Raw genomic sequence first — 115,343 nt, forward strand, 5'->3', positions numbered from 1 at the left:
GCGCCGACCACGGTCGGCGCTACCGGCATGTCCGGGACCCGGTTGTAGAACACCGCGATGACCGGCTTGTTGTTGCCCTCCGATGAGTGGAAGATCTTCCACCCGTTGGCGTTGGTGATATCGGTAGCGCCCAGCATCATCCCGACCTGCGTCGCGGTCGAGATGGACCACGCCTGAGCCTGCGCCGTCATATCGATACTGACCCGAGCCGCCGGACACGCCGACGAATGACCCGCCGACGTCGACACCGTCACCCGCTTCATGCCCAACGTAGGCTGGGCCGTCCACCGCGACGACGTGCTCGCCAACCCAGCATCATACGAAGCAAACGGATGAGCCGCACACGTCGACGCATACGACTGATAGAGTGACAAGTTTGCGCGCACAATCTTGCGATCCCGAAAATCGGCTACCTTAAAGTTCAGGAACGAGCGGGCTACCTGCCCTTGACCCGGGTTCCCGATCCGCAGATCCGTCGCCGTAGACTTATCCACCGTCACGCCATGCTGCACCCACGTATCAAACACCGGCGACACCGAGTACATCAGATACGTCGGATCAATCGAGATGGGGAATACCCGCTCCTCATCCAACAGCCACTGCTCATCAGCAGTCACACCCAAACCACGACCTGCGGTCGCCGAACGATCCCGACCGGCCGAGCGCGCCTGCGCCTGCGGCTCAAGCGTGAATCCGGCCTTAGTCTCTGCGCCCCGCACCCCTGGTACATCCACCGAGGAATCCCACATCGTCGGCACACCAAACCGGCCGACCCGCTCACCCAACAACTGGAACTGCACCGACCCATCCCCTGCTGCCTCCGGCGCGATCTTCGACCGCAGCTTCGTCGGCAAAACCACCTGCCCGTCAACCCCGAAAGTGTCGACCAGCAGCTGCGCAGCCTCAGCGCTCTTGACCACCCACAACACCTCAAACCCGGCCGTCAACACCTCCACCGTCACATCCACCCCAGGCAGAACCTCCGCATAAGTCGCGGTGTTGCCCTCCAGCGTCGGCTCGGGCAACGTCACGCCCTCCAACGCGAGCCCGACCTCATCGTCACCACCCTGGTCGAAAACCACCAACTCACCGCTCGCCTCACCGGCCAACTCGACCTCCACCGGCATCGCCACCGGCACAATGCCCTCACTGGTCTTCGTTAACGTGGTGTCAATATCACGCCAACCATCCGCAGCCGACTCATCCTCGAACCGCACAGCACCGAACGCGGTCGCCTCCTCCACCAGACCATCCGGATGCACCCACACCTGCCTGGTCTCCGTGCGCTCCGACAACACCTCAACCCGAACACCCTGCGCCCTCGCAGTCACCGTCGCAGATGTCCAATCCGGCCGCGACACCTCCACCACAGGCTCAGGATCCGGATCCGCCCACGCCGGAGAAGCAACACCCACCCCCACGACCAAAGCAAGCGAGCAAACCAGCCAAATAATCCGACGCGACCACGACACCATGGCAGAACACTCCTTCAAACAAATGCGCTGCGCCTTTGCAGCTATTTCTACAGGAAGTACGACGGCATGAACCCTGGTATTGCCAAGTGGGGCTGGGGTGCGGCGCCGCAGCCACGTCATCGACCAATCATCCTGACTCTATATGACTCTCTATACTCCTACATGCCCATGCGTGACATATAGGGGTATAGAATGGGATACGTGGACACGGCTGCCCTCCCGGACCGCGCCGACCCCCGACTGGTGGCCGCTGCGCGGCCCCATACTTCGACGCTGTAGGCTGTGGCCTGTGTCCGGCGAGGGCCGGAATGGTGAGGAGTGTCCACAGGTGAAGATCACCGTTGTTGCGTTGGGGAAGATCGGCTTGCCGCTGGCGGTGCAGTTCGCGGATGCCGGGCATGAGGTCATCGGCGCGGACGTGCAGCAGGGCGTGGTCGACTTGGTGAACGCGGCCACCGAGCCGTTCCCGGGGGAGGCCCACCTGCAGGAGAAGCTGTCCGAGTTGGTGCCCGCCGGCCGGTTGCGCGCCACCACCGACACCTCGGCCGCCGTGGCGGAGTCCGAGGCCGTGGTCGTGGTGGTGCCGCTGTTCGTCAATGCCGAGGGCGTCCCGGACTTCGAGTGGATGGACGACGCCACGCGCTCGATCGCTGCGGGGCTGAAGCCGGGCACGCTGGTGTCGTACGAGACCACGCTGCCCGTGGGCACGACCCGCAACCGGTGGAAGGGCATGCTCGAGGAGGGCTCGGGCCTGACCGAGGGTCAGGACTTCCACCTGGTGTTCTCCCCGGAGCGGGTGCTGACCGGCCGGGTGTTCGAAGACCTGCGTAAGTACCCCAAGCTGATCGGTGGCCTCTCCGAGGAGGGCGCCAGGCTCGCCAAGGAGTTCTACGAGGCGGTGCTGAGCTTCGACGAGCGCCCGGACCTGCCGCGCGGCAACGGCGTGTGGGACCTGGGTTCCGCCGAGGCCGCAGAGATGGCCAAGCTGGCGGAGACCACCTACCGCGACGTGAACATCGGCCTGGCGAACGAGTTCGCCAAGTTCGCCGGTAAGAGCGGCATCGACGTCTACCAGGTCATCGAAGCCTCCAACTCGCAGCCCTACTCCCACATCCACCGTCCCGGTATCGCCGTGGGCGGGCACTGCATCCCGATCTACCCACGCCTGTACCTGTGGACGGATCCCGACGCCACCGTCGTGGAGACGGCCCGCAAGGCAAACGCAGCGATGCCCGCGTACGCCGTCTCGATGCTGGCCGATGTCGCCGGCGACCTGAGCGGCAAGCGCGTCGCCGTGCTGGGCGCCTCGTACCGCGGCGGCGTGAAGGAGACGGCGTTCTCCGGCGTGTTCCCGGTGGTCGCCGAGCTCCGCGACCGTGGCGCCGAGGTGGGCGTCCATGACCCGATGTACACCGACGAGGAACTGGCCAAGTACGGCTTCGCGCCCTACCACCTGGGCGAAGAGGCGGACTACGCGGTCGTTCAGACGGACCACATCGAGTACCGCACCCTCACCAAGGAAGACCTGCCTGGCGTGAGCGCCATCGTCGACGGGCGACGCAGCCTCGACTCGGTGGACTTCCCCGGCGTCGACATCCGGGTCATCGGCCTCGGCTGATCCCACACCAACGACATCACCCGGCCTGATCCAGGCCGGGTGATCGTTTTTTGGGCGTGGGGCTCCCAACCGTAAGGCGGGCTGGCCTCAGCCGGCGAAGTTGAGGAGCGCCTCGATGACCCGCTCGGAGGCGTGGCCGTCGCCGTAGGGCTGGCCCAGGTCCGTGGTGGGGGCGGGCCGGACGATCACGTCGGAGAGCTGGGTCAGTTCCGGGTCGAGGATGTTCCACCCGCTGTCGATGGTCTCGGTCCACTCGGTCTCCGTGCGGATCGTGGTGGTGGGCGTGCCGAGGAGGAAGGCCTCCTTCTGCAGGCCACCCGAATCCGTGACCACACCTGCGGCGGCCATCACGGCGCGCACCATCTGCGGGTAGGCCAGCGGCTCGACGGCGAACAGCGAGCCGTTCGACAGCGCCAAGCCGTGCTTCTTGGCCAACGCCACGAGGCGAGGGTGGGCGAGCAGCACGACGGGTACCGGGGCGGCCTTCAGCGCACTGAGGATGGCGCGGAGGCGCTCGGGGTCATCGGTGTTGTCAGCGCGGTGGATGGTGGCCAGGGCGAACGGCTGTTCCGGGTCCACGCCCGGGGGCAGTTGCGGGGCGTCGTTAGCCACTGCGTCCCGGGTGGCCAGGCACACGTCGGTCATCACGTCGCCGACGAGCAGCGCCCGGTCCGCCAGGCCTTCCTTGGCGAGGTTGTCCATGCCCACCTGCGTGGGCACGAGCAGCAGATCAGAGAGGTGGTCCGTGATGATGCGGTTGTGTTCCTCCGGCATGCGCCGGTTGAAGGACCGCAGGCCGGATTCGAGGTGCGCGAGCTTGACGTGCATCTTGACCGCGGCCATCGCGGCGGCGGCGGTGGAGTTGGTGTCGCCGTAGGCCAACACCCAGTCCGGCTGGTACTCCTCCAGCACGCCGTCCATCTGGGAGAGCATCGCGCCGGTCTGGCGGCCGTGGGTGCCGGAGCCCACACCCAGGTGCGCGTCGGGCGCGGGGATGCCGAGGTCACGGAAGAACACGTCCGACAGCAGCGGGTCGTAGTGCTGCCCGGTGTGCACGATGATGTGTTCCACGTCGTCATGCTGCTGGGCGGCCCGCACGATGGGGCCGAGCTTGACGAACTGGGGACGGGCACCGACGACGCTCATGAACTTCACGCGCTCCAGTCTGGCACAGCGCCGTGCTGTCCCGACGCACCCGCGACGGGGGTGTCAGGTGTCGGAGGTCGTCCACGCGTCGCGGCCCTCCCACGTGCAGACGCACACCTCGTTGCCCTCCGGGTCTGCCAGCACCCAGAAGCTGGGCGCCTCGGTGTCGTTGATGATGGTGCCACCCGCGTCGGTGGCGGCCTTCAGCCGGGCCGGGGCCTCGTCGTGGGCGACGGTGAGGTCGAGGTGGATCCGGTTGCGCTGCGAGCGGGGCTCATCCATCTGCTGGAACCAGATGGGCGGACCGATCAAATCCGGATCCGTGAGGGCGTCGTCGTCCAGGTCCCAGCCGGTGACGGCCTGCCAGAAGGCGGCCACCGTCGGGATGTCGAGGGCGTCGATGGCGATCTCGAGCTGCGCCAGCCTGCCGGGCTCCGACGTGAGGCCCCGCTCACGGACGAGCTCGGTCACGGCGGTGCCGAACCGCACGTCACGGTCCGTGATGGCGCCGACGTCGTGGCTGGCGACCGCGAGGTGCACGCGGTTGTAGCGCACGTCGATCTCCGGATGGTGGTCGTGCTCGTTGGCCAGTGCCGCGACGGCGTTGACGAAGCTGAGGGCCTCGTCGAACGAGCCGGCGTCGACCAGGAGGTGCATCCGGCCGAGCAGGTAGCGCCACTGGGGGAGTTGCTCACTGGCATCGTGTCTGGTGAGTTTCGTCATGCCACACGATAAGCCGGGGCGGGTGCCGGTGTCTGTAGAGTTGCGGTGGCTCGTCTCCCTGCAGAAAGGCGCACCAGTGTCAGACCGCAAGCCCCGTGTCGTGCTGTTCCGGCACGCCCCCGTCGACTTCGATTCCCGCGCCAAGCGGATCGCGGGCACCCTGCACAGGGGAGGCTTCGAGCCCATCATCATCTCCCTGGAACCCGCCGGCGGGACGTCCGAGGAGTTCCTGCTGGACGACGCCATCCGGGTCATCCGGGTGCCGCTGGCGTTCCGGCCCAAGGAGTCGCTGCTGAAATCGGTGCCGACGGATCCGAATGCGCCGGACCCGGCCGTGGAGCAGGTGCGCGCGCTGCGCCGCCGCCGCGGGATCTACGCCGAGCGGGTCAAGGGCGCGGACGCGGCCTCGGCCAAGGCCGCCGCCCACTACGCGAAGCTCACCGCCCAGATGGCGCCTTTCGTGGCCGGGCGGCTCGGCCGACGCGTGGCCCACCGGGTGGGATGGGCGGTGGACACGGTCACGGCGCCGCTGCGGCCCGATGCCGCGCACCGTGACCTCTACCGCGACCTCGACCTCGCCACCACGCTGCCCATCGCAGACCACACGGCCTACACCCTCACGGATCTCCTGATCTCGCTGCGGCCCGACATCCTGCACGCCCACCACCCCAACGTGCTCCCCGCCGCGTGGCAGGCCCTCGACGCCCTCCGCTCCGCCGGCCACCCCGTCCGGGTCTCGCTGGACATCCGCGAGAACTTCACCGGCCTCCCGGACAAGGAGATCGGCGACATCGTTGCCCACCGCACGCTGCTGGAGCTGCAGCGCCGCTTCATGCCCTTCGCAGACCACGTCACGTCGGTGAACCAGCAGATCGCCGACATCGTCACGGAGCAGTACGCCCTGGCGCGCCCCGCCATCGAGCTGCGCAACTACCCGGTGCTGGCGGAGCCCACCGGCCCCCGCACCGTGCGTGAGGCGGCAGGGGTCGACGACGGCACGCCGTTGATCGTCTACTCCGGCGTCATGAGCCGTGCCCGGGGCATGGACACCCTGATCGAGGCCATGGCGCACGTTCCCGCCGACGCCCATCTGGCCATCGTCACGATGCCGCTGCCGCACCCCATGGAGCCCGAGCTGATGGAGCAGGCCGAGGGGCTGGGCGTGGCGGACCGGATCCACTTCGTGCCCGCCGTCGACCAGAGCGAGCTGATCCACTACCTCAGCGGCGCGGATGTCGCCGTCCACCCCATGCCCGGGGGGTCGCCGAACCACGACCAGGCCATGCCGAACAAGCTGTTCGAGTACCTCCACGCCGGCCTCACGTTCGTCACATCCGACGCCAAGCTGCTGGCGCAGTTCGTCACCGACAACGGCATGGGCCGTGTGTTCCGCTCGCATGACGCGGAGGACCTCGGCCGCCAGTTGTCGGCCGCGCTGGCGGCCCCCGTGCCGGCCGAGCACCTCGCGGCGCTCGCCGAGCGGTACTCCTGGCAGCACAACGAGGCGGTCATCCTGCGGGAGTTCTCCAGGCTCGCCGCCCTCACCGAGACCGACCCCCGCAGCGGCCGGGCCCGGATCACGCCCGCAGAGGCGCCCTTCCGCGCGCCCGGTTCCGCGGTCGAGCCTCCGCACGTGGTGCTGTTCCGGCACGCCCCCGTCGACATCGACACGCGGGCCAAGAAGATCGCCCAGACCCTGAGCCGCGGCGGCTACCGCGTCACGATCGTGTCGGTGGAGCAGCCGGGCAGCGCCCCCGGCGAGGCCGTCATGAACGACGTGCGGATCATCCGGGTGCCGCTGCAGAACGCGCCCGTCGCGCCGCCGAAGCCCACGTCGTTGCCCGAGCGCCTCGTCGCCAAGCTGCAGCGCGATGCCCCAGCGCGCGTCCGGGCTCTGGTGACCCCTCCCTCGCAGCGCCCCGGGGCCATCATCGAGGCGCACACCGGCACCCTCGCGCAGCTGCTCGTGAGCCTGAAGCCCGATGTGCTGCACGTCCATCACCCGTACGTGTTCGACGCGGCCCGCGTCGCGCTGCGCCGGCTCGGCCACGAGGTGCGGATGGTCTACGACGCCCGCGAGAACTGGGCCGGCCTCCCCGCCGTCGAACGGGGCGCCCGCGCGCGGCACGAGATGCTCGTGCACGCGGAGGCGGCCGGCATCGTGCACGCCGACGGTGTACTCACCGTCGCCGAACCCCTCGCGGACGACCTCAAGGCCAGGTTCCGGCTGCCGCGGCGCCCGACGGTGGCGCTGCACTACCCGGTGGAGTACCCCCTCGTCGGCACGCGCACGGTGCGGGAGGCGCTCGGCCTGGGCGACGACGTGCAGCTGCTCGTGTACTCGGGGGTCCTGAGCCGGGCCCGCAACCTGGACCTGCTGATCAGGGGCCTGGCGGAGCTGCCGGAGCACGTGCACCTGGCGCTGGTGGCGGTTCCGTACCCGCACCCCCGCGAGGCCGAGTTGCGGAAGGTGGCCGATGTCGCCGGGGTGGCCCAGAGTCGCCTGCACTTCGCGCCCCCGGTGGACCAGCACGAGTTGGCGTACTACCTGAGCGGCGCGGATGTCGCTGTCTCGGCCATCCCCAAGGGGTCGCCGAACCACGATCTGGCCCTCCCCAACAAGCTCTTCGAGTACCTCCACGCGCGCCTGCCGCTGGTGCACGCCGACGCGGCCGCCATGCGGGCGTTCACCCGGCGTGAGGGCACCGGCACGGTGTTCCGCAGCGGCGACCTGCAGGACTACCTGCGCGCGGTGCGGCAGAACCTGGAGTCGCCGGTGCCCGCCGAGCTGCTGGCGGAGAAGGCCGCGGAGCGCACCTGGCAGCACCTCGAGCCGCGGATCCTGGGTCTCTACGACCGGCTGACCGGCTTCATCCATACGGAACCGGGGCCGGACTTCCCGCCGATGACGGTCACCGAGGTGGTCGACAGGGAGGGCTGACGCGGCCGTCCGCTGCGCGTTAGGGTGGAACACATGCGCGCTGTCATCGTTGAGGCCCCCGGAGATGTCGACGTCCTGAACATCGGCGAGGCGGCGAAGCCCACCCCCGGCCCTGGCGAGGTGCTGGTGCGCACGGTCGCCTCCGGCGTCAACCGGGCTGATCTCCTGCAGCGCCAGGGCCACTACCCGCCCCCTCCCGCCATCACCGACATCATCGGCCTCGAGGCCAGCGGTGTCGTGGAAGAGGTGGGCGAAGGCGTCGAGCGCTGGAAGCAGGGCGACGAGGTGGTGGCCCTCCTGGCAGGCGGCGGCTACGCGGAGTTCTTCGTCGCGCCGGAGGGCCAGCTGATCTCGCCCCCGCCGGGAGTCGACCTGGTCTCGGCCGCCGGAGTGCTGGAAGTGGCGGCCACCGTGTTGTCGAACCTGCGGGTGGGGAACCTGACCCACGGTGAGGTGTTCCTCGCCCATGGTGGCGCCGGCGGCATCGGCACCTTCGCCACGCAGTACGCCAAGGCGCTGGGCGCCGTCGTCGTCGCCACCGCGGGCAGTGAAGCGAAGCTCCAGCACTGCAGGGACCACGGGGCGGACTTCGCCTTCGACTACCACGGCGACTGGGTCTCGGAACTCCGGGAGGCCACCGGCGGTGCCGATGTCATCCTGGACATCATCGGCGCGAAGTACCTCGAGGCCAACGTCAAGGCCCTGAAGAAGCGGGGCCGCATCGTCGTCATCGGCCTGCAGGGCGGCGTGAAGGGGACGCTCAACCTGGGCGCGCTCCTCTCCAAGCAGGCGAGCATCACCGCCACCTCGCTGCGCTTCCGGCCGGACACGGAAAAGGCGGAGATCTGTGCCGCCGTGGAGTCGCAGGTATGGCCGATGTTGAATGACGGCCGAATCAAACTTTCCCCAGAGACGCGCATTCCCTTCGACGAGGTGCGCACCGCCCACGAAAAGCTCGCCGGAGGCGACAATGTGGGCAAAATCGTGCTGGTCCACTGACCCTCGGAGTTGACGACACGCCGAGGTACAGAACCGTTTCCAAACTGGCTCGGCAGCCTTTGTTTCGTGATCAAACAGCCTTGGGCTAGGCGAATCACCGCACCCATGGCGCGCGTGTCACAGTGCCGACTCCAGGCCGAATCCCCCACCTATTGACCTTTCCGTAACGACTGTTCTAGCGTCGGCCTCAGCCAGTGCTGGCCAGGGGGAGGCAGGACGCAGCCCCCGTACATTCAGGCCCGACTGCGGGTGCCTCCGTGCGGTCCGCCGTGCCTAATCAATTCTTGGGGAAGAAGTCATGGAACAAGTCAGCATTCGTCGACCCTTGGCGTGGATGATCGCCATTGCAGTCCTTCTCAGCGGGTTCTTCGCAGCCTCCCTCAACAGGGCCTGGGCGGCCCCTGAAGAAGGGGTTGCCGACATCAAGGGGTTCTTGTCGACGAACCCCACGGGGAACCTGGCCACCTGGTCCGAGGACCTCGGAACGGTGGGAGCGTTGGCGCTCCCGCTGCCCCTGGTGACGTCGTCGCCGGGGGCATTGCTGGGTGTGGACGACCTCATCCAGAAGGTGGTCGTGGACACCCTGTCCGGCGTCGAGAACTTCACGGACCTGACCACGGGCACCTTCCCCTTCACGCTTCCTGACGGGCGCAGCGGCACGCTGATCACGAACGCCACGCAGGTAGGCGCCGGCTGGCGCGTCGACTTCACGGCGACCGTGAACCGCACCGTCACCGGGCTGGATCTCCACCTCGCCGACGACGCCACCGGCGTCGACCTCTCCGTCACCGGCGGCGTTTCCGCCGCGGTCACGGCCCAGCTGAAGTTCAGCATCCAGGAGGACGGCAGCGGCGGGGTGTGGATGATCCATGACACCGCCCCCGCAACCCGGTCGCCCCGTCTCGACATCGACGTGGACGCCACGGTGACGGCTAACGCCAAGGCCGCCGTCGGCATCCTCGGTGTGACGCTGACCGCCTCATCGCTGTCCGTCAAGCACCACACCGTCGCCACCTTCAACGACCCCAACAACGACGGCAAGCTCGCCTTCGTCGGCAACCAGGCAGAACTGGCGGCGGCCGGCTCGCTCGAGGGCCTCGTGCAGGCTGACCTGGACGTGGACAGCAAGAGTTCCATCTCCGGCCAGTTCACCCTCGGCGCCGACACGTCCGTGGCCATCCCTGGCTTCCCGACGACGGTCAATGCAACCGTCGCCGTCAACTGGCCCGACATCACGCAGGGTGCGCCGCAGGTCACCGCGACGGGCTTCGATGCCACTCTCGGCAAGTTCCAGAACATGAACCTCCAGAACCTCGCCGACGGACTCGCCCGCGTGATCACCGCCATCAACGCGATCCAGCAGCGCAACTACGACTCCGGCGGCGTGCCCACCGGCAACCTGGACCTGCCCTTCATGCGCGGGACCCTGGCCGATGTCATCGCCATCGCCGAACCGCTGAAGGCTTTCCTGGCGGACAACGTCTGGTCCGACGGCGACCCGGCGAGGCTGGGCACCCCCAAGTTCAGCTCGCTGCAGGACCTCCTGACCAAGCTCAACGCCAGCCTCGACCTCGGCACCGTCAGCTGGGATTCCACCAACAACAAGTTCGTCATCCCGCTGGAGTTCTCGGGCACGGCCTCCGGGAACCTCGACAAGGCCGCCGAGGACCTGTCAGGCACCAGCAGCACCTTCACCGACACCACCATGACCGTTTCCGGCACCCCCTGGGCGGGCCAGGACCTGTCCGGGCGTCGGGTCGTCGCCGGTTCATCGGGCGGCGAGATCGCCAGTAACACCGACAACTCCATCACCCTCACCGGTAACTGGGCACCCACCACCCCCACCGGCACCGTCAACTGGGTCATCTCGGGTCCGGAGGAGCGCACCGGCGCCATCACGTTCGCCGATGAACTCACCAACGACGACGGCGCGGGCATCCTCGGCGCGAACGCCGAGGCGAGCGCCGCAGTGGTGAGCGCAACCCACAAGGCCACGGTCACGATAGTGCTCGACCTGAACGATCCAGTGACGGGAATCGCCTGCGCGCCGGCGGACAAGGCCGGACAGCCCTGCCCGTACGAGACCACCGTCGCCGGCATGAAGATGCAGGTCGACGAATGGCCCCTGCCCACCGACCGGGTGATGCTGCGGACCGGATCCACCATCTACACCGCGGACTTCCCGATCGAATCGACGATCGACATGCAGGCCCGTGCCGGCTTCTTCAAGGTCAACATCAAGGGCGACCTCGTCATGTGCCGCTCCAGCCAGAACGACGCGTGCAGCGACACCGGCACCGACCCCATGGTCTCCATGGCACTGAAGCCCATCGGCGACGCGCAGCACGACATCCGGCTCAGCAAGCTCGTCAGCATGCTCGTGACCGATCCCGGCGCCGTTCTGACCCCCGACATCAACATCCGCGCCAAGGCGACGGCGAGCATCACCGTGCCGGAACTCGAGGGCTTCATCGGCAACGACGTGACGTTCACCCTCAACTGGACGGATCTGACCGACCCCGAGACGCTCGCGTTCACCGCGCCGAACTTCTCGAAGCTCACCTCGCTCGATTTCTCCGTTGACAACCCCAAGGCGTTGTTCAACATGGTCATCAAGCAGCTGCAGACCCTGGTGCACAACATCGCCGAGGCCGATCCCGGCACTGGCAGCGACGCCTACAACACCAAGCTGCCGGGCATCGGCCGCTCCCTGCGCGATCTGGTCCTCAGTGACCAGGCCAACGGCGACGCAGGCGTCACCTACGGCACCAAGACCCTCGTCGACAGCACCCGCACCGCCGCCGCAGCGAAGTTCACCCAGGCGATGGTGGGCCGCGCGATCACGGTGGGGACGCAGGTCAACATCGTCGAATCGGTGAGCACCGACGGCACCACGCTCACCATGGTCAAGGACTGGGACGCCCTCCCGGTGGCCGGCACGCGCTACACCGCCCGCGCCGCGCTGCTCGACGCCGTCGACTGGCTGGTGGCGAACAACCCCGACACCATCCAGGACCTAGTCACGCAACTCAACTCCAGGCTCGGCGGCACACCGCTCTCGGTGGCCTACGTGCCCGGGACGGCGCCGGCGCCGGCCAGCCTCGTGCTGAAGGTGGCCTGGGACCGCAGCTACCGCACCGACACACCCATCGCGGTGGACCTCGGCGCGCTCGGCGACGTGGTCACGGTCAAGGCGACCGGCCAAGCACAGGCCAGCGTCACCGGCTCCGTGAAGGTGGGAATCCTGGTGCCACTCAGCACTGCGGATCCGGGCTTCAAGGTGATGGAGGACTCCAGCATCTCGGTGCACGCCAACGCCTCCGGCGAGGGCGTCCTCATCGGCAGCCTCGGCCCCCTGTCGCTGTCGCTCGGCGATCCCTCCGGCGCTGAAGGCGCCGAGAAGGCCAAGGTCGCCGTCGATCTCGGCGTGCGCATCGGCGTCGACGGCGCCACCGCGAACAACCCGGTGGACTGGGCGACGTTCATGGCGGGCGCCGGCGTGAAGCTGAACCCCACGGGCATGACCACTCAGAACGTCACCTGTGAGACGGGCATCACCACCCCCCTGATGGCGTGTGCGAACGTGCCGCTCTTCGCCAAGGGCGTGAGCGATTACACCTCTGTGGGTGCCCTCAAGGTGCGCCTGCCGCGCTCGTCCGACCTGGGTGATCTGCTGCCCAGCGGCAACCTGCCCGCGCCCGACGACGCGCTCAAGCAGCTCGACATCCCGGCTGATCTCGCCGCGCGCATCGCCGCTGCGGTGCTGGACTTCGGCCAGTTCGAGCACGGCCTCGACAGTTACCTGGCCACAGCTGAGGTGGCACTGCGGGCGGCCTCGTTCGAGGGCAAGCTGCCGCTCGTCGGCAAGGACCTGCAGCAGGGCGCCGACTTCCTCGGCACGCTGCGCACCACGCTGAAGAATGAGGTTCTCGGCGGCCTGACCAGCTTCAGCCCCAAGGACTGGGTGGCAGAGGTCAACAAGCGCCTCGACGAGAAGCTCACCGCAGCCGGCCTCCAAGCGGTGTCCCCGCTGGTCGGCCTCGAGTGCAAGGCGTTCCTGGAGCCCGCAACGGGCCTGACGGCAGTGGCCGTGCCTGTTCCGGCGGCGGATGCCGTGAAGCAGACGTACGAGTACCGCGTCGTCGCCTATCAGGGCCCGGCGGATGCCAAGGAGGACACCGTCGCGAGCAGCGTGGCCTCCGTCGAGCAGGCTGCACTGTCCGCGAGCGTGGGCGTGAAGCTGGACTGGACTGCTGTCGCGGGAGCGACCGGCTACAAGGTGCTGCGCAAGCTCTCCACCGACGCCGAGTTCATGTTCCTCTTCGACGTGGGCTCCGCTCTGACCTACACCGACAACGGGACGGCCACAGCGGCCGCCTACACCCTCGTCGTCGAGAAGCCCCAGCTGATCGACTGCCCCGCCAACCAGGTGGGTGGGGTCACGCTCGAGGTGACAGTGCGCGATGAGTTCACCGGCGCGTCGCGTCCGCTGGACATCGGCATCCCCGGCCTGTCCCTCAAGGCTGACCCGGCGAGCGGTCAGAGCACCGTCAGCGTGGGCGCGAAGTTCGCGCTCCACCTGAAGGTGGGCCTGAACCTCAACGACGGCTTCTACGTGGCCACGCAGGACGGCTGGGACACCGTCGACGGCAACGCCGTGGCGAGCCCCGAACTGGGCGTCGAACTGACCGTGACCATGCCCGCCAAGGTGGAGGCGAAGCTCGCCTTCATCGGCGTGGACATCACCTCGGCCGGGGCGCCCGAGGTGTTCACCGGCCACTTCAAGGTGGATCTACACAAGCCCGGGCAGACCGGCAGTTGCTTCGCCGCCACCGACGCCCTGTGCGCGCCGAGCGACAGCGCCAAGCTGACGTTCGCCGATCTCAGCACGGCCTCCATGGGAGACCTGTTCGCAGTGTCGATCGGCGCCGCTGTCACCATCGACTGGGATATCGAGTCCCGGATCGAGATCGACGGCGACGACTCGCTCCTGCCCGGTGTGAAGGTCAACTTCGAGCTGGGCTGGACGATCTCCGCCGACAACGACGGCGGGTCGCTGCGATCCAGCGTCGGTACCCCGACGATCGCGTTCAACGACTTCCAGATCGACGCCGGCAAGGTGTTCTCGGACATCCTCGGCCCCATCCTGGAGAAGGTGAAGAGCGTCACGGGCCCCATCCAGCCGATCATCGACGCGCTCTACGCGCCGCTGCCGGTGCTGTCCGACGTCAGCAAGGCCGCAGGCGGTGGCGACATCAGCCTGTTCACCCTCGCGGAGACGTTCAGCACGCTCGCTGACGGACCCGACCTCACCATGGTGAAGCGCATCACGAACGTGATCACGCTGCTCAATTCGCTGCCCAAGTGCACCACCAGTTGCTGGGTGACGATCGGCAGCTTCGACGTGCTCGGCGACGAGGCGCTCGACACGACGCTCACACCGGACGTGGCCGGCAGCCTGATCACCGGTGGCGTGCCGAACGCCACCCTGCTGTCGGATCTCAACGGGAAGGCCGACGGGTCCGCGCCCGCCACCTTCACCGTTCCGGGGGGATCGGCGCCCGCAGGCAAGGCGAACGAGGCCGGCATCACGTTCCCGATCTTCCAGGAACCCACCAAGGCGTTCGCCCTGCTGATGGGCGGCGACATCGACATCGTCAAGTTCGACTCCGGCAACCTGACGCTGGGCTTCGCCTTCAGCCAGGAGTTCGGACCGGTCTACGCACCGCCGCCGGTGCTGCTGACCCTGTCGGGTTCGGCGTCGATCACGGCGCGTATCCGGGCCGGCATGGACACCTACGGCATCCGCAAGGCCATCGAGATGCGCGACACCGCCTCCGCGGGTGAGCTCGCGGTCAGCGTGCTCGACGGTCTCTACTTCGACACCAATGACGAGAACGGCAAGCCGCTCCCGGTGGTCACGCTCAAGGGCGAGATCGCCGCCGGCGCGATGGTCAGCGTCCTGGTCGTGTCCGTGGGCGTCGAGGGTGGGCTGGGTCTCACCGTCGGCCTCTACTGGAACGATCCGAACAACGACGGGAAGTTCAGGCTCACGGAATTCGTCCAGGCACTGGTGGTCAACCCGTTGTGTCTGTTCCAGATGTCTGGCCGGGTCTATCTGTTCCTGCAACTCAACATCAAGATCGGCGTGAGCATCTTCTCCGTGTCGTTCTCGGTGCGGTTGGTGGAACTGACCCTGTTGGACTTCACCGTGAAGGTGGACTGTTCGCCGCCCCCGCCCAACGTCGGCGGCGTGGTGGGTGACACGCTCTACGTCTTCACCGGCAAGCTCGGCACAGACTCCCACCGTGGTGCCCCGTGGGGCGCCAAGGCTGACGGCGACGCCGAGGTCATCAAGGTCACGCAGCTCCACTACGCGCAGACCACGGCCAACATCGACGGCACCGACGGCGCCTACGACGGCATCAAGGTGCAGATGCTCGGCATCACCCGAGAATTCCACGACCCGGGCATCAAGCGCGTCGTCGTGGACGGCACCAGCAGTCCCGTGCCGATGAAGCTGACGTTCAGCGGTGACGGCCAGCGCCAGACGGAGGTCACTCCGGAGGGCGCACCGCCGCCGGCAACCACGGCGTTCGACCGTGAGGTCGTCGTCAAGGGCACCGGATCCGCCGACCAGATCACGGCGGGCAACGGCCCGGCGTACATCGACGGCGCCGGTGGCGACGATGTCATCACCACGGTGGACTCCGGCCTCACGGTGAACGGTCTCGTCTCCAAGGCGTGGGTCGCCGGTGGCGCTGGTGCCGACAACATCACCGTCGGTGACGGCGACAACAAGGTGGCCGGCGACGCCACCCTGGCGTTCACCCAGAACACCTCTGCGCTCACCACCGTCAAGGCCGTGGACGCCGAGAGCGACCCGCCGGACATCCCGGTGGGGGCCGTGATCGCCTACGCCTCCGCGAAGGATCCGACGACCCAGGCCCAGGGCGACAACCCGGCTGGCGACACCATCCGCGTCGGTCTCGGCGCCACCAAGGTGCGCGGCAACGCCGGCGACGACACCATCTCGGTGACGACCAACACGCCGACGCTGAGCTCGAAGGGCAGCAGGCTCATCGGCGACGACGGCAACGACCGCCTCAACGGTGGGGCCGGCAACGACGTGATCTTCACCGGCGCTGAACTCGACTACGGCGTGGACGATGTCGGCTCCGACGACGCCGACGTGACGACGTTCAACATCGTCAACTCGGGCGAGGGCAACGACTTCGTCTGGGGCAGCAAGGCTGTGGATCTCCTGACCAGCGGCTCGCTGAGCAACCAGTCCACGCAGCTGGTGGGCGGCGACGCCAACGACGTGCTCGTCGGCGGCCTCGGCACCGACAAGCTCTACGGCGGCCCGGGCGACGACTACCTGTCGGCAGAGCCCGCCGTGGTGGGGGACCCCGCTGTGGATCCGCACACCATCGACGGCGTCACCTACGGTCCGCTCCGCAGCGTGACCGCGCTCGCGCTCCCGCCGGGAGCGACGCCCAACACCAAGACGCTGGTCGGCGGCCTCGGCAACGACCACGTGTTCGGTGGCGACGGTGCAGCGCTGATCTACGGCGACACGTTCATCCAGACCGAGCAGTGCAAGGCCGGCGCGACGGTCACCTCAGATCCGGTGGCAGAGTCGACGACCGCCGCCACCGGCGACGGCAACGACTTCATCATCGGCGGCAAGGGCGTCGACACCGTCTCAGCGGGCGGCGGCGACGACCGCGTGCAGGCAGGCGGCGGAAACGACCTGGTCTGCGGCCAGCATGGAAGCGACAAGCTCGACGGCCAGGGCGGCGACGACCAGCTCTGGGGCGGCGCAGGGGTTGATTCCGTCTGGGGCGGCGACGGCGAGGACGACGTGTTCGGCAACGCCGACAACGACTTCCTCTACGGCGGCAACGGCGCGGACGTCATCGAGGGCAACGCCGGCGATGACTGGGCCTCGGGTGGTCACGACGACGACCTCGTCGTCGGTGGCACCAGGGCGGCAGGCAAGGCCGACGGCGCCGACCAGCTGTACGGCGACCAGGGTCGTGACCGGTTGATCGGCGACAACGCCACGGCGGCCGCGCTCAGCGTGCCCGTCGACCTGGCGACAACGGACCAGCCGTCGACGCTGGGTGGCAAGGACACCGTCTGGGGCGGCGACGACAACGACACCGCCTTCGGTGGTCTCGACGACGACACGGTGTACGGCCAGGGCGGTGAAGACCACCTCGAAGGCAACAACGGTGCAGACACCGTCTTCGGCGGCGCCGGCCACGACATGATCGTGGGCGGCTCGTGGGAGGAGGCCTCGGCGGGCATCGGCCGACCCGACGCCGGCGACCGGCTCTTCGGCGAAGAGGGCGACGACCTCATCGCCGGCGACAACGCCATCATCTCGGTGGTTTCGCTTGCGCCGACCCATCAGATCCTGCGCAACCGGATCACCGACGGGCGCTCGATCGTCCCGCTCGACCTCGGCGACGCGCCGACGGCGGGCACCTCAGGGGCGGACGAGGTCTACGGCGGCGACGGCACCGACGTCATCCTGGGCCAGGGCGGGCATGACCGCCTGATCGGCAACGCCGGGGCAGACCTCATCGAGGGCTGGGCCGGGACGGACTGGATCGAGGGCAACGACGGTGACGATGATCTCATCGGCGGCTCCAGCTGGGCGCTGTCCGGCACGGGCGACACGACCGTCGGGCAGCCCGACGTGGCCGATGCCATCTTCGGCGGCGACGGCGACGACGCACTGCTGGGCGACAACGGGCGCATCACGCGTCCGTCGACCGGCGAGGCGAGCATCGCGGCGCTCAAGCGGATGGGCTCCGACGGCGGCAGCCTGGTCACGGCACGCTGGGTCGAATGGTTCGATCTCGCGGCCGGTGGCGCGGCCACCCGCTACGGCGACGACCGCCTCAGCGGCGGCGACGGCGTTGACGGCATCTGGGGCCAGGACGGCGCAGACGTCATCTCCGGCGACGGCGACGGCGACTACATCGAGGGCAACGGCGGCGCGGACACCATCCGCGGCGACCTGCCGATCGGTGAGGCGTCGGCCAAGACGCCCGGGGCCACGGTTCTGGCGGATCCCGGGTGGCCGGGCTCGGCGAGTGCCGCAGCCCAGCTGATGGGACCGGGCGCACCCGACGGCCAGGACGACATCATCGGTGGCAGCTCGCGTCGCGCATTCCGCGACACGGGCGACATCATCGAGGCCAACGGCGCCGACGACGTGGTCATCGGCGACAACGGCACCCTGCTGCGCAAGCTCCAGGGCATGCCGGGCGAGCTCGTCGAGGCGGTGTTCACTGAGCGCTACCCGATCGGTGCCGTGCCTTCGAGTGCCACCGCGGTGCGGGTCTCCGATCCGGCCTCCGGCGAGCCGACGACCAGGTTCTGCAGCGCGAGCGGTACCACCTGTGAGCCGGTGGGCGCCTTCGGCGACGACGTCATCTACGGTGACGACGGCGACGACGGCCTCTGGGGCCAGGACGGTGACGACACCATCCGCGGCGGCAACGGCAACGACGAGGTCTACGGCGAACTGGGCAGCGACGAGCTGTACGGCGAGGCCGGTGACGACGCGATCCTGGGCGACCGGGGCGGCGTGAAGACCACCTACCTCGACGATGGCCGCGGCCCGGCGGAGTTCACGGTGTCGCTCAACCAGCCGCCCGCCGAAGCCTTCACCGGGTTCCGTCGGGGCACGCTGGATCGACGCATCGACCTGCTGCACGACACCGACGGTGGCGTGTTCCTCGGCACCGGCAACCAGGCCACCATCGCCCATCCGGGCACGGTTGAAGGTGGCCGCGACCGGATCCGTGGTGGGCTGGGCTCCGACGTCATCGACGCCGGCGCTGACGACGACCTGGTCAATGGCGACTCCGGCGGTGACCGGATCTTCGGCGGCAACGGTGAGGACGTCCTGTGGGGCGGCCGCGGGTGTGACCCGTTGGCCGACGCCGCAACGACGGACTGCCTCAGCAACGGCGCGTTCGACGCGTCATCGCGAGGTGACAACGACCGGTTCGTCGACTTCGTCTTCGGCGGAGCGGGCGAACTGGACACGGCCAAGCAGGACGTCATCGGCTCGGACATCATCGACTGGGCGCCGCGTGGTGGCTTCGCCAGCTGCACGACCAGCGACTGGCCGGTCGACCTCGGTGCACAGGTGGTGGACCCGTGTGCCTGGTTCGAGATGACCGACACGGCCGACGCCGATGCGGTCAACGACCAGCACCACCAGGGTGTGGACTGGCTCTACGGCGGCCTCGACAGGGACGTGCTGCAGGGTGACGTGACGGCCAACGGCCCGAACGCCGGTGACCGGCTGATGGACACCACAGGCGCGTTCAACCTGTACTCGCACTGCAACGCTGCCTACGGCGGCTTCAACGACCTGCGGGTTATGTCGCCGGCGGTGCGCGACTTCGTGCACCAGCTGGCGTGGACGGCCGGCGCCGGCCAGACGGTGGGGGATGTGACCACGAAGGGCACCTCCGCCTTCACCGAGACGGCGATGGTGTACAACACCGACATGAAGCGGGCGGCAGGACCTGCCTACCCGAACACGCCGGGTCACTTCGACATGCCGGCCTGCCAGCCGTAACCGTCGAACGGTCGGCCCCACCCCTCCTTCGGGCGGGGTGGGGCCGACCGCTGTGCTCAGGGCAGTTGGTTCCGAGGTGAGGTTCAGGTGGTCCCGAGTGCGCCGGTGAGGTCGGCGTCGGGCGAGTCGACGATCAGGAGGCGCACGAGGCGGTCCCTGACTCCGACGGTCTCTGACCACACGGTGCCCAGGTTCCGGCGCCCCACCCAGGTGTCGTCGGTGGCGCTGACCTTCTCCGTGACGGTGCCGACACAGGCCTCAGCCTGACGCAGCCACTCGGCGAAGTACGCCGAGGCGTCGGTGGCGGTGGCGAACTCGAGCGTCAGGCCCACGCCGGCGTTGCCTGCGTCGTCGCTGAGGTTGCCCTCGAGGGCCGCCACGGGCTGCGGGTAGGGGCGGATCTCCGTGCAGCCCAACGCGACGGCGGCGTAGGCCGAGTGCTCCGGCGAGGTGGCGTGCACCCAGGTGTCGTTGCCCATGAACCCCTCGTCGGGGCTGCCGGGCCTGGCGGTGGGCCGCCATCCCTCGGCCGTCGCGACGTCACCGGGGGCGAGCCCGCCGGCCGTGCTGGGCGCCGGTGCGGTGGGCGCCGGGGGCGGCTCCGAGGGCGGAGCGGCGGTTCCCGCGGAGGCGCTCGAGGCCGGGGTTCCTGCGGGGCTGGGGTCCACCGTCGGCGTGGCGGTCGATGGAGAGGGCTCGACGGTGGGCTCAGCGCTGGGCGTGGAGGTGGGCCCGGCGGCCGTCGAGGTGCTGGGCGTGGGTGGGGCCGCAGTCGGTTCCGGCGTCTCCGGGGACGGGGCGCACGCCGACAGCAGCGCTGCCACCGCGAGCGCCGAGTGCCGCGCGAACCTGGCGCTCATCGCTTCTCGAAGTGGTGCCAGTCCCACCCGGAGAACCAGCTCCAGCCGTGCGACTGGAACGCCTTCACGGGGGCGCTGGTCGTGGTGAGCATGCCCGGCACGACGGGGGTGCGCTGCACGTGCGCGGTGCTGGGGTGCCACTTCCCGGTGGGGTCGCGGTACGGGTTCTGCCACGGGTTGACGTCGACCGCATAGCCGTAGCTGTGCGGCGACATCGCATACGGGTTGCCCACCACGCTGCGGCAGTTGAAGCCCGAGGTGTTGTTGGCGGCCATCATCGCCAGGTCGTCGCCGCCGAACACGTTGGGGTTGGTCATCTGATAGACCGGGAAGCCGGCCTCGAACGTGCGCCGGAAGACGTCGGCCACCTCCGCCGCGCGGGAGCGGCGCACCACGATCTCGCCCCGGTAGACCCGCCCGTCCATCGACTGCTGGTTGATGCGGATGGTGCTCAGGCCGCTGGGGCCCACTGGGCAGCCGCTGCGGTACGTGGCCGACACCTCGGCGGCCGTGGTGTTCGAGATCACCGGGTTGGCGATGCGGGCCCGCTCGATGCCCAGCGACGCGCTGCTGGGGATGGTGGACCCCCAGGGGAGATTGGCGCACATCCTGACCTGCGTGGTGCCGAGCGTGCCGAGCCCGTGCCGGTAGGTCAGCTGGTAGCTGCCGTCGGAAGTGGTCCGTGCCTCGCCGGTCTTGAACCAGCCGCCAGGCACCGCCGCGTAGGCCTGGACGAGGAGGTCGCCGATGCCGGGGGCGACGCGGCCTGTGATGGTCGCCGTGCCGAGCGGGTCGATGCGGGTGGCGGAGGTCAGGCTGACGTCGGCGCGGCGGAGCTCCACCGCGCTGGTCGCCTCGCCTCCCGCAGAGGTGACGACGAGGGTGGCCTGGCCGACGAACCCGCCGGCCAGCGTGGCGGTGAAGGCGCCGCCGCTGAGGGTCGCGGTGGAGGAGGAACGCACCACACCCGCGGCGTCGCGCAGCTCGACGGCGGCCGCGGCTCCGTCGTCGCCGCCGCTGACCGTCCCGGTGACCTCGATGTCGCCGAGGCGGTCGTAGAGCACTCCCGTGGGATACACCGGGTGCTGCACGGACCGGATGGTCACGGATGCGGCCAACGCCTGTTGGGTCGCCTCGACGAGCGGCTCGGCTGTGTCCGGGGGCACCGTCGACGCTGCGGTGCCCTCCGTAGCGGTAGCTGCCTCCGAGGGCTCCGGGCTTCCTGAAGCGGCCCCCGGATCGGTGTAGCGAAGGCCGCCGACCGCCGAGTCCGGCTCACAGAACGAGGCGACCACCCCGGAGTCGGTGAAGCGCACGATGTTGTTGAACACCCACTGACCGCGCGCCACGTAGCCGCCCGAGGAGCCGCGGGTGTACGTCGTCATCCAGATCGACGACCGGCAGGCCCCGCGGCCGGTCCACTGCGTGTCGCACTCGGTCTTCCAGCGTCGCCCGCCGCTGGTGTGTTCGCCGGGCGTGGCCAGCACGTTGCCCACCCACTGCGCCCGGGGGGAGGGTTTGTAGGTGAGGTTGTTGAAGGTCCAGCCGTACTTCTCGACGTAGCGGCCCGCGCTGTAGGTGACGGTGGTTGCCTGGATCTCGGTGCGGCACCGCTCCACGGTGGAGGAGTACGGCTCGCAGGTGGTGCGCCACTGTCGACCATTGAGGGTGTGCGTACCGGGGGTGGTGTAGACGTCCAGCGCGACCGCGGTGTCGCTCGTCGGGACGATCAGGAACCCGAGCGCCATCAGCAGGCCCAGCAGGCCGGAGCCCAGGGCACGTCGTCGTCGCAGAGGCCACCTCATCACGTCACCCTAACAGCGGCACCGGATCACGTCATCCCGTTGTGGTGACTGACCTCGAGCCGGTTGAGGTGCTTGTCAGGCCCAATTGAGGCCGCGTCGGGAGACGAACCGGCGGGGTTCGCCGTCGACCGGATCCGGGAATTCCAACGAATAGGCCAGCAGGCGCAGCGGGGTGGAGAAGTCGTCGATCTCCGTGGGCAGCACGTCCGGGTAGAGGGGGTCTCCGAGGAGGGGGATGCCCAGCTGGTCGAAGTGCGCGCGGATCTGGTGGGTCTTCCCGGTGAGCGGCCGCACCTCGTAGAGCGCGTGGCTGCCGCGCACCTCGACGAGGTCGATCTCCGTGAAGGCGTTGGGTTCGCGCTCCAGGGTCTCGGCCTGCATGGTGCCGACGCGCTTGATGAGGTGCGACTCCACGCGCCGCGGGAAGCTGAGCCCCTCGTCGAACGGGGCGATGGCCCGGTACACCTTCACTGCCGTTCGTTCCGTGAACACGGAGTGGTAGGCGGCGCGCCAGCGCTTCTCGGTGGTCATCAGCAGCACGCCGGCCGTGCCGCGGTCCAGGCGGTGCGCGGCGGACAGCTCCGGCAGGTCCAACGCCTGGCGGGCCTTGACCACGGCGCTCTGCACCACGTGCCGGCCGCGGGGGATGGTGGAGAGGAAGTGCGGCTTGTCCAACACGACGATGCGCTCGTCGCGGTGGAGGACGGTCAGTTCGCCGGGGACCTCCGCCTCGTCGCGGAGTTCGCGGTGGAACCAGACGAAGGTGTGCGGGCGGTAGACCTCGCGCCCGGTCCACGGCCGGCCTCGGTCGTCGACGAACGCGCCGCGGGCGAGCATCTCGTCGACGTCCTCCGGCGAGGTGGCGAGTTTGTGGACGAGCCATTCGCGCATGGTGGGCCAGGGGAGGGCGTTGTCAGGATCCCTGTCCGGGGTGCGCACCCACGCTGCCTGCAGCCCGTGACGGGGCGGCAGCGGCGACCTGGGTGGCATGTTCTCCTCCGAATTGGCGGCGAGGGTGGGATTCGAACCCACGGAGCGTTGCCACTCGGCCGCTTTCAAGGCGGCTGCACTAGTCCACTATGCGACCTCGCCAGTGCCCCACCATGGTAGCGGGTGACGGCAGGTAGGCTCAGCCCCATGCCTGAGACGGTCTACCTCATCCAGCCGCGTCCCCCCGTGCGGGCCTTCGCGATCGCCGCCGTGAGCAGCCTGTTGGGCGCGGTGCTCCTGGTCGCGTCGCTGAGCTCCGGCTGGCATGTGCTCTGGGCGGTGCTGGGAGGCGTCGTGATGGTGACCGGGCTGGTCCTCCTGGTGCTGGCCTTCACGTCGATGAGCCGCCTGGCGGTGGAGGTCACGTTCGACGACGACGGCTACCGCGTGCGCGGCCGCGAGGTCGAGGGCGAGGGCCGCTGGCTCGACGTGAGCAAGGTCACCCAGACCCAGAGCGGCACCCGGGTGACCATTCATCACGGGCACGAGCGGGCCACCTACCTGATGTTCCCGGGGAACGACCCGAAGCAGGTCGACGATGTCGTCACGGATCTGCGCGAGCGTCTCCGCACGGTCAAGGGAATTTAGGCCCCGACTACTCGGCTTCGCCGTTCCACGCACACGCGTCGGCGACGGTCTGCGCACCCTCCTGCAACTCCTCCGGCGTGCCGGAGGGCGACGGTGACGCCGTGGTCTCTTCTTCGGCGGGCGCCGGCGTCGAGGGGGCTGCCGAGGTGGGGGCAACCGACGTGGGCGCGACCGCTCTGGGCGTGGGCGACGGCGGGTTCAGCGCGTCCTCGACGGACTGGCGCATCGCCTCGAAATCCGGATCCGCGTACGAGTAGCCGTTCTTGCCCGGCGAGTAGACCAGCCGCTGCACCTTGGCGTCCTTGACGCGGAACGCCAGCTGCACGAAGGCCTTGAGGTCGCGCTGGGGGATGTCGGTGGTGACCATGTGGGACGCGGCCTGCGCGATGCCCTCGTAGCTGGTCAGCATCGTGGCGGGGTTCGCCTGCTTGATCACCGCGTCGATCAGGCACGACTGGCGCGCCATGCGGGAGTAGTCCGACGTGGTCTTGCGGCTCCGGGCGTACCACATGGCGTCGTAACCGTTGAGGCGCTGGTCCGGGCCGGGCATGAGGCAGCGGTCCTCATCGCGGCAGTTGGTGGCCGTGCCCTTCGGCAGCGGCTCGTTGATGTTGACGACGACTCCGCCCATGGCGTTGATGAGCTGCTGGAGGCCGTCGATGTCGAGCATCATGAAGTAGTCGACTTCCAGGCCCGTGATGCCCTCGATGCCTTCCTTCAGGGCCTCCGCGCCGCGGTAGGTGTTGCCCTGCAGCAGGTTGGGGTAATCGAGTTCCACCTTGGCCCAGATGCTGTTGACCAACCATTCCTCCTCCGGCTCGCCTCGGAAGCCCCGGGGGAACGCCTCAGCCATCTCCGAGTCCTCCGGGAACGGCGTGTACTGCACGTTGCGGGGAATCTGCACCAGCAAGGTGTCGCCGGTGGCCGTGTCGATGGAGGCCACCATGATGGTGTCGGTCCGGACGCTGTACTTCTCCACCTCGTCCGCGCGGGCCTCGTTACCGTCGGCGCCCAGCAGCAGCACGTTCACCCTGGGGACGTCCTTCCAGGGGTCCACCTGCGGTTCGGTGGCCAGCGTGGGGCGCGAAGTGGACTGCACGCCGCCGTCGCCGGAGTCGCCGCCGGGGCCGAAGACCCTCTCGACCAGCATGATCTGGTCGTGCGAGTAGCGGGCGCCCAACGCCGACGGTGCGCTGACACCGAACGCCAGGGCGGCCACGATGGCGGCGCCCAGGAGCCTGCGCCCGTGCTGGAGGCCGCCGGGGCGGGTGGCGATGTGCGTGGTGGCGATGAGCGCCACCCACACCAGGCCCAGCACGATGAGGGAGACGCTGGCGCGGTTCAGGAAGTCGGGGTCGACGGCGATGCTGGCGAAGCTGGCGGTGTCGCGGAGCGCCCAGTTCAGGAAGTAGAGGCCCAGAGCCAGAGCGCCGAGCGCGGTTGCCGCGCCGACCACCTTCAACCAGCGCTGCGGCGCGCCCAGCAGGCCGGAGCCGGGCAGGACAGTCGACGCGGCGGTGAGCAGCATCGAGGTGCGCAGCTTGCGGCGCTTCACCTCGTCGGGATGCAGCGCCGCCCCGGGCTCTTCGATGGGGGTGCCGCCGAGCGTCACAGCCGGGGGAGTGGGGCGCGGCTTCGCGGTGGGACGGGGCTTCGGTTCCTCGCCGAACGGCACGTCGGCCCACTCGTCGCGGGCCTGCAGGGCGCGTTGCGGGACGGGCGTCGGCTTCGAGGTGGCGCGGAACCAGCTCTGGTCCTCCAAGCGGGAGCGGTGCAGCGCCGACGTCTCTTCCGAGCCCTCCTCGGGCAGGTCGAAATCAGGCTCGTCGCCGAGGCTGTAGCCCCGTCGCGGCTTGTCGTCGCTCATCCATGCTCCCTGGGTGGTCCTGCGCGCCAGTGTAACCCGCACTGTTTTGGCGCTCACCATTGTGCTCGGCTAGGCTGGTTCGGCACTGGAGGTGTCGCCTAGTCCGGTCTATGGCGCCCGCCTGCTAAGCGGGTTTCGAGCTTCAACTCGATCGCGGGTTCAAATCCCGCCACCTCCGCCAGTGAACCAGAACCCCCCGTCCCGGGGGTTTCTGCGTCTTCGGGGGCACCTCGCCGGCGCGACGCTCCACGCCACTGTGCTCCATGCCCGCGGCCCTAGGCTGAAGCCATGGCTGGTCTGACTGATCTCGGCGCGCTGCTGCGCGACCTCTCTTCCTCCGTGCGCGACGGGCGCTTCGTCTACGTGCTCCGGGCCGACGACACCCTCGACGACTACGACTGGGAGGCGCTCGAGGTGGAGGCCCAGGCCGTGATCGTGGAGGTGGAGGGTCGCACGCTGATCCTCGAGGAGGAGGTTGCGCTCGACTACGACAAGCAGTTCGACGGCGTCTTCGGCTGGATCACGCTCGAGGTGCATTCGTCCCTCCAGGCGGTGGGGCTGACCGCCGCCGTGTCCACCGCCCTCGCCGGGGCCGGGATCAGCTGCAACATGCTGGCCGGGCTGCACCACGACCACCTCCTGCTGCCCATCGACAGCGTCCCCAGCGCGCTCGAGGTGCTGGAGCGGCTCACCTCGACCCCGTGAATGTCCTCCAGATGGTGTCACCCTGCCCGAATCGGTGGGGGTGACCCCATCTGAAGGACAGTTACCTGGTGAGCCCGCGTTCGTGGGCCAGCAGGTACTCCTTGCGGTCCACGCCCCCGGCGTAGCCGACGAGCTTCCCTGAGCTGCCCACCACCCGGTGGCAGGGCACCACGATGCCGATGGGGTTGCGGCCCACGGCCGTGCCGACAGCACGCGAGGCCGACGGGCGACCCAGTGCCGCGGCGATGTCGCCGTAGGTGAGCGTCTCGCCGTAGGGGATGGCGGCCATCTCCGACCACACCGAGCGCTGGAACTCCGTGCCCACCGGGTTCAGCGGCAGGTCGAAGACGGTGCGCTCACCGTCGAAGTACTCGCGCAGCTGCTGGGTGACCTCGGGGAGGGCGTCCTCCACCCGTTCGCCGAACGTCTCCGGGCCGGGCGCGTGCCGGTGCTCGCCCATGTAGATGGCCGCCAGCCCGCCGTCGCGCTCGACGATCGTGAGGGCGCCGATGGGGCTGTCCATGATGCTGTAGGTGCTCATTGATCCTCCGGGTGGCAGGCCGGACGGCCCGGGATGGTGTTGACGGCGTGGGGTGTGAGGGCCCACAGGTACTGGGTGGCGTAGCTGCGCCAGGGGCGCCAGGAGTCGTTGCCTGCGAGGCCGATGCCGAGGGACTCGGCGCCGCGGACGACGCCGAGGTCGGTGGCGGGGAGGGCGTCGGGGTCGCCGAGCCCTCGCATCGCGATCATCTCGATGCTCCAGGGACCGATCCCCTTCAGGCCGGCCAGGGTGCGCCGAGCCTCGGCGCGGTCGGCCCCGACGCCCAGGTCGAGTTCACTCCCGGCCAGCGCGCGGGCCAGCCGACGCAGCGTCTGGCGGCGCGAGTCCGGGAAGGCCAGCGCCGAGTCGGGAACCTCCGCCACGTCCTCGGCGGTGGGGAACAGGTGCGTGAGTCCCGGGACGGGGGTCTCAACGGCGGCGCCTACCGCCGCGACCAACCGCGCCGCGTGGGTCTGGGCCGCAGCGGTGGACACCTGCTGCCCGAGGACGATCCGCACGGCCAACTCGTCACCGTCGACGCTGCGAGGGATCCGGCGACCGGGATGTTTCCGCACGAGCGCGCCCAGGCGGGGGTCGCGGCCGAGGTGATCGGCGACGGCGTCGGGGTCGGCGTCGAGGTCGAGCAGGCGCCGCACCCGCGAGATGGCGGTGGGGAGTTGCGAGACGTCGGTGAGCCCGAGACGCGCACGGATGTTCCCGGCGCTGGCCGGCCACAGCGACACCACCCCGTAGCCCGAGGGGAGCCGCAGGGTCCGGTGGTAGGCGCCGTCGTGGAAGGACTCGCCGCCGGGGATTGCGGTCGCGATGAGGTGGCCGAACACGTTGCAGGGGCAGAAGGGGGTGCGGGTGGGGAGGGTGAGGTCGACGAAGGTCAGGCCCCCACTCGACGGCGTGGGCCGCCGTCGGGTGCGGGCGCGCAGCTCGGTGGGGGTGGCGGCGTAGACCTCGGCGATCGTGGCGTTGAACGAGCGGAGGCTGGAGAAGCCCGACGCGTAGGCGACATCCGTGAGGCGCAGGTCGGTCGCCTCCAGCAGGGTGCGCGCGGTGTGCGCCCGCCGCGTGCGGGCCAGGGCGACGGGCCCGGCGCCCACCCCGTCGGCGAGGAGTCGCTGCAACTGGCGCGGCGAGTAGCCCAGCGTGGCGGCCAGCCCCGGGACGCCCTCCCGGTCCACCACGCCGTCGTCGATGAGGCGCATGGCCCTGGCGACGGTGTCGCCGCGCACGTCCCATTCCGGCGACCCCGGGGCCGCCCCCGGGAGGCAGCGCTTGCATGCGCGGAACCCGGCGGCCTGCGCGGCCGCGGCGGTGGGATAGAACCGCACGTTGCCGGCCTGCGGGGTGCGCGCCGGGCAGGAGGGTCGGCAGTAGATGCCGGTCGACGTGACGCCGGTGTAGAACACCCCGTCGAAGCGCGCGTCCTTCGCGCGGATCGCCCTGAGGCAGGCGGCTTCGTCGGTGTGCATGCCTCCAGTGTGGCTGACGACGACTGCCTGAACTAGCAGGAATGCGACACGACGGTGACGCGGATTTCCGTGGACGAGGCCCCGTTTTGGCGAATCGGCGAAGAACCGCGTATAGTCTCTTCTTGCCCAAGCGCTCGTGGCTCAACGGATAGAGCATCTGACTACGGATCAGAAGGTTGCAGGTTCGAATCCTGCCGAGCGCGCCAGCAAAAGGCCTAGCCAAAGGCTTGATGGAAAAGATCGGGACTCCCTCGGGAGTCCCTTTTCGCGTTCATGGGGGCAACCATGGGGGCAACCAGCTCGGGAACAGCTTTCGAGCCCGATCATCCCGGCCCGCCCCCGCCAGCGTTCGGCGTCGTCCCGACGGCGCCCTCACCCGAGGGCGTCCCGACCCAGGGAGGACGAACATGGCACGCAAGCGCGGCAACGGCGACGATTCGATCTACAAGAGCGGCGGGCGCTGGTACGTCCAAGGCTCCATCGACGAGGGCGATCGCACGGTCAGGCGCAAGGTCAGCGCAACCACCAAGAGCGCAGCACTGGCCAAGTGGGCCGAGCGCAGGGCGGACGCGGCGCGCGGAGCTCAGCGCCACAGCGAGTACAAGACCGTCGGCGAACTGCTGCAGCACTGGATCGACGTACGCTCCCTGGAACTGCGCTACACCACCGTGACCGGCTACCGGCACTCGATCGCGAGCCACCTCATCCCCTACCTCGGAGCGATGGAACTCAAGGCCGTGACCGCTGCGAGCGTCGAACACTGGCAGTATCAGCTCAGCGCAGGGAAGAAGCTGTCCTACTCCGCCGTCCATCAGGCACGAGTGATCCTGAAGCAGGCCTTCGACATGGCGGTCCGGCACAGGGTCCTGGCGGGCAACCCCGTCACCATCGCACGCGCACCCAAGAAGAAGGCGACCCGCATCGACCCCATGACAGAGGCGCAAGCACAGCAACTGCTGCGATCCATCGCTCACGACGACGCCCACGCCCGGGTCCGGGTCCTACTGGCCATCACCCTCGGGCTGCGCCAGGGCGAACTCCTTGCCCTGCGCTGGAAGGACCTCGACCTGACCTCCTCCGAGCCGCACCTTGTCGTTCGCGCCAGCCTCCAACGCCAAACAGGCAAAGGCCTCGTTCGGGTCGAACCCAAGACCGAGAAGTCTCGACGCACAATTCGACTCTCCGGCCCGCATCTCGACGCACTCAAGGCACTTGCCCTGCAACAGAAGGCGCTGCGTCTCAAGGCGGGCGGTACCTTCAACCCGGAGGGCTACGTCCTGGTGAGCAGCACCGGCACGCCGATCGATCCAGCCAACGACCGCAAGCTCTGGCTGCGACTGCTGAAATCTGCAGGCCTGCCGAGCTTCCGGGTGCACTCTTCGCGCCACACGGCGGCCACCCTCCTCCTCAAACAGGACGGGCTGCCGCAGGTGCAACAGGTCCTCGGCCACTCCACGGTGCGGACCACTGTCGACATCTACGGTCACCTCACTGCTGCAGACTGCGCCATGGGTATCGCGACGGTCACGGCACGGCTCACCAGCTAGAAGGCCGCGAACCCTCTGACTCCACGCACCGGAGGGCTGCTGGGCACCCCCACCCTTAAGCGTGGTCTCGAAGGCGGACCTCCAGGGCGCAGACCCAGGCAGCGCCCCCGAGCCGAGGCAGTGGCCTCCGTGCAGGGGCGCCACGGTGCACTGTTGGAACCGGGGCGAGGATTGGTGCTATGGCATCTGATGTACCTCTGGTGGTGCCAGTCAATCTAGCCTATGATGCTGACTGGGGGACAATATTGACATGCTAGAGGGTGGGACGAGTGTCCGGAGGCCCGCTGGCGGCAGAAAGGAAGGGCCAATGATGGAAGTCCAAGAGGAGATCCTTGCTACGGTGCGGAAGGCAGGCGACCTCGAGTCCCGCGTGAGGACCATCGAGGTCGATGGCGTCAAGGTCGTGGAGATGCGCGACTTCATCCCCTCACTGGGCGAGTACGGACGGGGCTACTGGATCCCGGCCGATCGAGGGACCTTGACCACCATCGCGCACGCGCTCCTCCAGGCAGCAACCGAGGCCGACTGATGGCCAACTGGGACGAGGGCCTCGCTGTCCGCTGCTCCAGTTGCCGACGTGCGGTCGCTTGGGCCGCGAAGCCCGTGATTCTCCGCAATGAGGTCTTCTGCTCGGACTGGTGCCGCGACGAGCCGCCTGCCACAACGATGGTGGACCGCAATGACCAGTGGGTCTTCCTCACCACCTACGGTGGCAAGAAGCCCCTTCAGGTAGCCAATCTCTACGGCGTGGCTCACAGCCTCGTCTACCGCACCCTGAGCAGGCTCAAGAGCAAATAGCCACCGCCACACAACGTGCAACGCCCTCCCTAGCCGGGAGGGCGTTGTCATTTCTCGGCACAGATCGCCCCCGCCCCCGCCGCACAGCTGGCAGATGTGAGCGCGACACGCCGAGGCAACGCTGTCTCATGGACAAAGTGCGAACCGGGGTCTACTGTTACACCTACACCCGTTGTACGAGTGTCAACGAGGAGGTTCCTGGCGCTCACTGTTCCGTCGTAATGACATTGTAACAGCGCGCGTATGGGTCACGCGTCGACGCTTACCGAGGGATGGTCGCGTTTTGAAAAGACTATGAAGGGAAATTTGATGAGGGAGTGCTTCACCTGCCGCAAGTGCGGGAAGGCGTGGCGCGGAAGCAGGGCTCAGCACTGCCCTGCCTGCCACGAAACGTTCGGCGGCGCTTACACGGCGGACCGCCACAGGATCGGCCGCCACGGAGTCCATCGTGGACCGAAGCGGCGGAGGTGCAAGACGCCGCGAGAGATGGAATCGAACGGTTTCCACCAGCGGCACGGCAAGTGGGTCCGTAGCGTGTCGCAGAGCCTCGCTCTGCGCACCACCAATGGAGACGGAGGTGCAGAGATGGGTGCGCCCACGCTGGGGCGCCGGAACAACCCGGTGTCTGCAGGGCGGAGCCAGCCGACGTCGGGTAGCAGGTGCCATGGCTCGGAACGGTAACGGCGAAGGCAGCACCTACAAGTATGACGGGCGCTGGTACAAGCAGGGGTACATCGACGAGGGAAACGGGCTCGTCCGCCGCAAGTCCAGCGCCAAGACCAGGGCGGGTGCCCGTGAGGCTTGGACAGCGAGGCTCGAGCGGGCGGAGAAGGGCTCGCGCAGGGTAGGGCAGCCCAGGAACATCGCAGAACTGCTGGAGGTATGGCTCGAGAGGAAGACCCCCGACATCCGCTACTCAACCATCACGGGCTACCGGCACACGATCGATGCTCACATCGTCCCGCGTCTGGGGTCACTGCGCCCGACCGAGCTCACCGTGGCGGCGGTCGAAACGTGGCAGTTCGCCCTCAGCCAGCACCTCGCCAGCTCCACCGTGAGACAGGCGCGCAGCATCCTCAAGCAGGCGTTCGACATGGCCGTCAGGCACCGGGACGTCCACCTCAACCCTGTCACGAGCGCGGTCCCGCTGAAGAAGAGTGCGTTGAGGGTCAAGGCTATGACGGAAGGGCAGGCCCGCACGCTCCTGGGGTCGATCCCGCCCGGCGAGCATCAGACTCGCGCTCGCGTCAGCCTGGCCCTCACCTTGGGCCTCCGCCAGGGGGAGTTGCTGGCGCTCACGTGGGATGACATCGTCCTGGACGGGCCCGAACCGCAGCTACAGGTGCGTGCCACGCTCCAAAGGCAGACAGGCAGGGGGTTGGTGCGGGTAGAGCCTAAGACCGAGCGATCCAGGCGTTCGATCCGGCTCTCGGACGGTCAGGTCAAGATCCTCAAGGCGCACCGGGCTGCACAGCTTGAACGGAAGCTGCTCGCCGGAGGCTCTTACAACGCTGAACGGTTCGTCTTCGTCAGCGGCAAGGGGACGCCCATCGATCCAGGCAATGACCGGCAGGCCTGGTACAGGCAGTTGCGCGCCGCGGGGTTGCCCGAATTCAGGGTCCATGCCGCGAGGCATACCGCGGCCACCCTCCTGCTCAAAGTGGGGCTGGACAGCAGTCGGGTGCAACAGATACTCGGCCACTCCAGCATCAGGACCACCATCGACACCTACGGTCACCTGAGCGTGGCCGAAACCGCCGAGGGGGTGGCAAAGGTAGCCGCGCTCCTCGCAATCTGAGGCCCATCAGGGACAGCAATGTATGGCGCCACGAGCGACCGGGGGCCTTCGCCGCCGGTCCAGAACATCCACCCCAGTTCACCCAGACAGAACCCCCGGTCCACGACACAGTGGAGATACAAACAACGCACCATCCCAAGGAATGAAATGTTGACCACCTCAGCACAGCTCTACACCATCGAACAGGTCAAGGAATCCCTCGCAATCGGAAAGACCCGCATCTATCAGCTCATCCAGAATGGCGAGCTGGAGAGGGTCAAGATCGGAAGCTCCACCAGGATCCCTCGTTCATCGCTGGAGAACTACGTCGAAAAGCTCCGGGGCTCCTGAGCATCCCCAGCGCCCCTCACCCCGGAGCCTCTCTCCAACCGCCCTTCACGAGAAGAACACCCATGCCCAATCAGCTGAACGTCACCGAGATTGCGAACTTTGACCGCGACCTCCTGATCCGCACCCACGTGAACCCACCTGTGTTCAGGGCTGGTCAAACGGACGAAAACTGGCCTACTTCGCTAACTAACAGCTCTATGAAAGGTAATAGGACTATGAAAGACAACATCAATGCAGTGATGGCTCATGACCCTCAACAGTGGGGTATCGATACGGTGCGTGTCTCCTTCGATGTAGCCTCCGACACCTCCCTTACGTTCTCTCCCTTCTGGACCCGGCAGAGTAGCCGAAATCGTCCAGGGACAAATACGCAGGATGAGATCTACGTCGGCGCCATCGCCACTACCGGGGGAGACGTCCGCGTCAGCTTGTACCCTCAGAACAATGTGTGCACGCTCGAGTTCAACGCGGCTCGCCTCCTGCACCAGAAGTCCAGCAATCTTGCGGACCCGGAAGCCCTGCCGCTGCTGGTAAAGACCTTCATCGAAAAGGTCGCCCACGTCGCAGGCCCCACCTTCGTCACGATCGACCCCAACGGGGAAGAGATCTGGGACGCGGACTGGCAGGATCTGGTTCGCGTGAAGCGCCTGGACATCGCACGCAACTTCGACGTGGCGTCACCCGATTTGGTCAAGGCCGTTCTCCCCAAGGTGCAGCCCGCACATGGCAAGAGCAAGGTCGAGTACAACTCCGCTCGGAGTGGCTGGACCCTCGTCAACGCCACCAAGCAGTCTGGAATGGACCGGCTCTACGACAAGACCGCCGAGCTCGCAACGCATGGGATCACCGAGAGCTTCATGCTCTCCGGAGGGCGGCAGTTCCGCTTTGAAGCGCAACTGCAGAAGGACCGTCTGAACGGATCAGGCCTGGCCAAGCTCTCCGGGGTGACGAGTGCGAACTGCTGGAACGCGCTCAGCAAGCGGTGGAGCGCCACTCGATGGGGATCCCCGCTTCCCAGCTCGACAGGCCTCCTGGAAGCCCTCAGCAACCTACCGGACCTCAAGAAGCGGCGCCTCGTCGGGGACCTGTACCTTGACGCTGCAGGAATGGCCCACGAGGTGCTCAGCCCATCCCAGCTGAAGCAGTACAGGGCAGAAGCTCGGAGGTTGGGCATCGTCCCTGGGACGCAGGTCGAGTTCCTCGGTGAAGCAGACCAGCACCTCGATCTCGAAGCGGGCGAGCTGCGGCCTTGGACCCCGCCGTGCACGTCTGCTGCATGAATAGCGGCGTGCTCCCTCCGCTCTGACGTCGCCTGTATGCGGAGTCGCCGCAGCGTCACCAGGCGCGCGAGACTTCGTCAGCCCTCGCTGCTTCGTCTCTCCACCAGCCCACGGGCCACAACCTCTGCGGCTCTGGGATGGTCGGAGAGACGGGCGGCCAGAGTCCGGATAGCTAAGTCGCTGGGGAGCATGTCGGAGAACTTCAGGTCTTGGATGGCGCGTTCACTGACCTCAGGCACGACGCTGGCCAAGTCCGCACCGAAAAGTCTCACGGCGCGGGACAGCGCGTCACGGAGACCTGCACCTGTCGTGTCGCGATGGAGGACCACGTGATCGTTGGTGAATGACGAAACCTCGTCACACAGGTGAGGCGCCACCTGGTCCAAGGCTGCCCAGAGCACGGCGTTGGCTCTGCTTCCCGCCCATGTCCACCACCGGGTGTTACCGGATTCATGCAGCAGGACGGTGCGCCCAGCGTCGACACGATCGCCCATTTCGGTGCGCAACTCTTCGAGCCGCTTGCGGGCCCGCTTGCTCAGCTCGACCCCATCCGGTTCGGCGCCTAGGAGGACCCGTCGCATGGCGTCGACGAGTTCGAAGCTCAGCGGCGAGGGCGACCCCATCCACCGGGCGAGTCCGACGCCCTCGGAGGGCTCGACGTAGGCGCGGCGTCGATCCCAGTCGACGGAGGTCACCACCCACGAACGCCCGGCGAGCGCGATCCGACGCGGCCCCTGCACCTTCGTCAGCAGGACCATCGGGTCGACCGTCCCGATTTCTGTGCGGCCGTGCAGCACGGTCACCTGGGGGTCCGAGGCGAATACCGTCATCAACTCCATGAAGTGCCGGCGGCCGTAGCGTCCCTCCGCCTCCGGTCCTACCATCAGCATGTCCTGGTCGCTGTCGAGCCAGCCACGCTCGAGAAGGGTGGAGACGAGACGCTCCTCGTCCTGGCTCTCGACGAGGGGGAGAGATCCGATCCAGTCGCGCCACGTGCGCCGACCCACGCGCCCCTCCTGGAGCGTGATTGCCAGTATCTGCTGGGCTGCGATATGTGCGGGCGTCGGAGGAGCCGTGATTGATTCGACGAAGCCTTCGGACCAGAGGAGAAGCAGCGCCGTGCCGCGGATGAGTTCGGTGTCGCTGCTGGCCAACAGCGTCATGTTGCGGCTGGTACCGGGCCGACGACCCGTGCGCCCCAGCCTCTGGAGCAACGAGGCCACGGTCGTGGGTGCACCCACCTGCAGGACTCGGTCAAGGTCGCCGACGTCGATGCCGAGCTCCAGCGTAGAAGTGGCGACGATCACGCAATCGCGAGCCTCAGCGAACGCGGTCTCCGACCGACTCCGTTCCGACGCGGAAAGACTCGAGTGAGAGACGAAGGTGTCGACGGACAAGTCGCTCAGCCTCACCCCGAGATGTTCCACAGTGCGTCTCGAGTCGGCGAAGACGAGACGTTTCTCTCCCCTGTGCAGAAGCGAGATCACCTTCGCTGCGTTGTCGATCGACCCGACGTAGTCGAGCGCCACGTCCGGGGTCACGGACGACTCAGACGGCGGTGCGATCACATGCCCGCCCTTTCCGGAGGGCGCGTTGGAGCCTCGGAGCCACCCCAGGAGGCTGGGGGCGTTGCCCACAGTGGCGGAGAGGCCGATGCGCTGGATGGACCGGCCGGTCAGATGCGTGAGCCTCTCCAGGACAGCGAGGAGATGCCAGCCCCGGTCGTCGCCCGCAAACGCGTGCACCTCGTCGACGATGACGGCCCGCACGTTCGCCAACAGCACGCGCGGATCCAGAGTGCTGGAGACAAGCATCGCCTCGATTGACTCGGGGGTAGTCATGAGAACGTCCGGTCGCTCCGCGGCGATGCGACGCCGCACGCTTTGGGCAGTGTCCCCGTGCCGCACGGCGGCGCTCCTGCCGAGCCATCTCGCGTAGGAATTGACGCGGTGCTCGAGGTTGTTGAGGAGTGCGCGCAGTGGACAGATGTACAACACCGATGTCCCGGCCCAATCCTCCGACGCCATGCGAGTCAGCATCGGGAACACCGCCGCCTCGGTCTTCCCTCCCGCGGTGGGCGCCAGCAGCAGGGTGTCTTCGCCAGCGATGAGGGGCTCAACCGCGGCGTCCTGCAGCGGGCGGAGATCCTGCCATCCCAGGGAGTTGACGATGTGGTGCTGCACGACCGGATGCAGTGCGTCGAAACCGCTCATCAGTCGGTGTCGAGCTCGATCTCATCGAGCGATGTCGCGCCCCTCGCGGCGTTGCGCTCCACTGACGTGAGTTCTTCCGCGTCGACGGTGAGCGCGTAGTGGGTGCGCGGATCGAAGTCAGGGAATTGGTCTACGCGGTCCAACACGTCACCGACGAGCTTCTTGAGGAATACCCGAGGAGCGACGCCGACCCTGCCGCCCAGCGAACCCGCGACGGCGTCGGCCAGGTCGCCGATGTAATGCTCGTCGATCACCTGCCGGAGGCGTTCGGGATCGTCGGCGCCGTCCGCGTAGAGGTCGCGGACCTTGCCGCCCAGCTCGACGAGGCTCTCGCGGGTGAAGCCCGGGAGCCGCACCTGCACCGCGCGGGGGTTGTCGAAGCGGGCGTCGGTGGTGAAGTCCGTGTGGACGCGCTGCGCCAGCGGCGGCAGGCGTGGGAGACCCGAGGGGCCCTCGAAGAAGGCGGGGGTACCTGTGATCAGGAGGTACAGGCCGGGGTAACGGCCGGAGTCCACCTCGTCGATGAGCTGCCGGAGGGCGTTGAGGGCCTTGTCGCGGACGTCGCCACGCACGCGCTGCAGAGTCTCGACCTCGTCGAGCACGACGAGCAGCCCGGGATGGCCGGCGTCCTTCAGCACCGTGAGGAGGCCCTGGAGGAAGGCCATGGCGCCGAAGTGGTCGAGATCGCCGCGGAGGCCGGCGCTTCGCTTGGCCGAGGCCGCGACGTGCGGCTGGCCGCCGATCCACGCGGCGAGTCCGTCGGCGGTGGCGACGTCACCGGTCAGCGAGGCCGCGCGGTAGCCGCGCAGGGCCTGAGCGAACGCGGGGGTCTTGGTGGAGACGGCCGCGAGCCGCGCCTCCATGAGCCGTTCGACGGCCGCGGACAGTTCGCTGTCCGAGGCGTGGAGCAGCGCGGCATCGGCCTCCGTGGCGTCGGATTCGAGGGTGAAGAGCCAGCCGTCGAGGACGGAGCGGAAGGCGCTGGGCGGGACGGTCGCGGTGTGCAGCGACTCCGTGATCCGTCGGTAGACCGTCTCGAGCCGATGCAGCGGAGTCTCGGTCTCGCTGATCTGGACCTCTGCAGTGGCCCAGCCGAGCCGCAGCGCTCTCTCGGCGAGATGTCGCGTGAAGAAGGTCTTGCCCGAGCCGTACTCGCCCCTCACCGCCTTAAAGACGGCGGATCCACCGGACGCAGCGGCAAGCTCAGAGCCGATCGCCGTACTGAACCGGTCCAACCCCACGGCGAGCAGGTCCAGCCCGTTCGCGGGCACAGTCCCCCGACGCAGGGCGTCGATGACCTCACGACGGCGGCGCGGCGACACCTCAGCCACGTTGTGTCCTTTGGTCAAAGCTCAGGGTCCTGGATGACCTGTGCGAGTCCTTGGAGTTGTCCCACTGCGGCATCTGCCTCCGATAGCAGTTGAACCGTTCCGGATCCAAGCTCAAGCTCGCGCGTCGGTGCCCGGTGAAAGTACGGAAAGGAAGCCTTCTTCCCAGGCTCGCGCTCGACCGTGCCAAACCGTCTGGACGTGAAGCGAGCGGGATCCATGCCGCGAGAGTACCAAGCGAAGTGCCGGTGAACTTTGAGCGTCGCCCCGAAGTTCCAAGTTTCACTCCCGAAAACTTGGAATCTCATCAATCGGGTGCAAGTGGAGTTGGACCGTCGACGGGACCATCCAAGTACTGGGCACCGGAACTTGCACGGCTATCTAGGCGTACCACGCACCGCTCGGCCAGCAGTGAGGCGTCGAGGGTTACGATCTGGGCATCGGGTCGGTGGCGGCGACGCGGTATCACTTCATTCGTAGTAAGGCCACCATGCCCATTCTCGTGAAATGACGCCACCTCGCGGTCGCCAAGTTTTTGCCGCTCAAGGATTGCTAGCTGTTCACCCCGGATAGGTTGGGTACGCGCGCGGCTGGGGGATGTCCCTTGAGCGCGGTGTGGCCTCGGTGGTGATTGTAATGGTGCAGCCATTGGTCGAAGGCGGCGACTCGCTGGGTTTCGGAGGTGTAGGGCTGGGCATAGGCCCATTCCTCGAGCATGACGCGGTTGAACCTGTCGCGCGTCAGACTTAGTGGCAGGGCCGTTATGTAGGTCCTGAAGGAGAGTCCGACATGGGAAGACCACCAGTGATCCCGGTGGAGAAGAAGATCAGGATTGTGTTGAGCATCCTGGCTGGAGAGATGACGATCGCTGAGGCTGCTCGGCGGGAGAAGGTCAGCGAGCAGTCGATCGGTCGGTGGAAAGCAGACTTCCTCGAAGCAGGCAAGGCTGGGCTCGCGGCGGGTAGGTCCGGGCCCTCAACTCGGGAGCAGCAGTTGGAGGCTGAGGTCACGGAGTTGACTCAGGCGTTGGGTGAGGCTGCTGTCGAGATTCGGGTGTGGAAGAAGTCGGCGGAGGGCAGGTTGGGCCCTTCGAGGACCTCGAGGTGATCCGCAGGGAGGCGGGCATGTCGACCGCGAGGTTCGTGAAGCTGATCGACATGCCCGAACGCACGTGGCGCCGGTGGCAGGCCAAGGCCCGTCAGGATCGCCGTCCGAAGGGGCCGTGGCCCCAGCCTGCCCGTAGCGCTGCGCGGGACCTGGTGGTCGGTCATGCGCTGGCCAAGCCGGCGTGGGGGCATCGCAAGATTTGGGCGTTGACCCGCCATGACGGGCACAAGGTCTCTCAGGCGACCGTGCTGCGGCTGCTGCGTGACGAGGGCCTGCTACTGGCCTCGGAATACCAGAAGCAGCGCCGTGAACTCGCCGCTGACCGGAGGGCCGCGTTCGCGAAGATGCCTGATGGCCCGAACCAGGTGTGGCAGTTGGATTTCTCCGAGTTCGAGACCACCGCGGGTGGGACGTGGCGGATCGCAGGATGCCGGGATTGGTACTCGAAGTATGAGCACCCGTGGCATGTCTCACCCACCGGGAACAAGCACGACGCGATCGCCGCGGTCGAGCTCGCGTTGGCTGACTACGAGGCCCTGTTCGGACACCCGTTGGCCGATGCCTGCCCGATCAATGAGATCACTGGTGAGGTGCTGCCCGTGGTCACGATCGTGACCGACAACGGTGGCCCGTTCCGGTCGATCGACTTCGAGTTGTTCATCACCTCGCACCCCGAGCTGAGACACGTCCGGACTCGGGTCAAGAGCCCCGGGCAGAACGGCTCACGCGAACGCGGGTTCGGCACGTTGAAGTACGAACGCTTGTTCCTCGATGAGATCGCTGACGCATTGACTTTGGTCGAACGAGCTGAGGACTACCGCGTCGAGTACAACACCCAGCGCCCTCACGAGGCGATCGCCTGGAACCGGCCCCTCGAGGTCCACCTCGGCCGCGCCAGCGCGACCGTCCCCACCTTTGAACAAGAAGAAATCCTGCCAACTACTTGACGCGGGACAGAAGTAGCCGAGGATGTCCTCAGCGCGGCGTTTCAGGGTACGGCCCAGTTTGCGGGCCTGCGCTCGAAGCTGATCACCGAAGCCGCCCAGCCGACGCTGGACGAGGTGTTGGCCCGGGCCGGCGGGCGCGCCGGCGGATCGCTGCCACTGGCCGACGCGGTAAGCACGTTGCGGTCCGATCGTGCTCGTCATTGACGCCAGCGTCCTGGCCGTCGCCCTTCTCGATGACGGCCAGGACGGTGACACAGTGCGGGACAGGCTGCGCGGTGAACAACTCGCCGCACCCGCACTGATCGACCTCGAAGTGGCCTCGGTGTGGCGCGGCCTGGCACGCGGCGGCCACCTGGACCCGCGCCGGGTCAGGCTTGCTCTTGACGACCTGCAGGAACTGCCACTCCAGCGCGTCGAGCACACCTCGCTGCTGGTTCGCTGCTGGGAACTGTGCGACAATCTCACCATCTACGACGCCGCCTACGTTGCCCTCGCCGAAGCACTCCAGGCGCCCCTGCTCACCGGCGACAGGCGCCTCGCACGATCCACCGGCCCACGCTGCACCATCGAGGTCGTCAAGACCCATCGTTGACGTCGCGGTTGCCGCGCAGATCGAGGATCTGATGCTTGCGCTTCAGGCCTCCTCGGTGGCCCTTATGGCACCGCCATGGATCCCGCGCGGAAGCGGCATGTAGATGACTTCTTCGGTCGACCGAGAACCAGCGTCATTGAGTGGTGCGTCCACCTCGTCGCGGTAGAGCGGAGCCTCTTCCCCGTACCGCACCCGCCGCACCCGGCCCGGGAACGCGCTGGCAAGGGCATGGGCCACCCGATCGGAACAGCCGACGGTGAACTCGATTTCCTCGTCGACCTCGCACGCCAAGCACCAACCTTGATCCGCGGGCCACACCAGGTGAGGCGGGACATAGATACCTGGCGTCTCTCCCCAAGCCAGCGCCGGAGCATCACGCAGCATCTCGAGAGGGCCGGTGAAGAGCAGCATCTCTCGGTTGGGAATCTCCAGGCGCGGCGCTGAAGGTGGGTTCGGGTGGCCGTTCCAGCCTTCCCACACGGCCACGTTGCCCCTGTCCGGCGTGGACGTGTGGGAGGCCAAGGTGACCAGAGCTGCGCGGACGGTGTCTTCCTCCTCGTCGTCTTCTGCGAAGGCGACGCGCACATAGACGTCAAACCCCGGCGGCCCATAGCGCACGAGATGCCACCACCAAGCACCTGATTGCAGCAGCCACTCAGCCGACTTCGCGTCGCTCGCGGGCACTATGTTCGTCACCCCAACCAGTCTGCCCCACAGACCGTCGTGCGCTCATGATGCCGCAAGGCGCGATCCCTACTGGGAGCCGGACCTTAGAAGGCGCCACGCGCGGGTTGGGCGGCCGTGCGCACTCGGTGTGGTCGGCTCAGGGACGAAGCCACAGCGCCGGTGGAGATGCACGGCATCGAGTTGACCGTCCTCGAACTCGTTGATCGCCGCTGCTGCTTCAGTGTCTTGCCAGATCCGTTCGAGCAGGTGATTCATGAACCTCATGCCAAGCCCAGTTCCACGTCGAGCAGGTATCACGTTGAGCCCGATGTGAGCCGTGCCGTCGGAGTGGAGTTCGTAGTGGACATGGCCCAGGAACTCGCTGGTCTCATCTTCTTGAACGAAGTAGTAACCCTGCTCTGATGCCGGACGCGCGAGCCGCGCCTCGAATGCCGGCCAGGCACCCTCGGGCCGGTCGATACAGCCTGTGGCAGGGTTATACCCAGCGTAGGAGAGAGGCCAGCCGGCGTTGTAGGCCATCATTTCTGGATCAAGCAGCCATGCCTGCCGGATCGTGAACTCCTCTGGCGATGGAACGTGAAGCCGAAGCACGTCGTCAGGCTAGCAAGTGTGCATCCTTGACGCCTCCGAGGAGGTGGTACAGACATGCGTGATGCCGCCGCAGATCGATCGCATGGGCGGAGGGTTGCTCACGGCCTTACGGAACGTCGTGCTTCGCGGCCCGTGTCCAGTTCGCACTTTGCTCGAATCGCTTCTTCAACCGTGAACCCGTGGTGGTGCGCTACCACTGCGGCGGCCAGCACGACATCTGCCAACTCATGCATGATGGCCTTTCGGTCGGGGTCACTTCGGCTGCACACCTCGACAAGCTCGATCGACTCCTCTGCAACCTTCCGTGCGCTCGCGCCGCTTGGCATCGGGATGCCTCTCTCCATCAGGTAGAGGTCCAGGAGGGCAAGGATCGAGCTCACTTCTGGCACGCTACCCGATCAGATCGCGTCTGCACGCTCTTGCCGCGCCCTGTGCATTGAGCCGGGCACCCTGACCCGGGCTCGGTACGGAGTCGCGGAACCCTTGCAAGCGTCGTCGTCGGGCCTATCAAGCCACCGCGAGGCACGTACAACCGTCAGGGGCGAGTGGGTGCGGGGGGGTCAGCCGACGTTGCTCCCGAGCTCCTTACGCTCGCTCGCTTCTGCGATGCCGCTCGCGAGTGCACCGATGAGTTCGGCGACGTCCGCGGGTGACAGCCGGACCGTCGCCTGGCAGGTGTTGTCCTCCCAGATGGACAAGACGTTCCTGCTGGTCTCGGAATGCGTCGAGACGCGCAGCACACGGCCAGCACGGTCGCGTCCTTCAAGTGAGATCCCGCGCCGGGGCAGTGGCGAGACGGTCATCTTCCGAGAATGCCACCGGAGGCGCGCTGTGTGAAGGCACTGACGGGTGTCGGTTGCGTCGCACACGCTCGCTCATGCCGCGCTCGGCACCCGAGCTCCCGAAGCGCACGCTGCCCTCTTGCGATCACTGATGACGACGTGCTCCCAATTGAAACCCGACAACTCCGCTTACGACGAGCGAGCCGGCGAAGACCAGGGCTAAGCCCCAGACTTGTTCGGGCTGCAGAACCAGGGTGGTGGACCACGGTTGGTCCGCAAGAGGGGCGTAGGCGAACCACCCGAAGGAACTCGGGTCCGGTCCCGTGAGTGCGAAGGTGATGATGCCTGCAACAGTGAGAGCGGCACCGATACCGCCCAGGACCAACTGCGGTACTGCTCGTGTGTTCGCCATGGACAGCAGTGTGGCATGCGCTGGGCGCACCGCTGCTGGCGGCAACTGCAAAGGCACTCATCTGCCGCGACACGTCCCGGCAACTGGGTGTCGTGATCGTCTCGGTCGACTACCGCCTCGCCCCGCGACACCCCTTCCCCGCCGCCCTCCACGACTCGGGCTGGAAGATCCCTCAGTGCTCCTGCCCGCGCCGCAACTGCGGCTGACCATCGCGTTCTGGCCGATCTTCAGCGGCCTGGCGCTCGCGGCCGTCGCGGCGGCCTTCCGCTACGGCGAGGAACTCCAGCGCGACACGGCAGGGCTCGTCTGATGGTCCCGGCCGAGCCTGAGGAGGACACGGGCATCCACTGTCGTCTCGACGCGCTCCTCGCAGACCGCGACATGACTCTGACCCGGTTGAGCGAACTGGTGGGGGTGAGCGTGGTCAACCTCAGCGTGCTCAAGAACGACCGCGCCCGGGCCGTCCGCTTCTCCACGCTCCGGGCCATCTGCCGGGTCCTCAACTGCGAGGTGGGCGATCTGCTGGTCCTCGACGAGCCGCGACGCCGAGCCGGTTCCGGCGCCTACTGAACACGAGGGCTCCAACGTGGGGGCCGAGGAAGATTTCGATGACCGAGTTCAGCATCAGCACCATCGATGCGCAGGAGGCGGCGGCGGTACGGCGGAACGTGCCCACGACGGAGCTCACGACGGCGTTCGACACCGGCTTCTCGCAGGTGACGAGGGCCGTCACCGAGCAGGGCGCCACCGTCACACGATCACCCCACCCGGGGCAGTCCGGAGACCACGACCAGCACGTTCTGTGCGGTGGGGGATCTGGTGACCCTGGCCACCCCGAGATCGACGACCGCGTATGTCTATGATCCGCGAATCGGCGCGTCGGGCGTCTTGAGACGGAATCCCCAACATCCGCACATGCCGCGGTTGGTTCGTCGCGGTGGTCTCCATCCCCTGCCGTGCTTCAGGTGGTGATTGCTGGTTCTCCCCGTAGGAGCAGTGAGAGGATGTAGAGGATCCTGCCGGTCCACGCAACAATGACTGGGTGAATGCAGATGACCTGGCCGCCCGCTTTCAAACCGACATGAAGCACGCAGTCGACCTCATGGCCCGGGAACTCCACTACCATCCTACGGTCTTCATACGGATGCTGAGCGACTACGGAGCGGTAGGAGCCGCTAAGCGCCTGCTGGCCACAACGGGCTATCAATACGGCTTCGAAAAATTGTTCGCAAACCACCGGCTCGACTACTCCGTCGAGGCCTTCGTCATTCTGCCTTGGTACCAGCCGCTCTTCACGCCCGCCGAGATTCAGACCGCCGAAGACAGGCTGGGTCTGGCTGAGTTCGACGTGGCCGCCTACCTGGCTAGGGTAAGGGCACCGGATTGGGCTTGATGGCCATACCATTCCGCGGGGCCAGCAGTCTCAGGTCCCGTGTGAGTGTGCAGACGGAGGTCCCTCGGCTCCAACGTTATCCTTTGGGAAGCGGCACTGTCAGGGCTGGCCCAGGCCCAACGGAGTGGAAAGGGGCGGGTATGGCGTCTCCAGGTACGTGGCACGAAAGCCAGCCGACCAAGAAGGTCGACTGGACCGAGGCAACCAACGCCTGGGCCGAAGCCACGCTGCCCGAGCTCGAGCAGATCGCCTCCGTCTTCGGAGGTTCCATCACTTACGAGGACCTCGCTGCAGCGATCCAGGAGCGGACCGGGTACCGAACCAAGATGCTGCTGGCCAACTGGATCGGTCAGGTGCTCGAGGTGGTGCTGCTGCGCACCCTCCGTGAGGGACTCCCTCCACTTACCGCGTTGGTGGTGCGCAAGGAGACGGGCGGGGTCGGTGACGGTTACTACAACCGGAACCACCCCCAAGGAACCATCAGCGACAAAGCCCTCTTGCAGCAAATCGCCGCCGAGGACAGATTGGCCTGTTACCGCGCATATGCGCCATCAGTTCCTGAGGATGCAGTCCCCAAAATGACTGACCTCTATGTCCAGAGACATTCTCTGATGGGCAAACCAAAGATCGAGCGTCCCGAGCATGTATGCCCCACCTGTCATCTCGTTTTGCCGCTAAGCGGGCGATGCGACACCTGCGATTAAGACGTGGGACATGGCCTGTTCGGCAGTGTATTGGCGCCCGAGGAGCGCGACAACGTGGCGGTTGACCGACGCATGCCTCAGCTCAGTCGCCCGCCTCCGGGGTTTGGCACTCACTCTCATGCCGCGCCGGGAACGGATCCCTCAAAGGACGTCCGCGGCTGCGCGGGCCTCGCGGTCGATCTTGCGATGGGTGAAGATTTCGCTGCTGGGTTTCCGAGGGACTTTCAGCACCGTCACGTGTGGCGTGTGCGACCTGACGAACGTTCCTAGGCGTACCGCGTGGTCAACCAGGCGTCGCTCTGATCGCTGCGTAACAGCTAGCGTGCAGTCATGGCGCAATTCACTCCGAAGCTACGGCGGCTCTTGTTGGACTACTTGACGGATGTTCCTGCTCGTCAGATTGAGGCCTTGTTCGAGGACAACGGGATCAGCTTGGGACCTCCCCAAGACAGCGGAGACGACACGAGTGTGCGACGAGGACTCGTGCGCCAATACCTGGCAGGAGTGGACCTCACTTCCATCGAAGATAGGGCGAAGCTGACCACGGTCCTCAGCGACGTCATGCAGGAGATTGGCCTGCGCTCGAAGAGCGGCGATAGCTACTACGACCTGCAACCAGTCAGGGACAAGTGGAGCACTACCCTGACGCAAGCGGGGTTCGACGTCGGGAAATGGTCGTACGCGGTTACCGATCCCGGGGCAGGACGCAACGCCCCCTCCCTGAGCGCCGCAGCGCTGTCGGCGTTGGACGATCCATCGGCGATCCTCGACCATCTGAACCGGCTGTCGGACACGGCGGACTCGGATCCTCGACTCGCCGTGAGTACCGCCAAGGCGCTCATCGAGTCTACCGCCAAGTGTGGGGTCTGCTGCACGGATAGGTGACAGTTTCTAGTCACGCAGCCAGGTCGGCTGGTGTGGTCATGATTGTCTCGAATTCAACAGGGGTCAAGCGGCCGAGTCGGGACTGTCGCCGACGGCGGTGGTAGGTGCGTTCGACCCAGGACACGATCGCGATCCGCAGCTCCTCACGGGTGGCCCAGGATTGGCGGTCGAGCACGTTCTTCTGCAGCAGACTGAAGAACGATTCCATGGCGGCGTTGTCACCAGCCGCCGCCACCCTTCCCATCGATCCGAGCAGGTCGTGACGGGTCAGGGCCCGCAGGAATTTCCTGGAACGAAACTGGGATCCTCTGTCGCTGTGGACGATGCAGCCGGCGACGTCGCCGCGGCGGGCCACGGCACTGTCGAGGGCGTTCACCGCGATCCGGGACTTCATCCTGGAGTCGATTGAGTAGCCGACGATGCGGTTGGAGTAGACGTCCTTGATCGCACACAGATAGAGCTTGCCCTCGCCGGTCTTGTGTTCGGTGATGTCGGTCAACCACAACTCGTTCGGCCTCTGGGCAGTGAATTCGCGCTTGACGAGGTCGTCGTGGACGGCGGGGCCTGGACGGGGGCTCTTGCCCTTCTTCTTGCCGAACCGGCTCCACCACCGGTTGGAGTGGCAGAGCCGCCACGCGGTGCGATCGGCCATCGGTTCCCCGGCGTCACGGGCTTCGTCGGCCAGCAGCCGGTGCCCGAACTCCGGATCATCGCGGTGGGCGTCGAACAGGGCGTTGGCGCGGTAGGCAGCCACGACCTCGCTTTCGGGGATGGGTGCGTTCAGCCACCGGTAGTAGGGCTGTCTTGCGAGCTTGAGTACCCGGCACGTCACCGTGACGGGGATACCGTCGGCGGCGAGCTCCTTCACGAGCGGGTAGTACCTTTTCCCGGCAGGTTCGCCTGCGACAGATACGCCGCCGCGCGGCGCAGGACCTCGTTCTCCTGCTCCAGCAACCGGATCCGCTTGCGGGCCTCCCGCAACTCCGTGGCCTCTGCGCGGGTCTGGCCGGGCTTGGCGCCGGTCTCGACGTCGGCTCGTTTCAGCCATTTCTGCAGGGTCATCGGGTGGACTCCGAAGTCTTTGGCGACCTGTTCGATCGTCACTCCGGGTTCACGGTTCCGAGCGACACGAACGACGTCGTTGCGGAACTCGTCAGGGTAGGGCTTGGGCACGATGGCATCCTTCCAGACCTGCCCCATAGTTGGGGGCAAGCCAGATCAGATGTCACCTACTCATGCAGCAGACCCGGTGGTGGAGGTCCCGGGGATGGTCGGAACGCGGATGTGTTCACCTTGGCCAAGGGGCTCGCTTGCCAAGGCGTCCCGCTGGGCGAAGCCGAGGCCCAGCTCCAAGAACGCAACAATGCGCTCCCTGAGCCCCTTTCCGAAGTCGAGGTGGCCAGGGCAGTTCGCTCAGCCTTCAAGTCCAGGCGAGGCAGTAACCCATACCTCCAAAGGCTTGCGCGGAAAGGAGGAAGCAGGAACACGGAGGCTCAACAGACTGCACGAAGCAGGAATCTCCAGAAGGCCGACACCGTGCGGCATGAGCGTGCAGGGCAACGGTTCGACTTCGTCCTGGAGCATTGGACGCTTTCCGATGCTGAGCTGGCGTTGGAGTTGGAAGTTGACCCAAGAACCATCAGGCGCTACAGGCAAGATGCCAAGCGAACCGGACTAGTTCCTGTTTAAGATAGTGAGGAGGGGCACTCTTGAGGGGGTGCCCTTCTTCACTCTTGTAGCGGCTCTTCCCTCAGACCCGTGAGACGCAGCAAGGCCTCGATGCCTGATGCATATTCCCTGTACTCAGCAAATGTCCAGCCGTCACTGGCCAAGCGTTCGATGCAGATCGTGCAGAATCAGGCTCAGGAAGTCGCCGTGAACTTCACGACATGTTCTGAGCCAGGGCCAGTCTCTTCAGAGAATCGCCAACCTTCCCACTCGTCACCGTCTTGGAGCTGCGAAGCCGACCCGGGGTATCCGGTGGCCTCGACCAAACACTCAGTGTCGAGGAGGAATACCATCCCCAGCACCAATCCCTCGACGTCGCCGTCCTTGAACTCACCGTCGCGCTCCAAGTTGTCGACCGCGCCGTCAGACTGGCTCACGGCCCGCGCGTTATCCCCCTTGAGCTCGACCGAGACGGTGTTTCTGTTGAGCTGTACCAACGGGCCGTTCTCAGCTTCAGACCGCACGCAAGCTTCGTAGGCAGCCTCTGCCGCCGCATTTTCGGCACCGCCACACGCCACCAGAGTCATGATGAAGGGCAGGACCAAGACACTTCGAATCAGTTTCATGACCGCACCCTATCCGCGCCCACTGACAGCTTTGCTCTCAGCCCTAGAAAGCACTCAGAAGGCGCGGCATGGCGCATTAGAGCGGCCTTCCGCCCATCCCCTTAGCCCAAGCCCCAAGCATTGCCAGTTCGTCTAATCGCGGAGCACCGGTCACAAACAAAGCAAACGGATGGGCGGCCTACCCTAATAGTCGCTGGCGTAGTCGTCGGATGCGTAGAGTGCCTTGGCGTCTTGCGCTTGCATGATCGCTTCGCGGACGAACTCATGAGTCAGGTCGAGGATTCGGAGCTTGCCCCCAATCTCGGCTACCGATTCGATGCGTCGGAACTCGTGACCGTAACGTTCCGCGAAGTCCGCGAGGCCACGGAGTTTGGGGAGGGCATCGGAGAGGTGGTGGCCGTGGGGGTCTACGAGATCGGCAACGATGGTGCCGTCGGTGTTCTGGCTGAAGAAGATGAAGTCGGGGCGTAGCGCCTTCCAGTCGCCGCTGGGGTCCTTGTAGGCGATAGCCATGGACTCCTTCGATGCACGAGCGGGGTTGCGGTACCAGCCTTTGAAGCCGGGCTGCTGCATCTCGGAGTCGAGCACTTGCGTTTCCCACGAGTTGAGGTCGACGGGAACAGTGCCGTCCAACGCTGCCATGAGGTGCATCGAGCGCGTCGGCAGGAGTATCTCGGTGCCGTCGGCTTCACGGGCTTTGCTCTCCGCTTGGGCGGCCTTCGGCACGGTCAGCGAGATGCGTTCGGGCTTGGTGGACATACCCTCGATGCGGTCGTACTCAGCCTGCTGCTCATCCGGCAAGCCCTTACGGGCCACGCGGGTCTCGGCTAACCACTTCCTCGCCCTCGCGTCAGCCTCATTCTCCACACCATCGGCGATCTCGGGGACCCTGGCCAGTGCCGCGACTTCTACATGGGCATCCAGAAGGTCGGCTTCGCCTGCGTCGGGGCCAGCGATGTGGTCAACGTAGGTAGAGCAGAGCGCGGGGCTCAGGACGCGGTTTGCTTCTCGATAAGAATCCTCGATGGCCCTCGGGTCCGCGCTCTCTGCGAAGGAGGAGTAGGAGAAGCCGCCAGTCATCTTGGCGCGGGCTTCTTCACCGCGCATCGTCAGGACGTCCTTGCGCGCCTTGTCTAGCCTCTTCTTGTGCTGCACGGCACGACCGTCCAAGGCGGCGTGGAGGTGCGTATGCGCCTTCTCCACGGCTTCTTCGATCAGCCCGTCCTTCGACAATGCGGTAGCCAGGGCTGTCAGCCGGCGGATGGGCTTGACGTGCTGCTTCGGGATCGTGACGGTCGGCAACTCCGCGAAGCAGTCCCACACCGCCGGATCGACGGCAGGATTCGGGAACAGCTCCACAGGATCGAACAGGACGCGCCGCCCTTCGCCACCGCTGCTGCCTTCTTCGATGTCGTCCTTGGCCGTTGCTCCCTTCATCAGCATCGCAGCTACCCCGGTGGCGGTCTTGCGGTCGAAGAACGGCAGGACGCAGTCCACGGAGTTCAGCAACTCGTTGCCGGGAATCCTCCGCGCCAGCGGGGTACGAATCATCCGGCCGAGCAACTGCGTGATGTGTGTGCGATCCGCTGCAGGGCGGAAAGAAGCCAGCACTTCAGCCCGGGGACAATCCCAACCCGTGGAGATGGCGCTCTTCGCCAGGAGCACTCTGATGTGCTTGGCATCCTGCACCTGCTGGGGCTTGATGTACGGCACCGACTGCATACCCACAGTGAGGTCCTGATGCTCTCCGAAGACGTTCGCCATAGCATCTGCGGGTAGTCCAGGCCAGGTCTCGTAGATCGTGTCGAGTGTTCGCACCAGCGTCTCGTCGGTCGGCTTGTCACCCACCTGCACCACGAGCAGCGGCACCACCGCTTCAGTGTCACCTTGCTCGAAGGCGTACTGTTCCCAGGACAAGGTGGAGGCCTTGATCTTCTCCACCGCGCGCCTCAGCAGCACCGTGTCGAAGGTTCCCTTCTCCGCAGGGATCGAAAACACGATGTCATCCTTCGCTGGAAGGTATGACGGCCAGCTCAGTGCGGAGCCGGGCGAGCATCTCGCCCACCGGGTCGGGTACCTCTGGGGAGACGGCGGCAGCGTCGTGGGCCTCCGCGATCCACTTCTTCGCATCGAAAGCTCCGACTCTCGTGCCCTTGCCGGTCCGCACGACGACGGCGCGCGGCTCCGTGTGAGACTGGCGCACCAGGACCACGGGATGACGGCCCTCGTGCCCGAGGATGGGATAGGTACCGTCAGGGACCTCTTCGGAGAGAGCCACCACGAGATCAGGACCGGCGTCCGGCTTGAAGTCGTCGTGGGGCACGTTCAGCACCCACACGGCCGCCCAGCTGGGCCAGTTGGTTGGGAACGTGTCACCTCGCGATGTCGCGCGTCAGACTTAGTAGCAGGGCTGTTATGTAGGTCCTGAAGGAGAGTCCGACATGGGAAGACCACCAGTGATCCCGGTGGAGAAGAAGTCCAGGATTGTGTTGAGCATCCTGGCTGGAGAGATGACGATCGCTGAGGCCGCTCGGCGGGAGAAGGTCAGCGAGCAGTCGATCGGTCGGTGGAAAGCAGACTTCCTCGAAGCAGGCAAGGCTGGGCTCGCGGCGGGTAGGTCCGGGCCCTCGACCCGGGAGCAGCAGTTGGAGGCGGAGGTCACTGAGCTGACTCAGGCGTTGGGTGAGGCCGCTGTCGAGATTCGGGTGTGGAAGAAGTCGGCGGAGGGCAGGTTGGGCCCTTCGAGGACCTCGAGGTGATCCGCAGGGAGGCGGGCATGTCGACCGCGAGGTTCGTGAAGCTGATCGACATGCCCGAACGCACGTGGCGCCGGTGGCAGGCCAAGGCCCGTCAGGATCGCCGTCCGAAGGGGCCGTGGCCCCAGCCGGCTCGTACGGCTGCGCGGGATCTGGTGGTGGGTCATGCGCTGGCTAAGCCGGCGTGGGGGCATCGCAAGATTTGGGCGTTGACCCGTCACGCCGGTCACAAGGTGTCCCAGGCGACCGTGCTGCGGCTGCTGCGTGACGAGGGCCTGCTACTGGCCTCGCAGTACCAGAAGCAGCGCCGTGACCTCGCCGCTGACCGGAGGGCCGCGTTCGCGAAGATGCCTGATGGCCCGAACCAGGTGTGGCAGTTGGATTTCTCCGAGTTCGAGACCACCGCGGGTGGGACGTGGCGGATCGCAGGATGCCGGGACTGGTACTCGAAGTATGAGCATCCCTGGCATGTCTCACCCACCGGGAACAAGCACGACGCGATCGCCGCGGTCGAGCTCGCGTTGGCTGACTACGAGGCCCTGTTCGGACACCCGTTGGCCGATGCCTGCCCGATCAATGAGATCACTGGTGAGGTGCTGCCCGTGGTCACGATCGTGACCGACAACGGTGGCCCGTTCCGGTCGATCGACTTCGAGTTGTTCATCACCTCGCACCCCGAGCTGAGACACGTCCGGACTCGGGTCAAGAGCCCCGGGCAGAACGGCTCACGCGAACGCGGGTTCGGCACGTTGAAGTACGAACGCTTGTTCCTCGATGAGATCGCTGACGCATTGACTTTGGTCGAACGAGCTGAGGACTACCGCGTCGAGTACAACACCCAGCGCCCTCACGAGGCGATCGCCTGGAACCGGCCCCTCGAGGTCCACCTCGGCCGCGCCAGCGCGACCGTCCCCACCTTTGAACAAGAAGAAATCCTGCCAACTACTTGACGCGGGACAGTTTTGATCCTGACTCCGGTAGCAGGATCGGTCCATCGCAGGGGTGGGCAGCCGTAGCGCCTGATGACCTTGTGGACCGTCGAGGGGTTTAGGTGAAGGTGGTAGGCGATCCGGGCCGGGCCCCAGCGCTTGGTGACACGCAACCCGACGATCCGGCGTTCCGTACGTTGCGGGAGTTGATGCGGGCAATGCTTCGGGCGGGAGGTTTTGTCGACCATCGCGTCTGGGCCGTCTTCGCGGTAGCGCTGGGCCCAGCGGCGGGCGGTATTGACAGCGACGTCGAAGCGTTCGGCAGCTCGGCGCAGTGTCCAACCGTCGTCGACGACCAGTTTCGCCAGTCGCAGACGTCCGGTTTCGGTCAAGATCGCGTTACGGTGGGGCATGGAAGACCTCTGTTTCGTGAAATGGGTTCTGTCGTAAGTCCCACACTTCACTCAGAGGTCTTCCCCTATGTCCAGCAGACCCGCCGCGCGTACTCAATCTCCGTGGTCAGTACAGCTAGCCATCGACCCAGGCTGATCCGTCCGGCCCTATTGTTGGCACTGGGGCCCGTTGCGTCCCCAAGCCGCTGTGGCTTGGAGGGAGCACGCGAGGGTAGAGAGTCGAGGCTGAAGTGCCACTTCCTGTTCTTGTCGCAGGCGTCGCGATAGCTGTGAGCGTGCTCGGGGGCGGTGCAGCTGCAGTGGATGGCGGACTGCGGATGAGGAGGGCGAAGGTGCTGGTGGCCTCGGCCGAGGGGTTGTATGGGGACGCTCTTGAGGAGTTCAGAGCGGTCGAGCGGTGCGTCCAGGACCGCGCCCGCTCCTATGGCGAGAAGCAACTCCGGGTCCAGGTTGAGACGCTCGGGGCGTGGGTGGAGTGGCTCGAGAGCAACGAGCATCTGGTCAACTTGGTTGATCGGTCAACGCTCGACGGCGTCGAAGCTGAGATGCCCAACATCCCGGAACTCAAGGCTCAGGTCGTGCAAGGCGTGAAGCTGCTCAGCGGCGGAACAAGTGCAGCTGTCGGTGCGGTCGCGGCTTATCAGACAGCAATCTGGGGCGTAACTAGCTTCGCGGCCGCGAGTACGGGCACTGCGATCAGCGGGCTGAGTGGAGCTGCCGCCACCAACGCGACCTTGGCGTGGCTTGGCGGGGGCACGATCGCTGCGGGAGGCGGCGGAATGGCTCTCGGAGCCATTATGTTGACGGGGATTGCAGCCGCGCCGGCAGCATTGATCGGGGGCTTCACATTCGGCATCCAGGGCCACCGAGCGATGACGAAGGCAACTGAGATCGATGCGTGTGTCGCGAAAGCAGTGGCCGAGATGCGTCTGAAGCAATCTCTTCTTGCCGAGATCCCAACCCGGATCGATGAGTTGGAGGTCGTCCTGGACGACACCAATCGCCGTGCCGTCGAGGCTCTGGAAGTGCTGAAGGGCCACGCATTCGATCCTCAACTCCATTTGGAACAGTTCCAGCAGACCGCGCTACTAATGCGCGCTGTGGGCGAGATTCTCAGCACTCGCATCTTGGATCGCAAGGGTGAACTGACTGCGGAGTCACTGAAGGTTAGGGAGAAGTACACACAATGAACAATGGCAAGAGTGTCAAGGTTGTTAATCCCAGGATGGCAGCGGCGAATGTTTCCGCTTTCGACGCCGTCACTGTGCTCAACGAAATCGTGAACGCTGCTCAGGACTACTTGAACACCCGGCAGGAGGAAGCCACCAAACAGGCGGCAATCCGTGCCCGCAAGGAAGTGGAGCTTAGAGAGATCCACGACAAGAGCGCACTGTTCATGACCTACCTCCACCGGAGCTTCGATGAGAGACAGCGGAACTTCGAAGAACTGTTCGCCGCGCTCGACAAGGCGATGGAGACGGGGGGAGACGTCGGATCCGTACTTGGAGCAATCACCACGCTTGCGGCGTCCGGCCCGTTCAAGGACCTCCATGACATTGAGCTTGTACGCCGCAATCTCAGCGACCCGGACCACGTCTGGACGGTCTAGCAGGGCTTCGGATCACACCCGGACTCCGTACTGCTCAGCAAGCAGGGCGACGTCGAGGGCGACGGCCTGGGTGGTGGGGTCGGTGGCGACGACGGGGTAGCCCTCCACGTTGAGCAGCTTGGACACCTGGCTCATCACCATCGCGACCCTGTTGGCAGGCACGCCCAGCAAGGTCGCGGCGCGGGTGGCGCTGAGGCGGCGATCAGGCGTCGAGGCGAGAGCATCGACGAGGGCGGCGATCGCGTCGTCGGTCACGGCAACGCGTCCGACGAGCTTCTTCTGAGTTCGGTACGTCGTCGATTCGACGAGCGCTCGGCCCGCGCCGCCGGCGACGGAGGGTTCCGGTACGGAGGAGAACAGGTCTGGCTGCGGGACGTCCGGCACCTCGGCGGGTGCCGAGGGGGCCGCGACAGGGATCGTGGGGGCGCCGGTCAGGTCCCACCACGATGGCTCAGCTACCGGGGCGGCGGCGAGCTTGTGGGACAGGGTCGATGGCGCCAGCAGCGCGACCGGAACCACGACCTCGGCTGGGGCCGCGCCGCCGTGGTAGCCGGCCTGAAGGGCGGAATACCTGATGCGCTCGTTCACGGCGAGGACTGCCTGGTGCCCCTCGGAGAGCACTCGGGGGCCAGAGACGAACAGCTCGTCATCGGAGGCGGGAGTGGAAGGGGAGCGATGGCGCCCTCCAAGCCCGATGCCGCGTTGCGTCCCGCGGCGGCGCTCAACCACATGGCCGTGATCACTGGTCAGCACTACCAGCCGGCCGGCGGCTCGAGCGGAGCGGAGGAGAGGACCAAGGTGTTTGACGGTCTCCGCGGTCCAGTCGGTCCCCGCGGGATCGTTTCGATTCAAGGCGTCGTCGATGGTGTTGAGGACGCATCCGACAAGGCGGTGCCGGTCGGTGTCGGCGATAGCGAGGCGGACGTCGTCGGCGATCGCGAAGCCCTGCCGGCCGGTGTCGAGGCCCTTCTTGTGGAAGAGCGGGGCCTCACCCAAGCCCCTCGCCGAGGTGAACGCCGCGAAGTTGCGGCGCTCGGCGTCCTGCTGGCCGCTCGTCAACCGACCAGCCAACAGCGAGGAGCGGCTCATCTCCGTGACGCTGGGCAACACGGCCAGGGCGGGCGTGCGCAGGTCGGCCCCGGGGAGGAGACACTCGACCATTCCGAACTCCACCTCGGTGGTGGCGTGCTGGATGATCTCGGTGGCCACGCCGGCGCTCATCCCGTCGAGCACCAGCAGCAGCGTCGGATACTCGCGGGCCAGGGGCGCGACGATGTCGGGCAGCACCTGCTCCAGGCCACGCACCCCGGCGAGCGAATCACCGCAGCCCTCGCGGGCCAGGGCGGTGGCGAACTCCAGGTCATGGGCGTCGCGTCGCTTCTCGACCGCGCGCAGCACAGCCTCGAGCGCCGAGGCGAGTCCGGGATCGTCGACCCCCGACTCGGCGTCGTTGACGGCCGAGTCCACCCAGGCGTCGACCAGCAGGTGACGATCGGCCAGAGCGGCGAGCGCCGAAGGCGACTCGTCGTCGGAGGTGGCGGTCAGCCAGCGCACCAGCCGCACCCCGGCGCGGGCCGGGGCAACGCGGGTGTCGCCGTCGACCAACTCGTGCTCGGCGACTCGCGCCCACGCCGACTCCAGGGCGGAGGTGTCGCCGTCGGCGCCGTGGCGCAGGGCCGCGGCCAGGCCGCGGAGGCGGTGGGTGAGGCCGGAGCGCAGGAGGGTTGAGGCCTCGGTGAGGTGCTGGGCTTGGGCGGCGCTGAGGAGGTCGTCGGCCTGGGTCAGGAGCGCGGCGCCGGTTCGGGCGGTTGAACTCGCGCCCAGCAATCCTGACAGCACGACGCGGGAGAGGCGGCCGGCCGCGGCGAGCGACTCGCGGGGCACCGATCCCCAGCGGTGCTGGAGCCGAGCCAGGGCGAGCTCGGCCTCGTGCCGGTCGCGGGCGTTCAGCAGGCAGTCGACGGCGACGCCCAACGGTACGAGGTCGGTGACGGTGCCGGTGCGCAGGAGCGCGGCCACGAAGGGTGCGGCCTCGCCGGAGGAGTCGGCCACCCAGTCGAGGATGGCGTCGACGGTGGTCTCCCCGGCCCTGCTGCGGAGCCGGGCGATGGCGGCGGGCAGCGAGGCGTCGGTGGACCAGTGGAGGACGGCGATGAGGTCGACTGGCCCGGCGGGCAGTCCCAGCTCGGAGCGGGCCGCCGACGACAGCGCGTGGTCGCGGGTCAGGACACCGGCGGGGGCGGGCGGCCAGCCGTCCGTCGGTGCGAGCTCGAGGAGACCGGAAGCCACGTCGCGGGCGTTGCCGAGGCTGAGGAGGCGGGCGTCGACGCTGTGCGCGGAGAACGACTGCTGCACGGCCTGCCAGGGATCGGGGTGGCGGAGCCGCTGCCAGATGAGGTGGGACAGGAGGCCGGCGCCGAGGTCGTCGTCGCTGCGGTCGGTGACCACGACGAGCCAGCCGGCGGGGTCGGCTCTCCGGATGGCCTCACGGAGGGCCAGCGCCGAACCGGCCGGGACGATCCGCACGCCTTGACCGCCGAACTGGAACGTGGTCTCGCGGGTGGCCTCGGGGCGGGCCCGCACCCCGATCACCCCGTGCGAGTAGTTTTTGTGGCGGGCCTGCTCGATGAACGCGCGCGCGATGGCTGGGGTGACCGCGGCGCTGGCGGCGACGTCAACCGTCATTCGACCCGCCACTCCACGACGACGTTCTGATCCGGGTGCTCGTCGACGAACTCACGCAGCTGCTCGGACACCCGGGACAGGCCGCCTCTCCCGCGGAAGCGGGTGCGCCCGCCCGTTGGAATCGTCTTGCCATCGTCATCCCCTCCGCGTGGGTCGGTGACTTGCGGCACAGGGTTGCCCCGGGCGAGCCAGTCGAACAGCTCTCGGTCCGCGTTCGTGATGGCGGGCGCCAGCTGGGTGGTGAACTCGTCGGCCAGGAGCGCCTCGCGCAGCCGGGTCAGGATCCCGGCGGCCTCGTCGGCCCGCTCGCCCTCGCCAGAGAAGGCGGTGATGAGGGGCTCGAAGCGGTGCCAGTCGTAGCCGGTCACCTTCGCCGCGACAGCGCCCGCGCTCGCCAGCGACCGGCCGGTGGCCGTCGCCTGGGGGATGTCTGCGGCCGCGAGCCGCTTGATCAGCGGCAGCCCGTTCAGCCCTCGCAGCACCTCGCACAGGTCGGCGGCGACGCGAGCGGTGGCCAGCCGCTCGTTCGCCTGCGACTCGTCGAGCCCCACCGCCCTCCCGGCCGACTCAAGTGCCGTGACCAGCCGGGCGCTGGGCTCCGACAACTCGATCGCCCTCGCCCGCACGGCCTGCGCCAGGTTCGCCACCGCGCTGGGTGTGGCGTGCGTGGAGCTGGTCAACCCGAAGATCGAGCCCGCCAGGCGGATCGCCGTGGCCCACTCGTCCTCGCTGGGCATGGGCTGCTCGCGCACCTCCATGTCGTCGCGGAGCGCCCCGGGCTTGGGGGCGTCGATGGTGACGCCGTGGTGGTACCAGGCGCGACGGCGCAGCGCGGCCCAGGCGAGGATCACCAGGTCGGCCACCTCGCGGGTGAGGCCCAGCTTGGGTTCCATCCCGGCGATCCAGCCGCGCACCTCGCCGACGGTGACCGGTCCGCGGGCGTCGGCGTCGCGGGCGCCGAGCCGTCGCTCGAACTCCGGGCCCCAGGCGGCGAAGTACTCGTCCCCCATGAGGAAGTGCGTCTCGGCCGCCTTGCCCACACCCAGCGGGTTGGCGATCCGGCGCGTGGCCGCGGCGTCGGGGCCTAGCGGGACCCGGCTCTCGCGGTCGGCCAGCGCCTGCTCGACGTACGAGTAGGCCACCTGCAGCTCGCGCGGCCGCACCTCTTCGTCGCCAGGCTCGAAGCGCGGGTGCGCCGGGTACGTGGCGGAGAACGCCTCCCGCACCAGGTACTCGTAGGCCTGCTTGAGCGTGCCGCCGGCCGAGGGCCGGGGCGTGAAGCTCGGCGTCAGGGAGGCCAGCACCTCGGGGTGGGACGCGTCGCCCACCACGTCGCCGCTACTCAGCGGGGACTCGACGTCGTAGGCCACCTGGATGGCCTGTCGGATCCGGTGCAGCAGCGCCTCGCGCTGCGACTGCAGGATGGTCTTCGCCTGCACCCGGCCGGTCTCGGAGAGGTGGTCGGCGAAGGACGCGTAGCGGTCGCCGGCGCCCTCGAGGAGGTAGTTGAGGATCACCAGGCGGCTGACGTCGCGCATCCGCTCGGAGCTGAAGAACCGCGGCAGCCACACGATGGTGCGCTCGTCCCAGTTGCGGGCGCGCATCTGGTCGATCCGGGCCAGGTCCTCGGAGGCGGAGTGGCCCGGGTCGTCGAACGGGTGGTCGACGACGAACCGCCACGTCGACGGGCGGGCGCGGAAGTGCTCGTCGGTCAGCCATCCGGCGTCGCGGACGTTGCCGAAGACCAGATCCACCTCGCGGGCGGTGCCGCGCCAGATCACCTTGTGGGTGTGGGCGCCCAGCATGTCCTGCGGGCCGAGCGCGTCGAGGCCGAAGCCCTCCGCGACGAGCCGCTTGATCAGCTCGCGGCGGCGGCCATCGTTGTCCTCGCCGCGGGCGCGGTCCACCACCGACTCGTAGTCGACGTCGGAGAGCTGCACGGAGATCAGCGGGTTGCGGCCCTCGGTCTCGACGCGGATCTCCGGCACCTGCGTGGCCCACTGCCGCACCTTGGACAGCACCACGCTGGCCTCGCCGTTGGGCAGGGGGGAGCGGATGGAGCCGTGGTTGAGGGAGGCCAGCCGGCCGGCGGTCAGCCCCTTGAGGGCGGGCACGTTGGGAGCGACGGCGCTCAGGAGGAGCGTCTTCGCCAGCCGCAGGTCCCCGACCAGCGCAGGGGGCAGCGCAGCGCCGCTGCGCAGGTCCTCGGCGGTGAGGTTGTACTGCTTGAGGATCATCGGCTCCAGCCGCTCCTTGTAGAGGCTGTTGGCGGCCCGGAAGAGGGCGGCGGAGGCCTCGTCGAGCGGCTGGTCGCCGGCGGCGCCGGTCACCAGGTAGTCGAAGGCGTCGCCGACGGGGATGACGTCGGCGATGGAGAGCTCGTCGCGGCGGTCGACCAGGAGTTGCTGCATCACCTTCAGCGCGGTGCGCTCGCGCTGCATGACGCCGGCGAGCGACCGGAGCGTGGAAACCAGCGCGGGGGAGAAGGGGTAGGTGAGCCGGAACTGGGCGGCGTCGGCGCCGCGGTGCCTGTCGTCGGTGTTGATGCCGTCGAGGAGTACGTCCCAGGATTCGGCGCGCCGGTCGAGGGTGTCGAAGGCCCGGTCGATCTCGCGCTTGGCGTCGTCGTCGCGGGGGGTGAGGAGGCGCTTGTTGGCGACGTAGGGGAGGTTGTCGTCCCCCAGCCGGATCTCGGGGAAGCGGCCCTCCTGGAAGCGGAACGCCTGGTCCAGTGCCTGCTGCTCGGCGCCGCTGGCGCCCGAATCAGCCAGCCAGCGGCGAAGGTCCATCTGGCGGGCGATGAAGGAGACCAGCGGGATGCGGCGGCCGCCCTGCCCGCCCTCGACCAGCTTGCTGATCTTCTGCGCCTCGGCGCCGAAGAACGCGTGGTCGCGGATGCGGAACGCCAGCCACAGCACAAGTTCGTCGAGGAACAGCACGACGGCGTCGTAGCCGAGCGACTGGGCGTGCGCGGAGATGGCGGTGAGGCCCTCGTCGAGGCCGATGTGGGAGGCGTGCCGGCTGTAGGCGGCGAAGTACCGCTCCTGCAGCGCGGCCACCAGCTCGGCGCGGCGCGGGTCCTGTGCGGAGGCGGCGCGGGCGGCGTCGTAGCCGGCCGCGTCCCAGGTGGCGGCACCGCCGAGGAAGGAGTCCCACACGTCGCCGGCCTCGGTGCCCTCGTTGAGACCGTCGAAGAACGCCTGATCGCCGATGCGACGGCGCAGCGAGTCGGCATCCTCCAGCAGGCGGCTCGTCTGGTGCAGCAGCGGCGGGGTGGCGTCGGGGTGGAGCTCGTTGACCTGGCGCAGATAGCCATCGAACAGCGCCTGCTCCAGCGACGTCGCACCCAGCAGGTGGAAGGTCAGCGGGAGGACCTTGCGGCCCTGGAGCTGGGGGTCGTGCCGGGCCACGACGCCCGCCAACTCGGGGATGGCGCGGGCCTTGGGGGTCTGCCGGAGCAGCGCGTAGAGGACGGCCATGAAGTGGCTCTTGCCGGAGCCGAACGAGCCGGTGAGGAACGCGCCCTTGCTGGAGTTGGCTGAAATGGCGGTGGAGACGACGCCGAGCGCGCTGTCGAAGGCGCGAGCCAGCTCCTCGGTGACCACGTAGTCGTCGAGCGTGCGGGCGAGGTGGGCGTCGTCGACGCTCTCGGTGAGCCGCAGCACGTAGTCGGCGGTGCTGGTGGTCTCCGGGATGGTGAAGATGTCACGCAGTAGGGCGCTCACTTGGCGGCCCTCCTTCCGCGGGTCGGGGCTGGGGGACGCCACGCGGCGAGGTCGTCGACGGTGAGGCCGAGCGACATGAGGTGTTCGCTCAGTTGCTCCCGGGCGAACTGGGCGGGGCTGACGCCGAAGGTGGGGTCGAGCTCGGAGTGCCACTGCTCCACCCACGGCTGGAGCTCGGCGAGTCCAGCGACGAGCGGGACGAGCTGGGTGTCGGGAGCGCCTTCGGCGATGCGCTCGTGGATGATTGTGGCCAGGGCGAGGGACTGCTGCGCGTGGTCCCACCCTGCCCAGCCGAGCAGTGGGGTGGGGTCTGTCTCGCGCCCGGCGCCGGGGTAGAGGATGAACCGTTCCTTGGGCACGTCGAGCTTGCCGCGGGCCTGCCAGTAGGAGGGCTTGAGGAAGTCGGTGGAGCCGTACTTGGGCGGGACGGGGATCCCGCTGCTGGTTGAGCTTGTCGAAACCTCGCCGGCGTCCTCGCGGCGTTGAAGGTCCCAGGTATGTTGCCAGTCGGCGAACTTCCTTAAGCCCGTTTCCTTGAGGCGGAGCGCTGCGAGGTAGGGGACGGCCTCGCTCTCGACGAGGGCGGTGAGGGCGGCTTCGAGGTCGGTGTCGCGGCGGCCCTGCCAGACGTCGACGACGCTGCGGAACTCCGGGTCGCGGCCAAGTGTGTCGGCGAGCTGGCTGACGGACTGCGGCCGCACCTGCCCCTGCGAGGTGAACCACAGCGAGCGGTCCTCCAGACGGTCGAGCAGCCATCCACGCAGCGCGCGGTCGGCCTGCTTCTCGAACGGCTCGGTGGCCCAGCGGCGCTTGTACTCGGGCGCCTCCAACAGCCGGATGGCGTCGACGGACTCGATCGCGTCGATGCGCCGCTGCACCAGCTCGCGGTAATCGGCCGGCCAGTGAGCAGGGATGTCCGTGATGGGGGTGGAGCCGTGCCGGTCGAACCAGGCGGTGCTTTCCTCGCCGGCGGCGATCTTCCTGGCCAGCACGATTTCGAAGGCGCGTTCGCCGAGTTGCACCTCGGGGGGCTCGCCCGCGTAGACGAGCGCCTGGTCCAGCAGGCCGTAGGAGGCGTAGACCTCCCAGTCCAACTCCTCTTGGTGGGCGATCATCTGCGCGCGGAGGGAGGCCTGCTGCTGCTCCGCGTCTGCGAGCAGCTCGGCCGACGGTGTGGCGACGGCTATCAGCGCCTCCACCTGCTCCGCGGACAGCTCCCGGGATAGAGAGTCGAGGGTGGTTGCGTACTTCAGGGGAAGTGACGCGGGCAGCGGGAAGTCCTTGACGGTGGTTCCGTTGAACTGGTAGAAGTTCTCCCACGCCACGGTCGTCTGCCGTGCGCCCTTGATGTCGACCGTGCTGCCCTTGTTGTGGCAGTTCTGCTTGAGCCAGAAGCAGGCGGTGGAGGAGTTGAGGACGCCGAGGAGCTTGAGGTGATCGTCCTCGGTGGCGTCGGCGGGCAGCTTGATGACGGGAGCTGTCTGCTTGAACACCTTCCCGCCCCGGTCGAGGACGAAGTGGTTGTGCGTGGCGACTTCGGCGAAGGCAATCGAAAGCATCGTCTGATGACGCCCGTTGAAGAACATGGCGTGGTCATACCAACGAAGCCCTCGAGCCTCCGGTGTTTGGCCGAAGTAGAGCCTGTTTCGTAGGGTGGTGCGAAGCGGCCAAAGCTGACGAGCCATGCTGGCATCGAGATCGAGTTGCTGTCCCCGAAGCTCCCACGGGAGTAATGCAAGACTCTTGGGTTCGATTCCGAAGTCCCGAACTTCTTCGCCCACGACAATCGGAACTGCCCAGGGGTGGCGGGTTAGCCGATGCCCTTGAGGGCGAAGAAATGCATCGTCCTCACCAGTCAGATCGGTCATGCCAATGTTGTCGATCATTGAGTTGAGAGACCGCGAGGACTCCAGCACCTTCTGCACGGAGTTGGCGGCACCTCCACTCAGACTCCACGGGTGTCGGGCGAGGAATGAGCGCTCAAGATCGACAACGGAGACCCAGCCATCTTGGAATCCTGGGTTCTCAACGTTTGCGACAATGCTTGTCCAGACCAGGCCGTCGCTGGCGATCACGGGCCGACCAGGCTCCCCACGTATACCTTGAACGACGCGGATCGTTCGGCGCAACGGTGATTGGTTTCGACCGATTACTGTGACTGTGGGCGTTCCGTGGCCCGGAATATAGGCACCAGATGTGTCTATGACCTCCTGCAGGTCAATAGCGGGGAACAAGTCTTCCACTAACGGTGTGCCGAATTCGCGCTTCATGAAGGCGTTGGAGGTTATCTGCCCTGCCCATCCAGCCTGCGTCATGCCGTCGCCACGCTTAGCGAGCTGGAAGAGCAGCTCCATGAAGGGCGCGGTGAGCTGATACTTCCCCTTCAAGTGGGAAAAGCGCTCGCGATACCCAGCGTTTAGCGCCTTGTCCTTTACAGTGATGTACGGGGGATTCGCGACGACAGCGTCGTACTGACCACTGCGCAGCGCCTTGATCAACTCCTCCCTGTGCTCGGTGGAATAGGCGAACTCGCTCTGGGTCTGGAACAGACCCTCCTTCACCCGGCTGAACCACAGCGAGTCGCCTGCCAGCACGTGGATGCCGAACCCCGGCGCGGTCTCGAGGGACGTGTGGTCGATGGCCTTCAGCGCGGCGACGGTGAGGCGGAAGACGGCGATGGCGGCGGCGAAGGGGTTGATGTCGACGCCCCACACGGCATCGAGGGCGTTCTGCACCTGGTCGCGCCGTCCGAGGGCTGGGGCCTCCGCCTGCCAGCGCGCGAGGATCCGTCGGAAGGAGCCGAGGAGGAAGTGGCCGGAGCCGCAGGCCGGGTCGATCATCTTGAAGCCGTCGAGCGGGCGGTCGTTCAGGGCGGGTTCGAGGGTGCGGTCGAGGATGAATTCCTCGACGAACTCTGGTGTCTGGAGGAGGGCGTAGGTCTTCTTCGCGTGGTCGGAGAGGTCCTGATAGAGGTCGCCAAGGAAACGGGTGTCAAGGCCGGGGTCGGTGAAGTCGTGAACGAGGGCGCCGTCGTCGGTGCGCTGCCGCCAGAACTCCAGGAGGCGGCCCACGGCCTGGCCGGAGGGGGAGACGGTGTGGAGCATGGCCTGGTCGTCGACGAGCCCGCGGGTGGCGGGGGTGTTGGCGAGGTGGGCGATGGAGTGCTCGACCCACTCGCGGTGGGTGTGCTCGGGGTTGCGGCGGAAGTAGGCGAGCTCCGCGTCGAGGGCCTCCTGGTAGCGGTGGCCGGGGCCGGCGATCCAGACGGGGGTGAGGAGGCGGTTGTCCTCGCAGAACCGGACGAACACCGTCGTCAGCACCCAGGAGACGGCGGCCTGGGTGATGCGGTCGTCGGCCCACGCGGTGTAGGTGGCGGCGGTGCGGTCACCGGATGTGGCGGCGGCGTGCTCGCTGCGCCAGGGCTGGTCGTACTCGGGCAGCGTGATCCGCTGGCGCAGGTCGTCCTCCAGGAGAAGCACCTGCTTCTTGAGGTCGGCGACGAGGGCGGCGGGGGTGATCACGCGGGGTGTCCTTCCGGGGCGGGGGTGCGGTGGTACGTGTCGATCCAATCGCGTGGCACCGACACATATTGATTGGGGGCGGTCAGGGGCAGGGAGTGCCCGTCGACCATGGGGCCGATGTTGCCGTGCAGCTGCGGCACGACGAGCCACACCGCCGTGGGGCGGGGGGTGGAGAGGTCCATCCAGCCGGCCAGCATGCCGAGGGCGTCGTAGCGGGCGAGCAGCGAGGCGTCGAGGAGCGCGACGGGGCGGCCCGCCGCCTCCTGCAGAGTGGTCTCGATGGTGGCGCGGACGGAGGGCAGGGAGCGCTCGACCAGGGCGCGGAGGCCGTTGTGGGCGCGGGAGCCGGGCTGGTCGGCGTCGGCGCCGAGGACCACGTCCCAGGGGAGCCCGGCCGCGGCGGCGGTGGCGTAGAGGGCGTCCATGAGGGTGTGGGTGAGGTCGAGGGTGACGGCGTCGAAGTGGGTGGTGAGCACGCCGACGAGGCGCTCGTGGGCGCCGGCGTCGACGCCGAGGGCGACGAAGGAGCGGCCTTTGCGGCTGTCGATGAGGCGTTGGCCGACGGCGCCGGGGCCGGAGGCGAGCGTGGCGGGGGTGCCGAGCTGGGTCTGGAGGCGCGACTCGAGGCCAGTGGTGTCCTTGCCCGCCGCGGCGGCGGCGCGGTAGCCGCGGGCGGTGTCGTCGTAGCGCAGGCCGCGGCCGAGGCCGTCGACGATGGAGTCGAGTTCGGGACGCTGGGGGAGGGATCGGAGCTGGGGGAACCGGGCCTGGACGCGTTCGCGGAGTTCGCTGGGGCGGTAGAGCTGGCCGGGGATGACGGCGGGCAGGGTGTAGCGCAGCGCTGCGCCGGCGGTGAGGTCGCGGTGGTGGAGCTCGCCTGCGGCGGAGGCTCCGGTGTGCCGGGAGACGAGGGCGGCCAGCTGGGCGAGGCGCTGGCCCTCGCGCAGGTCGTCGAACGGGGCGGCGGCGCGGGGCGGGGTGGCCTGGTCGAGGACGGCGCCCAGCTGCTGGGCGGCGCGGGCCGCGGGGACGAGGGCGTCGGTGCCCGCCCCGTTGGCCTCGTCGACCAGGGAGTCGGCGCGGCGGCCGAGGGCCTCGGCGACGTCGAGGAGGTCGTGGCGGACGGCCACCAGCAAGGGTTGACCCTCTCGGCGGCGGAGCAGCCAGCCTGCCTCGCCGTCGTCGGAGCCCTCGGCGCGTTCGCGGGCGGCCTCCCGCTCCAGGGTCCAGCGCAGGAGACCCTGGGCGAGGCGGAGCTTGGTGGCTTCGTCGGCGGAGGGTCCGGCGAGCATGAGGCTCAGCAGGTGGGTGGCGAGCTCGTCGAAGGTGGCCACGCCGCCGAGGTCGGCGAGGCGCTGGTCGACGGCGTCGGTGAGTTGGCTGAGCAGGGTGAGGGCGGCGGGGTCGGCGGCCCAGCGGTCCTGGAGGGTGGCGAAGAGCTGGCTGACGCGGCCGCGGGTGAGCGGCGGTGCGAGGGCGGCGGCCAGCTCGGCCTGGGTGGCGTTGGGGTCGGTGTCCCTGAGGAGGCCGAGGACGAGGGTGGCGAGTTCGACGGCGCGGTCATCCTTGCCCTGGCGGGCCGCGGCGATGAGGACGTCGGCGCTGTCGTGAGGGTCGGGCAGGGAGGTGGTGCCCTCGACCACGCGCCAGATGCGCTCCCTGCTCTTGTATTTGTCCCGCCAGGTCCTCGCGTGGCGCTTGATCTCCTCGCGGGTGGCGCTCGACGAGCCGGGGAGCCGGTTGAGGCGGACGGCGTCGATCTGCGCGACGTCACCCACCGTCGCCACCTTGAGCGGCTCCAGCGCGGAGATGGCGCGGGGGGTGAGGCCGGACTGGGCGAGCGGGGTGTCGGCGGTGGCCTGGGCGGCGAGCTCGTCGGCGTTGGTGGGCGGCACGGAGCTGGCGGGGAAGCAGGCGCGCCAGTCGAGGAGCATCTGGGTGGCGGTGTCGTGCCGGGCGGAGGCGTCGCGGGCCAGGGCGCGGGCGAAGAAGGCGGTGAGTTGCGCGGAGGCCGAGGGGTCGAACCGGGTGGGGTCAATGGCCGCCTCGTCGGGGATGGCGGCCGGGTCCGAGAGGCCGTCGCCGTAGACGGGCGGGTGGCCGGTGGCCATCTCGAACAGCACGACGGCGGCGGCGTAGCGCTCCGCGGCCGAGTCGTACTGGCGGCGGGCGGTGAGGAACGGGTCGAGGTAGGGGCGGGTGCCGGCCTGGATGTCGGAGGCCGCGGCCTTGGCCAGGGAGAAGTCGAAGAGGACGAGGTGCTTGGAGCGGTTGCTCTTGTCGACTTGGACGCCGAGGTTGGCAGGCTTGATGTCGCGGTGGGTGACGCCGGCGTCGTCGAGGACGACGAGGGTCTCCAGCAGGTCGGTGCCCCAGCGGTCGAGGAGATCGAGGGAGAGTCGCTCTCGGTTGCCGAGGTGGGTGGCGAGGGTCTCGCGACCGGCGGAGGCCAGGAGGAGGGCACGGCGGCCGGCGACCTCCAGCGGACCCTCGATGAGCTTGACGATGCGTGGGCTGTTGACCTGGCGCAGGGTGCTGGCCTCGTCCTCGAGGCGGCGGGCGGCGGCGTCGTCGACGGCGACCTTGAGGACGCGCTCGGGGCGGTCGTCGAGGCTGAGGTCCTCGACCAGCAGGCCGACGGCGGTGGAGCCGGCGCCGAGGCGGCTCTTCAGCTCGAACCGGCCGCCGAGGATGGCGCCGGGGCCGGCGTCGAGGGGGTCGGCCGCCTCCTCCTGCGCGGGGCCGGCGGTGGCGGCGTCGAGGGCGCCGAGGAAGGCGGCCACGTCGGGGAGGCGGTCGGAGACCTGCGGGTGGGTGGCCTGGAGGATGGCGTCGCGGAGGGCGGGCGGCACCTCGGGGAGCTCGACGGAGACGTCGAGGCCACGCTGCTCGCGGAGGCGGGCGGTGAGGTCTGCGCGGTTGCGGGCGGGCAGCTGGCCGCCGGTGACGAGGTAGAACGCGAGCGCGCCGAGGGAGAAGACGTCGAGGCGGAGGCGGTCCGGGGTGCCCACCTGGATGCCCTCGGGGGCGGTGAACGCGGCGCGCGCCCAGCGGTCGGCCAGCGGGATCTCGCCGGCGAGGACGTCGGCCAGTTGGGTGACGCCGCGGGTGGCCTCGGTGTGGGTGGCCTCGTCGGTGCGGCCGACGCCCTGCCAGTCGCCGACCTTCACCTGGAGGCGGCCGTCGCGGTCGGTGGTGACCAGGACGGCGCGCGGGTTGAGGCCGCGGTGCACCACGTTCTTGCCGTGGGCGTAGGCGAGGGCCTCGGCGATCTGACGGACGAGCGCGAGCTGGTCGTCGAAACCGAGGGTGGGTCGGCCGGCGAGCCAGAGGTCGAGGCGCTGCCAGGCGGGGTCGTAGGGGTAGACGAGGCCGGGGCCGAGGTCGGAGTCGACCAGATCCTCGGGGCGGAGGACGGCGTCGTGGCTGAGGTGCTGCATGACGCGCATCTCGTGCTCGGCGATGCGGCGGACGCGTCGGCGGGCCTCGTCGGGCGAACCCTCCGGGACGGTGCGGAAGCGGATGCGGCGGCGGGTCTTGAGGAGCTTGTGGGTGCCGAGCCAGTCCTGCCAACCCGGGCCGTCGTCGACGGGCTGGGGGTCGAGGACGAAGCTGCCTGCCTCGCGCTGGTGGGAGCGCAGTCCGATGAGCTTCATCATTCCGACGACGGCGTTCTCGCGGACCTCGCTGCCTGGGTGCGGGGTGCCGTTGAACAGCTCGGTGATGGGGGTGAGGCCGGAGGCGGCCTCGTTGCCGGGGAGGCCGTAGAGGTCGCGGCGGTCGGGTTCGGGGAGTTCGACGACCAGGTCCGGGTGGTGGAGGAAGACGGACTCCTGGATGTAGGGGATGACGTCGCGGGCGGGGGGCGGCGGGGAGTCGAAGCGTCGGCCGCGGCGCCAGTCGTCGTAGGCGCTCATCAGCTTGGAGCGCAGGCGCTTGGCTTTGCGGTTGGCGAGGCGGAGGGGGGAGTCCTCCGCAGCGCGGCCGTCGCGGAGCCAGGTCTGGTCGTTGCCGCGGAGGCGTCCGGAGTAGTACTTCAGCTCGACCAGGTGGAGGCCGTCGGGGGCGAGGATGAGGAGGTCCACCTCGGACCAGTTGCCGCGGTCGTCGCGGAACTCGAAGTTGGTCCAGGCGCGGAACGGGGCGCGCTTGGGGAGAAGGTCGCGGACGATGCGGAGGCCGTCGGCTTCGTGCGCGAACTGGGAGGGGGTGACTTCGATCCACCGGTCGTCGACCACGCCGCCCTCCTTGCCTTGATGCCTCGTGTCAGCTTAGGACATGCGCCTGAGCTAGGGGTCCAGTGTTTGCCGCTGAGCCAACCCGTCGGTCGCTCGATGCCTCTGGTCCGCTAAGCCGTCTTTGATGCGTCATCCTCATCTAAATCTGAAAGACAGATTTCGAGCGCCGGCACTTCGTCATCGTGCGCGATCCCCGATGACCTGAACTCTGGTGAAATCGGTCAGCCGAGGACTTCCCAGATATAGCTCCCGGCATCGTCCTGGATACGAACTTCCACGAGGATGTTCGTTCCGCTGTCTCGCTCGCGTGCCACGCATTCGAACGATGACCCTTCGGCGATGGTCGGGGAAGAGGGGCAGTCGACCGTTACCGTGATGTCGGCTTGGTCCAGTAGGCCCGATTGGATCTCGCTTTCGATGCCCGCCTTGTCATACGAACCAGAGATGAGCCCCTGCTGGAGTCCTTCCTCGAACGCGGGTGTGCTCGAAATAAGAGCTAGCGGTAGAGCCAATGCGCCGACCACAATTCCAGCGATTCCTCGCTTCTTCCCGCTGCCTGCTTCGCTGAGTCGTCGTAGCGCCAGCACGCCAAAAGCGATCGCACCGAGAGACGCCACGATGGAGATCCAGACTGTGGGTAGGAAGTGCAAGCGGACATGTCAGCCTCCTTGTAGGCGGACAAGGACTTCCCTGCTGACGGACAGTTGATCTCCCTGTCTGAGGCCATCGGGACCCCCCAATCGTGTCGGTCCCACGAATGAGGCGTCCCTCCGGTGTTTGCTCGAGGTCTTCGACCACCACGAGCAGGTTCCACCGGAGGGACACATGAAGAAGTCTGACAGGGAGATCATGGAAATTTTGGAGGCGTTCGACGCCACGGAGAGTGCGCACTCTGCTGCGTTGTTGGCGGGGGTGGATCCCAAGACGGTGCGACGTTATGTCGCCGCCAGGGATTTGGGCCGCCCGGTCACGGGTCCGGGCCGCCGACCGAGGATGCTGGATGGGTTCATGCCCAAGATCGAGGACTGGGTCGAGCAGGGCAAGGGCAGGGTCCGCGCCGATGTGATCCATGCCCGGCTGGTGGGGATGGGATTTGGCGGCACTGAGCGCACCACGAGGCGGGCGGTGGCGCAGGTGAAGGCGGCTTGGCGGGCCGGGCACCGGCGCTCCTATCGGCCGTGGATCACCGAGCCGGGTTTGTGGTTGCAGTTCGATTGGGGACAGGGCCCCAGGGTGCCGGGTCCGGGTGGGCAGCTGCGTTCGACGTTGTTGTTTTGCGCCTGGTTGGCGTGGTCCAGGTTCCGGGTCGTGATCCCGGTCTGGGACCAGTCCCAGCCGACGCTGATCGCATGTTTGGATGCCACTTTGCGGCAGATGGGTGGGGTCCCGTCGTATCTGTTGACCGACAACGCCAAGACCGTCACCGTCGACCATGTCGCCGGTGTCGCGGTCAGGCATCCACAGATCGTGGAAGTCGCTCGCCACTACGGATGTCAGGTCTACACGTGTGTCCCGTTCGACCCGGAGTCGAAGGGCGGCACCGAAGCGACGGTCCGGTTGGCGAAGGCTGACCTGGTCCCCACGGACGCGAACCTGCGTGAGTCGTATGGGTCCTTCGCGGAATTGGAGCGGGCGTGTGTCGAGTTCATGGGCAAGGTCAACGGCCGCAAACATCGCGAGACCGCCAGGATCCCAGCCGATGCTTTGGTCGATGAGCGCCACCGGCTGCACATGCTGCCAGTCGCCCCGCACACGGTCGCGTTGGGTCAGACCCGCACGGTCAACACTGACCAGACGATCCGGTTCGGGTCGGTGCGCTACTCCATCCCGCCTGGGCTTGTCGGGGCTGAGGTGTGGGGTCAGGGCAGCTGGGGACGAGCTGGTGGTCGTGGCCGACCTTGATGCCCTCCCAGCGGCGCCGGAATGGGTTGCTGGCCGGCGGGGTCTTGCGGAGGTCTGCAGGCATCGGCTCTCGACGCCCGGCAACCCGATGATCGATCTGGCTCACTACCCGCACCATCCCCAGGACCCCGACGGGTCACCCCGAGTGCCCCAGCCACGGCCACGCAGCCGAGCCGAGTCCCAGTTCCTCCAGTTGGGTCCAGGGGCGGTCTCGTGGCTGGTTGAGGCCGCAGCTGCAGGGACGGTCCGGATCCGGTCGAAGATGGCCGCCGCGGTCGAACTCGCCGCCCTCATCGGCACCGACGCCGTCGATGCCGCCTTGGGTGTTGCTGCCGCGGCGGGCCGGTTCGCCGAAGGTGATCTGGCAGCGATCGTCGAACACCAAGCCAGCGGCGCCACCAACGCCGACCTCGTCATCGCTGACGAGTCCCACTCCGCCCAGCCAGGCACCGCAGCCTGGGCCAACTTCACCACTTCGAAGGAACACAGCTCATGAACCTCACCGCCATGCACCCGGCGCCGCCGCTGCCAGAGGACCTCACGGGTCTGCTGCGCAGGATGCGGCTGCCCTACCTACGCGCCGCAGCCCCCGAGGTGTTGGCCACCGCGAAAGCCCAACGCTGGGACCCCGCCGAAGTCCTTCGGGTTCTCCTGAGCGAGGAGATCCGTGGTCGGGACGAAGCCACCAAAGCCATGCGGCGCAAAGCCGCCGGACTCCCAGCCGGGAAAACGTTCGACTCCTGGCGGGAACACGATTCCTCCATCCCCGCCCCGACCCAGTCCGCCCTCGCCGGCCTGGAATGGATCAGCCGCGCCGAGAACCTCGCCATCACCGGGCCTTCCGGGACCGGGAAGACCCACTTCGTTGAGGCGCTGGCCCACAACGTCATCGACGCGGGCATGCGGGTGTCCTGGTTCACCCTGGAATCCCTCACCGCTGCGATCACCCGCGCTGGAGCAGACAACTCGGTCAACAAGGTGATCGCCCGCATCACCCGGGCTGAACTGATCGTGGTTGACGACATCGGCATGCTGCCCTCCGGGCAAGCCGCCGCCGAAGCGTTCTACCGCCTGGTCGATGCCACCTACGAACGGCGGTCTCTGGCGGTCACCAGCAACCTCCACCCCGCCGGGTTCGACACCATCATGCCGAAAACCCTCGCCACCGCAGCCGTCGACAGGCTCCTCCACCACGCCCACGTCATCGTCACCGAAGGCACCTCTCTACGCCTGACTGAAGCCACCGCCGGACGCGGGGTAATCCCCTTGCACTAACACCAACACGGGGAGATCAGCTGACCGCAGACAGGGAGATGAGCTGTCCGCCTACAAGGAGATCCCATGACCGCCCACAGGGACTTCCCCGTGTCCCTTGACAGGTAGTTACTAGTAGATCTTTCCGGCCATTGACCCAAACGCGGAATTTGCGCCCATCTAGTTAGGAAGAGCGCTGATCGAGCACCCCCCCGCGAACTGCCCTGGACCGCTACGGTTCGCCGACACGTGGATTGGCATCCTGGTGCGCTCTCAGCCTGGTGTCACGCCTAGTCGACGGCCTGGGAGGGAACAGTGGCCAATGGGGGCAACCATGGGGGCAACCGGCAGGCGTCAGGGACGAACAGCCGCGAACAGCTGCGAACGTCATCATCCCCGAAGCCCTTGTCAGGCGGCTATCATTGGTCGCAGACGGACGTCACCGAACGGCAAACGGCAGGTCTACGGATCAGAAGGTTGCAGGTTCGAATCCTGCCGAGCGCGCCAGCGGAAGGCCCAGTCAAAGGCAAATTCTCCATTGACTGGGTCTTTTCTTATGCCCCAGAAGCGGCTTGTGTGTGCAAAGTGTGCACACCGGCGGTCTGCAACTGCCCTGCGATTGCATCGAAGAGGGCGCGTTGCTTGCCCGACTTCATGTGTGTGTAGACCGCCGCGGTGACAGCCGGGCTGGAGTGGCGCAGAGCTTTCGACACCGCGAGCAGGTCGCCCGTGGAATCCCACATATACGTCGCAGCTACGTGCCGCAACCCGTGAAGGGTCAACTGGGGGAGAAGTTCGTCTCCATTGGGCATCGCCTTCTCGATCTCGGCCTCGCTCAGCCCTTGTACCGCGAGTTCTTGATGCTTGGCCTCCGCGAGGCTGAGCCGGGTCTTCTTTGCCAGCTTGGAGAACAGCTTGCTCACGAAGCTCGGATTGAGTGCCCTGCCGTCCTCGTAGGTAAACACATGGCCCTCTCCCTGCCACGCGTCGCCCCATTCGGTGCGTTCAAGGTCCTGGTGCAGCCGCCAGGCTTCCAGAGCGTCGAGCGCCGCTGTGGACAACTCGATCTCGGCCAAGGAGCTATCGGTCTTTGGGGTGGTCTCGATGACCTTGCCGCCCTCGTGCACCCGGTTGTGTCGGATTATTGCGACCGCTCGGTTGACATCGACATCGGCCCAGCGAAGCCCGCACACCTCACCGCGGCGTAGCGCTGTGTGCAGGGCGAACTCGTAGAACGCGCCCAACCTGTGCTCCGCGGCGACCTCCAGGAAGGCAGCAAGCTGGGGCGGTGTCCAGATTTGCTGCGGCTTCTTGATGATGGTGGGCGTGTCAACGCCGTCCGCCACGTTGACGGCCATGAGTTCGTCCTTTACCGCACCGCTCAGGATGCTCTTGAGTATTCGAGCCTGACGGGACCACTGGATATTGCCTCTGGGAGCCAGCGATATTGACGTTGGGGGCCACCGGTGGCGCTGGTGGGGGCCGGGGGCCGTCCACCAGCGCCGGGCTGGTCACTTCGTGGCGGTGTGTTCTCTCATGTTGTGGGTGCCGGTGTCGATCCAGATGGTGTTGTGGACGATACGGTCCATGGTGGCGTCGGCGTGGACTCCTCCGCCGAGGCGCTGGTGCCAGTCCTTCTTCGCGTATTGGGTGCAGAAGACGGTGGAGGTGGTGTCGTAGCGGCGCTCGAGGAGCTCCAGGAGCATGCTGCGCATGCTTTCGTCGGGTGGGTCGAGGAGCCATTCATCGATCACGAGCAGGGTGAAGGCCGCGTACTTGCGGAGGAACTTCATCTGCCCCTGTGGCTTGTCCTTGGCGAGATGCCAGGCTTCGGCGAGGTCGGGCATTCGGATGTAGTGGGCCCGGATCCGGTGGAGGCAGGCTTGTTTCGCCAGGGCGCAGCCGAGGTAGGATTTCCCGGAGCCGGTGAAGCCTTGGAACACGACGTTGTGGGAGCGTTCGATGAACGAACAGGTCGCCAGCTGCGAGATCACGCCCCTGTCCAGACCGCGTTCCTCGACGAGGTCGATCCTGCGCAGGTCCGCTGTGGGATAGCGCAGCCCAGCGCGGCGGATGAGGCCGTCGACTTTGGAGTGGGTGAAGGCTGAGTGTGCCTCGTCCACGATGATCCGGATCCGTTCCTCGAACCCGAGACCGAGCACCAAGGCCTCGTCCTGGGTCTGGATGGCCTCCAGCAGCGGGGTGGCGCCCATCTCGCGGAGTTTGCGTTTGGTCTCGACGTCCAAGCTGCTCATCGGCTGCTCCGCTCTGCGTAGTAGTCGGCGCCGCGGACGTAGCCACCGGCATCAACGGGCTCTGGGATGGGCTGCTTGTCTTGCCCGGTGTCCAGGATCGGTCTGAGGTGGACGTAGCGAGGCGACCTGACCCCTGCGGCCAGGGCGAGCTGGCAGGCGTCCTCCACCCGGTCGGCGGAGAAGCGACGCGACAGCCGCAGCACCGCCAACGCCGGGTTCAGGCCTTGCTCATCAATCGCCACGGATTCGAAGATCCGGTCGATGACCGTCTGCGCTGCCGGCCCGACCCTGGCCGCCCATTCCCGGACCCGGGCGGCGTCCCAGGGCTGATACTTCTCACCGGTGGGAAGGTCGGCCTCGGCTGTGCGCCAATGTCCGGCGGATCCCTCCGGCAGCAGCAGGTGGCTGCTCAACCGCTGAGACCCGGCGAAGACTTCCAAGACCCGGTCAGTGATCCGCAGGTCGACCTTAGATCCAATGTGGAGATAAGGCACCGAGTAGTGGTTCTTCTCCCAGACCACGTGCCCGCTGCGTCCGACGCGGCGCCCATAGAGACCCAGCGGCTGATCTCGTAGGCGACCTGGGGCAACGGTCGCAGCAGCGGCTGCTCCTCAATCGTGAGCACACTCGCCCGTGAGCCGGGACGCTTCTGGAACGGCTCAGCGTTGTAAGCCTCGACCCGGCCCTCGATCGCGGAGGCCAGTTCGGGCAGCGACGTGAACACCTCGTCCCTGAGGGCAGCGATCACCCAGGTCGCAACATGAGCCACGGTGTTCTCGACTGAAGCCTTGTCCTTGGGTTTCCTCACGCGTCCGGGCAGCACCGCAGCCGAGTAGTGCGCAGCCATCTCCCGATACGAGTCGTTCAACACGATCTCACCCTCCCGGGGATGCTTCACCACCCCGGTCTTCAAGTTGTCCGGCACGATCCTGGGCACCGACCCGCTGAAGGCGGTGAACATGGCCACGTGTGCCCGCAGCCAGGTGTCCTGCTTCATGTCCAAGGCGGGATAGACGAACGCGAACCGGCTGAACGGCAAACACGCCACGAACAGATAGACCTTCGAAACCTCCCCGGTGGCCGGGTTCGTCAGTTCCATCGTCGGCCCGGACCAGTCGACCTCGACGCTCGGGACTGCCGAAGGTTTGGTTGACCTCCGGGGTTATGCCGCCAGTTTAGCGGCTGGGTTCATGATGAGTTCGAACTCGATGGGGGTGAGTTTTCCGAGGCGGCGTTGACGGCGTTTGCGGTGGTACTTCCCCTCGATCCAGGACACGATAGCCAGGCGCAGTTCCTCTCGTGTGCCCCAGGATCGACGGTCGAGGACGTTTTTCTGGAGTAGCGCGAAGAACGACTCCATCGCGGCGTTATCGCCACATTAACCGGCTAATCTGTGCTGATTTTGCGGTGATGGAGGTGTCTGGTTTCATCCGGCGTTCGGGCGTGTCGTGGCGGTGTCGATGAGGGTGTTGAGCCGGGTGATGAGTTTGAGGTGGCGCTCAGTTTCGCTGTCCCATCCGCGGTGTTGTGCGTCGTCGGCCAAGACCGCGGCGGTGTCGCGTTGCCGGGTCAGGATGGGGATGTCTTGGATCGTGGTGTGGAAGCTGGGGCAGTGTTCGCAGATGTTGGCGTAGGTGCAGGCCTGTTGCGCGGGGGCGCGGAGGCAGTGCCCGCCCGCCAGGGCGGTCTTGATCGTCGGCCCAGTCAACCAAGTCGTGGCGGGCTCGACGGTGTCAGTGTTGGCGGGTTGGGGTAGGGCGCCAATGCGGTTCTTGGCCAGGTCGAGAGCTCGTTCGTACTCGGCGCGGACGGTGGTGTCGAAGAGGTGGCCGTAGCGCAGGCTCATCTCGGCGGAGACGTGCCCGAGGATCGACATCAGGGCTTGGAGTGAAACTCCGGCGTTGACCAGGGCGGTGGCGTAGGTATGACGAAGTTGGTGCGGGGTGACGTGCCCGATCCCGGCGGCTGTCGCTGCCCTGCGGAGCTCGCCGCGCAGTGCGGTGGCTGTCACGCGGCGGCCGTGGGAGGTGAATAGGAATTGTGCGGGTTTCCCGGTGCGGGGGTGTCGGATCGCCCGTCCCGGGCTACGCAGCGCGATGATGCGGTCGATGAGGTTCAGTGCTTCCTCGTCGATTGGGACCATGCGCTCAGTGTCGAGTTTCCCCAGCGGGACCTTGAGCCAGGATCCGAGGTGGGGGGTGTCGATGACGGCGTCGAGTTCAAGGTCAAGGAGTTCCCCGATACGGAGCCCGCAAGCGCGCTGCAGCAGGAGAGCATCAGCGGCCAACCGGTTTTCGGAGGCGGTGAGTTCTTCGGTGAGGCGACGGTCCGCGTCGGGTGGCAGGAACCTGGGCAGTGGCTGGGGAAGCCGCGGATTGTCGGAGGAGTAGAACAGCCTCCGTGTTGGGGCTTCGGGCCAGTCCCACTCGGTGATGTCAGCCAGAAAGTTGGCCGCGGCCAAGATCCGGCGGGCCTGGTCAGCGACGGTGACCAACGCCCCGGTAGTGGAGTTGAGGGTGTGAGGCAGGGACACCAGCCAAGGTTCGATGTGATCGCAGCGCGTCAATTCCGACGGGATCAGTTCAGGATCGATGGCGGTGATGAAGGTGGCGAAGTGCTTCAGTCGGGTGGCCAGGCAGGAGACTGTCTTGGGTTTGCAGGTCACAGTTTTGCGTTGCAGGTATCGCACCAGGATCGAATGCATCGGCTCCGGAATGCCCTCGAGGCGACGGGTAAAGGGCCAAGGTTGCTGGCAGGGCTCGGGCAGGGCGGGCAGAATTCCCATGTGGAACAGCACCGTTTTCGTTGCTGTCGCCGCGGCGCGGTAGTGCTTCCAAGTCCTGCCCGTGGCGTGTTGACGCCGGACGCCAGCGGCGGTGAGGGCGTCGAAGTCGGCATAGGTGGTCTGTGACAGCGGCCTGCCGGTGGCAAACAACACCCGAGCCATGACTTGGGAGGCCATCGCGGAGGCAACGCGCTCGCTGTAGCCGCAACCGCGGGCGGCTTCGATGAACGCCTCAAGGTCTGCCCCGATGGCGGTGTCTTCGACGTCGCGCCAGAGCGAGGAGAACTTCCGGTTCACCATGTAGTCCCAGCCCGGGTGCAACCGTCCGGTGACCAGCAGGAACGTGATGAATGGACGGGTAGCGCAACCTGCGGAGAGTTGGACCTGAAGTGCCTCGTCGGCCCAGTTCTGGGGCTGGGGCCAGCGACGCATGAACACTCTGGCTGCTTGGGTGAAGGAGACATTGCCCCGACCGGTTCGGTGTTGGTGGGTGAGGTAGGCGGCCACCACCTGCTTGGGGGTTTCGGAGGGGTCAGGGACGGTTGAGGCGTTGACGGGTGCGAGCGGCATCGTATTGGGCCTTCACGTGAGTCGGGGCGAGGTGGATGTAGCGGGCGGTGGTGTCGACGTGGGCGTGCCCCAGCAGGGCCTGCATGACTGCCAGGTCAACCCCGGCCTCCGCCAAGGCGGTGCCGAAGGTGTGACGCAGAGCATGTGGGGCGCCGGCAACGATCCCGGTGATGCTGCGGTGGTAACGGAAGATGCTGCGCAACCCAGCCGCCGTCAGTGGTTGCCCGCGGGTGGGGCCCTTCGCGCTGAGGAACAACACAGGTGATGAGGATTCGGGCCGGTCTGTCAGGAGGTAGGAGGCGATCATCGCGGCCAGGTCCTCGTCAAGGGGGACGCGACGGTCTTTGCCGCCCTTGCCGTGGACACTCAACCACCGGCCGCCGATATCGACGTCGGTGACCGCCAGGGCCAGGACCTCGCAGGAACGAAGCCCGCAGTAGAGCATCAACCCCGCAATGGACAGGTCCCGGCTGCAACGCAGCGACCCCAACAGCGTGGCGGTCTCCTCAACGCTCAACGCCCGCGGCAGCCGTCTGGGGGTGCGCAGCCGTAGCCGGGATCGTGGTGCCGGTCGTCGGCGGGTATGGACCAGCATGCCGGTGCGCTCCCCGGTCGCGAACCAGGACGAGGGCTTGCCCTTGGGGATCGGGGAACGCATTCCCGGGTCCCGCATCGACAAGAACTCGAACATCCCGGCGACGGCGGCCAGCCGCAGGTTCACCGACGCTGGTGCGAGCCGGTCTGTGGGTCGGCCCGCCAGGTCGACCACGTTGGGCCCTGGTCGGCCCGGGATCGTTTCTTGTCGACACGCGCTCAGGAAGCCCACCACGTCGTCGGTGACGACGTCGCCAACACTCAACCCAACGTGATGGAGCCATCGGTGGAAGGCCAGCAGGCCGTAGCCGTAGGTGCGAACCGTTCCTGGCGAGTAGTTCCGGTCCCCGAGGTACCCCAGATAGGCGTTGGCCTGCGACACCAACTCGGGGTTGCTGTCACACCTGAGTCGCCACGACTGAGCGTCGCGTTCAAGGAGGAGAACATCATCGTTGTCCATACCCCCATGCCTACGCCAAACCGCTCACCAAATCCAGCATGCCTGACCGCATCACCGCGCCCTTGACTACCCCCAACGCCCCGATTAGCCGGTTAACAGGCATGCCCCGACCCTGCCCATCGAGCCACGTAGCCTGTGACGCTTCAGCGCCTTGCGGAAGCGGCGCGACCGGAATTGGGAGCCTCTATCGGAATGGACGATCACCCCAGCGGGCCCGCCTCGGTGGGCCACCGCCATCTCGAGCGCGTTGACGGCGATACGGGCCTTCATCCGTGAATCGATCGAGTAGCCCACGATCCGGTTGGAGAACACGTCCTTGATCGCACACAGATACACCTTGCCCTCGCGGGTGCGGTGTTCGGTGATGTCGGTCAGCCACACCTGGTTGGGTCCGTCAGCGCTGAACTGCCTGTTGACCAGGTCATCGTGAACCGGCGCGCCGGCCTTCTTGTAGCGGGTCTTGCGCCTGGTGAACACCGACTGGATCCCGGCGACCCGGCACAACCGCCACACTCTGCGCTCCGACAACTCGTAGCCCAACTCAGCGAGGTCGTCTGCCAGTACCCGGTAGCCGCCCTCCGGGTCGTCGGTGTGCAGCTGATGCAGCACCGAGATGAGTTCTTGCTCCTCGGCCTCACGGGCTGACACCGGTTGCTTGAGCCATTTGTAGTAGCCCTGTTTGGAGAATCCCAGTATCCGGCACGCGACCGTCACCGGCACCCTCACCCGGGCACCGACCGCGGCCATCTCCTGCACGAGCGGATAGATCATTTTGGGGGCGTGATGTGAGCCTGCGACAGATACGCCGCCGCGCGCCGCAGCACCTCGTTTTCCATCTCCAACTCCCGGATCCGACGCAGTGCCTGCGACATGTCCTTGCGGGCCTCTGGATCGGTGGTCGGGGTCATCCCATGGGACTTGAACCTGGCATCACGGAGCCAGGCTTGCAGCGTGGTTTTCGCCACTCCGAGGTCCTTGACGACCTGCTTTTGCGGGATACCCGACTCGACCAACGCGACCGCGTCGCGCTTGAACTCGTCGGTGTAGGTGATCTTCGGCATGGTTGCCATCCTTTCAGCACGACCCCCCTCTCAGGAATCATGCGGTCTTGGAGTCAACCAAACCGTCAGCAGTCCCTACGCAAGGCCCACGACGAACAGATCCCGGTCTGGGTCGCCTTCGACGAAGGCATCACGGGCATCAAGATGTCCCACTGCCTGGGGCATGAGCAGCACCCGGTCTTTGACTGCGCTGGCCCGTTCGAGGCCGAGTGGGCCGCTGCCAGAGGCGAGCACTCGGCTCCCGAGGACGAGCACTGGCAGTGGCCGCGGCTGGGTGGGTCGGTGATTGCCCTTCGCGGCACTCTGGAGCGCTAGAGCGCCGTTTGGGGGCTCTTCACAATCGAGGGTGTAGGTGGGGTCTGAATCCACCGGTCTCGAGCAGGCTGCGGGCGATGTAGTTGGTGAGGTTCCGGAAGCCGAGGGCGCTGCCGCGGACATCGAGTCCAGCCGCTGGCTTCCAAAGGCAACGGGCCGCGCTGAAGTACTGCGCCGCGCTTCTTCGAGAGATTCGGTCACAGCAAGAGACGCTGGCAACCTATCCGCAGCGCCGGCTCGACGCATATCTGACTGATTCACCGAGCCAGCGTGACGCGCTGGCACCATTCACTCGCTGGCTACGACGGCACCGGATGAGCACCCTCCGAGTCGAGTTCCGAGCCCATCGCCTCGAAGGGCGAAGCTACGCCTCCGACCACCGATGGCAGATGGCTCGCAAGTTCCTGTCGGATGCCGGCATGGACCCGAAGACCCGGGCAGCCGGGCTCCTCGTACTGCTCTACGGCATCCAGCTGACCCGCATCGTCACGATCACCCGGACACAGATCGATACGAGCTCGCGGCCCGTCACGCTGACCGTCGGGGCCGAGCCAATCGGGCTCCCCGAGATCCTTGGCGACGCCATCAGCGATCTCGCCGACGCCGCGAAGCACCATCCTGAAGGATGGCTGTTCCCCGGCCGGAACCCAGGCAATCACCTCACCCCGGGCCCGCTGAGCCGTCGTCTTCGCGCCGAAGGCCTGCTCGCGGGAAGCGCACGCACCACAGCGCTCATCGAGCTCACCCGGCAAATGCATCCCCGGATCGTCTCGGATCTCCTCGGCATCACGACCTCGTCCGCCGCCGCATGGTCGCGTCTCGCCGGCGGTGACTGGTCCGACTATCCGGCACTCCGTTCCGACCACGCCTGAACGAGCATCACACGTCAGCGCCCGGGCCGGAAATCGCTTCGCGCAACTGCTCGACGGTCGGCGACCCGGCGATCCCAGCTGGCGTGCGGAACATCCGGCAGGCGAGCCCGACGTGGGTACGCTCGTCGGCGAACGGGTCGATGCCGTCGACGAGCACGGTTGGGGAGCCGTGGAACCCGAGGCGCACGGCGTCCTCGGGGGTCTCGACCAGCTGACGTATGACCCTGACATCGGATCGGTCGTTGACTACTTCAGCGAGCCGCTGGTCGAGCACCTCCCAGTTGGGGCAGCCGTTGAAATACTGCAGGATGATCTCCATGATGGTCCTCTCAGTTCTCGTTGCCGCGGATCATCAGAAGCGCTCCGGCGATCGCGGCGGTGACGATCACGACGTCGGCGACGTTCCCGATGAACCAGTTCCCGTAGGCGAGGAAGTCCACGACGTGCCCCTGGGCGAACCCTGGAGCACGGAAAAGCCTGTCGCCGGCGTGGGAGGCGGCGGCCCCGCCAAGCGCGCCGATCACGATCGCCCACCCGGGGTGTCGGACACGGAACGCGAACACGATCGCGGTGACGGTGGCCGCGACGGCCACCAGCGCGAACACCCAGGTGGAACCCTCACCGAAGGAGAACGCCGCGCCGGGGTTGTAAGCGAGTTGCAGGCCCAGCAGGTCGCCGATCAGCGGGAGGCGCTCACTTACTGTGAGCGTGGCCTCCGCCCATGCCTTCGTCCCCTGATCGATCAGGAGGACGAGCCCGCCGAGCGCGAGTGCCCCCGCCGTGAGCCGCCAACGCCCCCTCTGCTGCCGCTCTCCCGACGTCAGCTCAGCATCGGCAGCCGCGTCCGGGGTCATGCGAGGACCTCGACGAGGCGGACGATGACGCCGGAATCGATCAGGATGAACAGGCCCAGGCCGATGAACACGACGGGTACGAGCCAGTGCTCGACGCGTTCAAGCGTTTCGGTGACGGCCTTGTGGGTTCCGATCAGGCGTCCAGCAGCGCACCAGACGGCGACGAGGACGAGGAACACCGCGATCATGACGACGACGTCGCCGGGCGAACTGGTGCGGAAGATCGGCGTGTAGAGGGAGATGTTGTCGGCCCCGTTGGCGATCGTGATCCCGGCGACGCCCCACAGCCCGACCGCGGTGATCTTCTCGTCGTCGTCATCGTCGTCACCGTTGCGTCGCAGGCCCCGCACGAGGGTCCAGATGCCGATGCCGAGCGGGATCAGGCCGAGGAAGCCCACCCATTCGTCGGGGACGATGGTCAGGCCGAGCGCGGCGATCACGCTGATCACGACGAGGGTGATGAACCCGAGGTACTGGCCTGCGACGATCTGCCACGGTCGCGGCTTCCCTCGGCTGGAGGCCAGGAACAGCACGGTCAGCACGACGATGTCATCGATGTTGGTCGCAGCAAACAAGCCGATCGCTGAGCCGATGGTCGCAAGCATCAGCTCTCCAGCCGTGGGGTACGCGTGCGGGCGGCGCGGAGTCCGTTGAGGATCACGACGACCTCGGCGATCTCGTGGACCAGCACCACAGCGGCGAGTCCGAGGACGCCGAACAGCGCGAGCGGCAGCAGCGCGGTGATGATCAGCAGCGACAGGACGATGTTCTGGTTGATGATGCGGCGTCCGCGGCGGGCGTGGTCGAACGCGCGCGGGATGAGGCGGAGGTCGTGGCCGGTGAACGCGACGTCGGCGGACTCGATCGCCGCGTCCGAGCCGGTCGCGCCCATCGCGATGCCGATGTCCGCGGCGGCCAGAGCGGGGGCGTCGTTGATGCCGTCGCCGATCATTGCAACCGACCCCGCCTTTGACAGCTCCCCGATCGCGGTCGCTTTGTCTTCGGGACGCAGTTCCGCGCGCACGTCGCTGATACCGGCCTGCGCTGCCAGCGCCCGTGCCGTGCGGGCGTTGTCGCCGGTGAGCATCGTCACCCCGACGCCCTGCGCCGCGAGAGTCCGCACCACTTCGGGGACCTCGGGACGCAGCTCGTCGCGGACGCCGATCGCGGCGACAGGGGCCCCGTCGCGGTGCACGATCACAACGGTCATGCCCTGCTCCTCCAGGCCCGCGACCTGGTCGCCGAGCACCCCGGCGTCGAGCCAGCGGGGGCTGCCGACGGTGATCCGAGTCCCGTCGATCTTGCCCTCGATGCCGTGCCCGGCCTGCTCGGTCACCCCCTCCGCAGCCTGGGCTCCGGGGGCTGCGGCGGTGATCGCCGTGGCCAGCGGGTGCGTGCTGTGCTGCTCCAGCGCGGCCGCCCAGGCCAGCGCCTGGGCGTCGGTCACGCCGTCCGCGGCGAGGACCGCGGTGACAGCGGGCTCGTTGCCGGTGAGGGTGCCGGTCTTGTCGACGGCGACGTGGCGGACCGTGCCGAAGCGCTCGAACACCGCGCCGGACTTGATGATCACGCCGAACTTGCTCGCCGCGCCGATCGCCGAGACCACCGTCAGCGGCACCGAGATCGCCAGCGCGCACGGGGAGGCGGCGACGAGGACGACGAGGGCTCGGGTGATCCACAGCTCCGGGTCCCCGAACAGCGAGCCGACCAGGGCGACCAGGGCCGCGAGGACCAGCACGCCCGGGACCAGCGGGCGCGCGATCCGGTCCGCGAGGCGCGCTCGCTCGCCCTTCTCCGCCTGCGCCTGCTCCACCAGCTCCACGATGGTCGTGAGCGAGTTGTCGGTGCCCGCCGCCGTCGTCTCGACCTCCAGCGCACCGGCGCTGTTGATCGCGCCGGCCGACACGGCGTCGCCGGGCTCGACCTCGACCGGGATCGACTCGCCCGTGATCGCCGAGGTGTCCAGGCTGGAGCGCCCCGCACGGACGACTCCGTCGGTCGCGATCCGCTCGCCGGGACGAACCACCATGACCTGCCCGACCGCGAGGTCCTTCGCCGCAATCTCCACCAAAGCGCCGTCGCGGCGCACGGTCGCGGTGTCGGGGACCAGCTTCAGCAGCGCTCGCAGCCCGCCGCGGGCGCGGTCCATCGCCTTGTCCTCCAGCGCCTCTGCGATCGAGTAGAGGAACGCCAGCGCCGCAGCCTCTTCGACGTAGCCGAGGACGACTGCGCCGACCGCGCTGATCGTCATCAGCAGCCCGATGCCCAGCTTGCCCTTGAACAGCTTCCGGATCGCGCCCGGCGTGAACGTCGACGCGCCCAGCAGCAAGCCGACCCAGAACAGCACCAGTGCCGGGATCTCCATGCCGGACCACTCAAGGATCAGACCAGCGAGGAACGCGACACCGGAGAAGACCGGCACCATGATCCCGCGGTCCCTCCACCAGGGCCGCTCCTTCTCCTCGCTCTCATCGACTGCCGTGGTCGTCGGCTCGTGCTCGCAGCCGCATGCCGCGCTCACGCGTCTGCTCCCGCTCCGCAGCAACCCGGAACGGTGCACGACGAGTCCACGCACGGAGCGTGCTCGTCGACAGCCAGAGTCACATCCACCAGCGCGATGAGAGCGGCCGCGAGGTGCGGATCAGCGATCTCATACCTAGTCTGGCGACCCTCCGGCTCAGCGACCACGATGCCGCAGTCGCGCAGGCAGGTGAGGTGGTTCGACACGTTCGAGCGAGTCATCTCCAGCTCACGCGAGAGCACCGCCGGGTAGCTCGGTCCCTCGAGCAGGGTCATCAGGATCCGGGAACGCGTCGGATCCGCCATGGCCCGGCCGAGCCGGTTCATGACGTCGAGTCGAGAAGCAATAGTCAGCATGCACTGAACTATACAGCACAGGCTGATCAATCGCCAGATGCATCAGCCTCCGCCACAAGGCGAAACAGCAGTCGACATCTGATGAATACGCGACTCAGCAACAATCGGTGCTACCAGTACACGTCGCGATCAGCTGGGATGCCGGCACCGTCACCCTCACCGACGCACAAGGACACACAATCGCGACCTACGAGAAGCCCGCGACCCGCCACGGCTGGCACGGCCCCACCCAGAACCGACCGTCCACGAACTCATGAGACACCCGACCGTCAACGATGTCCCGAGACACAACCGTCCACGATCTCGTGAGACATCACACGCACACCCCGCCTACACCCCCGATTGCGATGAGCCCGTTTGGGCATGCTGCGCGTGAGGTGTGACCCGGCGGCCCGCAATTGCCAGTCGTGAGGAACATCTAGTGCAGGCGGTGCTGCTATGAGGCCGCTGTCTTGTCAGCAGCGTCAACTGGGCGCCAGATGTGGTCTCCCGCCTTAGCGCCGAAGTCGGTGAGCGCTTCGTCGAGCTCCAAGATCATGTACTGGTTCGGTTCTTGGCGAGACCGGAATCTGCTGACTGCCTCGCCCAGTTCCAACTGCACCCCCCGGACGAGGCTCATAGCTTCCGTCCCAACGTGACGGCTGTAAACCATGAGCCGCGCGGCCGCGGCCATTGGACGCCGCATCACCCCCGTACCGCGCACGCTCTGCGCAATGTCGGGATCCTCCTCCCAACGCTCTTGCGCGATGAGCTGCTGTATCTGGTCCAGTGCACTTTCAGCGGCACGAATCGCTTCATTAGTGGCCTCAATGAACTCAGCGAGATCAGTTCGCATGTGGTCTTCCCGCGACAGAGTCACTTGCTGATTGACCTCAAGGCTCTGGAGGCGCACCTCGTGATCCTGTCGGGCTTGGCGAGCCGCGGCTTCCGCTGACAATTGGGCACGCCACCGCTCTTCGTCGGCCATGCGTTGTTCCCTGGATCGCCTATCATCCGATTCACGCTGCTCTCTTAGCATCTCCCGCGTTTGAACTGATTCGCGTCGTTGTGTGTGGTGACCCAGAGCGGCGATGGCGATGGCAACAAGGCTTGGGGACGTGGCCGCAACGATCTCTATGCGCGTCATGAAGGGACCATCTCACGGGCAGACGCAGTTGGGGAGAGCTGTCTCCGGATTCCTCACCTATGGTGCTGGCATGGGGATACTGGAGTCGCTCAAACGGGCATTGCGATTGGAAACCGACCAGAGCGGCGCAGCGGATACGCAGGCACCTCGCCGCACCAAATCAGCGCCCGCAGCAGAGCCCACGACCGTGCGCACCACAGTTAGCCGCCCAGAGACAAGCGAGCGCGCTGACTACGTTAGCCAGTGGCTGAGCCCTGAAGAAGCCGCTGGCCTGATCGTGCCGGATGAGCAAACCGGCGCTCTGCCAATCACCGTCAGGGGCGGCAACTTCGTGCACCCATCGACGGGCAAGAAGCTGCCCCCAGCCAGCCGGGTGATGGCCGCTCACGGTGTTGTTAGCTTCTTCGTGCGAGGAACAGCCCACTACCCCGGGCACCGAACAGCCAATACCTCACCCGGCCAACCTGCGGACCTCCGACGCGAGCCCAAGAACGAATACGACGCCAACGCCGTGGCGGTCTACGCCAAGCTACCGTCCGGTCGCGCCAGCAAAGTCGGATACGTCAACAAGGGCTTGGCCCGGGGCCTTGCCAAACGGATGGATGGAGGTGAGAATCTCCAAGCCGCATTCATGCGGGGGCATCCGCCCGGTGAGGAGGGGTTCCGCCCTGCAGTAGTCATCCTCGACGACACATTTCGCCGGCGTATTCCTGGGCTGGCCCTCTGCCGAGAGGTACCGGAGTCCATGACGTGAGTGTGCAGATGCGTGCACACAACCCCGATGACCACCCAGTAGCAGATCGAACAGGCCGGGACTAAGCCGCTCCAAGCCACGCTCAGAACGGACGAAAAGGGGCATCCCGGGCTGTCCCGGGACACCCCTCACCTTCCTACGGATCAGAAGGTTGCAGGTTCGAATCCTGCCGAGCGCGCCAGCGGAAGGCCTAGCCGGTCAATGACCGGCTAGGCCTTTCTTCATGTCATGGCAGCCACCCTTTTGCACGCGTTCCCGGCGGGATGAACGCCCGCCGGTGAGCCGATCTCCTGATTAAACTCGACCGATCCCCAACGCCGTCGGATCCAGCCGTCAGGCGCCCGATCAAGGAGAGTCGCGCATGGCCACGAAGAAGTCTCCCGCGAAGAAGTCCGCCAAGCCCCAGCAGGCCGCCGTCGACGAAGGCGCCCTCTCCGTTCCGCCGCCCGGCCCCGGTGTCGAGAACCCGGCCGCGGAGGAACCGACCGCCCCCACGGCGCCGCCCTCGCCCAAGCCCTCACAGCAGGGGCCCGACACGGTCACCCCGACGGGAGCGCCCACCGGGGCGCCTGCGGAGGCGGTGGGCCAGCAAGGCGAGTTCCTCACGACGTCGGTGGGCGCGCGGCTTCGTGAGACTGACCGCTCGCTCAAGGCCGGGCCCCGGGGGCCGATTCTCCTGCAGGACCACCACCTGAGGGAGAAGATCACCCATTTCGACCACGAGCGCATCCCTGAGCGGGTGGTCCACGCCCGTGGCACCGGCGCGCACGGCGTGTTCGTGGCCAACGGGCGCGCGACGAAGATCTGCCGCGCCGCGTTCCTGAAGAAAGGCGTCGAGACGCCGACGTTCGTGCGGTTCTCCACCGTCGTCGGGTTCCGTGGGTCGTCGGACACGGTCCGCGACACCCGCGGGTTCGCCACGAAGTTCTACACCTCTGAGGGCAACTACGACCTGGTGGGCAACAACATGCCGGTCTTCTTCATCCAGGACGGCATCAAGTTCCCCGATGTCGTCCACGCGGTCAAGCCCGAACCCGACAAGGAGATCCCCCAGGCGCAGAGCGCGCACGACACCTTCTGGGATTTCGTGACCCTGCACACCGAGGCGCAGGCCCACACGGCCTGGAACATGTCGGACCGCGGCATCCCGCTGTCGTATCGGATGATGGAGGGTTTCGGGGTTCACACATTCCGCCTGATGAACGACGCCGGCGAGACCAGCCTGGTCAAGTTCCACTGGAAGCCGCGACAGGGCGTGCACTCGCAGGTATGGGAAGAGACCCAGCTCACCGCCGGCAACGACCCCGACTTCCACCGTCGCGACCTCTACGACGCCATCGACGCGGGCGCCTACCCGTCCTGGGACCTCGGCGTGCAGGTGATGCCGGACACCGAGGAGGAGACGTTCGAGGGCATTGACCTGCTCGACCCGACGAAGCTCGTGCCCGAGGAGCTGTGTCCGGTGGAGATCATCGGCACCATGACGCTCAATCGGCGGCCCATCAACTTCTTCGCCGAGACCGAGCAGGTGATGTTCAACCCCGCTCACTTGGTGCCCGGTATCGACTTCACCAACGACCCGCTCCTGCAGGCGCGGCTGTTCTCCTACGTCGACACCCAGATCACTCGGCTGGGCGGCCCGAACTTCAGCCAGATACCCATCAACCGGGCCCATTGCCCGGTCAACGACATGTTCCGCGACGGCTTCCACCAGCACGCCGTGCACGGCGGGGTGGCGCCCTACAAGCCCAACTCCCTCGACGGCGGGAACCCTGCGGAGGCCACCGAGGACGACGCAGGATTCATCGACATCCCCACGCCGGTGGCGGGCGACAAGACGCGGGAGCGCCCGGCGAGCTTCGAGGATCACTTCAGCCAGGCGACGCTGTTCGTCCGTTCCCTCAGCCCAGTTGAGCGGCAGCACCTGGCGCGGGCCTACACCTTCGAACTCGGCAAGTGCTACGAGGAGGCCATCAAGGTGCGCCAACTGGCATGCCTGGCCAACATCGACGCAGAACTCTGCGCCCAGGTGGCGCAGGGCCTCGGGCTGCCGGCGCCGAAGCCGACGGTTCCGCCGGCAGACGTCGAGCCCAGCCCGGCGCTCTCGCAGGTGGGCCAGAAGTGGCCTGTGACCGGGCGGAAGGTTGCACTCGTGGTCGACGCCGACACCTCGCCGAAGACGATCATGGCGGCCAAGCAGGCAGTGCTGGCCGCTGGGATGGTGCCGTTCGTCACGGCTCCGCACGGCGGCAAGCTCGGCGACGTGGTGATGGATCGGACGTTCCTCACCGCCGCATCGATCGAGTTCGACGCGGTGATCGTGGTTGACGCCCCCGAGCCTGCGCCGGATGCCCTTCCGACGTTCGACGCCAAGGCAGGCCAGGACACCGTCGGCCAACCGGTGGATCCGCGGGTGGTGAAGCTGGTGGCCGAGATGTACCGGCATTGCAAGGCGATCGGCGTCGAATCGGCGTCCGGCGAGGTGCTGGCGGCCGCCGGAGTGCCACTCGACGCCCCCGGCGTGCTGACCGGGGGCACTGAGGAACTTGTGGCCGGTCTGACCGATCTCCTGGCCAGCCATCGGGTGTGGGAGAGGTTCCCCGCATCCGCCCCGGCCAGCTGAGTCCCTGCACGGGACACCGGGAGTAGGCTGACGGCCATGAGCGACGGCTCTTGCAGACGGATCTCCGTCGAACCCGGGGAGACTACCTTCCCCAGCGTGGAGAGCTTCGACGGCGTCTGGCGGATCCGCTCCACGGAGGCCGTCCGCCAGATCCTCAGGGAGCGCGACGCCACCACGCAGGCCGGCTTCAACTCCGAATCCATCCCGGACGGCACCATGGCCGAGCAACCCATCCTGTTCGTGGACGGGCAGCCGCACCGGCAGCAGCGCAGCAAGATCGCGCGCTTCTTCGCGCCCAAGACGGTGGCCACCCGCTATCGCGGGCTGATGGAATCGCGTGCAGACGCCCTGGTGGCCGAGATAGCCGCCAAGGGCGGGGCACGGCTCGACGACGTGTCGCTGCGCTATTCGACGGAGGTCGCGGCGAAGGTGATCGGGCTCACCGATTCGCGTCGACGTGGGCTGGCGCGTCGCCTGGAGCGGTTGCTGGACCAGCCGGTCTACGACCCGGCCTCAGACCGAGCCGAGGGGCCGGTCCGGGCTGCTCTCCGGGCGCTCCGTGGGGCGGCGCCCATGGCCTGGTTCTACTTCTGGGACGTGCGCCCCGCCATCCGGGCCCGCAGGCAACAGCCGCAGGAGGACGTCATCAGCCACCTCATCGACGAGGGGTACGGCGCCTCGGCCATCCTCATCGAGTGCGTCACCTACGGCGCGGCGGGCATGGCCACCACCCGCGAGTTCATCTCGATGGCGGCCCTTCACCTGTTGCGCGACGACGCGCTGCGCTCGCGCTACGTCGTGGCCCGCGACGACGAGCGCTACGCGATCCTCCACGAGATCCTGCGGCTGGAGCCGATCATCGGTCACCTGTACCGGAGGGCGGAGAAGGAGTTCACGTTCACGGACGCGGGCGTCACCCACACGGTGCGGGCGGGGCAACTCCTCGACCTGCACATCCGCCAGGCAAATGCAGACCCGGCCACCGTCGGTGACTCGCCGTTGGACCTCTGCCCCGGCCGGGAACTGCCCCGCGGCATCGGCCCCGAAGTGATGAGCTTCGGCGATGGGCCCCACAAATGCCCGGGCAACGCGTTGGCGATCCAGGAGTCCGACATTCTGCTGACGAGGCTTTTCGCGCACCCCGTCTCGCTGGTGGGTGAGCCGAAACTCGGGTGGGACGAGGTCATCTCGGGCTACGCGCTTCGGGACGTGACCGCCAACGTCGGTTGAGGCCGCTCGATCAGACCGTGGCGTGCCATACCTCCGCGCTGCGCGAGAGGAGTTCTTCGAGGCTGGGTCCGTCGGTTCGCTCTGCGTGGTGGTCATCTGGGCAGGGTGGTGCCTTGGGGCGTGGCGTGAGTGCGCGGAGCAGGTGGCGGGGGTGTTGTCGTGGTGTGCGGGCGGGGTCGATGTGCCGGGGTGGGGTGAACCAGGGCATCCCTGTGGCGGGGTCGAGGTGGACCTGCCATTGGGATTCGGCCGACTGTTGCGGGTCTGGCTCAACGAGGCGGTGGTGGTGGGGACAGAGCAAGACCGCGTTGACAAGGGAGGATTCTCCGCCGGCCCACCAGGGGATGATGTGGTGTGCTTCGCAGGAGGCGGGGCGGGCGGTGCAGCCGGGGAACGCGCAGCCGCCGTCGCGCAGGACCAGCGCGGTGCGGATGGCGGCGGGAAACAGCCGATGCTTGCGCCCCACATCCAGCGGCTGAGACGCGGTGCCGAGCACGACGGGAATCAACTCCGCGTCGCAGGCGAGGCGGCGGGCGTCGCCGGCGGAGAGGCCGTCGAGATCCTCCGCCCCCACGATGCCGACGTGGCCGAGCCCGGTGAGCAGGGTGTCGTAGTTCAGGGTGACGGTGACCTGCGGCCTGTCCCCGCCGTGGGCGGGCAGTTGCCCGGTGGCGGCGGCTGTCTGGACCAGCAGCACCAGGGCATCGGCGCGGCGGATCTCCCGGCTGGGCAGTTCTCCTGCCTCGCGGTAGGACGACAGGGGCGGCTCGATGGCGTCGAGTTGCGCCTCCAGCAGGTGGGCGTGGGCGGTGGGCAGCAGCGCGGTGACTCTGGTGCCGCCGTGGTGGTCTGGGGTGAAACGCAGGTACCGGTTGCGCATGGCGGCGCGGTCTTGGGCGTCGAGGCGTTTCTGGGCGGCGGCGTCTGCGCCGTTGGGGTCTACCAGTTCGTGGAGGCGGGTGGCGAGGGCGCGCAGTTCGGCGGGGCCGAGGGTGTCGGCGTGTTCGAGGATGGTTTCCTGGCATTGCACCAGGTCTGCGCGGGTGAGGGAGCCGGGGAGTTTCCGCAGCCCGTCGGTGATGCCCTCGGCCTGGGCGAGGGAGATGGCGCCTTCGTGGAGGGCGGCGGCGATCAGCGGGAACCGTTCGGCCAGGTCTGTGGCGAGTTTCAGGGAGGCGACCGCCTGGCCGGTGGTGGTGCGTACCGAGTGGCGTACCTGGTCCAGGACGGGTGCGGCTGCGGCCAGCCGGGCCTCGTGGATGAGGTGCAGCCGCAGCCCGGCCAGCTGGGCCTCAGCCTCTGCCACCGCGGCCATCATGCCGGCCAGCCGACTGGCCGTGTCCGAGCCGGTTCCGAACGAGGGCACGGCGTCCCAGAGCGCGGCGATGTACCGCTGCCCCAGATCCCGCATGTCGTCCATACAAGCTATTAAAATAGCCAGCACTGACAAAACCGTGCCCGCTGACCCAAGAGTGAGAAAATGACGCAGAAATTCCTCACGGAGAGCTGCGGTCTCTCCGTCGGACCCGCAGACAGCCCCGCCCAATGGGGCCTGGACCGGCAAGGCGGGGGACAGCCCCCCGCCCAGCCTGGGTCAGGCTCCGGTGAGGATCAGGGCGTGAACATCACGATGTTGTTGAACACCCACTCGTTGCTCTGCGAGAACGAGTACCCACCCGACGCTTTCGGCGTCGCCCGGTACACCGTCGTCATCGTGTACGAACGGCATCCACCACGGCCGGTGGCAGCGGTGTCACATTCCGTGCGCCACTTGCGACCATCCGCAGCAGTCCATGCTGCCGTGTGGCCGAGCGGGTTGCCCGCCCACGCCTCACGCGCCATGAACGGGAGGTACGTCAGGTTGTTGAAGGCCCATCCGGTCTTCACCTCGAACGTGCCGTCCTTCAACACCACCTGCGAAGCCCAGATGTTCGTGCGGCAGCGCTGCGTCCGCGAGTAGTCCTCGCAGGCGGTGAACCACAGCCGCCCGTTGAACTCATGGGTGCCCGGCATCGTGTACGGAACCGTCCGCACATAAACCGGCCGCTGCGATTGCGACCGCGTCGGCGTGGGAGTGGCGGTGGGGGCGACCGTTGGCTTGGAGGTCACCGTCGGCGTCGGGGAGGGCGTCGGGGACGGCGTAGGTGTGGGAGTGGGGGTGGGGGTGGGGGTGGGAGTCGGTGGCTCGGTGCAGCGCACGCGCGCGTCGGCCCAGTCGGCGTGATCGTAGTTCTCGCCGTCGACCGCGTCGACCGCCAACGTCATGACGTCGACGCCGACCATGGACACGCTGACCGGCTTGGCTGCATCAGCGCCGGCGGCGGCAACTCGCGCGACCTCGACGCCGTCAGCGAGCACCACGAAGTCGACGCGGCCGTAGTTGCCGACCTCGTCGTCCAGCCCGACCTCGGCGTCGAAGGACTCGCACACGCCGCCCAGGTACACGCGAACTTCACTGGGCGCGTGCGCGCCCAGCCCGGTTTCGTAGATCTTGCCGCCGATGGTGAGGGGTAGGCCGTCGCCGAGGGCTTGGTTGCCGACGCTCGTGTCGCGTTCAACCGGTCCCCAGCCGTTGGTGCTGCTGAGCCATTCCATCGCGGACACCTGCGCCGTCCCGGGAGCAGGGGGGACCAGCGCCAGCGCCGTCACGCGGTCGGTGGTGCGCATCACGCCGGACTTCCCGTCCCAGGTGGCTGAAGACTCAAAGACTGCCGCTCCTGCCGCCGGGGAATCCGGCTCCACGTCCACCGTCAGCGTCGCGGATTGGCCCGGCTCGACCTGCGCAACGTCGCTCGACGTAGCGCTCGTCGCCAGCCAACCATCAGGAACAACGGCCTCGAGGCGCACGTTATGGATGGACCCCGTGCCGTCGTTGTGCAGGCGCACCGTCAGCTCGAACGAGCTGTCCAGGTTGAGGTAGGGCGGCACGTCGGTCTCGAGGGTGGTCATCGCCTCGAGGCCCTGCTGCGTGGGCGTGCCGATCACGAACAGTGCAGCGTCGTGTCCTGCCACACGCGCGCGAATGGCGTCGGAGGCGGCGTAGGCACGGCCGGACCAGACGTCCGTCACCTGCTGCGACGCCCCGTCTGGTCGTCCCACCTCGGCCGGGTCGACGGAGATGGTGCGCGCTTCGGTCCCTCGGTTGATCAGCAGCACGGCCGTCGAGCCGTCTTCCATCTGCTTCAGCCAAACGTCCTCGTCACCGTTGCGGCGCAGACGGGTGCCGATCTCGCCGCTCCAATCCTGGTCGATCTCGATGACTCGAGGGTTGGTGAGCAACTCACGAACCCATGGCTCCATCGACCTGACGTCGTTGCCGGCGATCAGGGGAGCGTTCGTGATGGCCCACAGACCCATGTGGACGCGGGACTCGCCGTGCGTGAGGCCCGGGACGTCGTTGCCGAGGAACCGGTTCACGCCCACCACGAGCATGTCCGGATCGGCCCAGCTGTTGGGACCCGAGTAGGGCGCCATCTCCGCCTGGAAATCGCCGTTGCTCATCATCACGGACCACTCGGCCCGGATGTCATAGGTGGTGCGGTAGAAGTGTCCAACCTGATCCGTGCCGTTCCAGAGCCAGTCGCGACCCTCGCCCCAGTCGCACAGGCTGAACAGCATGTCGCGACCGGTGGCGGCGATGGCGTCGGCCATGGCCTGGTAGCGCTCCTGCTCCTCGAGACCGCCGTGGCCACCGCAGTTGTCGTACTTGACCAGGTCGACGCCCCAGTCGGCCCACTGCTGCGCGTCGGACATTTCGTAGCCGAGAGAGGCCGGGTAGCCGGCGCAGGTGGTGGTGCCGGCCGAGGAATAGATGCCGAGCTTCAGGCCCAATCCGTGGACGTAATCCGCGACGCCCTTGATGCCCTGCGGAAACTTCACTGGATCAGGTACGAGCTTGCCATCGGCGGAGCGGCTCATGGTCGACCAGCAGTCGTCGATGTTGACGTACTCGTAGCCTGCGGCCGCCATGCCGCTTTCGACGAGAGCATCCGCGGTCTGCTCGATGAGGTCAGCGGAGATGTCACATCCAAAGGTGTTCCAGCTGCTCCATCCCATCGGCGGGGTGGGGGCCAGGCTTCCGAGTGGATGCTCCTCGGGGGCCACCGCGACGGTGGGGTCGGGGACCGGAGCGGCGGACGAAGGGCTTGACGTCACCGTCGCGACCGACAAAGCCAGGGCTGGGACAAGAGCGAGTACGGCCGTTCGGGAAAAGCGTGAGCGCATTGATACTCCATTGAATCGATGTCCCACCACCGTGCTGTAGCGCGACGACCAGGTTCAGCAAGTCCTGGACAATCGATCACAGACCTTGGCCACCTTGACGGCGGCGCGTCCGGCCACGGCTGGCAGCGGCGAGGTGCGGCTTGTACCCCAAAGGGCGTCCCCGCCGCCCCATCCAGGTGCTTGACTGGAAGATCACCCGAGGAGGAAGACATGCCCAACGCAGATCACGTCCGGCGATCCACCCCAGACAAGTGGCAGCAACGCCTCGATGAGGAACGGCTCCAGCGCGTGGCCGCCCTGGCCGACGCCCCCGTCGATGTCATCACCCAGCACATCAAGGACCTCGACAGTGCGTGGGACGTGGAGCGCGTGCTCGAAGCCAACGCGTCCACCCTGATGCTGCTCAGCCTCGGGCTGTCACGGCTGCACTCCCGCAAGTGGCTGTGGCTGACCGCCGCGGTGCCCTCGTTCCTGCTGCAGCACGCCATCCAGGGGTGGTGCCCGCCCATCGAGGTGATCCGGCGGCTGAACGTGCGCACCCGCAAGGAGATCGAGGTGGAGCGCACGGCGTTGAAGGCATTGCGCGGCGACTTCGCCCACCTCAACTTCCAGGGAATGGACGCCGCCAGCGCCGCCGCGGCCGCGTTGGAGGCTGCCGAGGAACCGCAGCCCTCCTGAGCCCTCTCAGACGCCCTCGGGGTTCCCCGTCGCGCTGACGTACACGCGATCCAACGCTGCCCGCAGGGCCTCGCGCACCTCGTCGGCCAGCGGTTCCATCTCGGGGTTGTCGGTGATGGCGACCATCGTCTCCGGGTCGATCGCCTCCACGACGGTGACGCCGGCCGTGTGCCGCACCACCACGTTGCACGGCAACAGCACGCCGAGCGACGGCTCGATCTGCAGGCCCTTGTAGGCGAACCCGGGGTTGCAGGCACCGAGGATGATCTGGTCGTCGACGTCGACGTCCAGCTTGTTCTTGAGCGTCTGCTTCAGGTTGATTTCCGTGAGGATGCCGAAGCCGCTCTGGGCGAGGGAATCCTTGGTGAGCGCCACCACCTCGTCGAAGGGGCGCTCCAGGTCGATGCGAAGTCCGTAATTCATGGCAACCTCCTGGCATCGATCATGCTCCGTTCAGTGCCGTGGCGTGGGGTGTGCGGAGAATTGGCGGCGGAAGTGCTGCGCGGGCTCCCGTAACGATCTGGACTCGGCCTTGCTCGGTCCGCGCGCGTCCGCGCAGCACGGGCGTAGCCTCAACCTCACCGAGCTGATGGAGGAGGCGCCATGTGGGGGAAAGCTGGGCTGCGGAGCGTCGTGGGGGCTGTCGTCGCGCTGCTGATGACGCTGCTGCTAGTGGCCTGTGCCGGGTCGGGGCAGGGCGACTCGCCTGCGGGGGACCCCGCACCTGCAGAGGGCGGTGGCGTGGTGTCCAAGCCGCAGCAGGGGGGCGACCCGGTGACCGACGAAGACGACCGGCTGATCATCCGCTCCAAGGTGCTGCGCCTCCAGGTGGAGAGCACGCCGGACGCGGTGACGAAGATCCGCGACCTGGCCCGCAGCCACGAAGGCACCGTCACCGACATGCAGGTGGCCACCGACACCGACGAATGGCTCTACCGCTACGGCGAGGACGGCGCGCCCGCGGGTGACGGGTCGGCGTTGCGCGGCTGGGTGACCACGCGCGTGCCCGCCGAGACCTACGAGGACTTCCTCGCCGAGGTGGCCGCGCTCGGCGTCGTGAAGTTCCAGTCCGAGGCCACCAGTGACGTCACCCAGGAGCACGTCGATCTCTCCGCCCGGCTGGACAACTTGCGCGCCCAGGAGGTGCGCCTGCGTGAGTTCTTCGACGCGGCCAAGGACGTCAAGGACATGCTCGCCATCGAGACCGAGCTGTCCAGGGTGCGGGGCGAGATCGAATCGCTCGACGCGCAGGTGACCTACCTGGAGCGGCAGGCCGCGATGGCGACGGTGACGATCGAGCTGGTCGAACCCCGCGCCGTCGTGAGCCCCGGCGGCGAGTCGTGGGGCTTCGGCGAGGCCATCACCGACGGCATCCGCGGCGCCGCAGGCCTGTTGACCGGGCTGATCACGCTGCTGATCGCCACCGCCCCGGTGTGGTTGGTGGCCTTGGTGCTGTTCTTCCCGCTGCGCGCGTGGCTGCGACGGCGGGCCGAGCGCCGTGCGGCGCCGATAGGAGAGCCGATACCGCCAGCCGAAGAACGCTCAGCTTGAATGGCAAGGTGCCCCTAGCCAAGATCGGCTCGGGTGGGCTGCAGCCACAAGGAGTGGCACGTATACATTCTCAGCCCCCGCCTGAACACCGCGGTGCCCTTCAGCGGTGATGTTACGGCTTGGTTGCTAGTGGCTTGTCGTTGAGACATGTTTACGTTTCCGGTCGATTCGGTCAAGAATCTGGTCGGGGGTTTTGGTCCACATGAATGGGTGTTTGCGTCGGTTCCATCCGTTGATGAAGGCGCGGATCTTGCCCGTGAGGTCGCGGACCGAGGTGAAGGTCCCGCGCCGGATGGCTTGGCGTTCGATGATCCCGAACCAGACCTCGACCAGGTTCAGCCACGAGCCGGAGGTCGGGGTGAAGTGCACCGTGATCCGCGGGTTCGCGGCGAGCCAGTCACGGACCTCGGCCTTCTTGTGGGTGGCGTAGTTGTCCATCACCAAATGCAGCTCCTGGGTCGGGTAGGCACGCGCCACATGCTTGAGGAACCCAAGGAACTCCTGATGCCGGTGCCGGTCCTTACACAGGCCGGTAACCTTCCCGGTGGCGATCTCCAACGCCGCGAACAGGGTGGTGGTGCCGTGCCGCACGTAGTCATGGGTGCGCTGCTCCGCATGGCCAGGTGCCATGGGCAGCACCTTCTGGGTCCGGTTCAACGCCTGGATCTGCGACTTCTCATCCACGCACAACACGATCGCGTTGTCCGGCGGGGCCAGGTACAGGCCAACCACGTCGGTGACCTTGGCCACCAGCTCCGGATCGGTGGAGAACTTGAACGTCTCCGCCTTCCACGGCCTGACCCCGAACTCCTTCCACACCGCCGCGACGGTGGCATGGTCGACCCCCAGCCGAGGCGCCAGCAGCCGCGACGACCAGTGCGTCACCCCCAGGCTGGCCGACGGCGGGTCCAAAGTGGCGGCGAGGATCGCAACCCGATCCACCTGCCTGGGCCGACCCGGGCGGGGCTCATCAGCCAAACCCCGCACACCCCGCTCGACGTAGCGGTCCCGCCACAGATTCACCGTCGGCCTCGACACCCCCACCGTGTCCGCGATCACCTGGTTCCCGACCCCGTCAGCGGCCAGTAACACGATCCGCGCCCGTTGCGCGGTCGAGGCCATCACCGTCGCCGCCCGGGTCAACCGCTCCAACTCGCCCCTATCGCCTTCACGTAACACCAGTGCCGGGGCTGTCCTATTCGCCATGCCCAATTGTCCCATGCAACCGTAAAGTTACATCACCGACACGCCACTAGCGCCCCTGTTCGCCGTCGTCCAGCGGGTCGCCGCCGCTGTCACGACCGCGTACGGTGCCCAGGGATCTTTCACCGCCATCAACACGGTGGTCAGCCAGTCCGTCCCCCACCTGCATGTGCACGTGGTGCCGCGGACGAGGGGTGACGGCCTGCGCGGGTTCTTCTGGCCCCGGACCCGATACACCGAAGGCGAGCAGGCGGCCTACGCCGCCCGGCTGCGCGAGGCCCTCGCGGCCCCTCCGGAGGCGTCGGGCGGGTAGCCTCGCGGGCGTGAGGATCGCCACCTGGAACGTCAACTCCGCCAAGCAGAGGATGCCCCGACTGCTGCCCTGGCTGGAGGAACGCAAGCCGGACGTCGTCTGCCTCCAGGAGACCAAACTCACCGACGCCACCTTCGGTGAGCTCTTGGCGGGCCCCCTCGCGGAGCTGGGCTACGAGGCCGCGCACCACGGGTACGGCGGGTTCAACGGCGTTGCGTTGCTGTCCCGCGTCGGGCTGTCCGCCGTCGAGCGGGACTTTCCCGGCCAGCCCCGGTACGGGGGCGTCACTGAGGCCCGGGCCATCAGCGCCACCTGCGGCGGCGTGCGCATCCACAGCCTGTACGTGCCCAACGGCCGCGAGGTGGGCTCGGACCACTACGCCTACAAACTCGACTGGTTCGACGCCCTGGCGGCCGCGGTTGCCGCGGGACCGCCGGACGTGGCGCTGTGCGGGGACATGAACGTCGCGCCCGCCGACGCCGACGTGTTCGATCCCGCCGCCTACCTCGGCCACACCCACGTGACCGGACCCGAGCGGCAGCGGCTGGAGGCCTTCGGGCTGGTCGACGTCGTGCGGGCCCGCTGGCCGGAGCGCGAACGCGTGTTCTCCTACTGGGACTACCGCGCCGGAATGTTCCACCAGGATCTGGGAATGCGGATCGACCTGGTGCTGGCGTCGCAGCCGGTGGCGGACCGGGTCACGGCCGCCTGGGTGGACCGGGCTGCCCGGAAGGGCAAGCTGCCCAGCGACCACGCGCCGGTCATCGTCGACCTCGATGAGGCCCCCGACGGCGGCATCGGCCCCGTCGTGCCCCCGCCGTCGAACCCGAAACGGGGTGGCCGGACGAGGCTGCCTCAATCGAAGGACTGACGCGACGACGGCGCCGGTTCGGGGCTCATCCCTCCGAGGCTGCGGGCCGGCCGAGGCCGGTCCCGAGCCGCGCGATCCCCCGGTGCACGGCTCCCCGGAGGTTGCCGGCCCCCGACCGGTCGCCCGAGCCGATCAGGCTGGCGCTGACAATCCCGAACAGGGCGCCGACGGCCAACCGGACCGTCTCCACGTCGTCGTCGCCCGCCCCGGGCAGCACGTCGAGGACCCTGTCCCCCACCGCCACCCAGAGCTGCCACTGAGCCTCCCGGACGAAGGGCACCAGCTGGGGATGCCCGACAGCGAGCGCCGCGACCTCGGTCAGCGACCCGAAGGCACCCACCCGGATCTGGTAGTCAACCAGGTCGCTGACCAACGTGAGGGGATCGGCCGCGGTGGGCGGCTGCCACTCGCGCAGCGCCGCCTCCACCCGGTGCACGACCACCGCCGCGACCGCCGCCTCCTTGCACGAGTAGTAGTTGGAGAACGTCCGCCGCGACACCTCCGCCTCGGCCACCACGTCGTCCACCGTCACCTCGCCGAACCCGCGCTCGCGCACCTGGTCGAAGGCGGTGACGGCGAGCCGCTGCGCCACGGCGGTGCGCTTCGCGTCGCGTAGTCCGGGTGCCATGGGTTCAGTGTCCCACCCCGGCCCCGACGGGCGCCTCCTCGCGTGGGGCGTCCTCCACCACCGCGTCGGCCACCTCTAGACGCGTGCCCTCGACGTCAACCTCGGGGAGGATCCGGTCCAGCCAACCCGGCAGCCACCAGGCGTGGTCCCCGGCCAGGTGCAGCACCGCCGGGATGAGCGCCATACGGATGACGAAGGCGTCGATGAGGATGCCGACGGCGAGCGCGAAGCCGAACTGCCGGATCATGGAATCCTCGCTGAGGACGAAGCCACCGAAGACGGAGACCATGATGATGGCCGCCGCGACGACAACCCGGCTCGCGTGATGGAAGCCGTCCACCACGGCCAGCCGCGCGGTCTCGCCGTGCACGTAGGCCTCGCGGATCGACGTGCCGAGGAACACCTGGTAGTCCATCGCCAGGCCGTAGAGGATGCCGGTGGCCATGATCGGCAGGAAGCTCAGTACCGGACCGGCCCGATCCACCCCCACGAGCCAGGTGAAGCTGGGATTGCCGAAGGCCGTCACGACGAGCCCCATGGTGGCGCCGATGGACAGGAGGAAGCCGGCAGTGGCGGCCAGCGGCACCACCACGGACCGGAACACCACGAGCAGCACGATCAGCGACAAAGCGGCCACGAGGGAGAGGTAGACGGGAATGGCCTCTGCGAGCGACTCGGACAGGTCGATGTTGATGGCGGTGAGCCCCGTGACGCCGATCCGCTCAACCCCGTCGAGTTCGGCGGCGCGCACTGCGGTGACCAGATCGGCCGTGCTCTCATCGGTGGGCCCGGCGTCCGGGACGACGGTGTAGAGCACGAGCGAGCGGTCCTCGGAGGTCCCCATCAGCTGGACGTTGGCAGCCGTCTCGTGCGTGGCGAGCTCGGACTGCCAGGCCTCCAGGCGGTCCTGATCCACAGCGGCCGCATCCGACGGCGTCAGCGCGACGATGAGCGGCGCGTTCGCCCCCTCCCCGAGGGCGTGGGTCACCGAGTCGTAGGCGACCCGCTGATCCGAGCCGGGCGCGGCCACCGCCCCCGACGGCATGCCGAGCTGCATCTGCGCGGCCGGCAGCGACAGGGCGCCCAGGCCCAGGACGATGAGCACGATCGTGAGGATCGGGCGCGCGGTGACGGCCTCTACCCAGCGCTTGGCCATCCGGCCGAACCGGGAGTGCTCGTGGCCGCGGTGGGCGCGCACCGGCTGGGTGTGTGCCCGACGCCCGCGCCCGAGCAGTCCCAGCAGGGCCGGTAGCGCGGTCAGCGACAGGGCGATGGCCAGGATGACGGTGACGGCTGCCGTGACCGCCATCGTGGAGACGAACCCCATGCCGAGCGTCAGCAGCCCGAGGAGCGCGATGACGACAGTGAGCCCGGCGAACAGGACGGCGCCTCCGGCGGTGGCGACGGCGCGGGCGGTGGCCTCGACGGCGTCGAGCCCCAGCCTGGCCCGCAGGGAGCTGTGCTTGTGGATGATGAAGAGGGCGTAGTCGATCCCCACGGCCAGGCCCAGCATCAGCCCGAGCGCCGGCGTGGAGGTGGTCATCTCGAAGTTCGCGGACAGCGCGTAGGCGCCGCCCACCCCGATGAACACGCCGACCAGGGCGAGCAGGATGGGCAGGCCGGCCAGCGTGAGCGAGCCGAGGGTCAGAAGCAGCACGACGGCGGCGATGGCGAGGCCGATGGCCTCGCTCCCGCCGATGGGTGGCTCCATCGGCTGAAGGGCGCTGCTCGCGGCCACCGCGAGGCCCTTCCCCGCGACCTCTCCGTCGACGGCGGAAAGCAGGTCGTCGAGGCTGCCCTCGGGGAGATCGGAGATCTGCTCGGTGAGCTGGATGGAGGCGATGGCGACGGTGCCGTCGTCCGAGACGACGACCGTCCGACGCTCCCCGTCGGAGGCCACCAGTGAGGTTCCGCTCGGCGACGTGCCGTCCAGGAGTCCGTCCAGGCGGCCAAGGGCCTCGTCAGTGGCGGCCATGGCCGCGTCATCGACGGCCGCGGCAGGGTCGGTCATGCCCGGCTCGGGAGCCGGGAACCCGTCGACGGGGACGCCCATGGCCTGCAGCTCGGCCCGCAGCTGCCCGACCTCGGCGAAGAACGCGCCGGACTCGGCGATGAGCTGCTGGTCAGGGGCGGCGACGAGGGCGCGGGCGGTCGTCGTGACCTCGTTCAGCCGCGCGCCGAGCGCCGCCATTGATTCCTGTTGCGCCGGCGACGCGGCGGGTGCCCCGCTGGGGACTGCCCCTTCGAGGGCGGTGATCAACGACTCGAGCTGGGCACGGACCTCGTCGGCCACCTTGCCCTCGACGGTCGCGCGGACGGTGGTCTCCACCTCGGCGCGCTGCTCCTCCAGCCGGGCATCCCGGTCAAGGACGATGCCGGTGCCGACGGCCGCGTCGAGCGATCGGGAGATCGCGTCGGCGCGGTCAGGGCTGTCCACGCGCCCGCCGTCGTCGGCGGAGAAGACGAGGGTTCCCTGCGTGCCACCCGCCTCGGGGAGCGCCGCGGTGACCTCGTCCAGCACCAGCTGCGCGGGGGCGTCGTCGAGGGTGAGGCGCGAGGAGATGGACGGGGTCTGCGTGAGGAGCAGGCCGACCACGGCAGCGATGACGAGCAGCCAGGCCGCGAGGAAAGCCAACGGCCGGGTGGCCGCCGTCCTGCCGAGGCGGTAGAGGAAGGCGGACATGCGGGGCCCTTCGGTCGATGACGGAGACGTCCCCACAGTAGGTGCCTTATTGCCCATTAGGCAAATTTGCCCATTGAGCATTCGGTTGCCGTTCTGCATGCCCTGAGCCCGCTGACAGCTACACGCGGATCACCTCGAGAGCGCCCAGCTCAGCGAGCACGTCGAACCCCGAGTCCTGAGTGACCACCGGCAGTCCGTTGGCCAGCGCCACGGCCGCGATCCACAGATCATTGATCCCCATTGATCGACCGGCCTCGTGCAGCTGCACCCGCAGCGACGCCCACTGCCTGGCCACCGCCCCGTCTACCGCCAGCGGCTCCAGGCCGGCGAGTCTCTCGACGGTGGCCAGCCTGGCCACGCGCGTCCGCGTGTCGGGCGCCGCCAACACGCCCGCCTGAAGCTCGGCGAGCGTCACGACGCAGACGTACGCCTCATCGGGAAGCGCGGCGGTGTCGAGTAGCCGACCCACTTCCCCAGCGATCCACACGCTGGTGTCCAGCAGACCGGCGCTCACCTGATGGGCCCGAGGTCTTCCGTGGAACCCGCGGAGATCCACCCGAGGTCCGCCTCAAGGGTGACGTCTACCCGCTGGGCGTGCACCAGGTCGATCAGGTCGGAGCGCTTCATTGCGACCGGCCTGCGCCTCGTGGGGCTCCGGATCTCGGCAACCGGCTCCCCATTCACCGTCACGGTGACGACGTCCCCAGCAGCGACGCGGTCCAGGACTGAGCGGGTGTGGTTGCGGAGGTCCCGGGAGGCGACGGTCGACATGTGCGTAACTGTAGCACTATCGCCACAGTCGCCCGGATCAGCGCAGCGGGCGCCCCTCCACGGAGGGACGCCCGTGCGTTCCGATGACCTGACCACGCGCCGGTCGCGGGGTCAGAGCCGGGAGCGGAACTCCTCGTGCTGCCGCCTCACGGCCGATGGCACCTTGGTGCCCATGCGGGCGAGGAAGACGTCGGTGTCGTCGGCCTCGGCGCTCAAGGCGGCGGCGTCGATCGCGAAGAGCGCGTCCCAGTCCTCGTCGCTCACGCCCGCAGCCTGGTAGTCGATCGCTGCATGGACAGGCACCAGACCGTACGGCGACTCCATCGCCGAGGTCTTCCCCTCGATGCGCTCGGTGATCCACGCGAGGGCGCGGGAGTTCTCGGAGAACCCGGGCCACAGGAAGCGGCCGTCCTCGCCCCGGCGGAACCAGTTGACCTGGAAGATCTGCGGCGCGTTGCCCGTCTCGCCGAGCCTCTCGCCGACGTTGAGCCAGTGCTGCCAGTGGTCCGCCATGTGGGTGCCGGAGAAGGGCAGCATCGCGAACGGGTCGCGGCGCAGCTCGCCGAGGGTTCCCTCGGCGGCGGCCGTGCGCTCCGAGGCGAGCGTCGCACCCATGTAGACGCCGTGCTCCCAGTCCCTGGCCTGCGCCACGAGCGGGACGTTGGTGGCGCGTCGCCCGCCGAAGATGATGGCGTCGATCGGCACGCCTGCCGGGTCATCCCACGTGTCCGCGATCGACGGGCACAAGTGGGCGGCGACGGTGAAGCGCGAGTTGGGATGCGCCGCCGGGGTTTCGGAGTCGGGGGTCCAGTCGCGGCCCTGCCAGTCGGTCAGGTGCGACGGCGCCTCGTCCGTGAGGCCCTCCCACCAGACGTCGCCGTCGTCGGTGAGGGCGACGTTGGTGAAGACGGTGTCGCTCTCGATCGTCGCGATCGCGGTGGGGTTGGTGGAGTGACCGGTGCCGGGAGCCACCCCGAAGAAGCCGGCCTCAGGGTTGATGGCCCGCAATCGGCCGTCGGGGCCCTGCGCCATCCAGGCGATGTCGTCGCCGATGGTCTCGACCGTCCAGCCGGGGATGGAGGGACGCAGCATCGCGAAGTTCGTCTTGCCGCAGGCGCTGGGGAACCCGGCGGCCACATGGAACGTGCGGCCCTCGGGGTTCGTCGCCTTGAGCAGGAGCATGTGGGCGGCCAACCACCCCTCCTCCTCGCCGATCTTCGAGGCGATACGCAGCGCGAACCCCTTCTTGGCGAGGATGGCGTTGCCCCCGTAGGCCGAGCCGAAGGACCAGATCTCGCGGCTCTCCGGGTAGTGAACGATGTACTTGGTCTCGTTGCACGGCCAGACCACGTCCTCCTCGCCGGGCAGCAGAGGCGCGCCGACGGAGTGCACCGCCGGGACCCACTCCGTGCGCGGGCCGATCTGCGCAAGCGCGGCGGCGCCCATCCGGGTCATGATGCCGGTGCTGATCACGACGTAGGGCGAGTCGGTGACCTGGACCCCGAGGCGGGCGAGAGGGCTCCCCACCGGCCCCATGGAGAACGGGACGACGTACATGGTGCGCCCACGCATCGCCCCCCGGAACAGGCCGCTCAAGGTCTCGCGCATCTCCGACGGCGGGGCCCAGTTGTTGGTGGGGCCGGCGTCATCCTCGCGCTCTGAGCAGATGAAGGTCCGGGACTCCACCCGGGCCACGTCGCTCGGGTTGGAGCGGGCCAGGTAGCTGTTGGGGCGCTTGGCGGGGTTGAGCTTGATGAGGGTGCCTGCCGCCACGGACTCGTCGAGCATCCGCTGGCGCTCCTCGGCGGAGCCGTCGCACCAGAGGATGCGCTCTGGCTGGGTCAGCTCGGCGATCGAATCCACCCACTCGACGATGCGGGAGTCGGCGTTATCGGGTGCGTGGCGGGTGAACGTGGCGGTGGCGGTCATGAGATTCTCCAACCTTGTGGGTGTCGCTTCGGTGCGGGATGAGCTTGTGGCTTCACCATACGGAAGGGGACCCGGGGTTCTACTGGTCAGATTGCTGTGAACTTCGGCAGTTCTTCGCGTATGGTGAACTGCATGGCAGATCTCTCCACGCTGGGGCGGCGCATCCGGCATTTCCGCACCAAGGCCGGCCTGACGCTGGAAGAACTGGGAGAGATCACGGGGACGGCTCCCAGCCAGCTGTCCATGGTGGAGAACGGCCACCGCGAACCCCGCCTGTCGCTGCTGGAGGCCATCGCAGCAGCCCTGAGCGTGACCGCCTCGGATCTGCTGGCCGCCGAGCCCCCGTCGCCGCGGGCCGCGCTTGAGATCGAACTCGAGAAGGCCCAGGCCGCCCCTGCGTACCGGGAGCTCGGCCTGCCCCTCCTGCGCCCTTCGCGGGCGATGTCCGACGCGACGCTGAAGACGATCGTCGGCCTGCACCGCGAACTCGACAGGCGCGCCCGGATGGCCATCTCAACGCCTGAGGAGGCGCGGCGAGCCAACACCCAGCACCGGACGACGATGCGGGAGCGGAACAACCACCTGCCTGAGATCGAGCTGATCGCGGAGCAGGCAACCAAGGCAGTGCGGCACACGTCTGGCGCCCTGACCCACCGCACGGTCGCGGAGATGGCCAAGCGGGTGGGGCTGACCATCGTGCACACCGACGACCTCCCCCACTCGGCGCGTGCCGTCGTGGACCTCGAGCACGGCCGCATCTACATCCCGCCGGCCTCCATCCCCGGCGGACACGGGCTGCGATCGCTGGCGCTGCAGGCCATGGCCAACACCGTGCTCGAGCATGAGGCGCCGGCCGACTACGCCGACTTCCTCCGCCAGCGCCTCGAGGCCAGCTACTTCGCCGCGGCGTGCCTGATGCCCCGCGCCGCCTCCGTCGACTTCCTGGAGCGCGCGAAGCGGGAGCGCAACATCGCGATCGAGGACTTCCGCGACACCTTCGGGGTCACCCACGAGGGCGCGGCGCTGCGGTTCACCAACCTGGCCACCCACTACCTGGGGATCACGCTTCACTACCTGCGGGTCAACGGCGACGGCACCGTCGTGGGTGCCTATGAGAACGACGGTCTTCCGCTGCCCCAGGACGCGACCGGTTCGACGGAGGGCGAGGTGGTCTGCCGCCACTGGAGCGCGCGAAAGGCGTTCGCGCGTGCCACCCGCACCAGCGAGCACTACCAGTACACGGACACGCCTGCCGGCACCTTCTTCGAGTCGACGCAGACCGGGACCGGCGCAACGGCGGAGTTCTCCATCACACTGGGCGTGCCCTATGCCGAGTCGAAGTGGTTCCGGGGGCGCGAATCACAGCAGCGCGAGGTATCGACGTGCCCAGACGCGCGGTGCTGCCGCAGGCCGGAGGATGGGCTCTCGGAGCGCTGGAGGGGGCAGGGGTGGGCGTCGCCCAGGGTGCGGACCCACCTGTTCGCTCCCCTGCCGCAGGGGACCTATCCGGGTGTGGACGATCGCGAACTCTACGAGTTCCTGGAGGCGCACGCGCACGACTGAGCCGTCGGCGTGGCCCACCGAAGGCACCTCACGTCTGGGCGTTGGCCAGATCCTCCGGGTACACGACGTCGATCTCGTCGATCGTGGTGGCAAAGTCCCTGCGATTGTTGGTGAGGAACCGGTCAGCACCTGACGCGACGGCAGTGGCCAGATGTACCGCGTCCGCCGCCCGTAGTCTGTAGGTGACGGCCAGCGCGACGGCGAGTCGCGCCGTCGCCTCGTCCACCGGGCGAAGCTCCAGCCGACCGAGGAGGCCGGCCAGCGCCTTGACCTCGGCGGAGTCGGGGTCTTCCCTCAGTGGCTTGGTCAGCACCTCTGGCAGGAGCAGGACTGAGCCGATGCCGACGGGCCCCTCACCTTCGACGGCGAACAACGAGGCCACAGGCACCCCAAGAGGGTGACCATCGGCTGCCGCGTAGATGAGCACATCAGCGTCGAAAGCAGTGAGGAGTGTCATCGGCCGGACCGTGCGTCACGGACCGCATCAACGAGCTCCTCCGCCCGCTCGGGCGAGATGACGGGGCGCTGCATCGGCTCGCTGCGGGTCGAGTCCAGGAGGCCCGCGATCCGCTCAGCCTCATCCCATACCTTCGACGCACGGCGCGCTTTGAGCACGTCCGGACGAACCAGGACGGCGACCACCCGGCCGTGCCTGGTGATCGACACCTCCTCGCCGGCCTCGACACGGTCGAGCTGCTCCGGAAGGGTCTGGCGTGCAGTGCTCACGCTGATTCTCGACATGGCGCAATCGTACATGCTTGTACATATCTGTACCTACGGTTTCCGGTCGTGATCCGTCACGCTCCCAGAAGCCCAAGGGGAATCACGGCCACCCCGTCTGGTCTGCGGTAGGCGTACTTACCGGTGGTGACGACCACCAGGTCCGCGACATCGTCGGGCATCTGGTCTCGAAGCCATAGCAGGTGGCGAACGTCGGCATCCCCCACCGTCGCAGACAGCTTGACCTCTATCGCGACGACCTGGCCGTCCAGTCCCTCGACGACAAGATCGATCTCCCTGTCCCCTCGCGATGTGCGCAGGTGCCCGATCCGGGCGCGGTGGACCTGAGCTGCAACCCGGACCGTCAGCGTCACAAGGGACTCGAACAGAGGGCCCGCCATGAACGCGCCGCGCGGGCTCAGCAGGGCGTCGCTTGTCTCCCGACTCTCTACGCTACTGTCTTTCAGCCTTCAACGCTACTGTTTCTCGGCACTCTAGTGGCTTGTCGTTGAGACATGTTTACGTTTCCGGTCGATTCGGTCAAGAATCTGGTCGGGGGTTTTGGTCCACATGAATGGGTGTTTGCGTCGGTTCCATCCGTTGATGAAGGCGCGGATCTTGCCCGTGAGGTCGCGGACCGAGGTGAAGGTCCCGCGCCGGATGGCTTGGCGTTCGATGATCCCGAACCAGACCTCGACCAGGTTCAGCCACGAGCCGGAGGTCGGGGTGAAGTGCACCGTGATCCGCGGGTTCGCGGCGAGCCAGTCACGGACCTCGGCCTTCTTGTGGGTGGCGTAGTTGTCCATCACCAAATGCAGCTCCTGGGTCGGGTAGGCACGCGCCACATGCTTGAGGAACCCGAGGAACTCCTGATGCCGGTGCCGGTCCTTAACACAACCCGGTGACCTTCCCGGTGGCGATCTCCAACGCCGCGAACAGGGTGGTGGTGCCGTGCCGCACGTAGTCATGGGTGCGCTGCTCCGCATGGCCAGGTGCCATGGGCAGCACCTTCTGGGTCCGGTTCAACGCCTGGATCTGCGACTTCTCATCCACGCACAACACGATCGCGTTGTCCGGCGGGGCCAGGTACAGGCCAACCACGTCGGTGACCTTGGCCACCAGCTCCGGATCGGTGGAGAACTTGAACGTCTCCGCCTTCCACGGCCTGACCCCGAACTCCTTCCACACCGCCGCGACGGTGGCATGGTCGACCCCCAGCCGAGGCGCCAGCAGCCGCGACGACCAGTGCGTCACCCCCAGGCTGGCCGGCGGCGGGTCCAAAGTGGCGGCGAGGATCGCAACCCGATCCACCTGCCTGGGCCGACCCGGGCGGGGCTCATCAGCCAAACCCCGCACACCCCGCTCGACGTAGCGGTCCCGCCACAGATTCACCGTCGGCCTCGACACCCCCACCGTGTCCGCGATCACCTGGTTCCCGACCCCGTCAGCGGCCAGTAACACGATCCGCGCCCGTTGCGCGGTCGAGGCCATCACCGTCGCCGCCCGGGTCAACCGCTCCAACTCGCCCCTATCGCCTTCACGTAACACCAGTGCCGGGGCTGTCCTATTCGCCATGCCCAATTGTCCCATGCAACCGTAAAGTTACATCACCGACACGCCACTAGAAGCTGAACGTGGTGGCGCCGTCGCCGATCCACTCCCACAGTTGCACGGTGCCAGCCACTTCGGCGTTGGGCAGCAGCGTGCCCGGGTCGATGGCCTTGGCCTTCACGCAGACCCCGCACGCGATGTAGCGCCCGCCGGCTGCTGCGTAGCGGTCCATGAGGTCGGTCAGCGGAGGGCAGCCATCGCACGCCGTGGCTCGGGCGAACCCGGCGACCGCCAACCGGACGGCTTCCTTGGTGAGGAACATCAGGGTCTCGCGACCGGCTTCTGCGGCTCCGACGGCGACGAGGAACGCCACCGTGACCTTCTCCGCGTCCTCCAGCCCCGTTGTCAGGGAGATGGCTGCCTTGTTCATGAGTGCCTCCTACGGTGAGTGTCTCGTCCAAAAAAGTACGATCGTTCGTGCTAACTTGTCAAGGGTGAACCCAGATTCTTCTCTGCACCCCATCCGAGCCCAGCGCTCCGACGGACGCCGAACCCGGGCCGCGATCCTGCAGGCCGCCGCGCGGCTGGCGTCAGTCGAGGGGATCGATGGCCTCACCATCGGCGGCTTGGCCGCTGAACTGAAGATGAGCAAGAGCGGTCTGTATGCGCATTTCGGCTCGAAGATGGAGCTTCAATTGGCGACGGTGGCGGAGGCCGCGACGATCTTCGACGACGTCGTGGTGACCCCGGCGATGGCGGAGAAATCGGCGCACGAGCAGCTCCTCGCGCTGTGCGATCACTATCTGCAGCACCTGCGCGACCGGGTGTTCCCCGGCGGCTGCTTCTTCGCCAGCGCAGCCCTCGAGATGGGCGGCCGGCCAGGGCCGGTGCGAGAGGCGATCGCCGACTTCCAGCGGCGCCTCACTGGACTGTTCGCCCAGCTCGTGGTCGCCGCACAGCGTGAAGGGCGGCTTCTGGGCGAGGATCCTCGGGCGCTGGCGTTCGAGATCAACGGTCAGTTCCTCGCTGCCAGCGCTGGTTTCGTGCTGACCGGGGATGGGGGAGTGCTGGATCTCGCTGAACGGGTGCTGCGTCGTCGGTTGGGCGATGGTGTCACCACCGGAGCGTGATGCTTCGCCATAGGGTGCTGGCTATGGGGGCCGAAGCTGTCGTAAACGGCTGACCTCCCATCGCGTTCTCGTATTCGTTTCGGTCGGTTCGCCGGTTGCCTCTTGACACGAGAGCGCTCTCACGCAAGGCTAGGCCTTGCGCGGACCTGAGAGCGCTCTCGCTCCCGCGCGTATCTGTGCCCAATGCACAGAGGTCAATGACGACTAAGGGAGTCACATGTCATCTGTTTCATCCTCATCCCGATGGAGAGCGCTTGCGCTCAGCGGGCTGGCAGCAACGCTGCTTGCCCTGCCCGCCCAGGCCTCCGGTCCCACCGACGGCCTCGCCGGCTCGGACCTCTACCTCAACCCCTACAGCACCACGCTCGAGGCGGCCCAGGAGCTGAGCGGTCAGGCGCGCGCCGACGCGCAGCTCCTCGGGAGCATCCCCTCGGCGGACTGGTTTACGAATGGCACGCCCGAGGAGGTGCGGATCGCCGTCGACGAGGTGGTCACCGCCGCCGAGGCGCGTGGCGAGATGCCCGTGCTCGTCGCCTACAACCTTCCGTTCCGCGACTGCGCCCAGTACTCGTCGGGAGGTGCGCTCGACACCGAGGCCTACACGGCCTGGATCGACGGGTTCGCAGCCGGGATCGGCGACCGACCTGCCACGGTGCTCCTTGAGCCCGACGGCCTTGGCGTCATCCCTCATTACACGACGCTCGACGGCCAGGTTGAATGGTGCCAGCCGGCGGAACTCGACGCGGCGACGGCGACCACTGATCGCTTCGAACAGCTCAACTACGCCGTCGACTCGTTCGAGGCGCTGGAGGGCACCGACGTGTACCTCGACGGGACGTCGTCGGCCTGGCTGAACGTCGGCGAGATCTCCGACCGGCTCGTGAAGGCCGGGGTGCAGAACGCGACAGGGTTCTTCCTCAACGCGTCCAACTACCAGTTCACCGCCAACCAGGTGGCCTACGGCACGTGGATCTCGTCGTGCATCGCCTACGCCACCGAGGTGGCCCCGGGCGACTTCGCCAACTGCGGCGACCAGTACTGGAACGGCGGACCGGCGACTGACTGGCAAGGCGTCGCAATGTCCAACTACGGCGAGTGGTCGGCCGACAACCCGGACCCTGCGCTGAACACGTCGGGCATCGACTCGCGCTACGCGTCGATCCTGGGCGACGTGGAGCCGTCGACTCATTTCGTGATCGACACGAGCCGCAACGGCATCGGGCCGTGGGACCACGAGAACAAGTACGGCAGCACCCACGAGGATTGGTGCAACCCGCCGGATCGCGGCGCCGGCGCCCGTCCCACGACCACGACCGGCATCCCGCTGGTGGATGCCTTCCTGTGGATCAAGGTGCCGGGCGAGTCCGACGGCCAGTGCTACCGAGGCACCGAGGGCCCGCTGGATCCCGAACGCGGTATGCAGGACCCGCCCGCAGGGCAGTGGTTCGTCGAGCAGGCCAGGGAGCTGATCGAGTTCGCCTCCCCGGAGCTGAAGCCTCAGGAGTGCCACGTGGTGTGGGACGCCAAGGGCAAGGGCAAGGCGTTCGCCGCGAAGGTCACGGTGACCTCTCCGTCACCTGAGTGGACGCTGGAGTACGCGTGGCGCGACGACCAACGGATCAACAACGTCAGCCGCGGCACCTCGACCCAGGACGGCGTGGATGTGAGGATCACCTCACGCGCACCGTCGGTGGTGGTCTCCGCCAAGGGCGGCGCGACGGAGCCGTGGCTGTTCTGGGTTGACGGGAAGCCCTGCACCTCCGAGTAGTCCAAGGCCCGCTGAGGAGGGGGTGCCAGAAGATGTCTGGTGCCCCCTCCGTCGTGTTCGCCCGACGGCGAGCCCGGCGCCCCGGTGTGCAGTGCAGCGAACGTACGATTCCGGCGGATGACATCAAGGGCGACGGGGGAGACTGGTTGCCGCCTCTAATGGAACTGAACATTCGCCAGATCGGCGATCGGCGACGACTTCTGCTGGAGAGGGAGCCGAGGCCAACGTCGAGGTCTGTGTGTTCTGTCCCGGACTCCGATGCCCAGTGTGAGCAGCCAGCCGATAGGCTGCCTCACGATGAGTAGCACCGATACCTTCGCGCCCGGCAACGTCGTCGTGGTGCGTGACGAGGACTGGCTGATCACCTCAGTCGACGAGTCCTCCGACGGACCCGTCCTGAACGCCCAAGGGCTCTCGGATCTGGTCCGTGGCCAGGACGCCGTCTTCTACCCCTCGCTGGACCGGATCAAGCTCAACGACCCCCGCGACACCACAGTCCGCCCGGACGATTCCCCGAAATATCGCCGATCAAGGCTCTGGGTGGAGTCCACGCTCCGCAAGACCGCCGTTCCCCTCAGCGACGACTCCCTGACCGTCTCGCCCCGCATGCTGGCCCGCCAGCTTGGCTACCAGCACAAGGCCGTAGCCAAGGCCCTCGACCCCGCGACACTGCGGCCCCGCATCCTCCTCGCCGACGCCGTCGGCCTGGGCAAGACCCTCGAGATCGGCATGATCCTCTCCGAACTCATCCGCCGCGGCCGCGGTGAGCGGATCCTCGTCGTCACCCCGCGACACGTCCTGGAGCAGATGCAGCACGAGATGTGGAGCCGCTTCGCCATCCCGTTCGTGCGCCTCGACTCCCAGGGCGTGGCCCGCGTCAAGCAGAAGCTGCCCGCCAACCGCAACCCGTTCTCCTTCTACCGTCGCGTGATCATCTCCATCGACACGCTGAAGCAGGAGCGCTTCGTCCACGACCTGCGCCGGCACCACTGGGACGCCGTCGTCATCGACGAGTCGCACAACGTCACCAACACCGCCACCCTCAACAACCGGCTGGCCAGCATCCTCGCGCCGCAGGCCGACGCGCTCATCCTCGCCTCCGCCACCCCGCACAACGGGTCGCGTGAGTCGTTCGCCGAGCTGGTGCGCCTCCTCGACCCCACCGCAGTCAAGGCCGACGGCGACCTCGACGCCAAGCGCGTCGAGCAGCTCACCATCCGACGGCACCGCCACAGCGCCGAGGTAGCCGAGGAAATCGCGGCGGCATGGACCCGAGGAGTGCGAGCTCAGCACCTGAACGCATGCGTCGAGCCGCCCAGCCGCCAGTGGGCGAGTGGGGTGACGCCAAGACGCAGGGCCTCTTCGTTGTGTTTCTCTAGCGCGATGGATTCTCCAAGTCGACCCCACCGTCCATCGACGAGCAGTCAGACTTGTCAGTCGCCACCGCCACAATGGGTTTCACCGAACCTCGAGAAGGGCCCGCTCCAACTCCATGACTGATGAACGTCTGGTCAAGTCCAAGCAGCGCGTCGCTGACCACGGCGAGGTGTTTACCCCTGCCTGGATGGTTGAAGACATGCTCGACCTGGTGAAGGGCGAGACCGAGCGTATCGATGCCAGGGTCCTGGAGCCGGCCTGTGGGTCCGGCAACTTCCTGGTCCCCGTCCTGGCACGGAAACTTGCCACGGTGCAGGCCAAGCACGGTAAGAGTGATTTCGAGCGACGCCATCACGCCCTGTTCGCGGTCATGTGTATCTACGGGATCGAACTCCTGGCGGACAATGCCGACGAGTGTCGGGCGAACCTGTGTGACGTTCTGCAGGTAGCCTTCGGGCTCCGCGACGACGACGTGCTTCTGCGCGCAGCCCGCAAAGCTCTGGCCGTCAACATCGTTCGCGGGGACGCCCTGACTATGACGGAACCCGATGGCGCCCCGATCCTCTTTCCGGAGTGGGCCTACCTGGGGAAGGGCCTCTACCAACGCCGCGACTTTCGGTTCCACGACCTCACGCAACGAGCGTCGTTCGAGGGCACCCTCTTCGGGGAACTGACCGAGGAAGAGCTGTTCACGCCGACAAAGACCTATCCGCCGATGACCATGGAAGAAGTCGCACAGTGAGCCTGGCGCCGCTGACCCTTCGCGGTCACAACCCCGATGTGCTGACCTGCATCGCCAACCTCTCCAACGACGAGGTGTTCACCCCGCCCGAGATGGCAAACGCCATGCTCGACCTGATCGCAGACGCGTGGGCAGGGGCATTCGACGGTGCCGATATTTGGGCCGACGCCACGGTCAGGTTCCTCGACCCCTTTGTGAAGTCAGGGGTGTTCCTGCGCGAGATCGTCCGACGACTAACCAACGGCCTGGCCGACGCCATCCCGGACCTCCAGGAGCGCGTGGATCACATCCTCACCACGCAGGTCTACGGGATCGGCATCACCGAGCTCACCGCACTCCTTGGGAGACGCAGTGTCTACTGCTCGAAGTTCGCCAAAGGACCCCACTCCATCGCCAGGTCGTTCACCACGGAGACGGGAAACATCTGGTTCGACCGGACTGAGCACGACTGGACGGGCGGAACCCCCGAGATCCGCTACGACCCTGTCACCAGTGAAGAGTTCACGGTTCAGGTCAATCAACGGTGCAGTTTCTGCGGCGCGAACGAGCGCGACTACCAGCGCGGCGACGAACTAGAGACTCACGCGTACGCCCTGATCCACACCGACGATCCGCAGGGCCTCATTCACCAGCTGTTCGGAGCAGACATGCAGTTCGACGTCATCATCGGCAACCCGCCCTACCAGCTCAGCGATGGAGGCTACGGAACATCCGCTGCGCCGATCTACCAGATGTTCGTCGAGAAGGCGCTGGCGCTCGACCCGCGCTTTGCTGTGTTCGTTACACCCTCCCGCTGGTTCGCCGGCGGCAAAGGCCTCGACGACTACCGGCAACGGATGTTGAGCGACCACCGCATGCGCAACATCGTCGACTACCCCAAGCTCTACGAAGCATTCCCCGGCGTGAAGATTCGCGGAGGCGTCTCCTACTTCCTCTGGGACCGCGACCACGACGGGCCATGCACCATCCAAACCATGCTGGACGGAGCGCCGGTTGGGCATGCCGTTGCACGGTACCTCGACGAGTACGACGTCCTCATTCGTCGAAACGAAGCTGTGCCAATCCTTGAGAAGGTCCGGGCGAAGGGCGAGCCCACCTTGGAGACACGGGTCTCGAGTCAGAAGCCCTTCGGATTACGGACCTTCGTCCACGGCGCAGACTCTCCCTCCGGCCTCAAGGAGCCAATCAAGCTCTTCGGGTCCAGGAGGGTCACATGGATCGAGCGCAGCGAGATACCAACCAAGACAGCCTGGATCGACACTTGGAAAGTCCTCATGACCAGGGTCCAGGGCACGAGCGCTGCCATCGAGACCAAGTTCCTGTCGAAACCCATCGTCGCTGGCCCCGGCACGGCCTGCACGGAGAGCTACCTGGTGGCGGGTCGCTTTGACACGGAGGAAGAGGGCGAACGCTACGCCTCATACCTTCGAACCCGATTCGCGCGATTCCTAGTGTCACTACGCAAGTCGACTCAGGACGCACCCAAGAACGTCTATGCCTTCATCCCAGACATCCCCTTGGATCGCCATTGGTCCGACGACCTCCTCTACAAGCGTTACGGCCTCAGTGAAGAGGAGGTTCAGTTCATCGAGTCGCAAGTAGCCGCGCATGATGACCAGCCCGACGAGAGGGCCCAAGAGGTTACGGATGACTAAGGACATCGGGGACCTGCTCCCCGAGAAGCCGCACGGGAGGCTGCGGATCTACGCCTGGACTCCGAACGATCCACCGTCGGATTACGCAGGGCTCATCAAGGTCGGACAGACCACCAAGGCTGACGTCAACGAGCGGATCCGCGCGTCACAGGGGCAGATGCAGCAGGCCTATACCCTGCATGTCGACGAGCCCGCCGACCGAAGTGATGGGACGTTCTTCCGAGACGGCGATGTTCGTCACAGGCTGGTTCAGAAAGGCTTCGAGAACCCGATTCTCGGTTCATCCCGTGAGTGGGTGCGTTGCACGCCGGAGCAGGTGAAGACAGCAATCGTCGAGCTGCGAAACGGCCAGGCCATGACCGGGACCCACCACGAGACTTTTGCCATGAGGCAGGAACAGACCGACGCCGTCGACAAGGCCTTCGGCTACTACCACTCGATCTGGGCGGAGGACTCGACCGCCGTCCCCAGGTTCTTGTGGAACGCCAAGATGCGCTTCGGGAAGACCTTCGCCGCCTACCAACTCGCCAAGAAGC

The 115,343-nt window shown here is 67.4% G+C and carries 93 protein-coding genes, 3 tRNA genes and 7 pseudogenes (2 of these 103 cut by a window edge); 48 read left to right on the forward strand and 55 right to left on the reverse strand.

The window, feature by feature from the left end; all coding sequences use genetic code 11:
- Positions 1 to 1,370 carry the 5' portion of an RHS repeat-associated core domain-containing protein gene (locus tag ACX1DX_RS11810; RefSeq protein WP_459396756.1) on the reverse strand. 4,978 nt of this gene lie to the left of the window's left edge, so 1,370 of the gene's 6,348 nt are visible here — the first part of the coding sequence; the start codon lies at positions 1,368 to 1,370; its stop codon lies off the left edge, out of view.
- A gap of 433 nt (positions 1,371 to 1,803) precedes the next feature.
- Between ACX1DX_RS11810 and ACX1DX_RS11815 the strand changes: the two genes are divergently transcribed.
- Entirely contained in the window at positions 1,804 to 3,093 is a 1,290-nt protein-coding gene (locus ACX1DX_RS11815; RefSeq protein ID WP_459396757.1) for a nucleotide sugar dehydrogenase, read from the forward strand.
- An 87-nt stretch (positions 3,094 to 3,180) separates the two neighbouring features.
- Here the strand turns inward: ACX1DX_RS11815 and wecB are convergent, their stop codons facing one another.
- Both wecB and ACX1DX_RS11825 read right to left on the reverse strand, forming a co-directional pair.
- A complete protein-coding gene (wecB, locus tag ACX1DX_RS11820; RefSeq protein WP_459396758.1) occupies positions 3,181 to 4,248 on the reverse strand; it encodes a non-hydrolyzing UDP-N-acetylglucosamine 2-epimerase in 1,068 nt (355 codons plus the stop codon).
- A gap of 54 nt (positions 4,249 to 4,302) precedes the next feature.
- Positions 4,303 to 4,962, reverse strand: a complete 660-nt coding sequence (locus tag ACX1DX_RS11825; protein ID WP_459396759.1) for a 4a-hydroxytetrahydrobiopterin dehydratase — start codon at positions 4,960 to 4,962, stop codon at positions 4,303 to 4,305.
- Between the two features lie 76 nt (positions 4,963 to 5,038).
- On the opposite strand from ACX1DX_RS11825, the gene ACX1DX_RS11830 reads away from it, so the two are divergent.
- The 3 genes from ACX1DX_RS11830 (at position 5,039) to ACX1DX_RS11840 (ending at position 19,514) form a co-directional block, all read left to right on the forward strand.
- On the forward strand, positions 5,039 to 7,903 hold the full coding sequence (locus tag ACX1DX_RS11830; RefSeq protein WP_459396760.1) for a glycosyltransferase family 4 protein: 2,865 nt from the start codon (positions 5,039 to 5,041) through the stop codon (positions 7,901 to 7,903).
- A gap of 33 nt (positions 7,904 to 7,936) precedes the next feature.
- On the forward strand, positions 7,937 to 8,902 hold the full coding sequence (locus tag ACX1DX_RS11835; RefSeq protein ID WP_459396761.1) for an NAD(P)H-quinone oxidoreductase: 966 nt from the start codon (positions 7,937 to 7,939) through the stop codon (positions 8,900 to 8,902).
- A 334-nt stretch (positions 8,903 to 9,236) separates the two neighbouring features.
- The gene (locus ACX1DX_RS11840; protein WP_459396762.1) at positions 9,237 to 19,514 is read left to right on the forward strand and encodes a calcium-binding protein; all 10,278 of its coding nucleotides are present in this window, start codon (positions 9,237 to 9,239) and stop codon (positions 19,512 to 19,514) included.
- 83 nt (positions 19,515 to 19,597) lie between these two features.
- Here ACX1DX_RS11840 and ACX1DX_RS11845 read toward each other — a convergent pair whose 3' ends face one another.
- The 4 genes from ACX1DX_RS11845 to ACX1DX_RS11860 all read right to left on the reverse strand — a co-directional run bounded on the left by ACX1DX_RS11845 (position 19,598) and on the right by ACX1DX_RS11860 (position 23,271).
- Positions 19,598 to 20,374: a hypothetical protein gene (locus tag ACX1DX_RS11845; protein WP_459396763.1), complete on the reverse strand. Its 777-nt coding sequence runs from the start codon at positions 20,372 to 20,374 to the stop codon at positions 19,598 to 19,600.
- Entirely contained in the window at positions 20,371 to 22,179 is a 1,809-nt protein-coding gene (locus ACX1DX_RS11850; protein ID WP_459396764.1) for a M15 family metallopeptidase, read from the reverse strand. Before ACX1DX_RS11850 ends, ACX1DX_RS11845 begins: the two co-directional genes overlap by 4 nt.
- A gap of 75 nt (positions 22,180 to 22,254) precedes the next feature.
- Positions 22,255 to 23,070, reverse strand: a complete 816-nt coding sequence (locus ACX1DX_RS11855) for a pseudouridine synthase (RefSeq protein ID WP_459398217.1) — start codon at positions 23,068 to 23,070, stop codon at positions 22,255 to 22,257.
- A gap of 113 nt (positions 23,071 to 23,183) precedes the next feature.
- Positions 23,184 to 23,271: transfer RNA gene (locus tag ACX1DX_RS11860), tRNA-Ser, on the reverse strand.
- Positions 23,272 to 23,316: 45 nt separating this feature from the next.
- Between ACX1DX_RS11860 and ACX1DX_RS11865 the strand changes: the two genes are divergently transcribed.
- The gene (locus tag ACX1DX_RS11865; RefSeq protein WP_076064170.1) at positions 23,317 to 23,757 is read left to right on the forward strand and encodes a hypothetical protein; all 441 of its coding nucleotides are present in this window, start codon (positions 23,317 to 23,319) and stop codon (positions 23,755 to 23,757) included.
- Positions 23,758 to 23,764: 7 nt separating this feature from the next.
- Here the strand turns inward: ACX1DX_RS11865 and ACX1DX_RS11870 are convergent, their stop codons facing one another.
- Complete coding sequence (locus ACX1DX_RS11870) at positions 23,765 to 25,624, reverse strand: LCP family protein (RefSeq protein ID WP_459396765.1); 1,860 nt, start codon at positions 25,622 to 25,624, stop codon at positions 23,765 to 23,767.
- Positions 25,625 to 25,711: 87 nt separating this feature from the next.
- Here ACX1DX_RS11870 and ACX1DX_RS11875 point away from each other — a divergent pair.
- Both ACX1DX_RS11875 and ACX1DX_RS11880 read left to right on the forward strand, forming a co-directional pair.
- Positions 25,712 to 25,805: transfer RNA gene (locus ACX1DX_RS11875), tRNA-Ser, on the forward strand.
- Between the two features lie 107 nt (positions 25,806 to 25,912).
- Positions 25,913 to 26,329 carry an ACT domain-containing protein gene (locus ACX1DX_RS11880; protein WP_459396766.1) on the forward strand — a complete coding sequence of 139 codons (417 nt, stop codon included), beginning with the start codon at positions 25,913 to 25,915 and terminating at the stop codon, positions 26,327 to 26,329.
- Positions 26,330 to 26,390: 61 nt separating this feature from the next.
- Here ACX1DX_RS11880 and ACX1DX_RS11885 read toward each other — a convergent pair whose 3' ends face one another.
- The gene (locus ACX1DX_RS11885; protein WP_459396767.1) at positions 26,391 to 26,870 is read right to left on the reverse strand and encodes a methylated-DNA--[protein]-cysteine S-methyltransferase; all 480 of its coding nucleotides are present in this window, start codon (positions 26,868 to 26,870) and stop codon (positions 26,391 to 26,393) included.
- On the reverse strand, positions 26,867 to 28,354 hold the full coding sequence (locus ACX1DX_RS11890; protein WP_459396768.1) for an AlkA N-terminal domain-containing protein: 1,488 nt from the start codon (positions 28,352 to 28,354) through the stop codon (positions 26,867 to 26,869). The genes ACX1DX_RS11885 and ACX1DX_RS11890 overlap by 4 nt, the downstream gene beginning before the upstream one ends.
- 130 nt (positions 28,355 to 28,484) lie before the next feature.
- Between ACX1DX_RS11890 and ACX1DX_RS11895 the strand changes: the two genes are divergently transcribed.
- The 8 genes from ACX1DX_RS11895 to ACX1DX_RS11930 all read left to right on the forward strand — a co-directional run bounded on the left by ACX1DX_RS11895 (position 28,485) and on the right by ACX1DX_RS11930 (position 34,107).
- Positions 28,485 to 28,560 (forward strand) — tRNA-Arg (locus ACX1DX_RS11895).
- A gap of 201 nt (positions 28,561 to 28,761) precedes the next feature.
- The gene (locus tag ACX1DX_RS11900; protein ID WP_459396769.1) at positions 28,762 to 29,901 is read left to right on the forward strand and encodes a tyrosine-type recombinase/integrase; all 1,140 of its coding nucleotides are present in this window, start codon (positions 28,762 to 28,764) and stop codon (positions 29,899 to 29,901) included.
- A 307-nt stretch (positions 29,902 to 30,208) separates the two neighbouring features.
- Positions 30,209 to 30,430: a hypothetical protein gene (locus tag ACX1DX_RS11905; RefSeq protein ID WP_459396770.1), complete on the forward strand. Its 222-nt coding sequence runs from the start codon at positions 30,209 to 30,211 to the stop codon at positions 30,428 to 30,430.
- Complete coding sequence (locus ACX1DX_RS11910; RefSeq protein WP_459396771.1) at positions 30,430 to 30,699, forward strand: hypothetical protein; 270 nt, start codon at positions 30,430 to 30,432, stop codon at positions 30,697 to 30,699. Before ACX1DX_RS11905 ends, ACX1DX_RS11910 begins: the two co-directional genes overlap by 1 nt.
- A 309-nt stretch (positions 30,700 to 31,008) precedes the next feature.
- Positions 31,009 to 31,380 (forward strand): FDXHR family putative zinc-binding protein, encoded by a 372-nt coding sequence (locus tag ACX1DX_RS11915; protein WP_459398218.1) that lies wholly within the window; start codon positions 31,009 to 31,011, stop codon positions 31,378 to 31,380.
- The gene (locus ACX1DX_RS11920; RefSeq protein WP_459396772.1) at positions 31,364 to 32,497 is read left to right on the forward strand and encodes a tyrosine-type recombinase/integrase; all 1,134 of its coding nucleotides are present in this window, start codon (positions 31,364 to 31,366) and stop codon (positions 32,495 to 32,497) included. Before ACX1DX_RS11915 ends, ACX1DX_RS11920 begins: the two co-directional genes overlap by 17 nt.
- Positions 32,498 to 32,644: 147 nt before the next feature.
- Positions 32,645 to 32,827, forward strand: a complete 183-nt coding sequence (locus ACX1DX_RS11925) for a helix-turn-helix domain-containing protein (protein ID WP_459396773.1) — start codon at positions 32,645 to 32,647, stop codon at positions 32,825 to 32,827.
- Between the two features lie 62 nt (positions 32,828 to 32,889).
- Positions 32,890 to 34,107, forward strand: a complete 1,218-nt coding sequence (locus ACX1DX_RS11930; protein WP_459396774.1) for a phage/plasmid replication domain-containing protein — start codon at positions 32,890 to 32,892, stop codon at positions 34,105 to 34,107.
- 77 nt (positions 34,108 to 34,184) lie between these two features.
- On the opposite strand, the gene ACX1DX_RS11935 is transcribed toward ACX1DX_RS11930, so the two are convergent.
- The 3 genes and pseudogenes from ACX1DX_RS11935 to ACX1DX_RS11945 all read right to left on the reverse strand — a co-directional run.
- Positions 34,185 to 36,320 (reverse strand): DEAD/DEAH box helicase, encoded by a 2,136-nt coding sequence (locus tag ACX1DX_RS11935; protein ID WP_459396775.1) that lies wholly within the window; start codon positions 36,318 to 36,320, stop codon positions 34,185 to 34,187.
- Positions 36,320 to 37,651, reverse strand: coding sequence for a BREX system ATP-binding protein BrxD (gene brxD, locus ACX1DX_RS11940; RefSeq protein ID WP_459396776.1), 1,332 nt, complete (start codon positions 37,649 to 37,651; stop codon positions 36,320 to 36,322). Before brxD ends, ACX1DX_RS11935 begins: the two co-directional genes overlap by 1 nt.
- Positions 37,652 to 38,200: 549 nt before the next feature.
- Positions 38,201 to 38,383: pseudogene (locus ACX1DX_RS11945) on the reverse strand (integrase core domain-containing protein); the annotation flags it as partial.
- 54 nt (positions 38,384 to 38,437) lie between these two features.
- Between ACX1DX_RS11945 and ACX1DX_RS11950 the strand changes: the two are divergent.
- The 3 genes from ACX1DX_RS11950 (at position 38,438) to ACX1DX_RS11960 (ending at position 40,294) form a co-directional block, all read left to right on the forward strand.
- Positions 38,438 to 38,755 carry a helix-turn-helix domain-containing protein gene (locus ACX1DX_RS11950; RefSeq protein WP_459396777.1) on the forward strand — a complete coding sequence of 106 codons (318 nt, stop codon included), beginning with the start codon at positions 38,438 to 38,440 and terminating at the stop codon, positions 38,753 to 38,755.
- A gap of 17 nt (positions 38,756 to 38,772) precedes the next feature.
- Positions 38,773 to 39,702, forward strand: coding sequence for an integrase core domain-containing protein (locus ACX1DX_RS11955; RefSeq protein WP_459396778.1), 930 nt, complete (start codon positions 38,773 to 38,775; stop codon positions 39,700 to 39,702).
- A 190-nt stretch (positions 39,703 to 39,892) separates the two neighbouring features.
- Complete coding sequence (locus ACX1DX_RS11960; protein ID WP_459396779.1) at positions 39,893 to 40,294, forward strand: type II toxin-antitoxin system VapC family toxin; 402 nt, start codon at positions 39,893 to 39,895, stop codon at positions 40,292 to 40,294.
- A gap of 42 nt (positions 40,295 to 40,336) precedes the next feature.
- Here ACX1DX_RS11960 and ACX1DX_RS11965 read toward each other — a convergent pair whose 3' ends face one another.
- From ACX1DX_RS11965 to ACX1DX_RS11980, 4 genes are all read right to left on the reverse strand, one after another.
- On the reverse strand, positions 40,337 to 40,990 hold the full coding sequence (locus ACX1DX_RS11965) for a hypothetical protein (protein ID WP_459396780.1): 654 nt from the start codon (positions 40,988 to 40,990) through the stop codon (positions 40,337 to 40,339).
- Positions 40,991 to 41,047: 57 nt separating this feature from the next.
- On the reverse strand, positions 41,048 to 41,572 hold the full coding sequence (locus tag ACX1DX_RS11970; protein WP_459396781.1) for a GNAT family N-acetyltransferase: 525 nt from the start codon (positions 41,570 to 41,572) through the stop codon (positions 41,048 to 41,050).
- Positions 41,573 to 41,670: 98 nt separating this feature from the next.
- Positions 41,671 to 41,952, reverse strand: a complete 282-nt coding sequence (locus ACX1DX_RS11975) for a MazG nucleotide pyrophosphohydrolase domain-containing protein (protein WP_182781861.1) — start codon at positions 41,950 to 41,952, stop codon at positions 41,671 to 41,673.
- 180 nt (positions 41,953 to 42,132) lie between these two features.
- The gene (locus ACX1DX_RS11980) at positions 42,133 to 42,375 is read right to left on the reverse strand and encodes a hypothetical protein (protein ID WP_459396782.1); all 243 of its coding nucleotides are present in this window, start codon (positions 42,373 to 42,375) and stop codon (positions 42,133 to 42,135) included.
- A gap of 399 nt (positions 42,376 to 42,774) precedes the next feature.
- Here ACX1DX_RS11980 and ACX1DX_RS11985 point away from each other — a divergent pair, with 399 nt between their 5' ends.
- From ACX1DX_RS11985 to ACX1DX_RS12015, 7 genes are all read left to right on the forward strand, one after another.
- Positions 42,775 to 42,972, forward strand: a complete 198-nt coding sequence (locus ACX1DX_RS11985) for an alpha/beta hydrolase fold domain-containing protein (protein WP_459396783.1) — start codon at positions 42,775 to 42,777, stop codon at positions 42,970 to 42,972.
- A complete protein-coding gene (locus ACX1DX_RS11990) occupies positions 42,942 to 43,076 on the forward strand; it encodes a hypothetical protein (RefSeq protein ID WP_459396784.1) in 135 nt (44 codons plus the stop codon). Before ACX1DX_RS11985 ends, ACX1DX_RS11990 begins: the two co-directional genes overlap by 31 nt.
- Positions 43,076 to 43,336: a helix-turn-helix domain-containing protein gene (locus tag ACX1DX_RS11995; protein ID WP_182762945.1), complete on the forward strand. Its 261-nt coding sequence runs from the start codon at positions 43,076 to 43,078 to the stop codon at positions 43,334 to 43,336. Before ACX1DX_RS11990 ends, ACX1DX_RS11995 begins: the two co-directional genes overlap by 1 nt.
- Positions 43,337 to 43,374: 38 nt before the next feature.
- Entirely contained in the window at positions 43,375 to 43,629 is a 255-nt protein-coding gene (locus ACX1DX_RS12000) for a hypothetical protein (RefSeq protein WP_459396785.1), read from the forward strand.
- 179 nt (positions 43,630 to 43,808) lie between these two features.
- Positions 43,809 to 44,159 carry a hypothetical protein gene (locus ACX1DX_RS12005; RefSeq protein ID WP_459396786.1) on the forward strand — a complete coding sequence of 117 codons (351 nt, stop codon included), beginning with the start codon at positions 43,809 to 43,811 and terminating at the stop codon, positions 44,157 to 44,159.
- 140 nt (positions 44,160 to 44,299) lie between these two features.
- On the forward strand, positions 44,300 to 44,863 hold the full coding sequence (locus tag ACX1DX_RS12010; protein WP_459396787.1) for a hypothetical protein: 564 nt from the start codon (positions 44,300 to 44,302) through the stop codon (positions 44,861 to 44,863).
- Positions 44,864 to 45,193: 330 nt separating this feature from the next.
- Positions 45,194 to 45,748 carry a hypothetical protein gene (locus ACX1DX_RS12015; RefSeq protein ID WP_459396788.1) on the forward strand — a complete coding sequence of 185 codons (555 nt, stop codon included), beginning with the start codon at positions 45,194 to 45,196 and terminating at the stop codon, positions 45,746 to 45,748.
- Between the two features lie 10 nt (positions 45,749 to 45,758).
- Here the strand turns inward: ACX1DX_RS12015 and ACX1DX_RS12020 are convergent.
- Positions 45,759 to 46,921, reverse strand: a protein-coding gene (locus ACX1DX_RS12020; RefSeq protein WP_459396789.1) for an IS3 family transposase whose coding sequence is annotated in 2 segments (ribosomal slippage) — positions 45,759 to 46,634 and positions 46,637 to 46,921 — 1,161 coding nt in all. Because the reading frame shifts where the segments join, the coding sequence is not laid out codon by codon here.
- On the opposite strand from ACX1DX_RS12020, the gene ACX1DX_RS12025 reads away from it, so the two are divergent.
- Positions 46,814 to 47,437 (forward strand): primase C-terminal domain-containing protein, encoded by a 624-nt coding sequence (locus ACX1DX_RS12025; protein ID WP_459396790.1) that lies wholly within the window; start codon positions 46,814 to 46,816, stop codon positions 47,435 to 47,437. The genes ACX1DX_RS12020 and ACX1DX_RS12025 overlap by 108 nt on opposite strands.
- A gap of 173 nt (positions 47,438 to 47,610) precedes the next feature.
- On the opposite strand, the gene ACX1DX_RS12030 is transcribed toward ACX1DX_RS12025, so the two are convergent.
- From ACX1DX_RS12030 to ACX1DX_RS12040, 3 genes are all read right to left on the reverse strand, one after another.
- Positions 47,611 to 48,042 (reverse strand): hypothetical protein, encoded by a 432-nt coding sequence (locus tag ACX1DX_RS12030; RefSeq protein ID WP_459396791.1) that lies wholly within the window; start codon positions 48,040 to 48,042, stop codon positions 47,611 to 47,613.
- 183 nt (positions 48,043 to 48,225) lie between these two features.
- The gene (locus ACX1DX_RS12035; RefSeq protein ID WP_459396792.1) at positions 48,226 to 50,040 is read right to left on the reverse strand and encodes a hypothetical protein; all 1,815 of its coding nucleotides are present in this window, start codon (positions 50,038 to 50,040) and stop codon (positions 48,226 to 48,228) included.
- A gap of 4 nt (positions 50,041 to 50,044) precedes the next feature.
- A complete protein-coding gene (locus ACX1DX_RS12040; RefSeq protein WP_459396793.1) occupies positions 50,045 to 50,380 on the reverse strand; it encodes a hypothetical protein in 336 nt (111 codons plus the stop codon).
- A 103-nt stretch (positions 50,381 to 50,483) separates the two neighbouring features.
- Here ACX1DX_RS12040 and ACX1DX_RS12045 point away from each other — a divergent pair, with 103 nt between their 5' ends.
- A complete protein-coding gene (locus ACX1DX_RS12045) occupies positions 50,484 to 50,801 on the forward strand; it encodes a helix-turn-helix domain-containing protein (RefSeq protein ID WP_459396794.1) in 318 nt (105 codons plus the stop codon).
- Between the two features lie 17 nt (positions 50,802 to 50,818).
- Positions 50,819 to 51,748, forward strand: coding sequence for an integrase core domain-containing protein (locus ACX1DX_RS12050; protein WP_459396795.1), 930 nt, complete (start codon positions 50,819 to 50,821; stop codon positions 51,746 to 51,748).
- 23 nt (positions 51,749 to 51,771) lie between these two features.
- Here the strand turns inward: ACX1DX_RS12050 and ACX1DX_RS12055 are convergent.
- A pseudogene (locus ACX1DX_RS12055) lies at positions 51,772 to 52,140 on the reverse strand (helix-turn-helix domain-containing protein); the annotation flags it as partial.
- A gap of 230 nt (positions 52,141 to 52,370) precedes the next feature.
- Here ACX1DX_RS12055 and ACX1DX_RS12060 point away from each other — a divergent pair.
- Both ACX1DX_RS12060 and ACX1DX_RS12065 read left to right on the forward strand, forming a co-directional pair.
- Entirely contained in the window at positions 52,371 to 53,330 is a 960-nt protein-coding gene (locus ACX1DX_RS12060; protein WP_459396796.1) for a hypothetical protein, read from the forward strand.
- Positions 53,327 to 53,749: a hypothetical protein gene (locus ACX1DX_RS12065; protein WP_459396797.1), complete on the forward strand. Its 423-nt coding sequence runs from the start codon at positions 53,327 to 53,329 to the stop codon at positions 53,747 to 53,749. The genes ACX1DX_RS12060 and ACX1DX_RS12065 overlap by 4 nt, the downstream gene beginning before the upstream one ends.
- A gap of 12 nt (positions 53,750 to 53,761) precedes the next feature.
- Here the strand turns inward: ACX1DX_RS12065 and pglZ are convergent, their stop codons facing one another.
- The 5 genes from pglZ to ACX1DX_RS12090 form a co-directional block, all read right to left on the reverse strand.
- Complete coding sequence (pglZ, locus tag ACX1DX_RS12070) at positions 53,762 to 56,434, reverse strand: BREX-2 system phosphatase PglZ (protein ID WP_459396798.1); 2,673 nt, start codon at positions 56,432 to 56,434, stop codon at positions 53,762 to 53,764.
- Positions 56,431 to 60,159 (reverse strand): DUF6079 family protein, encoded by a 3,729-nt coding sequence (locus ACX1DX_RS12075; RefSeq protein ID WP_459396799.1) that lies wholly within the window; start codon positions 60,157 to 60,159, stop codon positions 56,431 to 56,433. The genes pglZ and ACX1DX_RS12075 overlap by 4 nt, the downstream gene beginning before the upstream one ends.
- Positions 60,156 to 63,680, reverse strand: coding sequence for a BREX-2 system adenine-specific DNA-methyltransferase PglX (gene pglX, locus ACX1DX_RS12080; RefSeq protein ID WP_459396800.1), 3,525 nt, complete (start codon positions 63,678 to 63,680; stop codon positions 60,156 to 60,158). The genes ACX1DX_RS12075 and pglX overlap by 4 nt, the downstream gene beginning before the upstream one ends.
- Positions 63,677 to 67,918: a BREX system serine/threonine kinase PglW gene (gene pglW, locus ACX1DX_RS12085; RefSeq protein WP_459396801.1), complete on the reverse strand. Its 4,242-nt coding sequence runs from the start codon at positions 67,916 to 67,918 to the stop codon at positions 63,677 to 63,679. Before pglW ends, pglX begins: the two co-directional genes overlap by 4 nt.
- Positions 67,919 to 68,139: 221 nt before the next feature.
- Positions 68,140 to 68,535 carry a DUF4333 domain-containing protein gene (locus tag ACX1DX_RS12090; protein ID WP_459396802.1) on the reverse strand — a complete coding sequence of 132 codons (396 nt, stop codon included), beginning with the start codon at positions 68,533 to 68,535 and terminating at the stop codon, positions 68,140 to 68,142.
- 208 nt (positions 68,536 to 68,743) lie between these two features.
- Here ACX1DX_RS12090 and istA point away from each other — a divergent pair.
- A pseudogene (gene istA / locus ACX1DX_RS12095) lies at positions 68,744 to 70,316 on the forward strand (IS21 family transposase).
- Entirely contained in the window at positions 70,313 to 71,095 is a 783-nt protein-coding gene (gene istB, locus ACX1DX_RS12100) for an IS21-like element helper ATPase IstB (RefSeq protein ID WP_459396803.1), read from the forward strand. Before istA ends, istB begins: the two are co-directional and overlap by 4 nt.
- 533 nt (positions 71,096 to 71,628) lie before the next feature.
- Here istB and ACX1DX_RS12105 read toward each other — a convergent pair.
- From ACX1DX_RS12105 to ACX1DX_RS12135, 8 genes and pseudogenes are all read right to left on the reverse strand, one after another.
- Positions 71,629 to 72,432 (reverse strand): tyrosine-type recombinase/integrase, encoded by an 804-nt coding sequence (locus ACX1DX_RS12105; protein WP_459396804.1) that lies wholly within the window; start codon positions 72,430 to 72,432, stop codon positions 71,629 to 71,631.
- Between the two features lie 153 nt (positions 72,433 to 72,585).
- Entirely contained in the window at positions 72,586 to 73,329 is a 744-nt protein-coding gene (locus ACX1DX_RS12110; RefSeq protein ID WP_459396805.1) for an ATP-binding protein, read from the reverse strand.
- A complete protein-coding gene (locus ACX1DX_RS15105) occupies positions 73,326 to 73,850 on the reverse strand; it encodes a Mu transposase domain-containing protein (protein ID WP_527252159.1) in 525 nt (174 codons plus the stop codon). Before ACX1DX_RS15105 ends, ACX1DX_RS12110 begins: the two co-directional genes overlap by 4 nt.
- Positions 73,739 to 74,428: a transposase gene (locus tag ACX1DX_RS15110; protein ID WP_527252164.1), complete on the reverse strand. Its 690-nt coding sequence runs from the start codon at positions 74,426 to 74,428 to the stop codon at positions 73,739 to 73,741. The genes ACX1DX_RS15105 and ACX1DX_RS15110 overlap by 112 nt, the downstream gene beginning before the upstream one ends.
- Positions 74,429 to 74,491: 63 nt before the next feature.
- Positions 74,492 to 74,707 (reverse strand): annotated as a pseudogene (locus tag ACX1DX_RS12120) (IS3 family transposase); the annotation flags it as partial.
- A gap of 48 nt (positions 74,708 to 74,755) precedes the next feature.
- The gene (locus ACX1DX_RS12125; RefSeq protein ID WP_459396806.1) at positions 74,756 to 76,684 is read right to left on the reverse strand and encodes a tyrosine-type recombinase/integrase; all 1,929 of its coding nucleotides are present in this window, start codon (positions 76,682 to 76,684) and stop codon (positions 74,756 to 74,758) included.
- Entirely contained in the window at positions 76,647 to 77,738 is a 1,092-nt protein-coding gene (locus tag ACX1DX_RS12130) for a tyrosine-type recombinase/integrase (RefSeq protein WP_459396807.1), read from the reverse strand. The genes ACX1DX_RS12125 and ACX1DX_RS12130 overlap by 38 nt, the downstream gene beginning before the upstream one ends.
- A gap of 102 nt (positions 77,739 to 77,840) precedes the next feature.
- Positions 77,841 to 78,799 (reverse strand): annotated as a pseudogene (locus ACX1DX_RS12135) (IS3 family transposase); the annotation flags it as partial.
- A gap of 39 nt (positions 78,800 to 78,838) precedes the next feature.
- On the opposite strand from ACX1DX_RS12135, the gene ACX1DX_RS12140 reads away from it, so the two are divergent.
- Positions 78,839 to 79,114, forward strand: a complete 276-nt coding sequence (locus ACX1DX_RS12140; protein ID WP_459396808.1) for a hypothetical protein — start codon at positions 78,839 to 78,841, stop codon at positions 79,112 to 79,114.
- Between the two features lie 389 nt (positions 79,115 to 79,503).
- Positions 79,504 to 79,986, forward strand: a complete 483-nt coding sequence (locus ACX1DX_RS12145; RefSeq protein WP_228479876.1) for a site-specific integrase — start codon at positions 79,504 to 79,506, stop codon at positions 79,984 to 79,986.
- Between the two features lie 7 nt (positions 79,987 to 79,993).
- On the opposite strand, the gene ACX1DX_RS12150 is transcribed toward ACX1DX_RS12145, so the two are convergent.
- From ACX1DX_RS12150 to ACX1DX_RS12175, 6 genes are all read right to left on the reverse strand, one after another.
- On the reverse strand, positions 79,994 to 80,305 hold the full coding sequence (locus ACX1DX_RS12150; RefSeq protein ID WP_026936351.1) for a thioredoxin domain-containing protein: 312 nt from the start codon (positions 80,303 to 80,305) through the stop codon (positions 79,994 to 79,996).
- A 10-nt stretch (positions 80,306 to 80,315) separates the two neighbouring features.
- Complete coding sequence (locus tag ACX1DX_RS12155) at positions 80,316 to 80,840, reverse strand: signal peptidase II (RefSeq protein WP_026936350.1); 525 nt, start codon at positions 80,838 to 80,840, stop codon at positions 80,316 to 80,318.
- Positions 80,837 to 81,445, reverse strand: a complete 609-nt coding sequence (locus tag ACX1DX_RS12160) for a cadmium resistance transporter (RefSeq protein WP_026936349.1) — start codon at positions 81,443 to 81,445, stop codon at positions 80,837 to 80,839. Before ACX1DX_RS12160 ends, ACX1DX_RS12155 begins: the two co-directional genes overlap by 4 nt.
- On the reverse strand, positions 81,445 to 83,361 hold the full coding sequence (locus ACX1DX_RS12165) for a heavy metal translocating P-type ATPase (RefSeq protein WP_459396809.1): 1,917 nt from the start codon (positions 83,359 to 83,361) through the stop codon (positions 81,445 to 81,447). Before ACX1DX_RS12165 ends, ACX1DX_RS12160 begins: the two co-directional genes overlap by 1 nt.
- Complete coding sequence (gene cmtR / locus ACX1DX_RS12170; RefSeq protein WP_459396810.1) at positions 83,358 to 83,717, reverse strand: Cd(II)/Pb(II)-sensing metalloregulatory transcriptional regulator CmtR; 360 nt, start codon at positions 83,715 to 83,717, stop codon at positions 83,358 to 83,360. Before cmtR ends, ACX1DX_RS12165 begins: the two co-directional genes overlap by 4 nt.
- Before the next feature lie 436 nt (positions 83,718 to 84,153).
- Entirely contained in the window at positions 84,154 to 84,684 is a 531-nt protein-coding gene (locus tag ACX1DX_RS12175) for a hypothetical protein (RefSeq protein WP_459396811.1), read from the reverse strand.
- Between the two features lie 130 nt (positions 84,685 to 84,814).
- Here ACX1DX_RS12175 and ACX1DX_RS12180 point away from each other — a divergent pair, with 130 nt between their 5' ends.
- The 3 genes from ACX1DX_RS12180 to ACX1DX_RS12190 all read left to right on the forward strand — a co-directional run bounded on the left by ACX1DX_RS12180 (position 84,815) and on the right by ACX1DX_RS12190 (position 89,450).
- Positions 84,815 to 85,597, forward strand: a complete 783-nt coding sequence (locus ACX1DX_RS12180) for an HIRAN domain-containing protein (protein WP_459396812.1) — start codon at positions 84,815 to 84,817, stop codon at positions 85,595 to 85,597.
- A gap of 361 nt (positions 85,598 to 85,958) precedes the next feature.
- Positions 85,959 to 88,220 carry a catalase gene (locus tag ACX1DX_RS12185; protein WP_459396813.1) on the forward strand — a complete coding sequence of 754 codons (2,262 nt, stop codon included), beginning with the start codon at positions 85,959 to 85,961 and terminating at the stop codon, positions 88,218 to 88,220.
- A 36-nt stretch (positions 88,221 to 88,256) separates the two neighbouring features.
- The gene (locus ACX1DX_RS12190; RefSeq protein ID WP_459396814.1) at positions 88,257 to 89,450 is read left to right on the forward strand and encodes a cytochrome P450; all 1,194 of its coding nucleotides are present in this window, start codon (positions 88,257 to 88,259) and stop codon (positions 89,448 to 89,450) included.
- A gap of 10 nt (positions 89,451 to 89,460) precedes the next feature.
- Here ACX1DX_RS12190 and ACX1DX_RS12195 read toward each other — a convergent pair whose 3' ends face one another.
- Both ACX1DX_RS12195 and ACX1DX_RS12200 read right to left on the reverse strand, forming a co-directional pair.
- Positions 89,461 to 90,870, reverse strand: coding sequence for an HNH endonuclease (locus ACX1DX_RS12195; RefSeq protein WP_459396815.1), 1,410 nt, complete (start codon positions 90,868 to 90,870; stop codon positions 89,461 to 89,463).
- Positions 90,871 to 91,061: 191 nt separating this feature from the next.
- Positions 91,062 to 93,605, reverse strand: coding sequence for an NPCBM/NEW2 domain-containing protein (locus tag ACX1DX_RS12200; protein WP_459396816.1), 2,544 nt, complete (start codon positions 93,603 to 93,605; stop codon positions 91,062 to 91,064).
- A gap of 279 nt (positions 93,606 to 93,884) precedes the next feature.
- Between ACX1DX_RS12200 and ACX1DX_RS12205 the strand changes: the two genes are divergently transcribed.
- On the forward strand, positions 93,885 to 94,352 hold the full coding sequence (locus tag ACX1DX_RS12205; RefSeq protein WP_459396817.1) for a YgaP family membrane protein: 468 nt from the start codon (positions 93,885 to 93,887) through the stop codon (positions 94,350 to 94,352).
- Between the two features lie 6 nt (positions 94,353 to 94,358).
- Here the strand turns inward: ACX1DX_RS12205 and ACX1DX_RS12210 are convergent, their stop codons facing one another.
- Positions 94,359 to 94,775 (reverse strand): DUF302 domain-containing protein, encoded by a 417-nt coding sequence (locus ACX1DX_RS12210; protein ID WP_459396818.1) that lies wholly within the window; start codon positions 94,773 to 94,775, stop codon positions 94,359 to 94,361.
- A gap of 180 nt (positions 94,776 to 94,955) precedes the next feature.
- On the opposite strand from ACX1DX_RS12210, the gene ACX1DX_RS12215 reads away from it, so the two are divergent.
- On the forward strand, positions 94,956 to 95,903 hold the full coding sequence (locus tag ACX1DX_RS12215) for a DUF4349 domain-containing protein (protein WP_459396819.1): 948 nt from the start codon (positions 94,956 to 94,958) through the stop codon (positions 95,901 to 95,903).
- A gap of 126 nt (positions 95,904 to 96,029) precedes the next feature.
- Here the strand turns inward: ACX1DX_RS12215 and ACX1DX_RS12220 are convergent, their stop codons facing one another.
- Positions 96,030 to 97,124, reverse strand: a complete 1,095-nt coding sequence (locus ACX1DX_RS12220) for an IS630 family transposase (RefSeq protein ID WP_459396820.1) — start codon at positions 97,122 to 97,124, stop codon at positions 96,030 to 96,032.
- Between the two features lie 16 nt (positions 97,125 to 97,140).
- Here ACX1DX_RS12220 and ACX1DX_RS12225 point away from each other — a divergent pair, with 16 nt between their 5' ends.
- Together ACX1DX_RS12225 and ACX1DX_RS12230 are read left to right on the forward strand one after the other, a co-directional pair.
- Entirely contained in the window at positions 97,141 to 97,419 is a 279-nt protein-coding gene (locus ACX1DX_RS12225; RefSeq protein WP_264292630.1) for an HIT family protein, read from the forward strand.
- Between the two features lie 10 nt (positions 97,420 to 97,429).
- On the forward strand, positions 97,430 to 98,290 hold the full coding sequence (locus tag ACX1DX_RS12230; protein ID WP_459396821.1) for an exodeoxyribonuclease III: 861 nt from the start codon (positions 97,430 to 97,432) through the stop codon (positions 98,288 to 98,290).
- Between the two features lie 25 nt (positions 98,291 to 98,315).
- Here the strand turns inward: ACX1DX_RS12230 and ACX1DX_RS12235 are convergent, their stop codons facing one another.
- From ACX1DX_RS12235 to ACX1DX_RS12255, 5 genes are all read right to left on the reverse strand, one after another.
- A complete protein-coding gene (locus tag ACX1DX_RS12235) occupies positions 98,316 to 98,918 on the reverse strand; it encodes a TetR/AcrR family transcriptional regulator (RefSeq protein WP_459396822.1) in 603 nt (200 codons plus the stop codon).
- A 4-nt stretch (positions 98,919 to 98,922) separates the two neighbouring features.
- Positions 98,923 to 101,601 (reverse strand): MMPL family transporter, encoded by a 2,679-nt coding sequence (locus ACX1DX_RS12240; RefSeq protein WP_459396823.1) that lies wholly within the window; start codon positions 101,599 to 101,601, stop codon positions 98,923 to 98,925.
- Positions 101,602 to 101,719: 118 nt separating this feature from the next.
- Positions 101,720 to 102,115: a type II toxin-antitoxin system VapC family toxin gene (locus tag ACX1DX_RS12245; protein ID WP_345580393.1), complete on the reverse strand. Its 396-nt coding sequence runs from the start codon at positions 102,113 to 102,115 to the stop codon at positions 101,720 to 101,722.
- On the reverse strand, positions 102,112 to 102,372 hold the full coding sequence (locus ACX1DX_RS12250; protein ID WP_187720429.1) for a type II toxin-antitoxin system Phd/YefM family antitoxin: 261 nt from the start codon (positions 102,370 to 102,372) through the stop codon (positions 102,112 to 102,114). Before ACX1DX_RS12250 ends, ACX1DX_RS12245 begins: the two co-directional genes overlap by 4 nt.
- A 111-nt stretch (positions 102,373 to 102,483) precedes the next feature.
- Positions 102,484 to 104,301, reverse strand: a complete 1,818-nt coding sequence (locus tag ACX1DX_RS12255; protein ID WP_459396824.1) for a phosphoenolpyruvate carboxykinase (GTP) — start codon at positions 104,299 to 104,301, stop codon at positions 102,484 to 102,486.
- A 132-nt stretch (positions 104,302 to 104,433) separates the two neighbouring features.
- On the opposite strand from ACX1DX_RS12255, the gene ACX1DX_RS12260 reads away from it, so the two are divergent.
- On the forward strand, positions 104,434 to 105,864 hold the full coding sequence (locus tag ACX1DX_RS12260; RefSeq protein WP_187720430.1) for an XRE family transcriptional regulator: 1,431 nt from the start codon (positions 104,434 to 104,436) through the stop codon (positions 105,862 to 105,864).
- A 28-nt stretch (positions 105,865 to 105,892) separates the two neighbouring features.
- Here the strand turns inward: ACX1DX_RS12260 and ACX1DX_RS12265 are convergent, their stop codons facing one another.
- From ACX1DX_RS12265 to ACX1DX_RS12285, 5 genes and pseudogenes are all read right to left on the reverse strand, one after another.
- Positions 105,893 to 106,321 (reverse strand): type II toxin-antitoxin system VapC family toxin, encoded by a 429-nt coding sequence (locus tag ACX1DX_RS12265; protein WP_187720431.1) that lies wholly within the window; start codon positions 106,319 to 106,321, stop codon positions 105,893 to 105,895.
- Entirely contained in the window at positions 106,318 to 106,605 is a 288-nt protein-coding gene (locus ACX1DX_RS12270; RefSeq protein WP_226965871.1) for a type II toxin-antitoxin system Phd/YefM family antitoxin, read from the reverse strand. The genes ACX1DX_RS12265 and ACX1DX_RS12270 overlap by 4 nt, the downstream gene beginning before the upstream one ends.
- Before the next feature lie 56 nt (positions 106,606 to 106,661).
- Positions 106,662 to 106,985: a DUF4143 domain-containing protein gene (locus ACX1DX_RS12275; protein WP_187720432.1), complete on the reverse strand. Its 324-nt coding sequence runs from the start codon at positions 106,983 to 106,985 to the stop codon at positions 106,662 to 106,664.
- A gap of 93 nt (positions 106,986 to 107,078) precedes the next feature.
- Positions 107,079 to 108,159 (reverse strand): annotated as a pseudogene (locus tag ACX1DX_RS12280) (IS630 family transposase).
- A 46-nt stretch (positions 108,160 to 108,205) separates the two neighbouring features.
- Entirely contained in the window at positions 108,206 to 108,565 is a 360-nt protein-coding gene (locus tag ACX1DX_RS12285) for a DsrE family protein (protein ID WP_459396825.1), read from the reverse strand.
- On the opposite strand from ACX1DX_RS12285, the gene ACX1DX_RS12290 reads away from it, so the two are divergent.
- The 6 genes and pseudogenes from ACX1DX_RS12290 to ACX1DX_RS12315 all read left to right on the forward strand — a co-directional run.
- Positions 108,564 to 109,265 carry a TetR/AcrR family transcriptional regulator gene (locus ACX1DX_RS12290; RefSeq protein WP_459396826.1) on the forward strand — a complete coding sequence of 234 codons (702 nt, stop codon included), beginning with the start codon at positions 108,564 to 108,566 and terminating at the stop codon, positions 109,263 to 109,265. The genes ACX1DX_RS12285 and ACX1DX_RS12290 overlap by 2 nt on opposite strands.
- Positions 109,266 to 109,482: 217 nt before the next feature.
- Positions 109,483 to 111,033 (forward strand): glycoside hydrolase family 6 protein, encoded by a 1,551-nt coding sequence (locus ACX1DX_RS12295; protein ID WP_459396827.1) that lies wholly within the window; start codon positions 109,483 to 109,485, stop codon positions 111,031 to 111,033.
- 297 nt (positions 111,034 to 111,330) lie between these two features.
- Positions 111,331 to 112,224, forward strand: a pseudogene (locus tag ACX1DX_RS12300) (DEAD/DEAH box helicase); the annotation flags it as partial.
- Between the two features lie 301 nt (positions 112,225 to 112,525).
- Positions 112,526 to 113,152 (forward strand): N-6 DNA methylase, encoded by a 627-nt coding sequence (locus tag ACX1DX_RS12305; RefSeq protein WP_459396828.1) that lies wholly within the window; start codon positions 112,526 to 112,528, stop codon positions 113,150 to 113,152.
- The gene (locus ACX1DX_RS12310; RefSeq protein WP_459396829.1) at positions 113,149 to 114,807 is read left to right on the forward strand and encodes an Eco57I restriction-modification methylase domain-containing protein; all 1,659 of its coding nucleotides are present in this window, start codon (positions 113,149 to 113,151) and stop codon (positions 114,805 to 114,807) included. The genes ACX1DX_RS12305 and ACX1DX_RS12310 overlap by 4 nt, the downstream gene beginning before the upstream one ends.
- A protein-coding gene (locus tag ACX1DX_RS12315; RefSeq protein WP_459396830.1) for a hypothetical protein crosses the window boundary here: on the forward strand, positions 114,800 to 115,343 show its start. Its footprint extends 2,015 nt past the window's final position; only the first 544 of its 2,559 coding nucleotides appear in the window; it begins with the start codon at positions 114,800 to 114,802; its stop codon lies off the right edge, out of view. Before ACX1DX_RS12310 ends, ACX1DX_RS12315 begins: the two co-directional genes overlap by 8 nt.

This window comes from Tessaracoccus zhenghani (genome assembly GCF_054552775.1).

Bases quoted from the DNA above. Each gene is read 5' to 3' on its own strand.
- ACX1DX_RS11910 (WP_459396771.1), top strand. From the start codon at position 30,430: ATGGCCAACTGGGACGAGGGCCTCGCTGTCCGCTGCTCCAGTTGCCGA.
- ACX1DX_RS11825 (WP_459396759.1), bottom strand. From the start codon at position 4,962: ATGACGAAACTCACCAGACACGATGCCAGTGAGCAACTCCCCCAGTGG.
- ACX1DX_RS11905 (WP_459396770.1), top strand. From the start codon at position 30,209: ATGATGGAAGTCCAAGAGGAGATCCTTGCTACGGTGCGGAAGGCAGGC.
- ACX1DX_RS11950 (WP_459396777.1), top strand. From the start codon at position 38,438: ATGGGAAGACCACCAGTGATCCCGGTGGAGAAGAAGATCAGGATTGTG.
- ACX1DX_RS12010 (WP_459396787.1), top strand. From the start codon at position 44,300: ATGGCGTCTCCAGGTACGTGGCACGAAAGCCAGCCGACCAAGAAGGTC.
- ACX1DX_RS12030 (WP_459396791.1), bottom strand. From the start codon at position 48,042: ATGAAACTGATTCGAAGTGTCTTGGTCCTGCCCTTCATCATGACTCTG.
- ACX1DX_RS12185 (WP_459396813.1), top strand. From the start codon at position 85,959: ATGGCCACGAAGAAGTCTCCCGCGAAGAAGTCCGCCAAGCCCCAGCAG.
- istB (WP_459396803.1), top strand. From the start codon at position 70,313: ATGAACCTCACCGCCATGCACCCGGCGCCGCCGCTGCCAGAGGACCTC.
- ACX1DX_RS12215 (WP_459396819.1), top strand. From the start codon at position 94,956: ATGTGGGGGAAAGCTGGGCTGCGGAGCGTCGTGGGGGCTGTCGTCGCG.
- ACX1DX_RS12150 (WP_026936351.1), bottom strand. From the start codon at position 80,305: ATGGAGATCATCCTGCAGTATTTCAACGGCTGCCCCAACTGGGAGGTG.
- ACX1DX_RS11980 (WP_459396782.1), bottom strand. From the start codon at position 42,375: ATGACCGTCTCGCCACTGCCCCGGCGCGGGATCTCACTTGAAGGACGC.
- ACX1DX_RS11865 (WP_076064170.1), top strand. From the start codon at position 23,317: ATGCCTGAGACGGTCTACCTCATCCAGCCGCGTCCCCCCGTGCGGGCC.
- ACX1DX_RS11925 (WP_459396773.1), top strand. From the start codon at position 32,645: ATGTTGACCACCTCAGCACAGCTCTACACCATCGAACAGGTCAAGGAA.
- ACX1DX_RS11870 (WP_459396765.1), bottom strand. From the start codon at position 25,624: ATGAGCGACGACAAGCCGCGACGGGGCTACAGCCTCGGCGACGAGCCT.
- ACX1DX_RS11850 (WP_459396764.1), bottom strand. From the start codon at position 22,179: ATGAGGTGGCCTCTGCGACGACGACGTGCCCTGGGCTCCGGCCTGCTG.
- ACX1DX_RS12250 (WP_187720429.1), bottom strand. From the start codon at position 102,372: ATGTCGACCGTCGCCTCCCGGGACCTCCGCAACCACACCCGCTCAGTC.
- ACX1DX_RS12065 (WP_459396797.1), top strand. From the start codon at position 53,327: ATGAACAATGGCAAGAGTGTCAAGGTTGTTAATCCCAGGATGGCAGCG.
- ACX1DX_RS11900 (WP_459396769.1), top strand. From the start codon at position 28,762: ATGGCACGCAAGCGCGGCAACGGCGACGATTCGATCTACAAGAGCGGC.
- ACX1DX_RS15110 (WP_527252164.1), bottom strand. From the start codon at position 74,428: ATGGAACTGACGAACCCGGCCACCGGGGAGGTTTCGAAGGTCTATCTG.
- ACX1DX_RS12255 (WP_459396824.1), bottom strand. From the start codon at position 104,301: ATGACCGCCACCGCCACGTTCACCCGCCACGCACCCGATAACGCCGAC.
- ACX1DX_RS11915 (WP_459398218.1), top strand. From the start codon at position 31,009: ATGAGGGAGTGCTTCACCTGCCGCAAGTGCGGGAAGGCGTGGCGCGGA.
- ACX1DX_RS12190 (WP_459396814.1), top strand. From the start codon at position 88,257: ATGAGCGACGGCTCTTGCAGACGGATCTCCGTCGAACCCGGGGAGACT.
- ACX1DX_RS11840 (WP_459396762.1), top strand. From the start codon at position 9,237: ATGATCGCCATTGCAGTCCTTCTCAGCGGGTTCTTCGCAGCCTCCCTC.
- ACX1DX_RS11855 (WP_459398217.1), bottom strand. From the start codon at position 23,070: ATGCGCGAATGGCTCGTCCACAAACTCGCCACCTCGCCGGAGGACGTC.
- ACX1DX_RS12140 (WP_459396808.1), top strand. From the start codon at position 78,839: ATGCGGTCTTGGAGTCAACCAAACCGTCAGCAGTCCCTACGCAAGGCC.
- ACX1DX_RS12105 (WP_459396804.1), bottom strand. From the start codon at position 72,432: ATGGCCGTCAACGTGGCGGACGGCGTTGACACGCCCACCATCATCAAG.
- ACX1DX_RS11935 (WP_459396775.1), bottom strand. From the start codon at position 36,320: ATGAGCGGTTTCGACGCACTGCATCCGGTCGTGCAGCACCACATCGTC.
- ACX1DX_RS11880 (WP_459396766.1), top strand. From the start codon at position 25,913: ATGGCTGGTCTGACTGATCTCGGCGCGCTGCTGCGCGACCTCTCTTCC.
- ACX1DX_RS11955 (WP_459396778.1), top strand. From the start codon at position 38,773: ATGTCGACCGCGAGGTTCGTGAAGCTGATCGACATGCCCGAACGCACG.
- ACX1DX_RS11885 (WP_459396767.1), bottom strand. From the start codon at position 26,870: ATGAGCACCTACAGCATCATGGACAGCCCCATCGGCGCCCTCACGATC.
- ACX1DX_RS11835 (WP_459396761.1), top strand. From the start codon at position 7,937: ATGCGCGCTGTCATCGTTGAGGCCCCCGGAGATGTCGACGTCCTGAAC.
- ACX1DX_RS12195 (WP_459396815.1), bottom strand. From the start codon at position 90,870: ATGGACGACATGCGGGATCTGGGGCAGCGGTACATCGCCGCGCTCTGG.
- ACX1DX_RS12160 (WP_026936349.1), bottom strand. From the start codon at position 81,445: ATGCTTGCGACCATCGGCTCAGCGATCGGCTTGTTTGCTGCGACCAAC.
- ACX1DX_RS12240 (WP_459396823.1), bottom strand. From the start codon at position 101,601: ATGTCCGCCTTCCTCTACCGCCTCGGCAGGACGGCGGCCACCCGGCCG.
- ACX1DX_RS12015 (WP_459396788.1), top strand. From the start codon at position 45,194: ATGGCGCAATTCACTCCGAAGCTACGGCGGCTCTTGTTGGACTACTTG.
- cmtR (WP_459396810.1), bottom strand. From the start codon at position 83,717: ATGCTGACTATTGCTTCTCGACTCGACGTCATGAACCGGCTCGGCCGG.
- ACX1DX_RS11920 (WP_459396772.1), top strand. From the start codon at position 31,364: ATGGCTCGGAACGGTAACGGCGAAGGCAGCACCTACAAGTATGACGGG.
- ACX1DX_RS12285 (WP_459396825.1), bottom strand. From the start codon at position 108,565: ATGAACAAGGCAGCCATCTCCCTGACAACGGGGCTGGAGGACGCGGAG.
- ACX1DX_RS12130 (WP_459396807.1), bottom strand. From the start codon at position 77,738: ATGGACAACGATGATGTTCTCCTCCTTGAACGCGACGCTCAGTCGTGG.
- ACX1DX_RS12275 (WP_187720432.1), bottom strand. From the start codon at position 106,985: ATGGCGGGCCCTCTGTTCGAGTCCCTTGTGACGCTGACGGTCCGGGTT.
- ACX1DX_RS11930 (WP_459396774.1), top strand. From the start codon at position 32,890: ATGCCCAATCAGCTGAACGTCACCGAGATTGCGAACTTTGACCGCGAC.
- ACX1DX_RS12155 (WP_026936350.1), bottom strand. From the start codon at position 80,840: ATGACCCCGGACGCGGCTGCCGATGCTGAGCTGACGTCGGGAGAGCGG.
- pglZ (WP_459396798.1), bottom strand. From the start codon at position 56,434: ATGACGGTTGACGTCGCCGCCAGCGCCGCGGTCACCCCAGCCATCGCG.
- ACX1DX_RS12265 (WP_187720431.1), bottom strand. From the start codon at position 106,321: ATGACACTCCTCACTGCTTTCGACGCTGATGTGCTCATCTACGCGGCA.
- ACX1DX_RS12000 (WP_459396785.1), top strand. From the start codon at position 43,375: ATGACCGAGTTCAGCATCAGCACCATCGATGCGCAGGAGGCGGCGGCG.
- ACX1DX_RS12270 (WP_226965871.1), bottom strand. From the start codon at position 106,605: ATGTCGAGAATCAGCGTGAGCACTGCACGCCAGACCCTTCCGGAGCAG.
- ACX1DX_RS12305 (WP_459396828.1), top strand. From the start codon at position 112,526: ATGACTGATGAACGTCTGGTCAAGTCCAAGCAGCGCGTCGCTGACCAC.
- ACX1DX_RS12210 (WP_459396818.1), bottom strand. From the start codon at position 94,775: ATGAATTACGGACTTCGCATCGACCTGGAGCGCCCCTTCGACGAGGTG.
- ACX1DX_RS12220 (WP_459396820.1), bottom strand. From the start codon at position 97,124: ATGGGACAATTGGGCATGGCGAATAGGACAGCCCCGGCACTGGTGTTA.
- ACX1DX_RS12260 (WP_187720430.1), top strand. From the start codon at position 104,434: ATGGCAGATCTCTCCACGCTGGGGCGGCGCATCCGGCATTTCCGCACC.
- ACX1DX_RS11995 (WP_182762945.1), top strand. From the start codon at position 43,076: ATGGTCCCGGCCGAGCCTGAGGAGGACACGGGCATCCACTGTCGTCTC.
- ACX1DX_RS12050 (WP_459396795.1), top strand. From the start codon at position 50,819: ATGTCGACCGCGAGGTTCGTGAAGCTGATCGACATGCCCGAACGCACG.
- ACX1DX_RS12145 (WP_228479876.1), top strand. From the start codon at position 79,504: ATGGCTCGCAAGTTCCTGTCGGATGCCGGCATGGACCCGAAGACCCGG.
- ACX1DX_RS12295 (WP_459396827.1), top strand. From the start codon at position 109,483: ATGTCATCTGTTTCATCCTCATCCCGATGGAGAGCGCTTGCGCTCAGC.
- ACX1DX_RS12205 (WP_459396817.1), top strand. From the start codon at position 93,885: ATGCCCAACGCAGATCACGTCCGGCGATCCACCCCAGACAAGTGGCAG.
- ACX1DX_RS11890 (WP_459396768.1), bottom strand. From the start codon at position 28,354: ATGCACACCGACGAAGCCGCCTGCCTCAGGGCGATCCGCGCGAAGGAC.
- ACX1DX_RS12175 (WP_459396811.1), bottom strand. From the start codon at position 84,684: ATGGCCGACGAAGAGCGGTGGCGTGCCCAATTGTCAGCGGAAGCCGCG.
- ACX1DX_RS12235 (WP_459396822.1), bottom strand. From the start codon at position 98,918: ATGGCACCCGGACTACGCGACGCGAAGCGCACCGCCGTGGCGCAGCGG.
- ACX1DX_RS11845 (WP_459396763.1), bottom strand. From the start codon at position 20,374: ATGAGCGCCAGGTTCGCGCGGCACTCGGCGCTCGCGGTGGCAGCGCTG.
- ACX1DX_RS12125 (WP_459396806.1), bottom strand. From the start codon at position 76,684: ATGCCGCTCGCACCCGTCAACGCCTCAACCGTCCCTGACCCCTCCGAA.
- ACX1DX_RS12290 (WP_459396826.1), top strand. From the start codon at position 108,564: ATGAGTGCCTCCTACGGTGAGTGTCTCGTCCAAAAAAGTACGATCGTT.
- ACX1DX_RS12045 (WP_459396794.1), top strand. From the start codon at position 50,484: ATGGGAAGACCACCAGTGATCCCGGTGGAGAAGAAGTCCAGGATTGTG.
- ACX1DX_RS12110 (WP_459396805.1), bottom strand. From the start codon at position 73,329: ATGAGCAGCTTGGACGTCGAGACCAAACGCAAACTCCGCGAGATGGGC.